This window comes from Planctopirus sp. SH287, assembly GCF_056500625.1.
This window is the reverse complement of the sequence record NZ_CM151403.1, coordinates 1033015-1148357: the sequence shown is the minus strand read 5'-3', so window position 1 is coordinate 1148357 and position 115343 is coordinate 1033015. Positions and strand designations below refer to the sequence as shown.

General features: G+C 52.3%; 79 protein-coding genes, 2 tRNA genes and 1 pseudogene (1 of these 82 running past the window's edge). 40 read left to right on the top strand and 42 right to left on the bottom strand.

Annotated features, from left to right (window positions below; all coding sequences use genetic code 11):
* Nucleotides 1-722 precede the first annotated feature (722 nt).
* The 9 genes from SH287x_RS04135 to SH287x_RS04095 all read left to right on the top strand — a co-directional run bounded on the left by SH287x_RS04135 (nt 723) and on the right by SH287x_RS04095 (nt 15289).
* Nucleotides 723-1283, top strand: coding sequence for a sigma-70 family RNA polymerase sigma factor (locus tag SH287x_RS04135; RefSeq protein WP_479517168.1), 561 nt, complete (start codon nt 723-725; stop codon nt 1281-1283).
* Between the two features lie 6 nt (nt 1284-1289).
* Nucleotides 1290-3524, top strand: a complete 2235-nt coding sequence (locus SH287x_RS04130; RefSeq protein ID WP_479517167.1) for a carbohydrate-binding protein — start codon at nt 1290-1292, stop codon at nt 3522-3524.
* A 110-nt stretch (nt 3525-3634) separates the two neighbouring features.
* A complete protein-coding gene (locus SH287x_RS04125) occupies nt 3635-4684 on the top strand; it encodes a DUF1559 family PulG-like putative transporter (protein WP_479517166.1) in 1050 nt (349 codons plus the stop codon).
* Nucleotides 4685-5463: 779 nt separating this feature from the next.
* A complete protein-coding gene (locus SH287x_RS04120) occupies nt 5464-6258 on the top strand; it encodes a prolyl oligopeptidase family serine peptidase (protein ID WP_479517165.1) in 795 nt (264 codons plus the stop codon).
* A gap of 45 nt (nt 6259-6303) precedes the next feature.
* Nucleotides 6304-7371, top strand: a complete 1068-nt coding sequence (locus tag SH287x_RS04115; protein ID WP_479517164.1) for a metallophosphoesterase — start codon at nt 6304-6306, stop codon at nt 7369-7371.
* Nucleotides 7372-7655: 284 nt separating this feature from the next.
* Nucleotides 7656-10943, top strand: coding sequence for a PVC-type heme-binding CxxCH protein (locus tag SH287x_RS04110; protein WP_479517163.1), 3288 nt, complete (start codon nt 7656-7658; stop codon nt 10941-10943).
* A gap of 145 nt (nt 10944-11088) precedes the next feature.
* Nucleotides 11089-13401: an alpha/beta hydrolase family protein gene (locus tag SH287x_RS04105; RefSeq protein WP_479517162.1), complete on the top strand. Its 2313-nt coding sequence runs from the start codon at nt 11089-11091 to the stop codon at nt 13399-13401.
* A gap of 60 nt (nt 13402-13461) precedes the next feature.
* Nucleotides 13462-14547, top strand: coding sequence for a metallophosphoesterase family protein (locus SH287x_RS04100; RefSeq protein ID WP_479517161.1), 1086 nt, complete (start codon nt 13462-13464; stop codon nt 14545-14547).
* Nucleotides 14548-15100: 553 nt separating this feature from the next.
* The gene (locus SH287x_RS04095) at nt 15101-15289 is read left to right on the top strand and encodes a DUF6800 family protein (RefSeq protein WP_479517160.1); all 189 of its coding nucleotides are present in this window, start codon (nt 15101-15103) and stop codon (nt 15287-15289) included.
* A gap of 1038 nt (nt 15290-16327) precedes the next feature.
* On the opposite strand, the gene SH287x_RS04090 is transcribed toward SH287x_RS04095, so the two are convergent.
* Both SH287x_RS04090 and tilS read right to left on the bottom strand, forming a co-directional pair.
* Nucleotides 16328-17917 (bottom strand): MFS transporter, encoded by a 1590-nt coding sequence (locus SH287x_RS04090; protein WP_479517159.1) that lies wholly within the window; start codon nt 17915-17917, stop codon nt 16328-16330.
* A 422-nt stretch (nt 17918-18339) separates the two neighbouring features.
* Nucleotides 18340-19425: a tRNA lysidine(34) synthetase TilS gene (gene tilS / locus SH287x_RS04085; RefSeq protein ID WP_479517158.1), complete on the bottom strand. Its 1086-nt coding sequence runs from the start codon at nt 19423-19425 to the stop codon at nt 18340-18342.
* Between the two features lie 729 nt (nt 19426-20154).
* On the opposite strand from tilS, the gene rny reads away from it, so the two are divergent.
* The 4 genes from rny (at nt 20155) to SH287x_RS04065 (ending at nt 24754) form a co-directional block, all read left to right on the top strand.
* Complete coding sequence (gene rny / locus SH287x_RS04080) at nt 20155-21690, top strand: ribonuclease Y (RefSeq protein ID WP_479518660.1); 1536 nt, start codon at nt 20155-20157, stop codon at nt 21688-21690.
* 12 nt (nt 21691-21702) lie between these two features.
* Nucleotides 21703-22203, top strand: a complete 501-nt coding sequence (locus tag SH287x_RS04075) for a hypothetical protein (protein WP_479517157.1) — start codon at nt 21703-21705, stop codon at nt 22201-22203.
* Nucleotides 22204-22635: 432 nt separating this feature from the next.
* On the top strand, nt 22636-23229 hold the full coding sequence (locus SH287x_RS04070; RefSeq protein WP_479517156.1) for a GrpB family protein: 594 nt from the start codon (nt 22636-22638) through the stop codon (nt 23227-23229).
* Nucleotides 23230-23326: 97 nt separating this feature from the next.
* The gene (locus tag SH287x_RS04065) at nt 23327-24754 is read left to right on the top strand and encodes an IS1380 family transposase (protein ID WP_479514981.1); all 1428 of its coding nucleotides are present in this window, start codon (nt 23327-23329) and stop codon (nt 24752-24754) included.
* Nucleotides 24755-25399: 645 nt separating this feature from the next.
* Here SH287x_RS04065 and SH287x_RS04060 read toward each other — a convergent pair.
* From SH287x_RS04060 to SH287x_RS04050, 3 genes are all read right to left on the bottom strand, one after another.
* Nucleotides 25400-25558 carry a hypothetical protein gene (locus tag SH287x_RS04060; protein WP_479517155.1) on the bottom strand — a complete coding sequence of 53 codons (159 nt, stop codon included), beginning with the start codon at nt 25556-25558 and terminating at the stop codon, nt 25400-25402.
* Nucleotides 25559-25737: 179 nt separating this feature from the next.
* Nucleotides 25738-26883, bottom strand: coding sequence for a S1C family serine protease (locus SH287x_RS04055; protein ID WP_479517154.1), 1146 nt, complete (start codon nt 26881-26883; stop codon nt 25738-25740).
* A gap of 283 nt (nt 26884-27166) precedes the next feature.
* Nucleotides 27167-27949, bottom strand: a complete 783-nt coding sequence (locus SH287x_RS04050) for a hypothetical protein (RefSeq protein ID WP_479517153.1) — start codon at nt 27947-27949, stop codon at nt 27167-27169.
* 435 nt (nt 27950-28384) lie between these two features.
* Here SH287x_RS04050 and SH287x_RS04045 point away from each other — a divergent pair.
* From SH287x_RS04045 to SH287x_RS04030, 4 genes and pseudogenes are all read left to right on the top strand, one after another.
* Nucleotides 28385-28456, top strand: a tRNA-Cys gene (locus SH287x_RS04045).
* A gap of 225 nt (nt 28457-28681) precedes the next feature.
* The gene (locus tag SH287x_RS04040) at nt 28682-28819 is read left to right on the top strand and encodes a hypothetical protein (RefSeq protein ID WP_479517152.1); all 138 of its coding nucleotides are present in this window, start codon (nt 28682-28684) and stop codon (nt 28817-28819) included.
* A 289-nt stretch (nt 28820-29108) separates the two neighbouring features.
* Entirely contained in the window at nt 29109-33689 is a 4581-nt protein-coding gene (locus tag SH287x_RS04035) for an NACHT domain-containing protein (RefSeq protein ID WP_479517151.1), read from the top strand.
* An 8-nt stretch (nt 33690-33697) separates the two neighbouring features.
* A pseudogene (locus SH287x_RS04030) lies at nt 33698-33841 on the top strand (type I restriction enzyme endonuclease domain-containing protein); the annotation flags it as partial.
* 527 nt (nt 33842-34368) lie between these two features.
* Here SH287x_RS04030 and SH287x_RS04025 read toward each other — a convergent pair.
* From SH287x_RS04025 to tdh, 4 genes are all read right to left on the bottom strand, one after another.
* Nucleotides 34369-35022, bottom strand: a complete 654-nt coding sequence (locus SH287x_RS04025) for a trimeric intracellular cation channel family protein (protein WP_479517150.1) — start codon at nt 35020-35022, stop codon at nt 34369-34371.
* Nucleotides 35023-35165: 143 nt separating this feature from the next.
* Nucleotides 35166-37499 carry a M60 family metallopeptidase gene (locus tag SH287x_RS04020; protein ID WP_479517149.1) on the bottom strand — a complete coding sequence of 778 codons (2334 nt, stop codon included), beginning with the start codon at nt 37497-37499 and terminating at the stop codon, nt 35166-35168.
* A gap of 83 nt (nt 37500-37582) precedes the next feature.
* Entirely contained in the window at nt 37583-38767 is a 1185-nt protein-coding gene (locus tag SH287x_RS04015) for a glycine C-acetyltransferase (protein WP_479517148.1), read from the bottom strand.
* 56 nt (nt 38768-38823) lie between these two features.
* Nucleotides 38824-39852 carry an L-threonine 3-dehydrogenase gene (gene tdh, locus SH287x_RS04010; RefSeq protein WP_479517147.1) on the bottom strand — a complete coding sequence of 343 codons (1029 nt, stop codon included), beginning with the start codon at nt 39850-39852 and terminating at the stop codon, nt 38824-38826.
* A 219-nt stretch (nt 39853-40071) separates the two neighbouring features.
* On the opposite strand from tdh, the gene SH287x_RS04005 reads away from it, so the two are divergent.
* Nucleotides 40072-40662, top strand: a complete 591-nt coding sequence (locus SH287x_RS04005; RefSeq protein WP_479517146.1) for a helix-turn-helix domain-containing protein — start codon at nt 40072-40074, stop codon at nt 40660-40662.
* Nucleotides 40663-41114: 452 nt separating this feature from the next.
* Nucleotides 41115-43268: a terpene cyclase/mutase family protein gene (locus SH287x_RS04000; RefSeq protein WP_479517145.1), complete on the top strand. Its 2154-nt coding sequence runs from the start codon at nt 41115-41117 to the stop codon at nt 43266-43268.
* A 90-nt stretch (nt 43269-43358) separates the two neighbouring features.
* Here SH287x_RS04000 and SH287x_RS03995 read toward each other — a convergent pair whose 3' ends face one another.
* On the bottom strand, nt 43359-44396 hold the full coding sequence (locus SH287x_RS03995; RefSeq protein ID WP_479517144.1) for a zinc-binding dehydrogenase: 1038 nt from the start codon (nt 44394-44396) through the stop codon (nt 43359-43361).
* 151 nt (nt 44397-44547) lie between these two features.
* A complete protein-coding gene (locus SH287x_RS03990) occupies nt 44548-45798 on the bottom strand; it encodes a DUF5690 family protein (protein ID WP_479517143.1) in 1251 nt (416 codons plus the stop codon).
* 401 nt (nt 45799-46199) lie between these two features.
* Here SH287x_RS03990 and SH287x_RS03985 point away from each other — a divergent pair, with 401 nt between their 5' ends.
* Nucleotides 46200-46637, top strand: a complete 438-nt coding sequence (locus SH287x_RS03985; RefSeq protein WP_479517142.1) for an organic hydroperoxide resistance protein — start codon at nt 46200-46202, stop codon at nt 46635-46637.
* A gap of 45 nt (nt 46638-46682) precedes the next feature.
* Entirely contained in the window at nt 46683-47090 is a 408-nt protein-coding gene (locus SH287x_RS03980) for a rhodanese-like domain-containing protein (RefSeq protein WP_479517141.1), read from the top strand.
* Between the two features lie 330 nt (nt 47091-47420).
* Here the strand turns inward: SH287x_RS03980 and SH287x_RS03975 are convergent, their stop codons facing one another.
* From SH287x_RS03975 to SH287x_RS03935, 9 genes are all read right to left on the bottom strand, one after another.
* Nucleotides 47421-47990, bottom strand: a complete 570-nt coding sequence (locus SH287x_RS03975) for an elongation factor P (protein ID WP_479517140.1) — start codon at nt 47988-47990, stop codon at nt 47421-47423.
* 59 nt (nt 47991-48049) lie between these two features.
* A complete protein-coding gene (gene earP, locus SH287x_RS03970; RefSeq protein ID WP_479517139.1) occupies nt 48050-49273 on the bottom strand; it encodes an elongation factor P maturation arginine rhamnosyltransferase EarP in 1224 nt (407 codons plus the stop codon).
* A gap of 292 nt (nt 49274-49565) precedes the next feature.
* The gene (locus SH287x_RS03965; protein WP_479517138.1) at nt 49566-50033 is read right to left on the bottom strand and encodes a hypothetical protein; all 468 of its coding nucleotides are present in this window, start codon (nt 50031-50033) and stop codon (nt 49566-49568) included.
* A 233-nt stretch (nt 50034-50266) separates the two neighbouring features.
* Nucleotides 50267-51574, bottom strand: coding sequence for a DUF1501 domain-containing protein (locus SH287x_RS03960; protein ID WP_479518659.1), 1308 nt, complete (start codon nt 51572-51574; stop codon nt 50267-50269).
* 203 nt (nt 51575-51777) lie between these two features.
* Nucleotides 51778-54342 carry a PSD1 and planctomycete cytochrome C domain-containing protein gene (locus SH287x_RS03955; protein WP_479517137.1) on the bottom strand — a complete coding sequence of 855 codons (2565 nt, stop codon included), beginning with the start codon at nt 54340-54342 and terminating at the stop codon, nt 51778-51780.
* 325 nt (nt 54343-54667) lie between these two features.
* Nucleotides 54668-55138 (bottom strand): hypothetical protein, encoded by a 471-nt coding sequence (locus tag SH287x_RS03950; protein ID WP_479517136.1) that lies wholly within the window; start codon nt 55136-55138, stop codon nt 54668-54670.
* Between the two features lie 47 nt (nt 55139-55185).
* The gene (locus SH287x_RS03945) at nt 55186-56163 is read right to left on the bottom strand and encodes a DUF1559 domain-containing protein (protein ID WP_479517135.1); all 978 of its coding nucleotides are present in this window, start codon (nt 56161-56163) and stop codon (nt 55186-55188) included.
* Between the two features lie 57 nt (nt 56164-56220).
* Entirely contained in the window at nt 56221-56529 is a 309-nt protein-coding gene (locus SH287x_RS03940; protein WP_479517134.1) for a BON domain-containing protein, read from the bottom strand.
* Nucleotides 56530-57270: 741 nt separating this feature from the next.
* Nucleotides 57271-58359 (bottom strand): prenyltransferase/squalene oxidase repeat-containing protein, encoded by a 1089-nt coding sequence (locus tag SH287x_RS03935; RefSeq protein ID WP_479517133.1) that lies wholly within the window; start codon nt 58357-58359, stop codon nt 57271-57273.
* 281 nt (nt 58360-58640) lie between these two features.
* Between SH287x_RS03935 and SH287x_RS03930 the strand changes: the two genes are divergently transcribed.
* On the top strand, nt 58641-59948 hold the full coding sequence (locus SH287x_RS03930; RefSeq protein WP_479517132.1) for a prenyltransferase/squalene oxidase repeat-containing protein: 1308 nt from the start codon (nt 58641-58643) through the stop codon (nt 59946-59948).
* A 214-nt stretch (nt 59949-60162) separates the two neighbouring features.
* Complete coding sequence (gene glpK / locus SH287x_RS03925; RefSeq protein ID WP_479517131.1) at nt 60163-61764, top strand: glycerol kinase GlpK; 1602 nt, start codon at nt 60163-60165, stop codon at nt 61762-61764.
* 30 nt (nt 61765-61794) lie between these two features.
* On the opposite strand, the gene SH287x_RS03920 is transcribed toward glpK, so the two are convergent.
* The 4 genes from SH287x_RS03920 to SH287x_RS03905 all read right to left on the bottom strand — a co-directional run bounded on the left by SH287x_RS03920 (nt 61795) and on the right by SH287x_RS03905 (nt 68892).
* Nucleotides 61795-64881 carry a VWA domain-containing protein gene (locus SH287x_RS03920; RefSeq protein ID WP_479517130.1) on the bottom strand — a complete coding sequence of 1029 codons (3087 nt, stop codon included), beginning with the start codon at nt 64879-64881 and terminating at the stop codon, nt 61795-61797.
* Between the two features lie 110 nt (nt 64882-64991).
* Nucleotides 64992-66302, bottom strand: coding sequence for a hypothetical protein (locus SH287x_RS03915; protein ID WP_479517129.1), 1311 nt, complete (start codon nt 66300-66302; stop codon nt 64992-64994).
* Nucleotides 66299-67504 carry a TFIIB-type zinc ribbon-containing protein gene (locus SH287x_RS03910; RefSeq protein ID WP_479517128.1) on the bottom strand — a complete coding sequence of 402 codons (1206 nt, stop codon included), beginning with the start codon at nt 67502-67504 and terminating at the stop codon, nt 66299-66301. Before SH287x_RS03910 ends, SH287x_RS03915 begins: the two co-directional genes overlap by 4 nt.
* A gap of 266 nt (nt 67505-67770) precedes the next feature.
* The gene (locus SH287x_RS03905; protein ID WP_479518658.1) at nt 67771-68892 is read right to left on the bottom strand and encodes an SPFH domain-containing protein; all 1122 of its coding nucleotides are present in this window, start codon (nt 68890-68892) and stop codon (nt 67771-67773) included.
* A 225-nt stretch (nt 68893-69117) separates the two neighbouring features.
* On the opposite strand from SH287x_RS03905, the gene SH287x_RS03900 reads away from it, so the two are divergent.
* Complete coding sequence (locus tag SH287x_RS03900; protein ID WP_479517127.1) at nt 69118-70041, top strand: carbohydrate kinase family protein; 924 nt, start codon at nt 69118-69120, stop codon at nt 70039-70041.
* Between the two features lie 1099 nt (nt 70042-71140).
* Here the strand turns inward: SH287x_RS03900 and SH287x_RS03895 are convergent.
* Nucleotides 71141-71872 carry an NAD(P)H-dependent oxidoreductase gene (locus SH287x_RS03895; RefSeq protein WP_479517126.1) on the bottom strand — a complete coding sequence of 244 codons (732 nt, stop codon included), beginning with the start codon at nt 71870-71872 and terminating at the stop codon, nt 71141-71143.
* Between the two features lie 76 nt (nt 71873-71948).
* A complete protein-coding gene (locus SH287x_RS03890) occupies nt 71949-72842 on the bottom strand; it encodes a bestrophin family protein (protein ID WP_479517125.1) in 894 nt (297 codons plus the stop codon).
* Between the two features lie 205 nt (nt 72843-73047).
* On the opposite strand from SH287x_RS03890, the gene SH287x_RS03885 reads away from it, so the two are divergent.
* The 4 genes from SH287x_RS03885 (at nt 73048) to SH287x_RS03870 (ending at nt 77774) form a co-directional block, all read left to right on the top strand.
* The gene (locus SH287x_RS03885) at nt 73048-74040 is read left to right on the top strand and encodes a metal ABC transporter solute-binding protein, Zn/Mn family (protein ID WP_479517124.1); all 993 of its coding nucleotides are present in this window, start codon (nt 73048-73050) and stop codon (nt 74038-74040) included.
* Nucleotides 74041-74044: 4 nt separating this feature from the next.
* Complete coding sequence (locus SH287x_RS03880; protein ID WP_479518657.1) at nt 74045-74833, top strand: metal ABC transporter ATP-binding protein; 789 nt, start codon at nt 74045-74047, stop codon at nt 74831-74833.
* Nucleotides 74834-74924: 91 nt separating this feature from the next.
* Nucleotides 74925-76307 (top strand): metal ABC transporter permease, encoded by a 1383-nt coding sequence (locus SH287x_RS03875; RefSeq protein ID WP_479517123.1) that lies wholly within the window; start codon nt 74925-74927, stop codon nt 76305-76307.
* Nucleotides 76308-76397: 90 nt separating this feature from the next.
* Nucleotides 76398-77774 carry a metal ABC transporter permease gene (locus SH287x_RS03870; RefSeq protein ID WP_479517122.1) on the top strand — a complete coding sequence of 459 codons (1377 nt, stop codon included), beginning with the start codon at nt 76398-76400 and terminating at the stop codon, nt 77772-77774.
* A gap of 522 nt (nt 77775-78296) precedes the next feature.
* On the opposite strand, the gene SH287x_RS03865 is transcribed toward SH287x_RS03870, so the two are convergent.
* The 6 genes from SH287x_RS03865 to SH287x_RS03840 form a co-directional block, all read right to left on the bottom strand.
* Nucleotides 78297-79463: an MlaD family protein gene (locus SH287x_RS03865; protein WP_479517121.1), complete on the bottom strand. Its 1167-nt coding sequence runs from the start codon at nt 79461-79463 to the stop codon at nt 78297-78299.
* Nucleotides 79464-79573: 110 nt separating this feature from the next.
* Nucleotides 79574-80398, bottom strand: a complete 825-nt coding sequence (locus SH287x_RS03860; RefSeq protein WP_479517120.1) for an ABC transporter ATP-binding protein — start codon at nt 80396-80398, stop codon at nt 79574-79576.
* Nucleotides 80399-80439: 41 nt separating this feature from the next.
* Nucleotides 80440-81288 carry an MlaE family ABC transporter permease gene (locus SH287x_RS03855; protein WP_479517119.1) on the bottom strand — a complete coding sequence of 283 codons (849 nt, stop codon included), beginning with the start codon at nt 81286-81288 and terminating at the stop codon, nt 80440-80442.
* A gap of 135 nt (nt 81289-81423) precedes the next feature.
* On the bottom strand, nt 81424-84057 hold the full coding sequence (locus SH287x_RS03850) for a DNA translocase FtsK (RefSeq protein WP_479517118.1): 2634 nt from the start codon (nt 84055-84057) through the stop codon (nt 81424-81426).
* A 311-nt stretch (nt 84058-84368) separates the two neighbouring features.
* The gene (locus tag SH287x_RS03845) at nt 84369-84998 is read right to left on the bottom strand and encodes a phosphopantothenoylcysteine decarboxylase domain-containing protein (RefSeq protein ID WP_479517117.1); all 630 of its coding nucleotides are present in this window, start codon (nt 84996-84998) and stop codon (nt 84369-84371) included.
* Between the two features lie 289 nt (nt 84999-85287).
* Nucleotides 85288-86937, bottom strand: a complete 1650-nt coding sequence (locus SH287x_RS03840; RefSeq protein WP_479517116.1) for a pyridoxal phosphate-dependent decarboxylase family protein — start codon at nt 86935-86937, stop codon at nt 85288-85290.
* 266 nt (nt 86938-87203) lie between these two features.
* On the opposite strand from SH287x_RS03840, the gene SH287x_RS03835 reads away from it, so the two are divergent.
* The gene (locus SH287x_RS03835) at nt 87204-87998 is read left to right on the top strand and encodes a dienelactone hydrolase family protein (protein ID WP_479517115.1); all 795 of its coding nucleotides are present in this window, start codon (nt 87204-87206) and stop codon (nt 87996-87998) included.
* A gap of 119 nt (nt 87999-88117) precedes the next feature.
* On the opposite strand, the gene SH287x_RS03830 is transcribed toward SH287x_RS03835, so the two are convergent.
* The 3 genes from SH287x_RS03830 to SH287x_RS03820 form a co-directional block, all read right to left on the bottom strand.
* Nucleotides 88118-88522 carry a bifunctional nuclease family protein gene (locus SH287x_RS03830; protein ID WP_479517114.1) on the bottom strand — a complete coding sequence of 135 codons (405 nt, stop codon included), beginning with the start codon at nt 88520-88522 and terminating at the stop codon, nt 88118-88120.
* Nucleotides 88523-89033: 511 nt separating this feature from the next.
* On the bottom strand, nt 89034-89477 hold the full coding sequence (locus SH287x_RS03825) for a hypothetical protein (protein ID WP_479517113.1): 444 nt from the start codon (nt 89475-89477) through the stop codon (nt 89034-89036).
* A 1500-nt stretch (nt 89478-90977) separates the two neighbouring features.
* Nucleotides 90978-92252, bottom strand: a complete 1275-nt coding sequence (locus SH287x_RS03820) for a 3-oxoacyl-ACP synthase III family protein (RefSeq protein WP_479517112.1) — start codon at nt 92250-92252, stop codon at nt 90978-90980.
* 230 nt (nt 92253-92482) lie between these two features.
* Here SH287x_RS03820 and SH287x_RS03815 point away from each other — a divergent pair, with 230 nt between their 5' ends.
* Entirely contained in the window at nt 92483-92977 is a 495-nt protein-coding gene (locus SH287x_RS03815) for a hypothetical protein (protein WP_479517111.1), read from the top strand.
* A gap of 25 nt (nt 92978-93002) precedes the next feature.
* Here SH287x_RS03815 and SH287x_RS03810 read toward each other — a convergent pair whose 3' ends face one another.
* Both SH287x_RS03810 and metK read right to left on the bottom strand, forming a co-directional pair.
* Nucleotides 93003-93923, bottom strand: a complete 921-nt coding sequence (locus tag SH287x_RS03810) for a hypothetical protein (RefSeq protein WP_479517110.1) — start codon at nt 93921-93923, stop codon at nt 93003-93005.
* Nucleotides 93924-94070: 147 nt separating this feature from the next.
* Nucleotides 94071-95249 carry a methionine adenosyltransferase gene (gene metK / locus SH287x_RS03805; RefSeq protein WP_479517109.1) on the bottom strand — a complete coding sequence of 393 codons (1179 nt, stop codon included), beginning with the start codon at nt 95247-95249 and terminating at the stop codon, nt 94071-94073.
* On the opposite strand from metK, the gene SH287x_RS03800 reads away from it, so the two are divergent.
* Both SH287x_RS03800 and SH287x_RS03795 read left to right on the top strand, forming a co-directional pair.
* Nucleotides 95248-95529, top strand: coding sequence for a hypothetical protein (locus SH287x_RS03800; RefSeq protein ID WP_479517108.1), 282 nt, complete (start codon nt 95248-95250; stop codon nt 95527-95529). The genes metK and SH287x_RS03800 overlap by 2 nt on opposite strands.
* A gap of 354 nt (nt 95530-95883) precedes the next feature.
* Nucleotides 95884-96750, top strand: coding sequence for a hypothetical protein (locus SH287x_RS03795; RefSeq protein ID WP_479517107.1), 867 nt, complete (start codon nt 95884-95886; stop codon nt 96748-96750).
* Between the two features lie 127 nt (nt 96751-96877).
* Here the strand turns inward: SH287x_RS03795 and SH287x_RS03790 are convergent, their stop codons facing one another.
* A complete protein-coding gene (locus SH287x_RS03790; protein WP_479518656.1) occupies nt 96878-98737 on the bottom strand; it encodes an ABC transporter ATP-binding protein in 1860 nt (619 codons plus the stop codon).
* A gap of 426 nt (nt 98738-99163) precedes the next feature.
* Here SH287x_RS03790 and SH287x_RS03785 point away from each other — a divergent pair.
* Both SH287x_RS03785 and truB read left to right on the top strand, forming a co-directional pair.
* A tRNA-His gene (locus tag SH287x_RS03785) sits at nt 99164-99237 on the top strand.
* Nucleotides 99238-99412: 175 nt separating this feature from the next.
* Nucleotides 99413-100345, top strand: coding sequence for a tRNA pseudouridine(55) synthase TruB (gene truB, locus SH287x_RS03780; RefSeq protein WP_479517106.1), 933 nt, complete (start codon nt 99413-99415; stop codon nt 100343-100345).
* Between the two features lie 75 nt (nt 100346-100420).
* Here truB and SH287x_RS03775 read toward each other — a convergent pair whose 3' ends face one another.
* Nucleotides 100421-101365 carry a LysM peptidoglycan-binding domain-containing protein gene (locus SH287x_RS03775; RefSeq protein ID WP_479517105.1) on the bottom strand — a complete coding sequence of 315 codons (945 nt, stop codon included), beginning with the start codon at nt 101363-101365 and terminating at the stop codon, nt 100421-100423.
* Between the two features lie 275 nt (nt 101366-101640).
* Nucleotides 101641-103566 carry a 1,4-alpha-glucan branching protein GlgB gene (gene glgB, locus SH287x_RS03770; RefSeq protein ID WP_479517104.1) on the bottom strand — a complete coding sequence of 642 codons (1926 nt, stop codon included), beginning with the start codon at nt 103564-103566 and terminating at the stop codon, nt 101641-101643.
* Here glgB and SH287x_RS03765 point away from each other — a divergent pair.
* Together SH287x_RS03765 and SH287x_RS03760 are read left to right on the top strand one after the other, a co-directional pair.
* Nucleotides 103543-103821 carry a hypothetical protein gene (locus SH287x_RS03765; protein ID WP_479517103.1) on the top strand — a complete coding sequence of 93 codons (279 nt, stop codon included), beginning with the start codon at nt 103543-103545 and terminating at the stop codon, nt 103819-103821. The two genes, glgB and SH287x_RS03765, sit on opposite strands and share 24 nt — an antisense overlap.
* Nucleotides 103822-104427: 606 nt before the next feature.
* Nucleotides 104428-105642, top strand: coding sequence for a hypothetical protein (locus SH287x_RS03760; RefSeq protein ID WP_479517102.1), 1215 nt, complete (start codon nt 104428-104430; stop codon nt 105640-105642).
* A gap of 12 nt (nt 105643-105654) precedes the next feature.
* Here the strand turns inward: SH287x_RS03760 and SH287x_RS03755 are convergent, their stop codons facing one another.
* Entirely contained in the window at nt 105655-108537 is a 2883-nt protein-coding gene (locus SH287x_RS03755; RefSeq protein WP_479517101.1) for an ExeA family protein, read from the bottom strand.
* 489 nt (nt 108538-109026) lie between these two features.
* Between SH287x_RS03755 and SH287x_RS03750 the strand changes: the two genes are divergently transcribed.
* From SH287x_RS03750 to SH287x_RS03735, 4 genes are all read left to right on the top strand, one after another.
* Nucleotides 109027-110097 carry a PhoH family protein gene (locus SH287x_RS03750; protein ID WP_479517100.1) on the top strand — a complete coding sequence of 357 codons (1071 nt, stop codon included), beginning with the start codon at nt 109027-109029 and terminating at the stop codon, nt 110095-110097.
* A gap of 187 nt (nt 110098-110284) precedes the next feature.
* Nucleotides 110285-112591: an HD family phosphohydrolase gene (locus SH287x_RS03745; RefSeq protein WP_479517099.1), complete on the top strand. Its 2307-nt coding sequence runs from the start codon at nt 110285-110287 to the stop codon at nt 112589-112591.
* Between the two features lie 245 nt (nt 112592-112836).
* On the top strand, nt 112837-113295 hold the full coding sequence (gene ybeY / locus SH287x_RS03740; RefSeq protein ID WP_479517098.1) for an rRNA maturation RNase YbeY: 459 nt from the start codon (nt 112837-112839) through the stop codon (nt 113293-113295).
* Between the two features lie 75 nt (nt 113296-113370).
* Nucleotides 113371-114684 carry a hemolysin family protein gene (locus SH287x_RS03735; RefSeq protein ID WP_479517097.1) on the top strand — a complete coding sequence of 438 codons (1314 nt, stop codon included), beginning with the start codon at nt 113371-113373 and terminating at the stop codon, nt 114682-114684.
* Between the two features lie 112 nt (nt 114685-114796).
* Here SH287x_RS03735 and SH287x_RS03730 read toward each other — a convergent pair whose 3' ends face one another.
* Nucleotides 114797-115343, bottom strand: the final stretch of a protein-coding gene (locus SH287x_RS03730) for a permease (protein WP_479517096.1). It continues 1067 nt past the right edge of the window; 547 of the gene's 1614 nt are visible here — the last part of the coding sequence; the start codon falls outside the window, past its right edge; its stop codon occupies nt 114797-114799.

Below are 115343 nucleotides of genomic sequence, written 5' to 3'. Positions count from 1 at the left end.
GTATATAGTCTCTAGCAGGCTGGGTTAAGCCTCCGCGCAACCCACCAAACGCACCGACAGTATTCACAAACACCTGCTCTCGTAGGGTGCATGCAGCGAAGCGCAATGCACCATCTCCTCCTGCCGCCTACGGGAAAATTCAATATGGCTCAGTGACCTTAATACGAAAGCCTTACCTCCTGCGCCGTCCATTCACAACAAACTCCCGCGGCGAGCGATCCCCAATGACTCGTGCATTGTCAAAGTATAAAATTCGGGTCTCTTCTGTTGTTAAGTCCGACAACGGAGGACGTTGCGGCGACATCAACCCGAAGACAAAGCCGTGACTCGGCACTGGCAACAAACTAATCAACAACCAGTGATGCATTCGCGAATTATATTGTGTTCATCAATTCGACCATTAATAAGGGGGCCAGACGCTACCAGAATTGTGAAAATTCATAGATATTTTCGCGAATCGATATTCACCTTGCGAGCTTATACTCGTGAAGCTCAGGACACAATCACTCAATGCAAGGTTGACGCACATCAGAAAGTAGCCATCGCCCCAATGATTTGTGAATAAACGGTGAAATTAAAAACACCCACCTTTAACAATGGCCCTGATCTCTCGCAGACTCAAAAGTTTTTCCAAATCGCCCGCCAAAATCGCGTCAGAAAATCGCGAACGCCGTCTATCTCATCACAGGCATCGTTTCACCAGGACGCACTGGGAATTCAATATGGCCGAACGCATCCGTCGCCCCGACACCGACCAACAGCCCATGAACCATAACCATCAAGATGAGTTCATGCGTCAATTGGTTCGACACGAACGCCTCTTGCACTCATTCATTTTCTCTTTAGTGCTGGATTGGAGACTGGCAGAAGAACTTCTTCAGGAGACATACCTCCGATTGCTGGAGAGAATTTCCGAATGGGATCCCAGCAAAGACCTCTATCCGTGGGCCAGGCAATTTGCGCACTACCAGGTACTCAACCACAGGTCGCGATGCCGCCGCGATAAATTAAAGTTTAGTGATTCGTTTATAGAAAGCGTTTCAGCGGTTCATGAATCGCGATCTGATCACTTAAAGCTACGTCTGGAGGCGCTGGAGTACTGCGTCGAACGCCTCCCTTCTCATCACCAGCGATTGCTGGACATCGCCTACCGTGGCGATGGCTCAATAGAAGAAGCAGCCCAGATGCTCGGCCGAACCGTTGTGGCCACCTATCAATCACTGACAAGAATCCGCCGTTCATTAAAACAGTGCGTGGAAAAAGCCATCCGCACGCTGGAGTAGTTGTCTATGAATACCTCAGACGCTCATCGAACATCGCATTTAGACGAAATCGGCCCACTCGTCGACGCCATCGTGACGGAAATGGCCACACCCGAACAATATCAACGACTTCAGGAACTCGTTCTCGATTCCGAAGAAGCAAGAGGTATTTATGTACAATATGTACACGACACAATCACCATTCATCGTCGAAGTCATGAAAAAGAGTTTCTAGCCGGCTTCCAGGATTTGGCCCGTGTCGACTCTAGACAAGAGGACACCGCGTCCGATAGTGACAAGTTTGATCGATCAGAAGGCCTTTCCACTGAATTCCCTGAAACTGAATTTTCTGAAACTGGCGATACCGATACACAACTCCACAAACCTGCCAGGCAAAGCATCTCCCGCTGGCAACAGTTGGTGGGTACCTATGTATGGCAGCACCCGAAAGTCTTGATCGTCAGCGCGGCGGCCCTCTTGATATGCGCCATCGCGGCACAGAAAGCGTCTGTTTCGCCAGCGCGGACTGCTCGCCTTGAAAACGTGGCAAGGATCACTGAAGACGCTCACTGCCAATGGGAACGGGATGGTCACGCCATCAGCTTGAAAAAAGGCGATCGGTTAACAAGCGGTCGCTATCGACTTCGTTCCGGGTTAGCCAAACTCCTCTTCCCCTGGGGCACTGAGGCCACGTTTGAAGCCCCGACGGAATTTGAATTCTCTAACGATGGATCACGTCGATTGCTGAGAGGTCAGATGGTAGCCAAAGTTTCACCGGAAGATACCGGATTCACCATCGATACACCCTCAATGAGATTGATCGACCTGGGCACGGAATTTGGCGTTTCGACCGATGCTGACGGCGAAAGCGAAGTGCACGTGTTCAAAGGGGCCGTCGAGGTTCGCCCACGCTACAACGAAAAAGATAGCAATGATCACCCCATCACTCTGATAACTGGCGAGGCGAAAGGTTTCACGACGGGAGATATTCCTGTTCGTCAAATTGCCTTTAACCCCAAACGGTTTTCCAAAGCCTGGCGTGTCAACGGCCGCGTCTCGGAAGCCTCCGGAGCCATGAAATTTGTGCACCCTGCCCCCTCCAGTGTGGTGGAAGGTGCCGTCGAATCAAATGAAAACATGCTGCTCTTTCTGGAGCGTGAAAAAGTTTCGACCTCCCCCATCGCCGTCACTGTGGTCGATCCGGGCTTATATACCACATTTAACAATCGCTCGGCTTGGCTTTCTCCAGATCTGACTGTTGACAGCTATATGGTTCACTTTGATCCAAGCGGCTCCACCAACACCCAGGCTCCCGTGACAGTCGAAGGCTCAGTCACTTTCGACCGCCCGATCCTCGCAGTCATTGCTCGCGGCGATCAACTCGCTGCCAGTGATGGCCACTTCGCTTCCCCTGAAACAATCTACAATCCCAATCCTGTGCTTCGTCAAAAAAGAACCGACCCCTTCAAGGCGAACATCAGCCCCAGTTACTCCACACGAGGGTTAACTGGCCTCTGGAACCTTTACTACTCAAACGACTCACCGGCTCCTAATGACTGGATGCGACTGAGTGCTGATCGCCGCACGTTAACAGTTCACTGTGCCGCTGGGGGCGAAACGGATCAGTTGCGAATTCTGGTCGCAACAACAGATGAGATTCCGGCTCTCATTGCCTCTTCCACGAACACCCGGCTACCCACCACATTCCATGGGAGACCGTTCGCAATTTCACAACGAATCGAAGCCGAAGACTTCGACCTGGGAGGGCAAGATGTCGCTTATTACGACACAACTCCTGATTGCCTGTCGAATGTCTACCGTAGCAATGAGAGCGTTGAACTTAAGCAATATCTGTTCAACGATGTCACACACACGAACGTGACGCTGGCTCGGGCCGGTGAATGGCTGACCTATACAATTGAAGTCGAAACAACAGGCGAATACGTCCTACAAGCACGTGCTGGTTCACAGATAGGCGGTGGTCAGTTCCGCTTTGAAGTGGCCTCACCAGATGGCAGCACGGCAGTGACACCGTCGATCAAGATGCCGACCACCAGCCTGGAATCAGGCGATTACGAGCACTGGTTTCATACGGTGACGTCTCATCCAGTGCATCTGAGCCGTGGAGTTCATCACCTGAGAGTCGTGATGGAGTCTAACCATCAGAAAGGTCGCTTAGGAAACTTTGATTGGTTCAGTGTTGAACCAGCCCCCAAAAATTCTGTTCATACAACACAAATTAGTGCGAGACAATACAATTGATCAACACACACATTAACACATAGCAATGCGTACCTTACGACATCAAGGCCGAGTCCACCTTTGATGACTTTAGTTTTCGACTCGATATTCTTTAATAGAAAGTTATTTCCATGTTAAATGTTTACACAAGACTGTCTGTTGCCGACGACCAGGTCACAAATCGTCGGAAGGCAAGAACAAGCGGCTTTACCCTCATTGAACTGCTGGTTGTCATTGCAATTATTGCCGTTCTGATTGCCCTACTACTCCCTGCTGTCCAGCAAGCACGAGAAGCGGCACGTCGAACTCAGTGTCGTAATCATCTCAAACAACTTGGCTTGGCGATGCACAACTACCTTGATGTAACAACAACATTCCCTATTGGTGTAATGGGGGCCAACACTAAACCTAACTGGCGAGTGTTCATCTTGCCTTACCTTGATCAGGCTCCTGCTTATAACAAACTTGATTTCTCGAACGGGTCATTCTCCTCTTCAAACTCTTCAGGATCGATCGGCGGCTATGGCACTGGTGCCAATAGCGTCTTCAAGACACTGGTTGTCCCCGTTCTCAATTGCCCATCTAGTACATTAGGAAATCGGGCAAACAATACAACACCAAATACTAATAACTATGATGGCGGTCAGACTGCGGATTACGTCGGTATCGCTGGAGCTACACCTGATCCTGCCGGCCGCGCCAACGTGTGTTCCGCCCAGACTGGATATGGCGGCATCTTCTGCAACAACGGCATGCTGGCTCCTGTCCAGGCTTTTACCGCAGCAAAGGTCTCTGACGGCATGAGTAATGTTCTCCTGATCGCCGAGCAGTCTGGCCCCGTCGGAACTCTCGATCTCCGGTCTAACTACTGGGGAGCTTGGTCAGGCTACACCTCTGGGAATCTTGGTACAACATGGACCCTAGTGCCCAATCTTTCTGCGAGCACTAATGCGTATCAGACCGGCACCACAGCAATTCGCTATGCTATCAATTCACCAACGACCTCTGCTGGTTCAGATAACATCTACGATGCCAACACAGTACTCACAAGTTCACACACTGGCGGCATACATGCTGTGTTTTGCGATGGCAGTGTACGATTTATTTCGCAAAACATAGATTTCCCAACTCTCCTGCGTCTGGGCGCTCGTGATGACGGTGAAGTTATCAACGAGTTTTAATTTAATAGATATCAATATCTTACTGAATACGAGGATCCCCATCGATCTCTATTTCTGAGATCGATGGGAACGATATGCAATTGGCTTAATGCTATCTTTTGTAAATGTTTATAACATCACAGTGAAATTCCTCGAATTTCCCGTTTCGCATACGTTATTTTTAGTGAGATCTTTTTCGATGTGGCCAAGATATATTATAACATTGTGTGCTTTAGCACTAAACTTATCGGCAGGATGCACCAACAGCGTGCAAGATATTGAAATTTCAAAAAAGCATGGCGAAGTGATTCTAGATGACAAACCATTACAAGATGGACTGGTAGTCTTGGAATCGTCGACAACAGGCTATTCCGCCTGCGCTCCTCTCGATGAGAATGGACGCTTTGCTATTGATCGAGTCCCGGTCGGCATGTATGTAGTTACAGTACAGCCTCCACCCCCTCCCCCGCCTGGCGAGCCATCTGCGCCGCGTCCATCACATTATGGCCCGCTAAGACTTCCGCCAAAGAAATATCACTCCATGTCTACAAGTGGATTAACCGTGACAATAGCAGGCGGGAGTTCCGCAGATCTTCAGATCGTTCTCAATAGATAATCGCTCTTTCGCAACCTGAAATGACGTTTTCTGTTTTCGCTTTCAACCATCTAGGTTGACTTGTTTGCTATATTTTCTCGCCAGCTTACCAGGGGGGTGAAGTGTGTTGTTGATCAGTAGAATCGGATTGATCTGTCTCATTGTGGGCCTTGGAGCAACAAGAACGTTCGCCACTGAACCATCATTGTTTCCGCCCGAGATCACCACACAACGCGATGTTATCTATGGACGAGTTTTAGGAGCTGGCTTGCTAGGAGATATTTCCTATCCAACATTGGGAAAAAAACTGCCTGTGATCCTCTCCCTTCATGGCGGACGCTGGATGAGAGGCACCAAGAATGACAACGGCGCCATTCTAGTTGATCAATGGGCAAAGATGGGTTTCTTCGCCATGACGATCGATTATCGTCTTCGTGGTGCATCCATGCCACCAGCCTGCTATCAGGATGTCCAATGCGCCATTCGCTTCCTCCATGCCAATGCCGAGAAGTATAACATCGACGAAGACCGGATCTTCCTTATCGGACAATCCGCTGGCGGGCATATGGTTTCTTTAGCCGCGACGTTAGGCAATGGAAAATATCCAAAAACCGGTGGCTGGGAAGACGCACGTGATGACTTCTGCGCTTCGATCTGCGTCTCAGGCCCGCATGACCTTTTGACATGCCCCTGGGGTAACCTTTGGACTCCGACAGGCATGGATCAACAGGCCGAGCGTGAATACGCCTCGCCAATTAAACACGTCAGCAAGAACATGCGGCCTCTTTTAATTTTCCATGCCGACAACGACAAGTCCGTCCCCATCGCGAATGCACTCTCAATGGTCGAAGTGTTGAAGACTGCCGACGCGCCCCATGTCTTCCATCACTACGAAACCGCAGGACATATGAGTATTACCCCCGAAGTGATTAGCAAATCACTTGAATTTATACAAAACGTCTCCTCCCCAAACTCGCCACCAGTACAAAATGGGAAATAGAGACCCATCTTCAGATTCACATGACGCTATCAATGGAACACATGAATGAAACATATTAGCCGACGAGAGATACTAAAGGCCGGCCTCGCAACGGGATTGCTTGCCTGCACCGAATTCTCGGCCCGCGCCGCAGATAAGCCAGATCCTTATGGTGATGCCGTTCTGGTTGACGGAACATTATCACCGATTCAGCCTGGCTCGTTCACGGTAGTCGTCCTTCCAGACATTCAAAACTATACTGACACCCGTCCAGAAATAGCCCTCGCACAGACCCAATGGATTATCGAGCAGGCGAAAGCTCGAAATATTGTTTTTGTCTGTCAGTTGGGTGATCTCACGAATCACAACCGCCCTCTGGAGTACAAGAACGCCGCCGCAGCCTTGAATAACCTCAACGGTACGGTTCCTTATAGTTTTGTTCTCGGCAATCATGATTATGGCCAAGAGGGAAAATGTCAGGACCGCACAACATTAATGCCTGACTTCTTTCCGGTCACTAACTATCGCGAACTCCCCTCATTCGGAGGGACTTACGATAAAGAACCTGAAGTGATGTCGAATAGTTATCACACATTCCAGGCAAATAGCCGCAAGTTTCTGGTGCTGGCTCTAGAGTTCGGGCCACGAAACGACGTTATCCGCTGGGCTAATGAAGTCGTAACTAAACTCCCTGATCACGAAGTGATTCTAACGACGCATTCCTACCTTGAAGCCGACAATCGTCGCGATCACTGGGAGAAGTATGGCGACGAGCAAAAGTGGAATCCTCATCGCTATAAGGTTGCTAAACTCGAGAACCATCAAATTTGCGATGGCGAAGCGATGTGGAACAATCTGGTTACCAGGCACAAGAACTTCGTCCTGACGCTAAATGGCCATGTATTGGAAGATGGCTTGGGGCAACTCGTGAGTCAGACGCCCTCAGGCCGCAATGTTCACCAGCATGTCGTGAACTTCCAGATGCGTCCAAATGGTGGCGATGGCTGGCTAAGGACACTGGAATTTCTCGCCGACGGCAAGACAGTACGCGTCGCGGATTTCTCGCCGACTCGCAAACAGAAAAACGAATCGACCCAGAATCGCTTTGAATTTGTGACCTCACCAATCGGCTAAATCATTCGACGAAATAGTCCCTTGATCTGGGATGACTCAGGTGCGCCACGGTACTTCATCTCGTGATTCGTGGCACATGGAAGGTCGCCAGGATGATTCGAGATAACTTTTGACAGCATCAGGCTTTGATTCTTGCCTTGACAATCCTCTTCAGGCGACACTCACGTTCACTGATAAATCAGCGGTTTATCAAGACATTGCGAACATGGTGGAACATCTCAAATGCTCCGCCAATTTCAAATGCCTTAAATATGAAGAATCCTGTAATACTGATGAAAAAAAACGTGAAGAGACTTTCCGCACTCCAATCTTACTATATGACCACGTCGAATCACTGGCTGAAAATTGCCATTTGCTGTTTAGCCCTGGGGATCAATTCCGTTGCTGATGCTCAAATTTCGGCGACGGTGAAACCGGTTTCTGCCAAGAGCAAACCTGTCGCGACTTCCCCTGTGACTAATCAGGAGACGAATGACCAAATTCAATTATTCCAACCGATTGGCGACATCGGTGATGATTCCCAGCCATTGACTCCGCACCAGGCCCTGCTGGCGATCACCCTGCAAAATGGCCTCGCGATTGAGACCATCGCTCAAGAACCTGAAGTCATGCAACCCGTATCGATACATTTCGACGCGAAAGGACGCATGTGGGTTGTACAATATCTCCAGTACCCACTCCCTGCAGGACTGAAGGTCGAACGCTACGATCAGTTCCTGCGAGCAGTCTTTGATAAGGTTCCACAACCACCACCCGGGCACGTGCGTGGTAAGGATAAGGTCACTGTCTTTGAAGGCCATAATAGTGACGGCACGCTACGATCACCAAAAACCGCGATCGACGGGCTGAATATTGCAACATCGGTCTTGACGGGACATGGCGGTATCTGGGTGATGAACCCTCCCTATCTACTTTTCTATCCTGATTCAAATGGCGATGACATCCCTGATGGCGACCCCGAAGTTTGCCTGAAAGGCTTTGGGCTTGAAGACACGCACGCCGTCGCCAACAGCCTGACCTGGGGGCCAGACGGCTGGATCTATGGTGTGACCGGCTCGACGACAACGGCCTGTATCTCGTCTGACAAGAATCGGGACGTACGTTTTGAAGGCCAGAGCGTCTGGCGTTATCACCCTGACTGGAAGACGTTTGAAGTCTTTGCAGAAGGTGGTGGGAATACTTTTTCACTGGAATTTGATGCTGTGGGAAGGGCATTCTCGGGGTCAAATGTGGGCGATTCCCGAGGCATGTATTACCCCCAGGGATCCTACGGCGAGAAAAATTTCGGCAAGCATGGCGCTCTGTCCAATGACTCAGCCTTTGGCTACTTCAAGCATATGAAACATCAAGGGGATCCCCTGCGATTCCCTCAGACATTTATTATCTATGAAGGTGGTGCCCTGCCCGAGCGTTTCCATGGTCGTGTGATCTCGGCCAACGCACTGCACAATCGCATCTGGTCAAGCCGACTCGAATCCGATGGATCAACTTTCAAGACTGTTGATGAACCACTTCTCGGACAATCCAGCGATCGTTGGTTTCGTCCGGTAGATCTGAAAGTCGGGCCAGACGGCGCTCTCTATCTGGCTGATTGGTACGACACGCGAATGACCCACATTGATCCTCGTGACAACTGGCATAAGACCAGCGGCCGGATTTATCGGATCAGGGACACTCAATCGAAGGTCGACTGGCCCCAGGATCTGACCACATTCACCGAACTCGAACTGGTTGGTTTTCTGGATCATCCCAACAAGTGGCACCGGCAGACAGCCGTACGTCTGCTGGGAGAAAAGCTCAAACTGTCCACGGCCTCCAAAAATCAGCAGCTTGCGGTCACTGAGTTGCAGCGTTTGATGAATTCCGACTCCAGCAAGTCACTGGGATCACTTTGGTCGCTTTATCAGGCCAACCTGATTCATGAAGCAGAACTGCGAAGCCTTCTGAAGCACCCACAAGCGACAGTTCGCACCTGGGCCGTTCGCCTTCTGGGCGACACCCGCAATGTCACGAAAGAAACCTCACTGGCCCTGGAAACGATGGCTCGCACGGAGCCGGATCTTCAGGTTCGCTGCCAACTCGCCTGCTCAGCAAAACGCCTCCCTGCCTCAGCGGCGCTTCCCATTCTTCGCCAACTTATCCTTCAGGAAGCAAACGCCAGCGATCCTCACTTGCCACTCCTGCTGTGGTGGGGGTTGGAAGAACACTGCCACAAGAGTTCTCACGAGCGAAAGAATCCTCAGTTAGGTATTCCACTGTCGGAACAGACAGGCCCACCGCCACGTGACCAGGTTCTGGCACTCTTCACTGAGGCTGATCTCTGGTCGAAACCGGTCGTTGAGCAGACCATCGCGCCACGGTTAATGCGCTGTTTTGCACAGCAGGCAGTCCTGCTCAATCAACCAGACAGCCCTGACAGCATTGCCCTGTATGCGGCTTGCGAAAAGCTGTTCGCCATCGCACCGGCTCCAGTTCAGACCTTATTAATTGCCGGCTTTCTGGAAGCCCATCAAGGACATTCGCTCGAGCGACTCCCCACGGCGACCAGAGAACGGATGGCCAACATCCAGAAAACCATCGGACAAACAGACGTCGTTCTCGGTTTACAAATCCACAACAAGCAAGCCATTGCAACAGCACTCAAGCTGATGCGTGACAATCAGGCCGATTTGACACTGCGATTGAAGTTGATCGAATCATGCGGAACACATCGGATCCGACAGTCGATTCCCGTCCTTCAAGAACTCCTGAAATCGCCCTCAACAGGGATTAAGGTCGCATCGCTGCATGCCTTGGCTAATTTCCCTGATCCTCTGATCGGAAAGCACCTTTGTCAGGGGTTGCAGTCCGCATTGTCGAGCGAGGGACAGGTTCGTGAGAACGCATTACGAATTCTGGCCAGCCGATCTCAGTGGAGCGATTTATTGATTGCCGAAGTCGCCAATCATCGGTTGGCGCCGGAAAGCATTCCTGAATCTGTTGTTCAGCAAATGCGATTGCATTCCACGCCAGAATCCCAGCGACAGATTAATAAGTTCTGGGGCCTCGCTACGGAAAGCCAGCGGGATATTCAGTTGGAAATCCAAAGAGTCAGCCAGTTGCTGGCGACTCAGTCGAAGACCCCGCCAACAAAAAATACACTCGTGAATGGCGACCGACTCTTTCAGGCGAAATGTGCGTCATGCCATTCTCTGTTCGGAAAAGGGGGCGCCGTCGGCCCCAATCTCACGGGCTATGAACGCACGAATCTCGGCTTCCTGCTACCGGCCATCATCGACCCCTCTTCGGGGATTCGTGAGGAATATACGCAGTTCCAATTGGTTACGACGGATGGACGTCTTCTGTCAGGGATAATTACCGACCGCGATGCCACATCCGTGACCTTGCGGGACATTAACAACCATCTGACAACCGTATTGCGAACAGACATAGAGGAGATGCAAGCCGTACCAACATCTTCAATGCCCAACGGCTTGCTGGATCGACTCTCTGACCAGGATGTGATTGACCTCCTGACATACGTCATGCAGCCATCGGCTCCACAGAACGACACCACGAAACAATCCCGGTAAACATATTTTTAGGCAAAGAATGAGATCTTTCATCTCTTGCTCTCTGGCAGCGTTGGCCCTTCTCACCGCCTGCTGCGGTGCGCTGAGCGGCCGTGAACAGACTTTATCCGATGACGAAGTTTTGTCCGGTACAAAGCCGCTTACGATGCAGGAACCACTCGATGTGGTCATGCTCAAGGGGATCAGCCAGCATGCGGAAGATGAACTGGTTCGTGCCCGAAACGAACGCATGGCTCCCTGGCTGACACATCCGGCGAACTCTGATCCCGGCATCAAAGCCCGCGCGAAAGCCCGCGAGAACTTGCGGCACATCATCGGGCTGCCAATGGATCTCGCCAGCGATCCCATTCTCACAACCTCCGAGATCAAACGCGGGCCAGACGGACCATGGGGGGAAGCCAAATCATTCACCGTAAGAGCTTGCGAGTGGACGGCATTCGATGAGGTTGCTGGACAGGGTTTGATCGCCATTCCCAATGACGACATGCTTTCAGACAAAACTCCGATTATCGTCGTTCTTCCCGATGCCAGCCAGACGCCGGAACAGCTCTTTGGTCTTGACTCCACTCTTCCTGAAACACAGCAGGTGGCTCGTCAATGTGCCGCCAGTGGCTGTATCGTGCTGTGCCCGGTACTGATTGACCGCGATATCACGTGGTCAGGCCATCCGAACGTCCGCGCGACCAATTTGCCTCATCGCGAATATCTGCTGCGACTCTCTTTTGCCATGGGACTACATCCCGTCGGGTATGACGTCGCCAAGACTATCACCGGAATCCAGGCAACTCAGCGCTTGACCGGATCCAGCAAGCGGCCAGTGGCACTCATTGGCACCGGCGAAGGCGGATTACTAGCGCTAATGACCGGTGCTCTCGACGAAGAAGCCATTCAGACTGTGGCCGTCCGAGGCTATTTCAACCAGCGGGAACAGGTCTGGAAGGAGCCGGCTTACCGTGATCTCGTTGGCCAATTGACCGAATTTGGCGATGCCGAACTGGCGAGCCTGATTGCCCCAAGGCCGCTTGTAATTGATCAGTCAACAGCCCCAGAAGTCAGCGGGCCGCCAATGCTGCCCGGGATGAGAGATATCTGTTCGCCCGGAACAATTCGCACGCCCAACGCAAATCAAATCCGTCTCGAATTTGAACGGGCGTTATCGTACTTCCAAAAGGCGAATGCGGCTCAGATGATCTCCTTGCTGAAACAGGATGAGACGAATTCTACGGTGCCCGTAGTGACTTCAATTCTGCGCCAACTCCAGCGGGAACCCCACTTTGAAGAAGGCTACCAGAACTGTTCCAGCGGTTCGGACGCGTTTCGTCAGTCACGGATGAAGTCCCAGGTGCGCACTCTCGTCGAATACTCACAGACCAAGGCTCGCTTGAGTGAATTTGTGCGACGCGACAAATGGGCGGCCCTCTACCGCAGTAACCTCGCTTCCCACGAAGCGGTTGCCGACAAGTATCGCAACGATGTCCATGAATCATTCATAGGCAAACTTCCCGCCATGAAAGCAGCGCCAAACCCTCGCTCCCGAAAAGTCATCGATGAGCCAACCCATCTGGGATATGAGATTGTTCTCGACTGCTACCCAGCCGCTCAGGCGCCTGTGAATGAGGGGGACAACTGGGGCGTGATCGCCGGCGGGATTCTGTTGCTCCCGAAAAATCTCAAGCCAGGTGAAAAGCGACCCGTCGTTGTCTTCCAGCACGGTCTCGATGGCACACCCACATTCACGATAGATACCAACACGGCACAGTCCTACTTCAAGACCTATCGCGGCGCCAGCACGGAACTGGTCAAGCGAGGTTACATTGTCTATGCCCCGCAGAATCCGTACCGGGGCGAAAACAACTTCCGGGAAGTGCAGCGGAAACTTCATCCCCTGGGGCGATCACTCTTCAGCTATATCGCCGAGCAACACCGCCAGACTTTAACCTGGCTGGCAAGCCTTCCGCAGGTCGACTCCTCGCGAATCGCGTTCTATGGAATTTCGTACGGCGGAACAACCGCCATGCGGATCCCGTCACTGTTCCCGCCGCGTAAAGATCAGCCAGGTTACTGCCTCTCGATTTGTTCCGCCGGCTATAATGACTGGGTACGCAAAACCTCTTCAAACCAGGATCGCTACTCGTACGTCTACACCGATGAATACGAAATCTTTGAGTGGAATTTAGCACACGTCGCTAATTATGCAGAATTGACGGCTCTGATCTTTCCACGCCCATTCATGATCGAAAGAGGCTTGGATGACCCCGTGGCTCCTGATGATTGGGTGGCAGCAGAATATACAAAAGCTCGCCGACAATATATCAAACAAGGTCTCGAAGAAAATTGTGAAATAGAATTCTTCAACGGCCCACATTCCATCAACGGAGTTGGCACGTTTCAGTTTCTACAACGACATCTGAAGTTTCCCCTCCCAACAGAAGCAGCTTCAGTAACAGCCGAGAAATAGAACTGAGACGCCTACATAGATTCGTCTCGACATCATTTATCGCGATAGAGTGCAGACCTTATGAATACCATCTCTCGCCGTATCTTTTTGAAGTCGGGGGCCAGCGCTGCGCTCGCGATGGGTCGATACCGTTCGGCTCAAGCTCAAACACGAGTCTTCGACCACTACGATGACGCGATACTGAAAGACGGGCCTCCCCCACCGGTCGCACCCAATTCATTTACGATTGCCGTCTTGCCCGACACACAGAATTACACCGACGTTCGTCCAGAATTCGTCGCAAAACAGGCCGAATGGCTGGTTAAGAATGCAAAAGAACGACACATCGTCTGGGCCTGCCAACTCGGAGACCTCACCAATCACAATCTCCCCGAAGAATACCGGAATGCGGCTTCGGGGCTTGCACTGATGAATGGAGTGATTCCCTACAGTGTGATCACCGGCAACGGTGACTACAGTGAGCAAGGGAAATGCGTAAATCGCTCTACGCGGATGCCCCTGTTCTTTCCCTTGCGCATGTTTCAGTCCCGGCCTTCATTCGGTGGTGTCTATGACAAGGAACCGGACGTCATCACCAATTCGTTCCATCGTTTTTCGTTTGGTGGACGAAAGATCATGATCCTGGCATTGGAGTTCGGCCCGCGCCACGACGTTGTTCGCTGGGCCAATCAGGTGGTTTCCCAGAACTCTGATCACGACATCATCCTGACGACGCATTCCTATCTGTCTCCGGATAGCGAACGCGATCACTGGGCAAAAAAGGGGATGACGCAAATCTGGAATCCCCATCGCTTCGGTTTTGCAAAGTCGACCAATGATGACGTTATGGATGGCGAGGAACTCTGGCAAAACCTCGTCTCCAGGCACAAGAACTTCCTGCTGACAATCAACGGGCACGTTCCCAAAGATGGCCTGGGGCGGTTATCGAGTGAAACCCCATCCGGTCGGATCGTTCATCAAATGGCCGTCAATTTCCAGATGCGGCCCAATGGGGGTGACGGTTGGTTACGACTGCTCGAGTTTCAACCTGATCAAATTACCATTAAGGTGATCGACTACTCTCCCGTTCGGAATCAACAGAACGTGTCCGAGCAAAATTCTTTTGAGTTAAAGTGTCCGCCCCCGCATGCCACAGGAAAGTCATAAGTCACCAACCCCGGATCTTTTTTGAAGATCTTCAGAGCTGAGCCTGCCAGAGCGAATTGAGCCGGAAGGAGGAAGTCTTCCAGCCAAACCAGCCAAATGAAGAGCAAGAAGGTTTCGCTGCTGAGGGAGAGGCGACTTCAGTCTTTTTCCAGCATCTCAAACTCTCTTTGGGGGATCTTTCTGAGAAAATGGGTAATTCTCTCAGAAAGATCGGAGGTTCCCTTCAATTCTGGCACCCCATTGACTTGTTCCTCTGTTGCACAGCTGTTATTTTTTCGGAATCTTTCAGGACAATTGACGCGACGCATTTGCGGTGGAGAAGAAACATGGTCTACAGACCACGGACAAAGCTTGTGAAGTTACGTAAAGCCATCCGTTGCCCCAAGTGTGGCAAGCTGGTGGGCTTCGCCGTCCGTTGCAAAACTTGTCATAAAAAGCTGCGTGCGTAGTTTCTCACGATGTTTGTCATCGTTTGAATCAGCTTGTAATCAACGTCGTCAAAAGACGATGACCGAATCAGCTTCTTTCTTTTTGATACTGTACTGGATTTCAGATGCCTCGTACCGAACGCGATCGTGAACTTGCCAAGCGCCGCCAGCGTAAAGCCAAGATCAAGAAGCTCGAAAAGAAGTATCAAGCCGCTACGTCTGCTGCTGATAAAGAAGTCATCGTTGCCAAAGTTCGCCGCATGAGTCCACTGCTGAACTTTGTGGCTCGCATGGAAGGCGCTGAAGCTCAGTAGTCGACTCGTCTCAGCAGTTTCCCTAATAGTTCAGACTGATCGCGTTCAATGAGCGCTTTGGTTTGAGCCTTTGAGTTTCTACGACAGATCAAACAAAACCAGCCTGAGTTGTAAAAACTCGGGCTGGTTTTGTTTTTTATGAGTTGTCGATTGCGATCTGTAATACGCATTTCCATTTGAAATAGCGCTCTGTGTGCCATGCTTGCGGCTTTGAGGCTGTCGTTTATACACAACTTTTTCGCCACCTGAACCGCACCATGAAATTGGCATGGGTGGCCCATAGCACCTTGCGGCCGTTACCTCAATATCTGGCATACAGCCGAGGGAATCCAAGGGATTGATGCTGTTCAAAAGTCATAGAGCAGGCTCCCGCCCCATACCGTTCGACTCCCCTCGTGCATTGTCAAAGTATAAAATTCGGGTCACTTCTGTTGTTAAGTCCGACAACGGAGGACGTTGCGGCGACATCAACCCAAAAACAAAGCCGTGACACGGCACTCGATCTCTTCCGAATTCCTTCGCGCTCTTCTTTTCTTCGCGGTAAAAATTCTTTGACTCACCGCAAAGGCGCGAAGAACGCAAAGGAGTCATTCCGATGAGCAGGTTTATCCCAGGCCGGAACTCCCATGGGTTGATCTGGTCATCACCCCTTGATGGTGTCAATGCCGTGCCGCTTGCTCAAGGGAATAAGAAATTTAAGTATAAAAGACAGCGGCTTTGAGGTGAGCATGCCGGATCTGCGTTTGACGCCGATCTTCCATCAACCCAAAGAGCATGCTTGCTCAAAGCCGCCGCAAGCATGGCACGAAGGCACGATTTGAGAGGTTTTGACTCGTCGAGCCAAGTCGTGCGGCTCAATAAAAGTTGTGTGTAACAGACAGCAGCTTTGGGCAAGCATATTTTTGAGACCATCAACGCGCTATTTCAAGTTGCGATTCGTAATTCCATCCGGATGATTTCACCCAAAGAAAAAGCGGACGCCCCAATCAACAGGGCGCCCGCTTCAGAATTCACCGACATATTTGAGAACCGCGAGACTTAACTCTCAGCAGTACCCAAGTCAGTTCCGGTGTGAACCTGATGATCCACCGTCTTGGGCTTGTAGCCACCAATCATGCGGAAGTAGATAATCAGTAGCAGGTAACAGACCGCCATCGTCGCTGGAACATAGGCCGTCAACTTTAAGGCCATCTGACCACCATAGATGCCGGCTTTAGTGACAAGCGGCTTGTCAGTCTCAGCAAACGGTTTGGCATTTGCCCACCAGGCTTCAAGCTCTGCCTGATTCTTACGAGCAGCCTGATTAGCGGGTGTTTCTGGTTCTTTAGCGAGAACTTCACCGGCGCGTGCCAGCTCCTTGCCGCCGTCTTCCAGCACGCCCACTTTGGCACCATCCAGGCCAATTGTCCGGAAGCCAAAAAAGCTGCTTTCACCGGCTGCACGGTAACGGTCAAAAGTGGCTTCAGATTTGGCCTTGAGTTCCGCAGAGGCATTGAAGTCCTGCTTGAAACCAATCGCCGGGCCACCCAGAAGACCAGCGGACAGCATGCCAACACCACCCAGCATCCCGATGGCAACCGCACCACCACGTGGAAACTGCTCCGAGGCAACGGCCAGCATAGTGGGCCAGAGGAACGTTTTTCCGCAGGCATACACCGTGGCAGCGATGGTACACATCACCCAACCATCGGCACTTCCTAAAAGTGTCAATCCGGTTGCTCCGAGAACGGCACTGGCAAACAGCAGACCCAATGGAGAAATCGTATGCACAATCGGCCCGGCCACAAACCGCAGAACGAACATCAGTGATGATGTGTAAGCAAAGAGGGCCAGTCCATAAGCAGGCTTCTCCATGATGGCGCCGGTGATCTTGCTGATCCAGGAATCCGTACCAAGCTCCACGTATCCAACCATCGCATGGATGATAAGCAGCACAAAGAACAGCGGGGCAATAACACTGGTGATCATCTGCAACAGAGTCACGCCAGCGCTTTCAGCTTCCGATTTCGGGAATTTCTGCCCCAGAAGCATACCGCCATAAACAATCACAGGAATCAGGAACAAGGACATCTGAATCGTCCAGTGAACTGGCTCAGTGCTCCCGTTACCAGCCATGAAGAACGAAGCAAGACTTCCCATGACCAGACCTGCGGGCCAGCCAGCATGCAGGAGGTTGAGATAATGTGTTTTATTCTTGGGGAACAAAGTCGCTGTCATCGGGTTTACGACAGCTTCACAAAGCCCGTTACCAATCGCGAAAATAAACATGCCGATAAACAGGCAATAGAACGTCGCATCCTTACCACTTGTCGCAAACACAAATGGGGCAGCCAGCGTCAAGCCAGCCGAAAGCAGGTGCAAAAGAAAAGCCGCAATCATCAGCTTGCCATAGCCAAGCTTATCAGCAACAAGTGAACTAAGAATGATCACGATGCCAAAGCCAGTCAGGCCCCCCCCCGTGATGGTTCCCAGTTCCGTCATCGTAAAGCTGAATTGGTTGGCCCATTGGCCAAGAATCCCGCCACGAACCGCATATCCCACGCCAGCGGCGAGAATCGCAGTGAAACCAGCCCAGAGGAGCCGGTGGGCATTCGGGACTGCGGCGTCTGTCATCGTGCCGGATGTCATTAAAGAAGTTCCTCTTGAGGTCTGACATGAACAGGGAGCATCACCGTAAACTTCTACCAGGGAGTATGATCGACAAACCCCGGCAGACTCTTGCTAAACGAGCGGCATCGTATCGACGAACGTGCATGTTTTCCACGTCATGGTTCCCAATGTTCATAAATTCCTGTGAGGTTCCTCACGGTGTGATGCCGGATCATCAGGAAGAGTCTCACTGATCGGCATTCTGAGACTCCTTAGTGAGACTCCTTCCGGGAAAGCTCCCTGCCCGTTCGCGGGAGAGGCCCGGGGTGAGGGCCGATGAACCAGCCGTGCCTCCAAAGCCAGAACCAATCCCCGCATCCAGCCTGCGGCAACCTGATCCCTCAGGGAGAAGAACTGATAGAGATCACTCAGTCAGAAGGATTTGAGCGATTTCGGATAGTCTACGACTCACGGCGTACCGTCAGATCAATCCATTCGCGAAGTCGGGTGACTCGAACATTTCCCGGAAAATCCCCCACCAGCGGATGGCGATAGATCCCAAGAAATGAGATCAGTCGAATCAGATGCTGCTCGCCCAGCGATTGCCTCGGCCATTGGTTTTTGATCCAGATTTGCCGAAAAGCCTCTCGTTGAACAACAGGGGGCTGGCTTTGCCAGAATGACACACAAAATCGATTCTCGCCTTCACTCCCGTCGATCTGGCTCTCTTGAAGAAGCTTTTGGGCCATGGTCTCCACCAGTTCCTGGGCATCACGCGCATGTCGGGAAAGCTGACCCAGGCTATCAATCGGGTCGCGTTGCAGCCCCATTTGAGAAACGGCCTCAGCCAGTTGCGGAATGACCTGATTTCTCAGGAGATTGCGTGTGAACTCAGAATTCTGGTTCGTCAGATCTTCGCGCCAGTCCTGGCCCAATTCCCGCAAAAAAGCTACCAAAGAAGACTTGCGGACTGCAAGCAGAGGCCGCTCAAGGCGAAGACCATTGGTCAATTCCTGAGAGATCCGCATTCCTGCCAATCCACTCAGACTGGTGCCTCTCAATAAATGATGCAAAACCGTCTCGGCCTGATCATCAGCATGATGGGCCAGGAGAAGATGTTGAGCTTGGAAACCAGCCGCTGTGGATCTCAAAAATTCCAGCCGATGTTCTCGCAGGACGGCTTCTGACATCCCCGCACGCTGGTATACCCCATGAGAAGGCGAACCTGACATCTTCTCTGAAGTAAGCTGCCCAGAGGCAAAGTTCAGTTGATGCTTTTCAGCCAATTGGCAGACCCAACGCGCGTCCTCATCGGCTGCAAGACCACGAATCTGGTGATTGAAATGGGCAACAACCCAATGGTCTGGCCGAGGAAAGCTCACCGCATGCTGCCATTCCCCCTGCTCTCCCAAAAGCAGTAAACCGCGAAGCAGCGCGACACTATCGGCCCCTCCAGAAACAGCGATGGCCAGGCGTTTAGGGCGAAATTCCAATTCCTCCCACCACCTGCGTAGCGCTTTGATGATTTCTGAGGAATCATGATTCACTGGTTATTTGACCTTTTTTCACAAAACTCATCGATCATCCTGAACAGATGATTTTAACAAAACCCGCTCAAGCCGTCTGGCGAACTCGCTGGTGGCGGTTTGAATCGTTTCTTCGACTTGATACTATACCTCAGGGGCTGCTGTCCTGACATCAGGGACTTAAGCTGCAAAGTATTACCTGGAAGCTGCTTGTGATCTGTTTTAACAAGCAGCATTAAACAAACATGACGATTGTGGGTGGGTTGTTGAGCTGAGAGAGGTTTGAGGTCAGGGCAAATGATCAAGCTCTGAACTTCTGGATGATGAATGGGTGTTTCTGGTGTTCTTTTTGTTCTGCATGGTGAGCTTCACCGCCGCATTTTTCACTGTGATATACTGCCTGAATGGCTGTGCTGCAGTGAATGTCCGGACTGTTGGCACCATGGCAGAAGACTGTAATCCCCTGCTGCGAATTTGCATTCGGGGCGACAGTCAGAGGATTCGCATTGAGATGTTGCCAGTTGGTCGTTCGCTTCTGAACACGCTTCCTGGTAAGTGGATCACAACACAGGATCGACAAACCGGATTCTCATGGCCTGAGGATGGCATCATGCCGTTCTGTTCAAGCCTCGGTTGCAGGACGTCCTATGCCTTTCTTTTTGCATCACTTTAGTAAACTCGTTTGTCATCACTTTTTCACTCACATATTCGCCTGACAGCCGACGCATTATTAAGGGCTGCCAAGTGGAAATGTTCATCGGGGGAATCATCGGTCTCCTTCTGGGAGGCGTTGGGGGTTATTTCGTCGAACGTCTGGTTCGTGGAGCCGCCTTCAAGAATCGTGACGAAATTGTCGCTCAGGCACAGCGCGACGCCGACAATCTTCGCAAGTCAGCCGAACTGACCGCCAAAGAGGAACTGCTCCAGCGCCGAGAGGCCCAGGATCGAGAACTTTCCTCGCAGAAAGACGAACTGCGCCAGCTGGAGCGAGCCGTCGACAAGCGCGAAGCCACGGTTCGTGACCGCCAGGAAGAGTTTTCCAAACGCGAGCGGATGCTGGAAACCACTCAAACCAAGTTGGCCGAGCGTGGAAAAGTTCTGGAAGCCCGCGAGCGGGAAGTGGAAAAAGTCATCAAGCAGGAGCAGGAACAACTCTATAAGATCAGCGGTCTTGATCGTGATTCCGCCGTCAAAATGCTTCTCGATCAACTCGAACGCGAGCTAAAGAATGAAACCGGCGCTCTCGTCATGAAGCACGAGGCCGAAGTCAAAGCCCAAAGCGAAAAGGTCGCTCGGGAAATCATTGGCATGGCTGTCCAGCGATATGCCTCGGCTCATACTTCAGAATCAACAGTTTCCACGATTGATATCCCTAATGATGAAATGAAGGGACGTATCATTGGCCGTGAAGGACGGAACATCCGTGCCTTCGAAAAAGCCACTGGCGTGGATGTGATTGTGGATGACACTCCCGGCGTCGTGGTGGTCTCAGCATTTGATAGCGTTCGCCGCGAAACGGCCAAGCTCGCTTTGATCAAGTTGATTCAGGACGGCCGGATGCATCCGACACGCATTGATGAAATCGTGTTGGAAACCCAAAGAGAAATGGACGAATACATTCTGCGACAGGGGGCCGAGGCGTCACAAGAAGCCACCGTTCCCAATCTCCACGAAAAACTGCTGGCATTAATGGGACGACTCCACTTCCGCACCAGCTATAGCCAGAACGTTTTACGACACTCCATCGAAGTTTCCGCACTCACCGGCATGATGGCTGAACAGTTAGGTCTCGATGGAAATCTCGCCCGCCGCTGTGGCTTCCTGCACGACATCGGTAAGGCCGCCGATCATGAAATGGAAGGTGGTCACCCTGCTGTGGGAGCCGAATTGCTGAAGCGATACGGTGAACGTCCTGAGGTGGTGCATGCGGCCCGTGGCCACCACGATGATATCCGTCCAGAATATATCTATACCGTTCTGGTCGCTGCTGCCGATGCCTGCTCGGCTTCACGTCCCGGAGCACGTCGTGAGTCGCTCGAACGCTATGTAAAGCGGCTTGAAGAACTGGAATCAATTGCCTGCGGATTCCCCGGTGTCGAACAGGCATATGCTGTCCAGGCCGGCCGCGAGATCCGCGTGATTGTCAATCCCCACGATGTGAACGACCGCGAAGCGGCTCGCCTCTGTCGTGATCTGGCGACTGCCATTGAACAGTCATTGACTTACCCCGGGGAAGTCAAAGTCACGGTTCTTCGGGAAACACGAGTGATTGAATACGCTCGATAATCGGAATGCGTCATGACGCTCTCTGATGACAATGACCGGGAAATCACGGCCTATCATGAGGCTGGGAACATTTATGTGGCTCTGTCTCATGGTGGCCGTTTGAAACACGCCAGTTTAGAACCCGAAGATGACGACGGCTTACGGCGCTTTGGCGACACCACAATCACCTGGAAAAAGTCGATTCGGGAAAGCTCAAACTTCGCCAGAATTCTCTGCGAGGTCGCGCTCGCCGGCCCCGCTGCAGAGGCCATCTTGACAGAAGTGGAAGCTCATCCAGCCACGGTCAGCGAATGGCGAGTCGATTGGGCAGCAGCGATGCAGGCAGCCAGTTGCCTCTTCAAAGACACCAGAAAACAGGTCGAGTTTCTGGAGTCTGTTTCAATTCAGGTTTATCACCGCCTCAAAGACGATCATCGCTGGACAGCTGTGGCTGATATCGCCGATCTCCTGACCTGTAACGACATCCTTGAACACGATGATGTCATTGATATCGTTCACCACTGGGGAACATAAACAATACGAACCCCAGAATTTAACGTCGCGTTATGTGCCATCCTACCGGCTGTGTGCCATGCTCACGGCTTTGAGTAAGCAGCCCTTACGCATCTCTCAGCGCACCGTTGATGCCTGGAATGCGTATATCATTAGCTCGCGGGGTGGCACAGGTTGCCCGTCTTCGGGCTACCTGTGTGCTGGAACACAAGAGGCCTAATGTCGATAAAACAAAGCATACCGTTGGTTCTATTGAATGCTTTTTTTCAATCTTTGAGCCAACGCTGAGAAAGCCTTCAACTAGTCCATTTCAGTCTTTTTGACCTCTTGTGGCTTTGCCTCCCAGGTAGACTGTGTACAGTCAACCTGGGCCACCCTGCGGTGGTGCGTTTTTTACACTTTACCACATCACTCGCCGCAGCCCGGTGATTTTGACGTCAGGCCTCACACAACATGCCATTACGCAGCGTCACGATCGTCGAATACCGAACCGCCTGGAGCGTCGAGTTCGAGGCCATTGCAGCGGAGTTGCGAGAGACACTTGGTGTGGCCGCACTCCAGATCGATCACATTGGTTCAACAGCCGTTCCTGCACTTGCGGCGAAAGACATCATTGACGTTCAAGTAACCGTCCGCAGCCTAGATGACGGTATCTCTGAAAGGCTACTCGCTGCAGGTTTCTCAACCCATACCCACCTCGCTAGGCAAGATCACATGCCTCCGGGCTTTACGGCGCACGAACGAGACTGGAGCAAGCTCTTCTTCATGCAGAAGCCGGGCGCCCGTCGGAGCAACATTCACATCAGGCAAATGGGCAAGCCCAACCAGCGCTACCCGCTGCTCGTCCGCGACTTCTTGCGAGCAGAACCGCGCATCGCAGCGGCATATGGTGAACTGAAGAAGAGGCTCGCTTCGGCTTTGACGGATCCGGACACCTACCCTGAAGTCAAGGATCCCGTCGCGGACATCATCTACTTTGCAGCAGAGCGCTGGGCCTCGGCTACCAATTGGCAGTCTCAGAACCCAGCCGTAGCCAGTGAGGCCTAACCCGGATTTCTCACAGCGCAGCATAAACGAGACGCCTGGATTTGCGTAAAGTGTTGTTACCACACAACTCACCACGCCAGCACAAGGACGTCTCGTCATGACAGAGTGTAACACGCAGCAGCTGCTCTTTCAGCACCACGATCGCCGGGAAGTGGTCGCTGATTTTGACGGCGGGAAGATCACTTCCGATGCCGGGGGGCTCTTACTCCGCGAAGTCGAAGAGCGGTTCGGCATCGTCCGCCAGTTGGCCGGGTGTTTCACCGATCATCGCGATGAAGAACTCATTGAATTCACCGTGGAAGAACTCCTGCTCCAGCGGGTGATGGGGCTGGCTTTGGGGTATGAAGACCTCAACGATCACGAACAACTTCGCCATGATCCTCTCCTGGCGCTGCTCTGTGGACGAAAGGATATCACTGGCCACAATCGCCTCCATCCACAAGATCACGGCAAGCCGCTGGCGGGCAAGAGCACGCTCAACCGGCTGGAACTCACACCGCCCGGAGCCAGTGCGAAAAGTCGCTACAAGAAGATTGTCGCCAGCATCGACCAGTTGCAGGAAACGCTGGTCGATATCTTCATTCGGATGAAGGCCAAACTGTGCGTACCGCCAGAACTGATTCTCGACTTCGACGCCACAGACAACCCCATTCACGGCGATCAGCTTGGCAAGTTCTTTCACGGGTACTACCAGAATTATTGCTACCTGCCGCTGTACTGTTTTTGTGATGGCTGGCCGCTCCTGGCCTTACTCAAACCCTCGAATATCGACGCCTGTGCGGGCACCGTGGAGGTCTTGGCGAAGATCGTTCCCAAGCTGCGTGCTGCCTGGCCTCAGGTGCGGATCATTGTGCGTGGCGACAGCGGCTTCTGTCGCGAAGCGATCCTGCACTGGTGTGAACAAAACCGCGTGGATTATGTCTTCGGCCTGGCCAAGAACAAGAGATTGCTGAACATCATCGGGAAAGAATTGCACGAGGCGCAAGCTCTGTTCGAGCAGACTCAGGCCTCTTCCCGGGTGTTCAAAGACTTTGAGTATCGCACCCGGAAAAGCTGGTCGCAGGCCCGCCGGGTGGTGGGCAAGGCTGAGCACTTATCGAAAGGGAGCAACCCCCGGTTCGTGGTGACGAGTCTGCCGGAAAGACGCATGGCTGCCCGGCCGCTATACGAGGATCTGTATTGTGCTCGCGGCGAGATGGAGAACCGGATTAAAGAACAGCAGTTGTTCCTGTTCGCCGACCGCACGAGTACCCACGCCATGCGCAGTAATCAGTTGCGGGTGCTGTTCTCGACCATGGCGTATGTGCTGCATAAAGCGCTCAAGGAGTTCGGCCTGAAAGGCACGTCGCTGGCGACAGCTCAGGTCAACACGATTCGGGCCAGGCTGCTCAAGATCGGTGGACGAATCAGTGTGAGTGTGCGACGGGTGGTGCTGTCGTTGTCGCAGGCGTATCCGTATCAGGCGCTGTTCCGAGAGATCCTTGGCAACCTCCGGCGTCAGGAACGGACACCTCTGCGAGTGTAACCAGCCTATGGCTTAGAAATCAGGAGTTTGCCAAGGCCTCTTCGGTCGAAGACCTGTTTCGACAGCGAAGAGCGGGGAGAAGTTCTGCGCTGAGCAGAGTAAAAAACCATGAACCCGCCGGAAATCCGTTGCAATTCCGCTCCGCGATCACGAAATCCCCAACGATCGGCCCCCACCAGCCCTCCAACCGATTACCAACCAGCAAAAAAACACCACCCCCACGCCCTGGTGAGATATCCGGGCTAACCCCTCGCAGGGTGGCACAGGTTGCTCGTCTTCGGGCTACCTGTGTGCTGGAAGCACAAGAGGACGAATATCGATAAAACATGGCATGTCATTGCTTCTATTAAGTGCCATAACCCGACCGGTGAGCCACGGGCGAGTCAGCCCATTTCAATCTCTTTGACCTCTTGTGGCTATGCGACCCCGCGTTCCTCAATCGTCATTCCAATTCACTCTCTGATCAAAAGTCTTCCGGAGACATGAGACCCTGTCCCGGGCCACGTAGGTGAGTGATCGAAACCACGTCCTCTTCAATCACAGAGATTGCCCGATATTTTTTGCCGCGCCGAGTTTTGAACAGGACGTTCCAGATCTCTTCCGGGTGGTCTTCATTCTCCGGGGCCAGCGAATACTGCTGGGATTCTATGCCAGATCACGAAGCACCTGCCGCCAGCTTGCCAGCCAGATAGCTGCTCCTTCCGGTGAGCGGGAATGGAGCCAAGTGGCGATTTTATTGAGATCCATCTGAGCACGTCGTGACAGGACAACGCGGTACGTCATTTCGAGAGACCGAGCCGGCATTCAAGTTCATCGGTGACCTCTTCTGCAGATCGAACTCGTCCGGCAGTGATATCATCCAGTCCCTCAAGAATGGCTGCGTTGATTTCGTCACGATGATTTCTGGATTCCCATTCTGCTGTCAGATCTTCCAGCTAGAAGAGTGCATGCCAATGCACCAGCGGTTCTTCAAAAGACATCAATCAGTTGAGTGGCAAGGCTGCTAATTTTAATTTGATGTCGCGAGTGGCGGTTCCCGTAATCACCGTCAGTTTGACCTCCTGATTGACGCGATATCCCTCCATGGCTTTAAAGACATCCATCGCCTTGGCAATAGGTTGATTATCGATACTGATAATCACGTCACCCAGGATGAGATCGTCTTCTTCATCACGAGTCGTGGCGTTAATTCCCGCCTCGGCAGCCGGACTCCCTTTAAGAACGGTGCCCACCAAAGCGCCACGAGCCACCCCCAAGCGGCGTGCAACAGCATCATCAACCAGACCAACACCAAGGCCGGGGCGTTCCAGGCGACCTTCACGGATTAACTGAGGAACATAAGTGTTCACAACGTCAACAGGAACCGCAAAACCGACGCCACTGAAGTTACCGGTCTCACTGTAAATCGCGGTGTTAACTCCGATCAACCGCCCTGCACTGTCCAACAGCGGCCCACCCGAATTCCCCGGATTAATAGCTGCATCTGTTTGAATCAGGCCACGAATAGTCCGCCCGCTATTCCCCGGAAGTTCGCGCCCCAATCCACTGATCACCCCTGTTGTCAGGGTATGGTCAAAGCCAAAAGGGTTTCCAATCGCAAACACCTTTTGTCCCACCTGAAGATCCTGCGAGGTGCCAATCGGGATAGGCCGCAATCGACCAGCCGGAGCTTTGATTCGCAGAACAGCCAGATCTCGATCAGGCTCGTATCCCACCAGTTGAGCATCCCAGGGAGTGTTGTCAGCAAGAATCACAGTGGCAGCTTGTGCATGCCGAATGACGTGGTAATTGGTGACCACATGCCCCTGATCATCCCAGATAAACCCGCTCCCTGTTCCCTCTTCAATACGATCCGGATTGAGACTGAATTCCGACTTTTGAACAGCCAGACTCTTAATATAGACCACGCTCGGCAACGACTCACGAAAGATCTCAATCGTGGTCTTTTCATCTTCCGCAAGAGATCCCCGCGGCGTGATTGGTCGAGGATCCGCCTTGACCCAGTTTCGGCCAAAGGGCCATAGCCCCGCCGAGTTTAATGTCCACAACCCGACAGCAAGCAATAACAGACCAACCAGCCAATTATTGACTCCCCCCGGCCCGCGAGATGATGAATAGTTTGGCAGCAAAGAACATCCTCGAAACAAGGCGTTGATCTAACGACAACTTCACTCACGACCTGTCGCGAAACCCGTGCAACAAACCATGGCTCTCAATGCAACATGATTCACTGGTCTCATCGAGACAATGCTCCAACAAACCGTCTACGATAAAGACCCTCCGCCTCTGGCCTGCCGGCAACGAGGTGAGTCCATAGACTGGAAAACAGGATCATTGATGCATGAGTGTCATTTATCGATCATGCCAGCGATGTGATGCCAAAACCAGCCATGAATTCAATTTGCCCTCAGATCACCCAACAATTGAGGAAAGCCGATCCATCATCGCTTCAATCGCCTTTTGCAGGCGTCGTTGAGATTTGCCATCCAGATACTGGAATTCGCTGACGACTTCATCCGTCAGCAAGCCAGTGAATTTTTCACAAGAAGATGTCAGACGTTTAAAAATCTGGTCGGCTGTCGGTGGAACCCGTTCTTCTCCCCCAGCCCCCGGCTTGGAAGGAACCATCGTCGCCTCAGGACTGAAAGGGCTATACTCACCCGCCTCGCGTGCAAAACTGGCAGCCGTAGGATCAGAAGAGCCGCTGGATCGTCCGCCGGGAACATCGCCATCGAAGGGAGCCTCTTCGCCTTCGACCGGAAATCGAACCGGCACCGATTCGTTCGTCAGCAAGGTGAATGGTTCATCGTCGGCTGGCAGCGTCAGGTCTTCTCCCCGTTGCGCTCTCCGCCAGGCCTTCATTTCCGTCACAGTGGACTGAATTTCGTCTGCCCATTGGAGGCACTCCGCAGCATCGTCCCAGGTGATGGCCGAATAAAAGTGAGACCACTTCAAATGGGAGTATTGCTGGCGCACATCACCAAATGTTTCCCAGACGCGACGCCGCTGGTAAACCTGATCGGGACTGAGGTGAACCAGGTTGGCAAAATCCGCGTCAGTACGACCACGAGCAAATTTGACCGTCCATTGAGCCGCACATTCGCCGACCACCCAGTTGCACTGGCTGACAGCTTGCTGTGCGATCGTAATCAGTTCCAGTTCGGTGGAATCTGTTGTCGTTGTGAGGGTCGACATAAGGGCGGCTTTCGACAGCGAGAGAACAATGTGCTTTCAGGAACGGAGAGGATGTTCCTGAAAAACGTTCAGAATCAAAGAGAATTCAGAACGTACGAACGTATCTCATGAACTCTAAAAGCTCCAGCCTCTGGGGGGACAATTGGTGGGAACATCAACGATCGAAGTGAACGGCCCAATTTGGTGTTTTTCATCGCTTCGGTAGACTTTGCCGAAGAGAGCATCCCGCCAATGCTTGACCGCATTGACTGCAACACCTAAAGTTCCCTCTGTGGGGTTTTGACCGGGATCGGCAAATGCTGCGGGTGCCGCAGAGTTTGAGGATTCCCTTCAATTTCCAACCCGAGAGTGCCGATAAAAGGCTCTACTCGCCAGACGAAAAGACAAAGCGATACGAAACAGAAAGTTTTGTTTTTTGGAGTCTGAGAAACAAATGGCGCCGTAGCCAAGTGGCTAAGGCAGTGGATTGCAAATCCACCATCCCCGGTTCGAATCCGGGCGGCGCCTTTTGCGGCCAACCTTGGCCATACGCGGACAATCAGCGCCTAACTCTTCATTCTGTGAGGAGTTAGGCGTTTCGCTTTTCAGGGGTGATGCCAGCACTCCACTGCCACCAGCGGACACCTCGGGACAGGCTGAGACAGGCGCTTGTACAAGATTTGGTACAAGCGGGGGTACAAGAAATAGCCCCCCTTCCCCATCTCGAGCCTGCCCGGAACCAGGGGCCGGAAGATGCGTCACGGCTTCGGAAAATGCCGCAGTACGCTCTCACTCCCCGCTGCCGCGAACCGGGACAGGAGATGGGGGGAAGAGCACAAAACACCTCAACCCATGCTGGCACAACTGGGTTGTACCCGACGCTTGGCCTAAGGGTGACCACACGGGCGATTGGCCGGAAGATTCGCTCAAGAGGAATTCCTTCTCACGTTCCAAGTTCGTTTCCAAAAGGGTTAGAGCTACCTGAATACCGATGCTTTCAGAAAAATGACGGCGAGGCATGAGAAGGAAGTGCATCTGGAGACGAGATGCATTAGCTGTCGTCACCATTAGTGACCAGTTGTTGCGAAAGATGCCAACGATCCCAAGTTCGTGGAACCGTTGTCAATGCTAGACTGAACAACAAATTCCCTTCGAATCGCCTTATAGTGTAGGTTTTCCAATGCCTCGACCCGCCGGTGAATCTGCCAAGCTAGGTGACCAGTATGAAGCCGTATGGACAGTGGACGCTGTTCTCGATGTGTGTGAGGGCCGATTTAAGTCGATCACCCTGGAGGCATTTGGTGACGAATCGGTCGGAGTTGAATTCCACCTCGAAACAAATGATGGAGTGCTCCAGTTCCATTCCGTGAAACGCCAAAAACAAGGAGGGGATTGGTCCGTTGCCAATCTATGTAAAGAAGACAGGAACACAGGCAGAAGCATTCTTGGAGATCTACTTGGCAAGCGGACTCTGTGGCCAAACGCCGAAACACGATTCATATCCGCAACTGGTGCGAACAATCTTCGCGAACTTGCGGAGCGCGCGTCAACGTCAACGAATTTCAATGAATTTTGGAACCCTTTGGCGGAAAAACTCCGATCAGAGTTTAAGACGCGAATCATCCCACTCTGTGACGGAGATCCTAACTCCGCATTGGCGGCGCTGAAAACGCTTGAAGTCATTCTACGAAGCCATGGGGACTTGAAACGCTCAGTGGAGCGCCGAATCGACGGACTCTTCAATCGCACGGACGGTTCACAGCTATGTGCCGACGATATCCGTCGAATGATTGCAGAGTTTATTATTGAGAACCTTGGCCCAAAAATCGATAGGGAACGGCTTCGCTCCTTCTTTCACGAAAAAGGAATTGGAGTCCAAGATTGGAAACTGGACGTCACGATCAATGATACAGTCGCAGCGGCCAATCGCCGCTATCTCTCGGTAGCGGTAGCCGAACTCATCAATTCCGCAGAAATAAGTCGTGATGTTGTGACGCAAATAATCGACACGATCACAGGGTCAGAATCGCGTGGAGCATTACTGGTCGCACCAGGCGGATTTGGAAAGAGTTGTGTTTTAGCTCAATGTGTTGCACAACTTTCGACGAGGGGCATCCCGCACCTTTGTTTGAGAATGGACTCGTTCACACCGTGCCATACTGCGAGGCAACTCGGCGAGCAGATGGATCTGCGGGCATCCCCGGCTGTCGTGCTGGCGGGAATCGCGAATAACGCATCAAGTGTTTTACTCATTGATCAGTTGGATGCGATGAGTCTTGTCTCTGGACGTAATCCACAAATGTGGGAGGTGTTTCGTGATCTGTGCGAAGACGTAAAAAACTATCCACAGATGAAAATGATCTTGGCTTGTCGTGAGTTTGATCTTGAACACGACCATCGTTTGCGAAGTTTGGATGATTCTAAATCTGAATTCTCCAAATTCCCACTTTCAAGGCTCACTGAAACTGAGGTCAATGACTCACTGGGTTTGGCAGAACATGGAGAGCTTAAGCTCAATCCACAACAGCTTGAAATTCTCGGTACTCCGTTTCATCTTCTGCTGTTTTTGCAGGGTGATCCAGCACGTGGCTTCAATACCGTCAATGAATTGTACGATCAGTATTGGAATCGCAAACGACACAATTTGAGGGAAAAACTTGGTCGCGAACCGCGCTGGAACGAGGTGATTGACGCTTTGACGACAAAAATGAGCGAGCAGCAACTTCTGTTTGCGCCGAAATCAGTTACGGACGAATGGCAGCGCGACGCCCAAGCCATGGCTTCCGAACATGTCCTGATTGAGGTTCCGAACCAACGTCAATATCGGTTCTTCCATGAGTCATTCTTTGATTACGCTTTTGCGAGGCGATTTTGCAACTCGGGGCGGAATGTCATTCAGCTTCTCGAATCATCCGAGCAGCATCTATTTCGCCGCGCTCAGGTGCGTCAGATTCTGGAGTTTCGCCGAGAAGAGGATTTCAGCAAGTACATCGGCGACATCCGTAGCATCTTTGAGTCACCAACAATTCGTTTTCATATCAAGCGAATGGTCGCGTCTGGTTTCAAGCGAATTGACCAGCCGAAACGAGAGGAATGGCAACTCCTCGAACCATACGTTTTGGATGGCGAGCTTTCCCGCTACGTCTCTTCCGCATTATGTAATCACTTAGGGTGGTTCGATTTGCTGTACTCACTTCATGTCTTTGAAAAGTGGCTTGCATCCGATGATTCCCGCTTGAATAACACTGCCATCTGGTATCTCGAGGCTGGCAGCGTCCATGATTGCCGATCGGCAGAAATTGCCCGGCTGATTTACCCTTACGCAAATCGCGACGGTGATTGGAGGCAGCGAATCCAAAGGATCATGTCGTGGGGTCAAGCTCATAAAAGCGTCGAAATGGCAAAGATCTATCTCGAATTGATCGCAAAAGGTGCCTATGACGACGACGAAAGCAGAGTCAGCGGAGAGGACTTTTGGAGCCAGCACTACAATGCCGAGAAAGAGTCGCCTCAATTCGTGATTGATGTGTTAGCAACATGGTTCGATCGGGCAGTTCAACAATTTGACGATGGCGTGACGTGGAATTTTCTCGACAAATGCCGGCTCAATCATTCACACACAGGTGCTATAATGATTGGTAAAGCAGCTGCCGATGAACCTGACTACTTTGTCGAGCAGATGCTTCCGCGTGTTCGGGCGATTGTTTTGAAAACCGAAGTATTCAAAGCCGGCGGCGTGTTTAATCGTGCTTGGCCTTGGCTTTCCAACAACGGTGATCCATTCGACATCAACGACGCCATCCTAATTTCGCTGCGAAAGTCGCTCCAGTACCTTGCAACGCACGAGGTGGAAGTATTTCGGAGGCACGCAGCCACGATTGCGACACATCCACATCAGACATTCGGTTATTTACTGCTTCGATCCTGGGCGGACAATCCAGAAGAATTTGCAAACGACTGTGCCGAATACCTTGTTGCCGACAAGTGCCAACTCGATGTCGGTTATGTAAGCTGGTCTGGAGGTGGAAAAGGGACGGGCGATAGTGCAATCTGCCGAATGGCATTGAAAGCAATTTCGCCAAAATGCTCTTCCGAATTGCTTCAACAATTGGAGTCGCAAATCATCGGCTTTTGCGACGAATGCGAAAAACATACGCCGAAATGGCGAGGTTATTCCGAGTTGCTACTGCTTCGTGCGTTGGATTGCTCAAGGATTTCTCGTCGGGCAGCACTCAGGATCGAGGAACTCGAAAGGAAATTTCCGACGTTATCTGATGCTATCGTCGAGGAAGATGAGACGAGTATCGGTTGTTTTGTGGAGTCGCCAATTGAGCCAGCGAGTGCAGAGAGGATGACGGACGGTCAATGGATCTCCGCAATGAAGCAATACGACGGTAGTACTGATGAGTTTCGTGGAGGTCCAGAGGAACTTTCCCGCTTATTGAGAGAATTTGCTCGAACAGATCGAAATCGGTTTGCCGCATTGGTTACGAAGATGTCAGACGATGTCCATCCAATTTATTTCTCGGCCATTCTGGATGGTCTAGGCAGCCGATATGCGAATCTTAGTGGGGAAGAGAAGGAGATTGACAAGGAGCAAATCTCTGTATTCCCAACAGAAACTTTTTTGATCGTCATTGATCGCCTTCATGAACTGCCGAATCGACCTTGTGGCTCGGCGATTTCAGAATGTATCCGTAGGTTGTCAGATCGACCGCTTTCGCCACGAGTTTTGGACATTGTCTCCTACTACGCCACTAACGATCCCGACCCGAGCACGGATATCTGGCAGGACACAGGAGACGGGAAAAATTACCACGGAGGTGATCCCCATTCACATGGCATCAACTGCGTGCGCGGGCAGGCGGCCGAATCCCTGTCATCGCTTCTATACAAAGACCACACCCGATTCAATGCACTTCGTCCCGCACTGGTTACCTTGTCGGAGGATCCAATCATTTCTGTTCGGACGTGTGCGATAGATGCGTTTATGCCGCTGCTTAACTTCGACCGTGACGTAGCCGTCAAGTTGTTCCTGAGAGCTTGCGGCCGATGTGAAGCAATCTGTGGGACGTATCCCTTCGATAACTTTATTTACTACGCGATTTACACCCATTACACTCAGCTCCGTGAACTACTTCAGTTTGCGTTGAAATCCAGAAACGAAAAAGCTGTTGAATATGCAGCACGCCGGATCATATTGGCCGAACTTCAGGATGTTGCAATAGGAACCGATGCGACTGACATTCGCTCCGGCAGCGATACCATGCGAAAGGCTGCTGCTGATGTATACGCAAGGAACCTCTCAGACGAAGTTGTTGGGAACAAATGTGCTGAGCGATTGGAAGAGTTCTTCGCCGACGAGTCCGAGGCAGTTCGACAAGAAGTATCTAGTGCATTCTTTAACTTGTCGGGCGAAAGGATTTTACAGTTAGGCGATTTCATCGCCCGGTATATCGAGAGCCGCTGTTTTGAAAACGAGGCATACCGTTTGCTCCACGCTCTCAAGGAATCGAACGTCGAACTTCCACGAATTATCTGTCGCGCAGCGGAAAGAGTCCTCGAATTCCTCGGCGAAGATGGAACGCACGTCGCCAATCACGGATCGATGACGGCGCGTGAGATTTCAACACTTATCGTGCGTCAGTACGAACAAACCACTGACGACGTAATTAAGACGTGGTGTTTGAATTTGATTGATCAAATGGAGCGAGTCGGCTATTTAGGTATTGAAGAGGAGTTGGCAAGAGTCGATCGCTGATTCGGTTTCGACGTAGCATGGACGGAGACATGCGGCGCAAAGTGCGAAAGTTGCTCGCGATGTACGGGTATCCGCCAGACTTGTCGGAAAATGCCACGCAACTCGTGCTCAAGCAGGCGGAACTGTCGACGGATGCGGGCACGGCGGAATAGCGTTTGATCGACTCTTGTTCCGTCTGCCTATAGGTTGAGACAGTTTGTTCTCCTCCTGTTCATTTAGTGCAGAGCGCACGATGAGCAGCACAGATTGCTTCGCGTAGTCGGGCAACGTCGGCCATGCGAGGACAATCTGGGCCAAGTCAAATTGCTTTTGAGGACAAACTGCGGTACAGGCGATTGAATCTGTTTTTCGTAAGTCAATCCTTGGCAATGTGTTATGTATAATCACGGATCTAATGCAAATCCACCATCCCCGGTTTGAATCCTGGCGGCGCCTTTAGTTTTTGCAGTGAAATGCGCCAAAGATGATTCTTGGCCATTCGCGGACAATCAGCGCCTAACTCTTCATTCTGTGAGGAGTTAGGCGTTTCGCTTTCCAGGGGTGACACCAGCACTCCACTGCCACCAGCGGACACCTCGGGATCGGCTGCGGGTCTCTCAGGACAGGCTTGCGGGATCTTCTCCCCGAGGCAGCAGGATGAGTGGTTCTCAAACAGGTTCCTGACGGCCGTCAGCAATCTTCAGCGCATCATGGAGTCGTCGCCGGTGATCTCTGGCATTTCTTCATGGACGCGAAATTCTGGCAGTTTCCAGCGGTATTTCAAAGCAGCCAGTCGCAAGACAAGAATCAGTGCTGAAGAGACGAGCAGATTCACGGGTTGTCTTCCCCAGAGAGCGTTCATGATCAAGTAGCAACTGGCGCCGCAGAAGGCCGCTGTGGCGTACCAGTAGACTTCCGTGCGAAAGATCGTGGGGAATTCACGGCAGAGAACATCTCGCAGAATTCCGCCGGCGACCCCCGTGGTGACTCCCAGAACGACACTGATCACATTCGCATGGCCCAGTGCGTCGGTTTTTGCCGTCCCAATGATCGCCACAAACGCAAGACCGACGGCGTCAGCAAACAGTAATGTCCGCAACGGGGCCTTACGGTATCTCGCCATAAAGAACATGAAACTGGAAGCCACAATCGCTGTGATGGCGAAGTTGGCATCCTGTACCCAGAACACGGGGACATCAAGAATCAGGTCACGAAGTGTACCGCCTCCGGTCGCTGTGACCATTCCCAGCACCAGAATGCCAAACAGGTCGACACGTTTGCCGCGTCCTGCCAGCACACCTGCCACAGCACCAAAGGCGACCGACAAATGTTCCAGCAGGTAGCGCAATGTCATTATTGATACGAAATAGAGTTAATGCCGCCCGCCCCACTACTGGAGCTTCAATTCTGATTTGACAGGTTTAGCAAAGAGTGATGAGCAGGCCAACAAGCCTGCGGACAAGCTCAATAACCTGTCAGGAGAGAGTGGTCGTACCACTACGTCCGCGGGCTGGTACGCCCGGCAGGCATCCATACTGGGTAATCCTTAATCGATTGGCGTGCCCCTTCAGATGTAGGCACTCCCCAGTATTGAAAGAACGGCCCCAGGTTACGCTTCACGCGATGCGAAAAACGAACCATCCATTGATCATGCTTTTCAGGATCGGTCTTGGGGCGCTCGTTGGCTGGCAGCTTGCCGTACTCCGCAAAGACACTCTTAAACGGATCCCAGCCGAACTCTTCTTTGAGTTGAATATACATCGTCAGTGCGAGAAATGGGTCGTCTTTCCATTTATCAAACGGCGCACCACTGCCAGCATATTTCTTTTCTCTTTTATCCCTGTCAGGTTGTTGAATCGCATCGTGAGAGAAAGCTTTAGGGGTCAGTGTGTCAATCACATAGAGCGGTGTGAGATTGTTTGTCACTTCGCCTGTGCCAGAAAAAGTCCACTCTCCCTTCTGATGGTTATGCCCTAACTCATGATAGAAGCCCCACCCCCCCTTATTGAGAAGATAGTTGAGATCGACTACTTCTGGAGCAGAGGGATTAATAAAGCACATGATCGGATATCCGCTGTGCATGAATCCTGCGCTGATCTGGTTATCGAAGACAAACCGCTCAGCGTAAGGACGCTTGCGGGGAATCGCGTAAAGATCGGCACAGGCATCGAGCACCGCGGCCCAGTGATCCATTAACTTATCCGGGAAATCGAGCTTACGAATCAGTTCGCTTGGAACAGTGATCACCAGATTTCGTGTTTCCAACTCTGCCCAGGGAGCCGGGAAGTTGCGGATGGCGAATCGCCAGTCGCTGATATCGGTTTTTCCATGAACAAAATAGGGAGCGTCAACAACGTTAGAAAACTCAATTTCAAACTCACCTGCTTTGGTATTTCCGGGAACCAGCACATAGACCAGTCCTCCGTAAGCATGAGCAACTTCAAACTCGACTTGATCAACCGGGAAGCGGCGTAGCATGGCCGGCGGGCGTCGCCACTCCTCTTTTGACCAGAGAGAATCGGAGTGTGAACCGATTTGAATTTCAAACTTCCCGCCCAGCAATTCTCGGGGAGCTTTCACTTTGATTTTTGCACCAGGAGGGGCATAGACTCCAGTGCTTTTCCAACGAGTGGTTTCGGTGTTAATGGCCACCTTACGAGTCACTCGTTTGGCAGAAGTGGGAACAGTTCCGGGAAATGTGGATGCGGTGGGACAAGCCTTCATGTCCTCAAGCGGAAGGTTCAAAAAATAACCTGTCTGAAGTCCGACCAGAAGCTTTGCTTCCGGCTGTGTGGATTTCACCGGCTGTTTCGGAGTGGGAACAGGCATCTGCTTTTCATAGGTGTCGATAAAGCTGACCAGCTTTTTGACAACGCCATGATCTTCTTTCCAGGGGATTCCAACCAAAGCTGGCCCCAATGTTGAGCCAATCTGTTTCATGTCATCGGGCGGCGGAGGCGTCTTGTCATCCATCGCTTCCTGAAGTCGCTGTGCGGCAAATCCGGCATTGGCCAAGGGAGGAACTGGTGTCGTGACAGTAAAGATCCCATCCTTGCCTTCCTGAGTTCCCTCCAACCAGACGAGGCCAGCCTTGGCAAATAGTTTGTTTGCCCCGTTTTCGGTTGCAGCGTGGCCCCCCTTACCATACTGCTGCCAAGCCCAGATCAATGTGACAGAAATCAGCCCACCACCCCGGTTGACAAAGTTGTCCAACCCTCGTAATTCGTCATCCGACAAACCATCAATTTCCGCGATGATCACGTCGGCCCCCGTGGTCTGAACTAACCAACTCTTTCCGCCCACTTCAATTGCCGGGATTTTGGCTCCCTGCAACTGCTGGAGGAGGCTCTTTTTATTCAGTACGGCCACTTTAACATCGCCTGGGGCTTTCTCTTTACCACCTGCCCAGACAATACAGTTACTGATGAACCGCCCTGTCATGGCATGGTTGACTGGCCCCGACCCAAGCAGATCATTGTGACACAGTGCAACGACTCGGCCTTTGCCATATTCAGCAGCCGCAGCGGCAACACTCGTTTGCCCCTGATTTGTCGAGACGACTACCGGGAAGGCTTTGGCCCCATAAGGAAGAATGGTTCCTGGAAGGCCACCAATTTTGATTTCCGTCACGCCATCCAGCAGAAAATCCTGATGAACTTTCCAGCTTTCAGGATCAATGGCCACAGCCGTTGCCCGGATGCTGGCTCCCTTTTTGGTTGCCGGTTTAGTCGTCGCTGGCTTGGTCACTCGCGTTTTGCCTGTCTGCGCTGAGGCGTTTGCCGAAAGAACAAGGCCACACAGCAACAATACCAGCAGGCTACGAAATGGCATGAGAACACTCCGGCGATTTCAACGCAAAAAACGTCTGTGATCCAATGAGTTCTGGCGAGTCTGAAAAAGATTCGACACCTGAGCTAAACAGCAAGTTCTTTCCAGATTTTGCTGAATGCCGCTGCAGCAGTTTCAAGATCCTGCTGAGTATGAGCAGCTGAAATCTGTGTGCGAATGCGGGCTTGCCCCTGAGGCACCACCGGATACGAGAACCCGATGACATAGACCCCTTCTTCCAGCATGCGATCTGCAAATTTAGCCGCAAGGGCTGCATCGCCCAACATGACCGGGCAGATCGGATGCGTGCCGGAAAGCACCTTAAGGCCGGCTTCTTGTAATGCGTTCCGGAACCAGACGGTGTTCTTTTCCAACTGATCCCGCAAATGAGTCGACTCGCTCAGCAGTTCCAGCGCTTTGAGTGACGCTGCGGCAATAGGTGGAGCAAGTGTATTAGAAAAGAGGTACGGCCGAGAGCGCTGGCGTAAGAGATCGACGATTGGCTGCCGTCCGCTGGTATAGCCGCCACTGGCGCCACCCAACGCTTTGCCGAGCGTGCCCGTCATGATATCAATGCGATCCATCACGTGATGATATTCGTGCGTCCCGCGTCCATTTGGCCCGGTAAAACCGACCGCATGAGAATCGTCGACCATGATCATCGCGTCATATTTATCGGCCAGCTCACAGATTGCTGGCAGATTAGCAATGTAGCCATCCATAGAAAACACACCATCCGTGGCGATGAGCCGGAAACGAGCACCAGAAGCGTCTTTCAGTTTCGCTTCCAAGTCCTGCATTTCATTATTGGCATAGCGAAATCGCTGAGCCTTACAGAGACGGACGCCATCAATGATGCTCGCATGGTTGAGCGAATCAGAAATAATCGCATCTTCCGGCCCGAGCAACGTTTCAAAGAGTCCCCCATTGGCATCAAAGCACGATGAATAGAGGATCGTATCTTCCATCCCCAGAAACTGACTCAGTGCTCCTTCAAGCTGTTTATGAAGACCTTGTGTGCCGCAGATAAACCTCACTGAAGCTAACCCATAACCCCATTCGTCCAGCGCCTTGGCGGCAGCTGCTCGCACTTCGGGATGTTGAGCCAAACCTAGATAGTTATTAGCACAGAAATTCAGAACGGGCTTGCCACCCGCGACCTGAATGCTCGAATTCTGAGGCGTTGAGATCACTCGCTCAGACTTATAAGTTCCCGCTTTGCGGATTTGATCGAGTTGTCCACTGATATGTTCCAGAAACCGCGTCGACATAAGTCACTCTCCCAGGAAACAAGACTATTGGAAATCGATAGATATCCGGACGAAGCTTAGTTTTCCCAGTCGAGCACAACTTTGCCGCACTGACCGCTAAGCATCACATCAAAACCCTTCTGAAATTCGGTGTAGTGATAACGATGCGTAATGACCGGCGCGATGTTAAGCCCGCTTTGTAGCATGACGGTCATCTTGTACCAGGTTTCGTACATTTCACGACCGTAGATCCCCTTGATTGTCAGCATGTTGAAAACCACGGTGTTCCAGTCAATGGCCATCGACTTTTCAGGAATCCCCAGCATGGCGATCTTGCCGCCATGGGCCATGCTGGCGATCAGGCTGCTAAAAGCGTGAGGATTGCCAGACATCTCCAACCCGACGTCAAAGCCTTCTTTCATGCCAAGCTTTGCCTGAACGGCGGCAAGATCTGTTTCTCGCGGATCAAAGGCCACCGTCGCGCCCATCTTACGGGCGAGTTCAAGGCGATAAGGATTGAGGTCTGTCACAACAACGTGGCGGGCACCGGCATGGCGGACGATGGCAGTCGCCATGATTCCAATCGGCCCGGCTCCCGTGATTAACACGTCCTCACCTAACAGATCGAATGAAAGTGCGGTATGAACAGCGTTACCAAATGGGTCAAAGATCGAAGCCACATCCAGGTCAATTCCCGGCGAGTGGTGCCAGACGTTCGACATCGGAAGCGAAAGGTAATTCGCAAAGGCCCCTGACCGATTCACACCCACGCCTTGAGTGTGAGCACACAAATGTCGCCGACCGGCGAGACAGTTGCGACAGCGGCCACAAACCACGTGACCTTCACCACTCACGATATCGCCAGGATGAAAATCCACCACATTGGAACCGACAGCCACGATCTCGCCCACAAATTCATGCCCGACAACCATGGGGACAGGAATCGTTTTTTTAGCCCAATCGTCCCATTTGTAGATGTGAACGTCAGTGCCGCAAATTCCGGTCTTTTTGACACGAATCAGCACATCGTTGATGCCATATTCCGGCTCGGGCACATCTTCCAGCCAAAGCCCCACAGCAGCGTTGCGTTTCACGAGTCCGTGCATGTGCTTCCTTCCCGCCAATTATGATTCAAGATCGTCGCATATTATCATCTCGATTGACACAATAACGACGGACTGGCGAAAAAACAACGTCCGTGATATTGGATTCGACATCCGCTATGCTAGAATCGAAGTCTCTGCTCCGGCAAGAGGAAAGCCTACAGAAATTCCAGATTTTCTGACAGTTTCTGCGACGAACTCTGCTTCAAGGTTGAAAATCGCATGAACCAGCCTCAGCCAGTCCCGCCAGACGTAGCCGACGCAATCAGTCAATTGCTTTGTCACCGTGTTCGTGACTTGCGTCAACAGAACGGCTGGTCGCTCGACCAGTTGAGCACGGCCTGCGGGGTCAGCCGCTCGATGTTAAGCCAGATAGAACGAAACGAGGCCAACCCGACACTGGCGGTTACAGCCAGAATTGCCCGCGCCTTCGGCCTGTCTATTGGACAGCTCGTCGAGTCACCACCAGTCGCGGCAGGAATTCATGTCATTCGTGGTGATGACCTGACGCACCTTTACCGTTCTGACGAAGACTGTGAAATCCGCACTCTTTCACCGTTGCCGCTAGAGAAGGATGTGGAGTTTTATCAGCTCAAATTGAAGCCGGGACGATCATTGAAGAGCGATGCTCATTTTCAAAAAACCCGCGAATTCATCACCGTTGAGCAGGGAAAAGTCCGCATCACTTCGGCCGGCGAAGTCCGGGATCTTGTGAAAGGCGACTCGGCAAGTTATCGCGCCGATGTCCCTCACTCGATTGAGAATCGTGGTAAGGGCGAGGCACTGACATTTCTAGTCGTGATTTATGAATAATGTGGGATAGACGACTGTCCAACAAACGCCTCCGGGAGATTCATTCCCTCATTCCGGGCCTGACTCCTGCTTGTGCAGATAAGGGATTTTTTTCCCTTTCCGACTCGAAGGGCACAATATCGATCAGTTGAATCGCGCGACTCTTCTTGCGGTAATCAATGATGAGCCGTAGGATCAAAATCGCTCGTTAAAAGAGCAGGATCGTTTTGTCCATCATGATCTTCGAGGGCCGGAGACCATCGACAGCCATGGGTGCCTGCTTCACAGTACCGCCTGACCGTGAGCCTCTCCTGATCGTGCGACCATGAGTTTCGGAATGACGGTCGAGATTGATAAAACTTTCAAGCCTGAAATTGAGTGAACTTTTTCTGACCGATCATTGCTGTTAAGGCAGATGAATCCTGCTTTGAGTGGCCAACGATCGGCGCGACCAGGGATGGAGATTGCCTGAAATGACTTCGGGAGCACACGGTGGGACTCGTCACTCACGGGGGCTGATAGATCTGGAAACCAGCGATTCCACGTCCTCTGCACCGACCGGAAGCACAAGTCCGCTGGAGTGTGCTCTCCATCGTTCACGAACACAGCTTTTGGGGCTTCAAAACGAAGCGGGCTACTTTGTCGGTGAACTCGAAGGAGACACGATCCTCGAGTCGGAATATATCTTACTGCTGGCCTATCTCGGTGAAGCAGACACAGAACCCGCTCACGCTGCGGCCAGGTATTTACGGGAAAAGCAGTGCGCCGATGGAAGCTGGAATAACTTTCCCGGCGGGCCGATTGATGTCAGCTGTGCTGTGAAGGCCTATCTGGCGTTGCGGATCACAGGTTGCTCTCCCGATGAGGAACAGATGGTTCGGGCCAGAAATGCCATCCTGGCGGCAGGCGGCATCGAACGTGTGAACAGCTACACCCGGTTTTATCTCGCGATGCTCGGCCTGATACCCTACGAGCTTTGCCCGGCTGTCCCGCCAGAAATCATCCTGCTTCCACAAATCTGCCCGATCAATCTTTATCAGATGTCGGCGTGGTCACGCACAATTGTCGTCCCACTCAGCCTGCTTTGGGCCTTTCAACCTGTTTCCACAGTCGCTGCTCAACTGGGACAAACGGGATCGCCTCATCTGGAAGAACTTTACACGTCGCCGGAAAAAACGCTTTCCCGGTTCATTCGTGGCGTGAACCATGAATCGTCGTCATCGGGCTGGATTAACTGGTCGCGTTTCTTTTTCCGTGTTGATCAGGGTTTCAAGTTGCTGGAACGATATGGTCTGAAGCCATTCCGCCGTCGTGCGACACAGCAATGTGTTCAATGGATTTTAGATCGTCAGGAGAAGAGTGATGGCCTGGGAGCGATTTTCCCTCCCATCATCTGGACACTGATTGGATTGAAAGCCGCTGGCTTTGCCGCTGATCATCCGGTGATTCAACGGCAGCGCGATGAACTTGACAAACTGATGCTCCGCACGAGAGATACGTTGCGATTACAGCCCTGCCTGTCGCCAGTCTGGGACACCGCAATTTCGGTCATTGCCTTGAGAGAAGCGGGGGTTTCGCCAGAATCGACTGCGATTCGTAAGGCGCGGGACTGGCTCGTATCCAAAGAAGTTCGCCATCGGGGGGATTGGTCAAAAGCCCATCCTCACGTGGAACCTTCCGGGTGGTATTTCGAGTTTCAAAATGAGTTTTATCCGGATGTCGATGACACCGCGATGGTCTTGATCGCCTTGGCCAGCACGCTTCCTGAAAGCATGAAACCTTACATTTCCCAGGAAAAATCAGATCACACTGAACAGCGGCATCAAGCGGGACTCACCCGCTCTTCGGGAGCTACGGGATGGTCAGGCCTGGCCAAAGATTCTGATCAGGCCGTTCGGCAGCTGGAAAGCTACCGGCCTGTCCTTCAAGCCATGAAACGAGGGACTCTCTGGCTTAAAGCGCTGCAATCTTCTGATGGTGGCTGGGGGGCTTTTGACTCAGACATCAATCGGGATTTGCTGACGAAAGTTCCCTTCGCCGATCATAATGCGATGCTTGATGAAACCAATGCTGATATCTCCGCGAGAATTCTTGAAGCCTACGCTGCGGTAGGTCTTTCCATCCGTGATCAATCGGTGCAGCGTGCCCTGGAATTTATCTGGAAGGATCAAGAACCCGACCATGCGTGGTACGGCCGTTGGGGAGTGAATTATCTTTATGGAACCTGGCAAGTCCTGGTCGGTTTAACCGCGATCGGCATTCCTGCCAGCGATCCTCGTCTGAAGAACGCGGCCCAGTGGTTAAAGGGAACACAGCAGGCCTGTGGCGGATGGGGAGAAACGCCAGCAACTTACGATCACCCGGAACTCCGTGGGCAGGGAACACCAACCGCTTCTCAGTCAGCCTGGGCAATTCTCGGCCTGATTGCTGCTGGCGAGCAAAACTCTCTGGAATGCCAGAAAGGGATTGAATTCCTGATTCGCACACAGAATACCAACGGCACCTGGAACGAAGAAGAATTCACCGGAACCGGTTTCCCTCGAGTCTTTTACCTCCGATACCACCTCTATCCCCTCTACTTCCCGTTGATGGCTCTGGCTCGTTACACCAAAGCCATTCGGGGTTAAACCCGTTTTGATAAAAAAGACGGGAGAAGCTTGAAATGAAGGCTTCTCCCGTCTTTTTGTTTATGGCGTGGGAATCTCGTGCTGACCTTGCTATTCCGGCATTTTAATTCCGATACGGATAGCCGATGGCGATTTACCAGCGGTCATAGCTGTCAGAATTTCTTCCAGCGGATACCACGCGGCCACCAGACTGGCAAAGGGGTAGTTAGCATGCTCGGTTGCCAGAAAATCCACGGCTTGTTTCAGGTGACGAGGGCCATAATTATGGACTCCACGGAGCGTGATTTGACGACGAACAATCTGCTCCAGTGCAATGCCCACGGGGGGTGATGGAAAGACGGAACCTGCAAGGACAATAGTTCCACCAATGCGGACGTGTGGCCAAACCGATTCAAAAGCCGCATTATTACCGGAGAGTTCAGCAACCGCGTCGACTCCATAGACGAGGCCGGCTGACTGAAGCGTTTCTGCCAGGTTCGTTGACTCAGTCACATGAGTGGCACCAAAATTTGCTGCTAACTCTCGGCGAACGGGATGAGGGTCAACGCAAATAACATGGCGAGCACCAAGCGCGCGGGACATGGCACATGCCGTTAATCCCAACATCCCTGCTCCCAGGATGCAGATCGCTCGATTCTCCAGAGATCCCGCGGCTTCCAGCACGGCTGCGACGGTGGAGGTCGCGCAACTGGCAGGACAAGCCACGGCTAAGGGCACCTGCTCAGGAAGGCGGATAATGCTCGTTCCCGGGACGAGAAGGCAGTATTCAGCAAGTCCTCCGAGAAGTTCCTTGCCAGGACGAAAAGCTTCGTGCCCATACTTGACGGAATGAACACATTTTTGGGGGAGGTCGTGCAGGCAGTAAAAGCACTCGCCGCAATTTGCAACAACAGCCCAGGTCACCATCTGACCAGTTTCCAGTGGTTGCCCGGCAATATCATGGCGAGGAGCATCATGGCCAAAAGCCGCAATGCGTCCCACAATTTCATGCCCAAGTATCGTCGGGACAGGAACCTTCCGTCGCCCTTCGACGCTGTGTAAATCGCTGCCGCAAAGAGTACAGCCCGCCACCTGAATCAGGATTTCCCCGGCCTGAGGTTTTGGGACGAGGAGCGTTTCCAGAGTCATGACATGCTGCTCACCCGAAAAGACGGCAGCTTGACAGGTCGCTGGGTTGGAGGAGACCACTGAAGAAACTCTCCGGTGGCTTCCACTTTCACGTGAAGAGGATTTCGTTGAGAGAGGCATAAAGACCTGTTGGAAGAAATAGATCGTTAAATTATGTGACGGGCTGGTCGCCACGTCTCACAGAAGCAAAGTAAAACCAGCTGATGACCAACGCGGTGGTAGCAACAGCGACACTGATCCAGCTTGACCAGATCAGTAGCTCGAGCACATTCATTCGTTGAGAGATCACATTTTTCAGAAGCATGATCGCGACGAATCCGAGATAGCCGACCGCGTCGACGACGTACATCAAAAAACCGACGGTCCCTTTATCACGAGTCATCGCAATGAGACGTTCAAAGACCGTTGTATGAAAAGCGACATAAGGGAGATAAAGTCCTAACCCCAGTAGCACGAGAAACGTGAATCCATCGATCCATTTGCCTTGATGCCCAATGAGTGACACCGCCAATAGTCCCAGCCCCAAACCACAAGTTGATAGTGCTGTAAAAAAAGCGAGGCGATTGTCGCGAATTAATGCGGCAGTTCCATTAACAACCAACACCCCCAAAGTCACCAATAGTTCTGACTGAGTAAATAATGCAGCGGAAGCGGTAATCCCCAGGTTCGCCCAGATCTCAGGTTGAAAGTCGTCTCTTAAGCTGCGGAGAATCGTCACCAGTAAATAGAAAACAATGATGGGGATCAGCCCGATGGCATATCGATTCAGGAATCCCCAACGATCAGCACGGTTCATTGGAAGTCGTTCGCTGCGAGCCAGAATATCTTCCCGAGAAGGAGGTGGGACAAGGCTGAGCATGATCAGGCAGATTCCCAAAGGCAGGATAAAAATCCCGCCAGCAACGGCCGGCATCCAGTCCTCCGAGATCCGGACTTCTTGGAGAAGCCAGGTTCCTACGGATTTCATGACACCACCAGCCAGGATGAAGCTGGCGCATAACCCCGCAGTGAGTGCTTCTGTCGATCGACGCCCTTCCAGGCAACCCAAGACCAGCCCGAAGACCATTCCCAGTGGCAGGCCATTCATAAACATGAGAATCAAGTTCCACGGACGTGGAACAAGACCAAAACCAACCAAACTCAATTGTGCAATGGCAATGAGAATCAGAATGCCTATCACGCGCCGGTGAGGTGGCGTTTCTGCAATCACCTTAATGCCGATGAACTTCGAGACCATGTATCCCAGCACCTGCGAGATCAGCAGGACGCTTTTGAAATCCATTCCTCCCCATGTTGTGTCACTGAAACTGGCTGCTGTGAATGGCTTGCGAAAGCCATACATGGCGAAATAACAGCCAAAAGCGGCAGTGACAGTCCAAATCCCCCAGAACCAATTCTTCAACCATGATTCTGGCGCGTCTGATGTTGATGAAAATGTTTGTGACAAGTTGGCACAACTCGTTAGAGGGCGAAATTGGGGTGGAATCGTATTTCGTCGACTCTACCCAACAATTCCCCGTAACGACCATGGCTTGCCGCAATTCTCATTGTTTCTTAACGATCTATTTTCTAGCGTTTTGGGAAACAGTTGAAAAGATAAATTCCCTGAAAAATTTCGCCAACACGATTATCGAGAGACAAACGCAGCAGAGTGATGAACATTGAATTCCCCACCCTTTTATGGCAGCCTCACTTGAGAATCGCCCATCCCCCACGGTATTCCAACGTGGGGAAAGAGGGATTCCCAGGCAAATAACTGCCCGCAGGTGTTGAAGCCGTTTGATATTCAGTAAGGAATGAACAATGGACTCCATTAAGTCTCTGGTCACAGTCAGTGCAACAGCCAGTGGTGGGCGAAATGGCCATACCGCATCTGAAGATGGTCTGGTTGCGGTTGACCTGTCGGTTCCCAAGGCCATGGGCGGGCCAGGGACAGCCGGGACTGCAACGCCGGAACATCTCTTTGCTGCCGGTTATGCGGCATGCTTTGGTGGTGCTCTCGACTTCGTAGCCAAGCAGCACAAAAAGAACGCCGCAGCAGCAAAAGTCACCTGTGCGGTTTCTATCGGCCCGCGCGATGGAGGCGGTTTTGGTCTGGCGGTGGCAATGACGGTGGAAGACGCATCTCTTCCCCAGGCTGATTTGCAGGCCCTGGTCGAAGAAGCCCATGCCACCATCTGCCCCTATTCACACGCAACCCGAAATAATGTCCCCGTGGAATTCACTGTCATTGGCGGCTAAAAAACATCTTTTATGACCGTATCGCCTCATTTGAAGGAACGTCTCATGACTCGGCTTCACCAGTTGACCGCTCTTGTGTCTCTCTCGATGTTCGTCAGCCTGAGTTCACTGGTTGTTGCCGCTGATCATACGAAGGACTCACTGGAGACCGTCAAAAAGCATATTTCTGAGAAGAAGGCGATTCTGGTCGATGTCCGCGACAAAGACGAGTGGAACCGGGGACATCTCGAAGGGGCTGTTCTGCTCCCCTTTCGTGGTTTGCAAAAAGGAACCACTGAGGCTGATGTTCGCAAGATCGTCCCGAAAGACCGGATTGTCTACACCTATTGTGCAGTAGGTGCACGCTCTTTGGGAGCGGCCAGCGTACTCAAGGACTATGGCTACGACGTTCGTCCTTTACAGCCAGGCTACAAAGAACTGATTCAAGCGGGCTTTGAAAAAGCCAAAGATTGAAAGCTAGCGCCGTGTCACGGCTTCGTCTTCGTCTTCGTCTTCGGGTTGATGTCGCCGCAACGTCCTCCGTTGTCGGACTTAACAACAGAAGAGACCCGAATTTTATACTTTGACAATGCACTAGCCAAAGACAGAAAGCTTTAGAAAAGCCACAATCAAGCGGCCCCACTCACCGTCATGCGTGAGTGGGGTCGCGTTGTCAATGGGCCGAGCACGCCACAATTGGTCGGCTTCCCTCTTTTCTGGCAGCAGCGTTCTGGCGGCGTAAAAACCCAAACGTTTCAGGTCAAATGACGCTCATACGCCGCCACACTTAACCCGGAAACGGGTTTAGCAGCGGCGGCGGAACTCACCCGATTCGGTATCAATTTCAATCTTGTCACCAATTTCGACAAAAGCCGAAACCTGAAGCTCGTGCTTGGAGTGCTTCAGGATCGCCGACTTGGTGATCTTGCCCGAGGTGTCACCACGTGTGACAGGTTCGGTGTACTCAATCTCGCGAGTGATCACTTTAGGGAACAAGACCGAGATCGGCTTGCTTTCATAGAAGGTCACTTCAACGACGTCTGGCATTTCCGGCATCAGGTACTTTTCGACATCGGCCATCGTTTCGCCTTCGATCTCGTACTGGTTGTAGTCCGAATCAACGAAGACATGAACTGGTGGAGACGAATAGGAGTAGGTACATTCTTTCCGTTCAAGAATGATCTGCTCCATCTTTTCGTCGGCCTTGACCACCGTTTCAGTCACGCGGCCAGTCAGCAGGTTCTTCATCCGCAGTTTCACAACGGCAGCATTCCGGCCGGACTTGTTGTACTGGGCCTTCAACACGACGAGTGGAAGACTCTCGACGATGACGACATTGCCCGATTGCAGGTCGCCGGCAAGCTTGACGCTCATGAAACAGATTCCTGGAAAATGTGATCTTTGGCGAAATTCATGGCAACTGCATTTTCCCTTCAGGGCAAATGACCTGCCTGACACTTCATTACGAATTCTGCCAGATTGTTTGCGAGATTGCCCGTACGGTCAAGCAGGTCGGCCCACTCTCTGCCATGTTGACTTATCTTATCCCGTTGGGAAAGAAAATTCCGCCACGCCATTCCCACAGATTCGACATCTTGGGCAGAAGCGGCATTCCACAAATTCCAGAACGAAAAAATCGCAGCGGCCTCCGGGAAATTCTCCAGATACCGACTTAAAAACGCCTCCAGTTTTCGGAGGTGCGTGCCTTCAGTTTGGGGATAAATCTGCCAGATAAAAGGGCGAGCTGCCCATTGAGCTCGTACGAAAGAATCTTCTCCACGCACAAAATTGAGGTCGCAGGCCCAGAGCAACTGATCGTATTCTGCGGGTGATAAAAAAGGCATCCCCTGGATGGTGAGTGATCCTCGCCGAACGCATTTCCCCTTAGAAAATGGTGTTTTAAGCCATGCCGCGACTTGTTTTGAAGAGAAACCCGGCGCCACAAACAAGCGAATGGCCGTCTGTTGCGCGGCCCAGCAATTCAGCAGTGCAAACAGATTCGGGTTTTCGTAACAGAACAGCGAGATGCGAATTTCATCTGTCCGGTGAGAAATGACCTGAGGGGAGCTGATGTTGCTCAATATGAATTCGGAATCCTCACATACCGTGAGTTGCCACTTCTTCCAGAAGTCTGCGATTCCACTTTTTTGAAACTCATCCCGTCTCGAAAACAGCCCAGCTTCACGTAACAGGCCACCTGTTTTCCTGGTGAATCCGGGAAAGAAAAAAAACTTCCTCAACGAAGTTTCTTGCCCCGGTGACGGCAGCCCGTGGAAATCATCCACCCACTCTTCTGCACTTAGATATTCCAGGTTAATCCATACGGGGCATTTCGCAGGATGAGAAGTCGCCTGCTGAAACATGGCAGCCCGGTAAGTTTCAGGAATCTCACAGGCAAACGCTTCGATGATAACGTCTGCAGGTTCTACCAAAGGAAAGTTTTCTTCCCACAAACAGACTAAAACGTCATCGACCACTTGTTGTGCCATCTCGGTCTGAATGGCGGGGCACATGACCTGGAAGGCTGTTAATTCGTCAACCCAGAGTCTGACAGAAGCCCCCTGCTCTTTGACTAATTGCCGAGCCAATCGCCAGCAAACGCCGATGTCGCCGTAATTATCCACCACCCGGCAAAAGAGATCCCAACGCATCGTCATGGCCATCTTGTTCAGCGATCGAATTCCCTGTGCCGACGCCGCCAATTATGCCTTGGGACATCGTTTGTCAGTTGGCATGATAGAAGCCATGAGTTGATTCCGCTTAAAAAAATCAGCCCCGCTGCTTGTTTCCAAGGAACAGGGCCAAGTGTAGGGGATTTCTAAAACTGACTTGTCTTTTTTTGACTTAGTGCATTGTCAAAATATAAAACTCGAGTCTCTTCTGTCGTTAAGTCCGACAACGGAGGACGTTGCGGCAATATCAACCCTCAGATAAAGCCGTAACACGGCATTAGATTTTTGTGGAGATTTTGGATTTGGCTTTTTGGGCCTTGGCGGATTCCTGAATTTCCTTGAGCTTTGTTTTCTGGCTTGCCGTCAAGACTCCGCTGAGTTCGGCGTCTCGTTTTTCCTTCAGTTCTTTCAGTTGCTTTTCCAGACTGCTGATCTGGGCATCGTACTTCTTTTGAACAGAATAGACTTGGTCTTTCTGCTCGCCAGAAAGTTCCAGTTTGCCATAGTTGTTCGGCAATCGGGGGGAATCTTCTTTGGACGATGCTTTTTCAGCGTCGCCTTTGGGAGCCATGGCTTTCTTGGCCCCGTCGGCTTGCGCCACCAGAATCATTTCATTGGCAGATCTGATCGGTGAAGTCGCAGTGGGTGAGGGAACCTGTTGGTTACTGGGTGTCTGGGCGCTACTCAACCCAACGAAAACGGATGTTCCCAAACCCAAAGCAAGCAACATTTCAGGGAGTCGCATTGTTGATCCTCTGCCAGGTAAGAAAAAGCGGCCCATGGCCAGGTACCAGCCAGCCAAAATTCTGCAATACAGAATGGCTCAACCAGAAACCTGAACGTAATCATCGTAGAGTGCCTGTTGATTAGTGTCAGAAGCAAATGAAATTTTGACCATCAATTAAAAATTTCCGAAGTTCCTACAGCGAAGCTGGGTGAACTGGACAGTCGCATCAACATGAGAATCCACGCCAGCGGTTACGAAAAGATATCGTGCGCGACCTTACCGGCGACATCAGTCAGGCGGAATTCACGGCCGCCATATTCATAGGTGAGGGCTTCATGATCCAAGCCCATGAGTGCGAGAAGTGTGGCATGAAGGTCATTCGTATGCATCTTGCCTTCAACCGCAAACTGGCCCACTTCGTCGGTAGCCCCATAGGTAAAGCCGGATTTCACTCCCGCGCCTGCCAACCACATCGGATATCCCGTGATATTGTGGTCACGTCCATCAGGGCCTTGAGCCGATGGCAATCGTCCGAATTCGCTTCCAAAGAGAACCAGCGTATCTTCGAGTAAACCACGGCTTTCCAAATCAGCCAATAAAGCAGCAGCAGGTTGATCGACAGCAGCGCAGTTGTTTGTCAGACCACGATGCAGGTTGTTGTGCTGATCCCAGCCCGGATGACAGATTTCAACAAACCGCACACCCGCTTCACTTAACCGGCGAGCCATGAGGCACTGGCGGGCGAAGCTTCCGGCAGGGCCATCCTTGATGCCATACGCTTTCTGAACATGCTCTGGCTCTTTGGAGATATCCAGCAATTCAGGAACCTGGCTCTGCATACGGAAGGCGAGTTCGTATGAGGAGATGACACCGTCGAGTGCAGCGGGAGCCGCAGGCGAGGTTCCAAGTTCACGGTTCATCGCTTGAATCAGATCGAGTTGCCGACGCTGAAGAGCGGGAGGAGTTTGAGCTGCCAGATTGGGGAGATAGCCTGCATCGTTAATCCGTGTTCCCTGGAAGTGAGCTGGAAGAAAGGCGGTACCATAGTTAACGGCCCCACCAAAGTTCGGGGGTGGGTTGATAGTAATGTAACCGGGAAGATCTTGATTCTCCGTCCCCAGTCCATAGAGTAACCATGCTCCCATCGAGGGACGGGTGAGCGAGGCGATAGCCGCTCCCGTATGAAGTTGAACGACTGCCTGAGGATGAGCCGGCGTATCGGTGTGCAGTCCTCTCAGCCAGCAAAACTTATCGACGTGTTTTGCCAGATGCGGATGAAGTTCGGACACCCAGGTTCCTGTTTCACCATGCTGGTCAAATTTGTAACGTGACGCCATCAGCTTGCCACCACCCGGGCCGGCTTTTCCATCACGCTTTTGCAGTTCCGGTTTGTACTCCCACGTATCCATCTGTGAGAGCGAACCTTGCATGAACAGGAAAATGATGCGTTTGGCTTTGGCCGGAAAATGTGGCTGTTTTGGAGCCAGTACACCCGTAGGCTGGGCTGATTCTGCACGGGCAACAGTGGCTTGTTGACCAAACAGCGCTGCCAGAGCCATATAGCCAAACCCCGCGCTGGCGGTCTTGAGTAAATGACGGCGTGAGGGAACCGCGAAGGGATCAATCGCCTGGTTTCCAGGAGTGCTCAACTTGTGAGTGTTTTGCGATGACATCGGATCGTTCTTTCTGATTGAGATATCCTGTGGTCAAACTTTTTCTGTGCGATATTTTTTAGTAGGACTTGCCAATGGTGGCTGGATTTCTACTTGAGATAGCGGAACTCAGCAGAAGCGAAGAGCGCCTGCACGAAAGATCCCCAGGCAGCGGTGCGGGCATCACGAATCTCAATTTTCACCTCGTTGACAGGGGCATCGCTCTGTTCCATTTCATCGGCGTTGGCTAAGGTCAAAGCCCCCCCTGCACCGCCATTCCCTTTGCTTTGGGTGGCATCGGTAGAAGATGGGCCTGCTTCGGGATCAACGGTATCAACACTTGCTGTTATTGTTTTGCCACCATCAAGATCGGTGGATGACTTTGCAATCTGCCTGGTCGCGATGTAGTCGCCCGCTTCCCGTTCAAAGTCCGTCAGGTATTGTCCGACACCCTGGATTTCGGTCAGAGAAGGTTCTCGTCCCAGAATCTGTCGAAAAGCCAGGACGATCCGAGCCTCATCAGTCACTGATGAATGCTTCAAAAGATCTTCAGCAACTTTGATGCTTTGACCGCGAACAAGTGGGTCATTCAAAAGGAAGAGTGCCTGCGGAGCAACCGTGGTGTGATCTCTGGATCCAGTCACCATCCCTTGCTCTGCAAAATCGAAGACTTCCAGAGCACGCGGCAAGATGCCACGGACGAGTGGCAAGTAAACACTGCGCACCCTAGCCTTCTCAGCATGAGCTTGTAATTCACGCGCTTCAAGGCCGTTATTACGGATTTCAATGACCTTAAGACTGGCTGCGGCTGCTTTTTCTGGACGATCTGATTGAAGAGTGCCAGCGGCAGCCAGAATCCCATCGCGAATTTCTTCAGCGGCTAACCGTCGCGGAGAATGTCGCCAGAACCAACGATTGGAAGGATCAATCGATTCATTGGCAGGGATAGTCTCAGCGCTTAATTGATAGGTTCGTGTGAGAACAAGCTTGCGGATAAGCCGCTTCAGCGAATAACCATCAGCGATGAACTCGTTCGCCAGATGATCCAGAAGCTCAGGGTGCGATGGGGTGTCACCCGTCACTCCAAAGTTATCGACGGTTGAAACGATGCCACGACCAAAAAGGTGATGCCAAACTCGGTTGACGATAACCCGTTGTGCCAGCGCGTTCTGTGAGTCGGTCATCCACTGGGCGAGTTCCAACCGGCCACTTTGGCTGCGGTTAATTTCAGGCTGCCCTTGCCAGGAAGCAAGAGCCAAAAAACCACGAGGAATTTCTGGCCCGAGTTGTTCGGCTTCACCTCGTAGACGCAGTGCTGTATCGGCGATCATTTTAGAGTCACGTGCACCCAGAGCCACTTCTCCAAGGTGAGCAGGGTCGGTCAGCAGGTTTAACTCTGCCTGCAAACGATTCCATTTCTGCCGGGCCTGCTGTTGACGAGGCCGCCCATTGGGGCCTTTTGCCAATCCTTCAGGCGTACCCCTGAGCCGTTCAAATTCTTCACGAGCCTCCACAACGGCTTTCTGTGCCTTCTCCACTTTTGCATGTTGCTCAGGATCAGGTTCTTTCGCTGTTTGCGAAATGATTTGCAATGCCGAAGTGTCGTAATAATCCAGGCCACCGCCACCCATTTTGTTGCGCAGTCCGGCCAGCAGATCAGTGCTGGTGAATATCCCAGCAATCGAGTAATACTCCCGTTGTGAGACGGGGTCGAACTTATGGTCATGACAACGGGCGCAGCTAACGGTCAAACCGAGAACCGAACGAGTGACGGTATCAATCTGCTCGTCAACGTTATCCATGACATAGCGGACTTTAAACCGCTGGTTAACATCCTTAACACCCAACGCCAGAAATCCCGTGGCAATTAGGTGCTTTTCCCGTTTCTCAGGAGTTGCCGATGAAAGCAAATCACCAGCGATCTGTTCCTGAATAAACTCATTAAAAGGTTTATCTTCATTGAAAGCATCAATCACATAGTTGCGGTATTTATAAGCTTGAGGATATGGAAGATTACGGGCCGAACCGGTAGACTCGCCATAGCGGGCGACATCCAGCCAATGGCGGCCCCATTTCTCTCCATATGCAGGAGATGCAATCAGTTCGTCGACCAAATGAGCAAACGATTCCTGTGAAGGTGATGCAAGATAGCGATCTTGCTGTAAAGCACTGGGAGGAAGTCCCGTCAAGTCAAAAGCCACACGTCGCACGAGGGAAATAGGGTCGGCATCGTGGCCATGCTGCAGATCTTCAGCTTCTAACTTTGCCAGAATCAATCGGTCAATATCACCTCGTGCCCACGCCGGGTTTTTAACAGTGGGGATTGTGACTTCTTTCAAAGGTTGCCAAGCCCAGTGCGTCTGGCGAAGCTCAGAATAATCCGCTTGACCATGCCCAATGTCTTCCGGGATCTTCGGTAATGGCCAGGCAGCACCTGCGGCAATCCAAGTTTCCAGATCGCGGATCTGATCGTCGCTCAGTTTTCCTTCAGGCGGCATCTTTAATTTGCCGTTGTAGCGAACGGCCTGGATCAACAGACTGTCATCTGGCTTTCCAGGAATCACCCCTGCCCCACGATTGCCCCCAGCCTTGAGGCCATGAAAATCATCCACGCGCAGGCCACCAGCCGCTTTATTATCAGCCGAGTGGCAAGTGTAGCAATTGGCCACCAGCACGGGACGGATCTTCTTTTCAAAAAAGGCTAACTGCTCCTCCGTTGGCTCAGTTCTAGCATCAACTCTGTTTGCCGGTGCAAGAGCTGAGACTTCCCCTGCACAAAGAACTGTCATGCCCAAAGCGGATGCAGCAAGTGTCGCGGTGCCGCAACTGGCAAAGATCAATATCGATCTCGCCTGAAAAGCAACATTGTGTAACAAAGAGAAACACTGACGTTTCATAGTGGCCTCTATTATAGACGACAAACTATTTCATCTAAAATCGTCGTGGCAATGTATATAGTGCATAAAATGATTCACCGAATTAGGTTTGATTCAGAATGAATCAGCGTTCGGCAAATTGTCGATCACGCTTGCTCGCATTTCGCTTGAATGGCTCAAGTTTAATATTGAAATCGTGCTCGCTATCTAACCCTGGGACGTTAACCCTGAGATCCGTTTTTTTGTTGTAGCGATCAGGAATTTTGTATTCTGGAGGTGATTTGTCCCCATCGGATTCAAATTCGATTGCGAGACGCACCTGGTGTTCACCTCGTAATGCGCCGTAGCGATCACGAGAGAATCGCAGACGAAAATTGCCATTTTTGTCGGTGAACCCTAACGAGGGAGAGCCTTGCCCCATCAGCGGCTGATACTCCACACTGACACCTTGCACAGGTTTTCCGTCAGAGAGGACTTTCCCCTGCAATTCCACGAGATCCGGGCCACTTGAGAAGCAACCAGCCATGAAAAATACTGATGTTGCGGCTGGTAGCCCCATCCAACGAGAATCAGTGATCGTCGAAATTGAAATCATAAGATTAGCTTCCTCTCCCAGATGAATTCACCCAAAGCTGAACTGGTTTAGTATTCACCCAAGACACCGCCATCATTACGAATAGCTAAGCGTTGATAGGTGCCACGTCTGGTCTGGGGGTTGCCAGGTACATCAGGAGTATCGTCATAATGGATGGAATCGCTGATAAATTGGACTCGTCCATCAGCGAATAAAAAGTGGACACCACCGGTGTGGGCACTATGAAAGCCTCGTCCCGCTGTTGTCTGGCCAGCAGCGTTAGGAAGATTGAGCTTCCAGTTCGCAAGACCTTGCGTCTGGCGGAGGCCAACGTCACCGTTTCCGACATAGTTACGGACACCGATCCACACGGCGGACAGATTATCCCAGCTTCTTTCACCAACAATAATGGTATTGCTAGTGCCGTCAGTGTAGTCATTAATCCGTACTTTGCTTCCGGGCCAGAAGGTACCGAAAGGATCTAATCGTTTAGCAACCCATTCCTCGGCATTGACCCAGCGCACACCATGCACTCCCACATAGCTGGCAGAAGCGACTGAAATGTCACCATAGGCAGCATTCGTAAATCCTCGCTGATCGTTTAATTCTGGCGCCGTGTCTGAAGGGCAACGATAGCCTGGAATGACGGCTTGAGATTGTGCCCGCGATGAAGCATCAAGCATCAAGTCAACCAATTCCCGACCATTGATATTTAGCTGATTGAAGAGTGGCGCCTGATCAATCTGCGGGAGGATGAAAGCGGCCCATGAATAACCAGTGGCGCGATTCGCAGTGGTCAGATTAATTGGATACCCGGCATCTTTTTGCCGTGACGAGAAGACATTGCCTGGTGGAAATGTGCTATGAAGATCGTGATAGTTATGAAGCGCCAAACCAATTTGCTTCAGATTGTTGCGGCATTGCGTGCGTCGTGCTGCTTCGCGAGCCTGCTGTACCGCAGGCAGTAGCAAGGCAATGAGGATCGCAATGATCGCGATCACAACCAGCAGCTCTATTAACGTGAATCCTGATATGCGACGGTTCATTTTATTCGGTTCTTTCTGCATGTATAAATACAATTCTATTCTTTAAAATGCCTTGGTTTATTCTCGTGTGCTCAGCGGTAGACGATTCAGACTGTCAACCGATCCCTGGAGAGCGGGGTTGACATGTAATTCGTCAGCAATGTCAAGATCAAAAACGCTTCGGCGTGCAATCTGAATGGCCAGGGATTTGTCGATGTAGCTATCAACAACGCCTGAAAGAACCAGCACGCCATTGCGAATCGCGATATCGATCCGCCGGAAAGTCACAGGTGACTGAGACTGCATCCGCTTGAGCACATAGGACTCGGCCAAAGTCGGTTCAGGAGTGTTTTCTGAGTTTGAACGGTGGAGTGAAAATGCGACCATGATATTCCTCAATTGCTCAGCAAGAGCTTGAATTGTTGATGAAGAAGTTCACCTCCGTGGTTAGCTACACGAGGTGAGGCACTGATAGCTTGGCAGCGGCTTAGACGCCGTAATCTCGCTTTTTTCTGAGCGGACTACGTGCCACTGATGGTTGTTGAGCGGCAACGACTGAGGAAAGCCCTCATCGATCAGTCAATAACCAGAAAGATTGCCGCTTGCTGTCACTGAAACGCCAAGGCGTGCCAAGTAGCAACTCGCCTCGCACTGAATGTTTAGCGACAACAACAACACAAGCCATGCGACATTTGGTGTGAATCGCTATCAGAATTTCCCGAATGATGATCGCCATTTAAGACCACGATCAGATTTGCGGGCACCAACCCACCATCGAACGACAAGAGGTTCGCTCGAAGGAAATCATCAACATTCATGTTCACAGGGAAGGACATCTGAGACTCCAGAGTCTCTGCTGCGCCTCCAGGAGCCTGGTGAGCACACGCCAACGTATTCAGTGAGGTTATCAACCGGCTTAATGTTTACCGTCTTGATGGGAGATAGTATCGACTCTCCAGTCCAATTGGTCAACTCATTTTTCAAAAAAAACTGAATAACCGTTGCAAATTGCTCAAAAAGCGACGTTCACACGCGGTAAACAGTCCGATTTGAGATCGGCAACGCACTTCCCTGACGATGTTCGCATGCGAGAAAAATGCGCCGGCGACTCTGGTTCTGATGCCACCCTTAAAGATCGGAAATCGGCAGTGATCGTTTGGGAGCCTGAAGAGTCATCAGGGCGGCAGCCGTGCAAAAAGTACGTGCCGTGATGCAATGATGGCCTGACCAACTGCCATCCCGATTCTGATGCTTGATCAGTTTGTCCCGAACTGCGGGGTACCAGGTGTGCCAGTCTTCCCGGTCATCTTGCAGCAAGCATTCAGTCACCAGGTAAAAAGCGAGATATTCTTCTCCGCCAGCATGCAAAAAAGGGCGGTCATCCATCCGAGCCATCAAAATCATCTGGCGCACACAATCGAGATAGGCTTCATCATGTCGATGGCCCATGGAATGCAGAACGCGAATCACCGATGACTTCTTGTAAAAGTCGTGCATCCAGTTGCTTTGCTGAGGGTTCTTCGCCTTGAGCTTCTTAAGAAGTGCTTTTCCGGCAGATTCGGCGGAGGCGTTGATCTTGAGGCCGCAGGAACTGGCAGCTCTCAGGCTTTCCCATCCCATCACTGTTCCCAGAATGGGTGCCCAACTCTCATCTCCCCATGTTCCATCTTCACCCTGGCTGCTGGCGATGATATCGACAAGCTTTTCCAGCTTCTGACGAACTTCTTTTTCATACCCTCCTGAGTCGCCGTAAACCTGGCTCAGGAAGAGGGCGGCAAAAAAGAGATCGGCATTACGGCCAATCTTTCGCTGCACCAAAGTAGGTGGCGTTGATCGGCTCCCTGAAAGCGGAAGTTCATCGATTTTCAGTAACACGATATCAAGGATCTGCATGAGTTCAGTGGCATGTGGGCCGCCGTAGGGCGTGTTTCCTTGCGAGAGAAGTGCCAGCCCTGTGATTGCTGTACAACTCAAATCAAACGGCTGGTTAATGTCCATGCCCACACCGCGTCTGGTCAGTGCTGACATCAGCCACTTGGTGCCGTCATCGATTGATTGCTGGCATTCTCTTGTCAGCCGATTGGTGGATGACCGCTTGGGATTGCCGGATTGAGTGATCTCGCGAATTGGCACGTTTTCTTTCGGCGACAACGAGAAAAGTGCATCTGTGAAAGTGATGCCACACATGCCGACCGCGATGCAGATCCAAACCCGCATTGTGAAAACTCCTTGATCGCCATCCCTGCTCATTCACCAGCCTTAAGGGCTGAAAGATGATTGGCCTGCACTGAGAAATCAGCCTGCCATTATTCGGAACAGGAATGATCTCCAGCACCGGTGGGCAGGAATTCCAGATGAGGTCTCGCAAAATCACGCTCTCATCAGCATACAATGATTCCGGGGGACGTCGATGTGTCTTACATACGATTCTTCGAGTGGTGATCACCACGCAGGCTCTTCTCGCAATTTATCATATGCAGACTCTGAGGATCGCAGACATGAAACAGGCTTTGTTCGCCATGGGCCTGTTGGCAGGTTTGATGTGGAACGTCACTTTGCACCGTTCCCTGTTGATGGCACAGGATGATGTGCTGTCTGCATCTGGTGGTTTTGAAGAGACTCTGGTGCTTTTCCAGACGTCTGGTGATCAGGAACTTCCCGGCAGGCCGGTTTCCATCGTATGGCAGCAGTCCCTTAACCCGATTGAGGTGAAGAAAACCTATCAACGCGGAGAAAACTGGTTACTGAAACAGCAGTCAGCGGATGGAGGTTGGCACTCGGTGACTTATGGTGTCATGGAAGGAGGAGTGGGAATTACGGCACTCATTCTGAAGTCCCTTTCGCGATCACCCAAAAGCGATGCTCCCGAACTCGACGCGAAATTTGAACGGGGAGTGCAATTTCTCACCGCAGGTTACGACAAAGACGGCTTGATTCGTGGTCGTCAAAACGCGGCGGATTATCCTGTCCACGCCACGGCCCTGCTCCTTGCCGCCATCTCCTGCCGTGATGCGGGTAAATCACAAGAAATCACCATGAAGCTTGCCAGCGGGTTAAAACATTCTCAGCGCAATGTGGCCAGCGGGTGGAGTCTGGAACAGACAGATTTTGGTGGTTGGGGTGCGCTCAATGATCGTGTGCCGGGGAGTATTGAAGATTCAGAGCGGCTCGCTTCGGCGGGAAGTCCTTCCAATATTTCTGTTACCCGTTATGTTCTGGAGGCATTACGTACTCATCGGTCGTTGACGCCAGAGATCTGTCGTGATGCCCAGGTCTTTCTGGATCGTTGCCGTGCTTCAAAACCAGCAGAGAAGGTGAACTTTGAGTTCTTTTTCACGCCAGATCCTGAGGATCTCCTGAATAAAGAAGGAGCTCAGAATCACCCGTCCGGCAGATTACAGGCACGGCCATATGCGACCGCCACATGGGATGGATTATTAGCGCTGGAGTGCAGTGACCCCTCTTTGGAAAATCAGGAGCAACGACGGCGCTGGTGGCAAACGATCGACAAAAAGTTGCCATTCAGCCCTGTTTCAAAGCAGCAAAGTAGGCCCAATTGGGACGCCGGGCTTGATTTTTATGAAGCGGCTCAATGGGCGGAACTGAGAAGTGCTTTCAATGAGCAGAAGCCAACGGCCGACTGGGACGTGGTGGTTCATCGCTTGATGGCCAACCAGCTTGCTGATGGATCATGGGCGAGCGATCATCACGAAATGCGCGAGGATGACCCGCTCATTGCCACCTCGTTTGCACTCATGGTTCTGGGACGCTGGCTTGTTGAACAACAGACGCCTCAAGCCCCATGAACCGATGCCAATCAGAGAGGCCAATCGGAGAAGCCACAAGAAAGCAGAGTCGGCAAACACCTTCTGAAGTTCCGGGCCGGTTTGTTTCATCGATGGAGTTTTTTACTATGGGGCTGTCTCAATACTGACAAGACTCCATGGGGGTTTGCCAAAGCCAGCAAATGGGACAAAGCTGTGACACAGCACAAGCCGTTGACTTCTCTGAGGCACACTCATGGTAATGACTAACGAAGGCGGGGCAATTTCTGGTGACGTGACAAATCCAGGCAGAGCCGGAAACTATGCGGAAGCACTCCTGAAGCAATTTCATCAGGCAGAAACCCGGCGTGCTGAGAAAGCATCGTTCATTTTGGCACTTGATCAGGGAACGACATCCAGTCGGGCGATTCTGTTTGATCGAGACGGTCAAATTGCGGGGCGTGGACAAGAAGAAGTGACGCCCCTGTTTCCTTCTCCAGGACATGTCGAGCAGGATCCCAACCAACTTTGGCTCACCACCTTGAGCAGTGCCCGGAAGGCCATTGATGCCACTGGGGCGTCTGTCTCTGAAATCGCTGCGGTTGGTCTAACCAACCAGCGAGAAACAACCATTCTCTGGGATCGTGCAACCGGTCTTCCTGTTGCCAACGCCGTGGTATGGCAAAGCCGAATCACGGCTCCTGAATGCGCCAGACTCAAAGGATTGGGGCATGAGCCGATGGTTCGAGAGAAAACCGGGCTAATGCTTGATCCCTATTTTTCCGCCACCAAAATCTCCTGGATTCTCGACAAGTCCCCTGCTCTTCGTCAACGCGCCGAACGGGGAGAACTCTGCTTTGGAACCGTTGATTCCTTTCTCTTGTGGCGGCTGACTTCCGGTCGCGTGCACGCCACGGATCTCACCAACGCCAGCCGGACGCTTCTCTGGAATCTTCGTTCGGGCGATTGGGATGAAGAACTGCTGAAACTCTTTCGAGTTCCTCGCGCTCTGTTACCGGAAGTCAAACCGTCCAGTGGCCTGTTTGGCATGACTGACCGAAAATGGTTTGGTGAAGAGTTGCCAATTACCGGAATAGCGGGCGATCAACAGGCAGCGACATTCGGCCAGCAATGTTTTACGCCAGGACTGGTTAAAAACACTTATGGAACAGGTTGCTTTGCGGTCATGAATACGGGTGACACGATCGTGAATTCCCAATATGGATTGCTGGGAACCGCGGCCTGGAAAATCCACGAGCAAACGACCTTTGCTCTGGAAGGAGCCATCTTTGTCGCGGGGGCGGTCGTGCAGTGGCTGCGAGACGGACTGGGGATTATCTCGCAGGCATCAGAGAGTGAAACGCTGGCAAATCGCGTGAAGAATAACGGCGGTGTTTATCTCGTTCCGGCTTTCGTCGGATTGGGAGCTCCCTATTGGGATCCCGATGCCCGTGGTGCGATCTATGGCCTGACGCGCGGAGCAACGCGAGAACATCTTTGCCGGGCGGCCCTGGAATCCATCGTGCTACAAACGCGGGATGTCGTTGATGCCATGTCCTGTGATTCAGGTTTAGCAATCCCGGCACTCCGGGTCGATGGAGGAGCGACCGCGAACGACTTGCTCATGCAGATGCAGGCCGACGTGCTGGGGATTCCAGTGCACCGGCCACAAATTCTGGAAACCACCGCTCTGGGAGCGGCCTACCTGGCGGGACTGGCGACAGGGTTCTGGCCGGACATTTCCTCGCTGGCTGATCATTGGCACCTTGACCGAATTTTCGAGCCACAGATCTCAATCGATCAGCGTGACGAATGGTACGCCCAATGGAAAAAAGCTGTGGAAAGAACAAGGTCATAACAAATAGAGTGTCGAGAGTTTTTTTGAGGCTTACTTGTCTTTCCAGTCGCTTTTGCGGGCTTTGAGCAGCTTCGCAAAGGTTCCTTCAGAAGGTGGCGGCTCCTGACTAGTCTTTTCGCCAGATGAAGCAGAAGGCTGGCTTTGAGGAGTAACGGCGGGTGGGCTGGTTCTTGTTTCCGGGTTCTGATCCCGTTGTGAAAGAGATGGCCGAGTGACTGCTGATCCCGTTGATGTTGGTGGTGATGGTCGTTTTGCCGAGACCGAAGGCGGCTGAGTCACTTTTTGCTGTGCCTGCTTGTGTTGCAGCAGGGTACTCATCGTGGCTTCGGGACGAACGGCTGCTGGCGAGCGTGAGAAGGTGCGAGTGATCCAGCGCCAGGGAGCCGTGAAATCGATCTGAATCCTGCGGAGAGCCACATCCAATGGAATCAGACAGGAAATCACCAGCAGCAGAATGTCAAAGATCGAGCGAGAACTGAATCGAGCGATTCGCTCGGGATGATAGATCTCGGCGGTCGTTTCCTGGCCAGTCAGAATCCGCCCGCCTGTGGATTGAGCAATTTTCTCCAGTGTCGCGGGATTCGCATTGAATCGCAGGTATTCCTGTGAAAAGGGGATCACAAACCCGTCACTGGCGAGATCTTCTGTATTCGAGGTGGCTACGACCGAGTACCGGCCCTCCCCCGACAGTTCAAATTGACCGCGATATCGCCGGGGAGCAATCTGCTGCAGCTTGATGGTCTGTGTCGATTTGTTCGGGCCAGCCACCAGGGCGCTGATGGTCAAAAAATCTCCCTCTGGCGAAAAATCTTCCACATCCACAAAGCCCTGTGTACCGGCAGCATAAGCTTCGATCTGTAAATGGCTCTGCTTCTTGGTTCGGGCAATATCAGTGACCAGTTGCTGCACAAATGGCTGAAACTGCTCCCAGCGAACCCAATCGTTTCCCCAGCGTGATGAAAGATCAGAAGTGAAAGCGGCTGTGCGTCCCACGCCATAACGATGGACGGCCAGAACGGGATCAATCTCATCGGATTCAGCGTCAGAGGGGGTTCCCAGAATGACTTCAGCACGTGGCTTGGCCACAGTTAAGACCAACCCCTGAAGGCTGGGAGGGGATTCAATCCCTTTAAGAATCACTGACGGAGAAGCGACTTGTGGAATAAATGGTGACTCGCGAATGGCGGTACGCCGGAGTGTCACAGCCTCGTGCATCAGAATGCGGGGGAGTTGCCGGGCGTTGGAGACCAGATAAGGGCGACCGTTCGTTCGACCAGCAATCACAGCCAGTAGAGGAAAGTTAACATCATTAGGGTCACCGATGCCGATTGTGGAAATGCTGACCTGGGCTTCCTGACATTTTTTGGTGATCTCATCCGGATCACCCATGCTCTGACCATCTGTCAGCAGAACGATATGTTTGACGGCGGCATCTTTGGGGCCTAATTTTTGGATAGCTGCTAACGCTTCATCAAGAGCGGGATACATATTGGTTCCGCCCCCCAGACCGATCTGGCGAATTTTGGCCGCTGCTCCTGCGGGATCAGTATTCTGAGCAAAAGGAACAACCCAGGTAGGTTCGGTATCAAAAGAAACCACGCCTAGCCAGTCTTTGGACATCAACGTCTCTGCGGCACCAATTGCTGCCCGATTGGCCACCTGAAGCTTGGTGGACGACGTGCCGGGCACCAGTGCTCCCATTGATCCCGAATGATCCAGCACCATGACCAGCGCGCCGTTGAGCAGGACTTTACGCCGGGAGATGTCCATATCGACGGGAAGAGATTTCTCGACCAGCGTTCCTTGCCAGCCGCCGGGGCCAAAGCTATGGGGGCCGCCGATCATCAGAAAGCCCACTCCCTGATGAAAAACGGAGTGGTGCAAGGCTTGCAGTTGCAGATCATCAAAGGCTTCGCGAGCTGCATCGGCAAAGACGACGCAATCGTAAGGCTGTAAGGCCCCACTATCATTGGGGAAGTCGTAGGCCGAAATCGTCTGCACAGCGAATTCGGCTTGTTGCAGTGCCTTCGCCAGCGGTTCCCATTCTCGCGGGTCACCATTGGGATCAGTGACGATCAGTACGCCCCCCTGCCCTTCCAGCAGAACCGTGTTGATGGCGATATTGTTCTGGCTGACAGCATCGGGCGTCGTAGGCTCGATGATCGCGGTGTATTCGTAATACCCCGGGTTTCGGAGCCTGATAGGGACTGTGAAGCGATTTTTCCCGGCACTGAAGGAAACATCCTGCTCCACAAGTTTTTGCCCATTCTCGTTGAGAATCAACTTCCCCTGCCCCGCCTTGAGCGAGGAGAGAATGACAGCGGCTTCATACGTTTGCCCTTTAACCACGCGGTTGGGGAGATCCAATCGGTCGAGCCAGACTTCCTCTTCATAGGAATAGGCAATCGGCAGGACATCGACAGAGATTTTCTGATTCCGCAAGTTCGAGAGCACATCCGTCAGATCGCCGGCTGTCTGTACTCCATCACTGACCAGCACGATTCTTCCGTTCTGGCCATCGGGAATCTGCATGGCAGCCAGACGCAATGCTTGCGCAATATCCGATCCATCGCGCCGCACACGAACATTGATCGTTTCGATTTCACTGACCGCAGGGCGCGTCTTGGCGGCCACCTGAACATCGGCTTCACGCCCAAAGAAAACCAGTGCCGTCCGATCCTTTTCCGGTTTGTCTCCACGACTCAGTTTAGCCACCAGATTTCGTGCCTGATCACCGGCGGCAGGAGCAATGGATCCAGAAATATCCACGGCATACACCACGGTCAGTTCATCGCTTTTGCGAACCGAGCGAGGTTCAGCCAGCGTGAGAATCATCAGACCAAAGACAGCCAGTCGGCAGAGAAAAGCGATACCGGATCGCCAGCGAGGTAATCCATTCTGACCAGCCAGCCAGACCAGCCAGATCCACGGGGTCAGCAGAAGCAGACTGAATGGCCACAAAGAGGTGAAGACCCAGACACGGGCCAGTTCGACCCAGAGACAGGCCACGGCAAAGATCATCAAGAACGCAATTAACGGCACCACCGACCAGAGCGTGGGCTGACGCCGGGGCCAGGGAAAGAGTCGTTGCCGGAGTTGAAAAATCAAACCGCGCATAGAAGCGTTGTTCCAGCAGAATGGCTTACAGGTTGGCCCGCTCCTTCCGGCGAGAGCCTCTTTATCATCCTCTTTGAGCGACGCTGTGAATAGTCATGATCGCAGTCGATTTATTGATTTTCGGGTGAACTTCGTTTTTCCAATGATCCCAGACATTGCCACTGACGATTCCCCGTGGAGCGATCTGGAAGAGAACCGATCATGATGAGCGGCGATGCCAGCTGATATCGCTCACTCAATTGCTGATTCACCTGTTTTTGATATCCCCCCTGTGGCGGCATGGGAGCCTTCATGATGGCCAGCGACCATTTGTCTGTTCGTAGACGGTAAAGGTGATCTAAATCAGCACACGGGCCTTCCGGGAACCCCGGCTCGACCCACTGCCGAACGGACGAAGGAAGTTTTTGTAAGTCTTCTTCAGTGAGATAAAGTGACACTTTCTCACTCCGCATCGAATAGACGGCCCAGCCTGTCCATGGGGCGCCGCGATCAAACAGTACGAGCAGAGCCGGAAACCACAGGATCAATGCGAACGCCAGTTGAAAACTGATGTCCCGGAAGTGCGTATTCCATGAATGCGGGGCAGGATTCAGTTCATGGAATGATCTTGCCAGCCCAGATTGTTTCTGGAGATCTTGTTTCTGGAAATGCTGAGCCTGAAGGCCCATCGCAATCCCTGCACAACTGATGTTCCACAGTATCACCCCAGCGCTATGATTCAGCCCCCAAGGCCCTAGGGCAGAGATCAACAACAGGTGCATGCCCATTGCCAAAAACAAGCCGATCGTACGCGTACGGGGAACTGCGACGAGCAAGCCCACCAGCAACTCTCCCACAGGCAAAGCCAAGGCAAGAGTGTGCCAAGTGCCAGGTGACCAATATCTGGTGAACGAACTTAGCCCCAGAGATTGGAGCAGGCCACCCAAAAGGGTCGGCCCCAGTTCATGGGAAAAAGCAAGATCGAGTTTAGAAATCCCAGAGCAAAGATAAATAGTGACCAGAATGATCAACCACCAACGAACGGCTTGACGCGGAGAAAAGATCTGCCAGCTCAAAACAATGAGCCAACCATGCCAGACCCAGGGCTGCAGTCGCTGCTCACTCCCCAGCACCATCCAGAACGTGCTAATGAGAACAAAAAAGCACCACCACGTTTTTCGATAGGGAAACAGGAGGCCACCCATCAGCCCCAACAGCAAAAAAAAGGTCGCAATGGGATCAAGCCGGGATGTGACATTCTGAACGAGAGCGATTGCAGAAATCGTGGGTAATTCCGACGTGCCCCACCAGAGCGGCCAGGTAGCACCGATCATCACCAGCCAGAGCAGAGCAACCCAACGAATGATCAGGCCAGGCCAGTCGATTTCTTTTTGAACAGAATCGCAACTCACTGGTGTTACCAGGACGGTTTGATCTGTCATCGCTGGGTCAGTGCGAAGATGGCAATAGCCACCGCCGCCCCCGCGAGAATCGCAAATGTGATCTTGATCCAGCTATAAGGTCTATCACCGCTCACTTCCCCCGTGACGGCATTGACCATGACGGGATAAGTCTTGTCTTGATAACGATAGGCCAGCAGCCAGACAGGGAGCAGCAGGTGCTTGCAGGTCAATGCGGTAAATTGGGTTTTAAGATCATGGACTCGCTGCTCGTCACCGCCAATCAGCTGACGAGTTTCTGCCATCAAAGCGTCTTTCATCCGCAGTTGAGCTAATTCAAACGTCTGGTCAAGCTGAATGTCATATGTCCGGGCAAAGATTCCTGCCATCGCATCAGGGGTGAATGGGACGCATTTTTCCAATGGCCATGGCTCCAGATTTTGCGCCAGATCATGCCGCTGAGAGCGGATGGCCAGAATCAACACATCATCAAAGAATCGCTGGAACTGACCGGAAGCATACGACCAGCGGGTGCGGCGTTCCGACTTACGATCTTTCCCCGAACCCGTGGTGACAGTGTAGTGGTCACCTCGTTGGCCTTCGTATCGATTGAAGGTCATCGCATCAAAGGTGAAGTAAGGAAGATAGACCCCTTCAAACTTTCCTTTGGCCCCCAGCTTTTTGAAATCGTTGGGAGCAAACCAGCGTGATTGAACCCACGCCTCAATATAACTGGCGGCTTTCTCTCGAACGACAAAGAAAGGCAATACGCCATCCACCGGAATGCGATCCTCAGATCGATGAACATCATTCCGCTGAATCGGGCCGCCACAGTAAGGGCAACGCGTGCTGGTTAATGTCCCTGTGAAAAGGACATTGGCACCGCAGCCATCGCAATGCACTTCCTGATCACCCACATTCGCGCTGGTGATCTCCCCTTCCGCTGATTTTCCTTCTTCTGTCGTCGATGTGCGTTCCTGTTGCTGGCGCAACCGTTCCAGCATTTCGGGCAAGCTCTGCTCAGTGATCGGTTGATCGGTGGGGATTTCCAACTGCTGGAGATGCCCACAATAGGGGCATTGAAGTTCGCCGTGGCCAATCCGAAATTCCAGATCGGCCCCACATTCGCTGCAAGGAAAAACACGTGCCAGCCCGTCATTCACCACACGCGAGGCACCCCGCACACTGGTGGGGGGCAGCGGTGGCTCAGGTTCAGAAGTGGGAGGCGGCTTCGAATCAGACATGCTGTTTGATGAGCCTCAAGAAATAGATCACAACAATGAAAGAACGCAACAATGAAAGAATTGCTGTGCCCGGGATCAGATCTTGTCCCCAGAGTCTGACCTGCTCACAACCCAGAAGCAGCCGATCAAGAAACGTACTGTCACTCACCAGCTGATATTGTCACCCCTCGCGTGAGCAGCTCCTTGCAATTTCATGGCATTTTCAAGCAAGGTCGCTGCTCACGATGAATGGCTACGAGGAACGACGGCCGCTCGCAATCAGTTCGTTAAGGAGTTGGCGGCAGCGGTGGAGGAGTCACAGAGAACAGGCTGGCCAGCGATGATTGGCCTGCCGGCTGCCATTGATCCATTCCCGTACTCCAGACAAGTGCCTCCCGGGTCAACTGACCTGTTTGAATGGCCTGTTGAACCTGTGCCGGAGTGTACGGCCCCATGGTCTGACCATTCAGAGCCACATGCCATTGCACCGCTCCCGGGAGTGGAGGCGGCCCGCCTGCTGTGGGGGTTCCTCCCGCAGAGGGAGTGGCAACAAAGCCCGGCTGATTCATAAACCGGCTGGCCATGGCAAAGCCCATCCCCATGCCCAGGCCATCCCCTGCTCCGCCATTGGGATTATTGGCGGCATCCCCCATCGCTTCACCAAACTTGTACTGCTGAAACTTGTTCATGTCGCCAATGACACCCATGCTGCTGCGGGTATCCAGAGCCTTCTCGACAGCTTCAGGGAACGAAATGTTGACGATCTGCAAATTCGGGATCGAGAGACCGTATTCGTCATCAATCTGTTCTTGAACGGCTTTGCGCAGTTCCTCCGACATCCCCCGATAGTTGGCAGCCAGATCAAGAGCCGCAATCTGCTTTTCGCCCAGCAGAGTTGACATGCTGTTAACGATAATCGAGCGGAGAAGTTCACCGATTTCATCGGCTTCTACTTCGCCATCAGTTCCCACCAATTCCTTGAGGAGCGCCTTCGCATCAACAGCTTTAAGAGCATAGGTTCCGAACGCGCGCAGGCGAATCGGGCCAAACTCCGGATCACGGAGCATCACCGGATTTTGCGTTCCCCACTTCAAATCAGTGATCTGTCGAGTGCTGACAAAATATACCTCAGAGCGAAACGGGCTGTTAAACCCATACTTCCAACCCAGCAGAGTGCCAAGAATAGGAAGGTTTTCACTCTTGAGCTGATAGTTCCCCGGCTCAAACACATCGGCAATCTGGCCGCGATAAACAAAAACAGCCATCTGCCCAGGGCGGACAATTAACTGAGCACCGTTCTTGATTTCATTCTGGTACCGAGGAAAACGCCAGACGAGCGTTGATCGGTTGTCATCCAGCCACTCGATGATGTCGATGAGTTCGGCGCGAAGCTTATCGAAGAGGCCCATCATGCAATCCTGAATCGAAAGGAAGACTGAAAGACAGAACACAGACGACGTGACCCAGGATCTGAATGGCCCTGGGAGAGAATTTCCCGTTGGCAGAAAGTTTATCGTACTCAGAACCTGTACATCAAGGACGACTTTCGCAACCTTGAACGGGAAGCTTTCCTGAAAAGATCAAACAACCTGCGACAAAATCTGAGCAGATTCTCTCGACGAAACGAGGACTCCATGACCTACGATCTGGTTGGTATCGGCGAATTACTCTGGGATTGTCTGCCAACAGGTCGGGTCATGGGCGGTGCTCCTGGAAATGTCGTTTTTCATGCTCGGCAGTTGGGGTTAAACGCCATTCTGGCTTCCCGTGTCGGGAACGACGACGAAGGAAGCGACATTCTTGATCAATTGCAGCTGGCCAAACTGGAAAGTGAGTTGATTCAACGTGATCCTGAGCGACCTACCAGTCAGGTACAGGTTCAACTCGATCACAGCGGCTCGGCCAGCTACACATTTACTGAAAACTGTGCCTGGGATGGACTCGAGGCCACTTCAAAATGGAAAGAGGCTTGCCTGACAGCCCGGGCCATCTGCTTCGGGTCGCTGGCTCAACGAAGTCCAGAATCTCATCTGGCCATCAGCGAATGCCTGCAAGTCTCCCGGCAAGCTCAGCCACAAGCTCATCGACTGTTTGATATCAACCTCAGAGCCCCCTTCATTGTGCCCGAAGCGATTGTCAACTCGTTGGATTTCACCACAATTCTCAAATTGAACGAGCATGAGTGGCCACAGATTGCCACGATGCTCAACGCAAATGCGGCGATGACGGATCTGGAAGCATTTCGAGTCGAGCATGCGGCTTTTTTGTTTGACCACTACCCCAACATTCAACTGATCTGTATTTCCCGAGGAAAAGAGGGGCTGATACTCACATCACGTGATGAAGTGATCCAAGTCCCGGGCCAACCGATTCAGGTTGCTGACACCGTAGGAGCCGGAGACGCGACCTCAGCAGGACTGATCTATGGCCTGCTTTCAGCCTGGCCTATCGAAAAAACAGGACGGTTCGCCAATCAGTTGGGTGGCCTCGTGGCCAGCCACCACGGCCCCACACCCGTTTTACCATTGAAGCAACTGGCGAAAGATTTCTCCGCTTAAAACCGCCGACAAGAGCAACCCAAAACCTATGCCCTCGCGAGGCCCTTACGGGCTTCGTGGCGGCGTATGAGGGATCGGTTGTTCGTTCACGAATGGGTCTTACGCCGCCAGGGCGCTGGAATTAATGCGGTTTCGCGCAACAAGGGGTGATGGGGTAGAGAGGCTTCGTTTTGGGTGCACCTCGCAGGTTGAGGTCTTTTTCGCCTGTGATTCCGGACAGAAGACTCTCTCTCGGCTCGGTCAGGGCCACCCTTTGCCAATGGGGAGTCATTCCCATTGGCGGAAGCGCCGATTGTGGACGCTTCCCTCGAATTCGAGACTGACAAACAGTTCATCAAAGGTGAGTTGCTCACGCAAAACACTTCTGATCAAAACTGAATGTTTTTTATTGGCACTTATTCATTCGCCACTTCTTGTGACGAGGGAATGCCAACACAATCACGTTTGATTCAGCCCAACACTGAATCAGACAGGCCGACGGCATGTTTTTCAGCGAGGGTGACTTCGTGGAAGGATGTTTCGTGGATTGGCCCTGATCACTGCTGGAATTTTCACGGCCCCCGATTGCTTGAAAAAGTGGTCGGGGGCCACTTTCGTCCCCTTGCGGGGTTTGGGGCGGCGTATGGGGGCCAGTTGTTGATCCACGAATGGGTCTTACGCCGCCAGAAGGATGGTGTTTAGTGATTGTTGAGGTGGGTTGCAGGATATATGTCGAGTTGGTGCTACTGTTTAATAACGGTCTCTGGCTACTTGAACCTTGGGAGTTGGTGCATTGCGCTGCGCTTCATGCACCCTACGTAGTAAATGCTTGGCGATAGTAGCCGTTTTTATGTAGTTAATATCTATTAAAAACAGCCCTCACCCCGGCCCTCTCCCATCGGAATGGGCGAGGGAGCAAATTCCTTGTTTCACGCTATCGTGGGAGTGCGGTTGTGTTGAAAATCAACCCTCTCTCTGGCGGCGTAAGACCCATTCGTAAATGAACGACTGACTCACATACGCTGCCACAAACCCGGCAAGTGGCAATAGAGCAGCGGCCACAACGGGGCCGCGGTTCTTCGCCCAGATCCCGGCCGATAGGCCCAAACCCCGCAAGGGGTTATTCGTTGATGTAGCGAATCAGGTTGTCGGCTGAGTAACGAACTTTAGGGACGGACGCGTATTTATCGTCTTCGGCTCGGTAACCCAGCGGGCAGACAATAACCGTCTCATACCCTTCATCACGACATTTGATCAGTTCGTCATACTTGGACGCAATGATCCCTTCCATGGGGCATGTGTCGATTCCCAGCATTGCGGCTGAGGTCATCAGATTTCCCAATGCGATATAGACCTGGCGAATATTCCATTCGCGAATCGCCATGCTGTCAGGCTGATGAGTTAAAAAATTGAGGATGACGTTCTTCAATCCTGCCAGTGATTCGACGGGAATCTGGCGGGTAGCAGCAGTGGAGTTGATATAACGATCAACATCATCAGGAATTGTTTCGCATTTGGCTGCCAAGACCACCACGTGAGAAGCATCACGTCCCTGGGTCTGTCCCCATGAGATCGCCGGCAACTGACTTTTCACCGTCATGTCGGTGATGACATAGAACCGCCAGGGCTGCAAACCAAAGGAAGAGGGAGTCAGGATGAGGGCCTCTTCCAGCACGTTCCAGACATCGGCAGGAATTTTTCGATGAGGATCAAACCGCTTGGTTGCATACCGCCAATGCAGGGCATGACGGAGTTGCTCTGGAGTCACGGTCGCTTTCAAAGTTGAAATTCTCGCTTCCAAGGAGGCCATGGCCAAAAGAGCGATCGCAAAAGACAGAGCGATCGTGCGCAATACACACGCTCATTTTAGAGAGTCTGTTACGAAAGTCTGCGCTGGATGTTCTGCCACTGCCACTACCACAAGTCGCTTATCGGGTCACTGATTCATCGGCTGGCACAATTTCTGTGACATTCTGTTCAATCATTGCACAGAAATCTTCTAGTGGTAAGTCGTTGGGGTCAGTTCCAAACGGGTCTTCGATTTCGACGCCAATCTCTTCGATTCCGAACATGGTGTAAGCAATCACCAGTGTCGCCACCACGGTCTGCCAGCCAAAATCTTCCACGAGCGCCAATGGCAATGTGAAGCAATAGACAATCAGCACCCGCCTGATATGGACAGTGTAGGCATAAGGCGCCGGGGTATTGCGAATGCGCTCGCAAGCCCCTAAATAATCCACCAGCAAACCAATGTTCTCATCAAAGATTTTTTGTTGAATACTATCAATTTTCTCTTCACTGCGGGCCTGGCAGATGAGTTCAGTCATTTGAGTGGCAACGAACATCGGGGTATGTCCTGCGCTCATCGCTCGATGAACATCCTGAGAAGAAAACCGCTGGGCAATGTTCCCCAGGCTGCGTTCGCCTCGTAACCGGTGCATGGTGGCCCAGGAAAATGCCATGACCCACAGCCGGAACTTCTGCTGAATCTCGGGAGAGCCTTTGAGATACGAGTGCGTCAACCGCGCCAGGTTGCGAGATTCATTGATGATAGAACCCCAGAGCTTGCGCCCTTCCCAGAAACGGTCATAGGATGAATTGGTGCGGTAGACAAGCAGAAGCCCTAACACGACCCCCAGAAGCGTGTGCCCCGTTGCGGGATACGCAAAGGGACTGAACCATTTCGGCGCAATCTGGTGCAGAATGGTAATGACTGTCGACCAGATCACACACAGTGCCACCCGGCCCAGGATTTCGTGAAGCATCGAGCCACGAAAATCAAAGAGATGACTTGTCCACCGATGAGGGTTGTAAGGAATCATAGGGTCTGCTGGTGGTTGGTTTTAAGGTCGAGATGACAAGATCGTAAGGTGTTTCCCTTCTGCAATATAGTCAGGAATCCGCATGAGACGACTCGGAATTCTGACTGATGGCCTTGACGGTGACTTAACGAGTGTGGATAAACTAAAAATATAATTTCGATTAATCAAAAACCGGAGCAGCAGTCATATGAATGGAGATTGCCGGTTGTCCAGACGAGAAATGCTGGCGTCGCTGATCACCATTTCCGGTTGTTCCCCTTTCGTGGCGGGATCGATTGAAGCCGCAGATCAATCCCGTGTGGTTGCCACCACGGGGATGGTGGGCGATCTTGTTCAGTCTCTGTTACCAGTGGAATTGGGGCGTGTGACGGTTCTCATCCGCCCGGGTGTCGATCCTCATTTGTATCGTGCCACGCGGTCTGATCTGCTCAAAGTCTTTAATGCCCGGATCATCTTCTATTCCGGGCTTCATCTGGAAGGACGGATGGATGCCCTGTTTGAACGAGCCGATCGGACAGACCGCCCTTCTCTACCGGTCACTTCAAAGATCACAAAAGAAGAACTGATTTTCCCTGACCCGGGTTATGACCGTCCTGATCCCCACGTCTGGATGGATGTGCGACTCTGGCAGCAGACAGTTCCCGTGATGGTCGAGGGATTGCGAACGGTATTTCCCGCATTTCAGAACACGATTGAACAACGGGCTGGCCTGCTGGATCGTTGTCTGTCCCGACTGAACGAAGGGGTGAAAACCACCATTGGCTCTATCCCCCAAAAGCAGCGACTCTTAATCACTTCCCATGATGCTTTTGCCTATTTTTCTCGGCGATATGAGATTCCTGTCGAATCGATTCAGGGAGTGACCACCGATTCAGAGCCGGGGGTGGCGGATATCAATCGGATCGTTTCGCTGGTGTGCGAACGAAAGCTGCCAGCGATTTTCACGGAATCCAGTGTGAATGACCGCGGTTTGCGCGCAGTGATAGAAGGTGTGCAGGCGCGTGGACATCGGGTCGAACTGGTTGGGCCGCTGTATACTGATGCACTGGGTGAACCGGGATCACCAGCGGGAACATACTTCGGAATGATGGTGGAAAATGCCCGTCTCATTGCCAGAACCCTGGGTGGTTCAACCCACGCGATCGATCAGATGATGAACGAGATTTCACAGGCATTGATAATTGAAACAGCGACCTGACACCATGAGTGATGCGAATTCTGCCAGTGGATCACCGATGGTGATTCATGATATGACTGTTGCCTATGGTCGAAAGCCCGTCCTCTGGAATATCGACTATACCGCCCCCGAGCGCAAGCTCATTGCGATTGTGGGGCCGAATGGGGCAGGCAAAAGCACATTGCTCAAAGCGGCTCTGGGATTGATCCCCCGGCAAAGTGGATCAGCCGCCTTCTATGGCCAACCTTATCAGAACGTCCGGCAGCGAGTGGCCTATGTGCCACAACGCTCCAGTGTTGATTGGGATTTCCCCGCCACAGCCCTCACTGTGGCAGCCATGGGATGGTACAGCAGGCTGGGTTGGTTCCGTCCGGTGAATCGCGCAGCACGCACGGCTGCGCTGGCAGCCTTGGAACTGGTCGGCTTGGGTGACGTGGCTGACCGTCAAATCGGACAGCTTTCCGGTGGTCAGCAGCAGCGAGTCTTCCTGGCTCGCGCTTTGGCCCAGGATGCCGACCTCTATTTGATGGATGAACCCTTCGCAGCGGTTGATGCCGCGACGGAACAATCGATTGTCTCCATGCTGCAACTACTGCGTGATCGCGGCAAAACGACGATTGTCGTGCATCACGATTTACAGACCGTCGCTGAGTATTTTGACGAAGTGCTGCTCTTGAATTTGCGACTGGTCGCCGCGGGTGCAGTGAGTGACGTGATGACACCACAGAATCTGAAGGCGACGTATGGTGGTCAACTTTCGATTCTCGATGCCGTGGGACAGAGAATGACGATTGGCCAACAGTTCTCTCGATAAGGCGTTCTCTGTCTGAAATGTTTCACTTTCAAGAAAGCCTTTACGCGATCTGAGACCCTCCATCAGATGCTTAATCGAAGAAGCCACAGGTATGTTTGGGCTGAGTTATAATTTGCTGCTGGTTCTTGCAGGGACATCCCTGCTGGGGGCGTCGTGCGGTTTAGTGGGACTGTTCCTGACACTTCGGCGTCAGGCTCTGCTGAGTGATGTCATCAGCCATGCCGCCCTGCCCGGTGTGGCTGTCGCATTTATCATTGGCGAAATACTGGTTCCCAATGGCCCGCATTCCATGCTCTGGTTGGCAACTGGAGCACTTCTGGCGGCTTTGCTGGCAGTCATGATCTGTGCGGTCTTAGAGAAGTTTCGCTTTTTGCGAGGAGACGCTGCCTTTGGAATCCCTCTGGGAGGATTTCTTGCCATCGGGGTGGTGCTCTTCTCGATTGTGCAGCAGATGCCATCGGGAAATGCCGCAGGATTAGAAACATTTCTCTTCGGACGAGCCGCCGCACTCGCTTCGCAAGATGTGCTGATTTTAGGAGGACTCTCAGCCATCATTCTGTTGATCTGTCTGTTATGCCAGAAGGAACTCCTGCTGGTGGCATTTGATCCCGAATATGCGACGGCTCAAGGTTGGCCTGTCAGCCGTCTGGATACATTGTTAATCGCGATGGTTGCCTGCCTGTGTGTGCTGGCGTTGCCGATGGTCGGCTTTTTGCTGGTCGTGGCGTTAATGGTCACGCCACCGGCTGCCGCCCGTTTCTGGACACACCAGCCAGTAAAAATGATGGCCATTTCATCGGGACTGGGAACTCTTGCGGCAGTTTCAGGCACTCTGGTCAGCAGTTCGATGGAACAAATCCCCACGGGGCCAGCGATCGTCCTGTTTGCCACTCTCTTGTTTGCCATCAGTGGCATTTTGGGGTTTGAGCAAGGGTTAATCTATCGCTGGTGGAAAGATCGACATCAACGTTGGGAACGTTGGCTGGATGACCTGTTGCGTAATAGTTACGAGTCATATGAAGCCACACGCGAAGAGCCTCGTCAGGAGCATCATCCAGCGGCAAGAAGTTCAAGTGCCGAAGTCACCCACGAGACATCCCTTCTCTCTTGGGAATCCCCCGCAGATGAGCTACCAGTGGTTTTCCCGGCGGGAATGAAACTCTCCCATGTCCAGCAATTAAAGCGGATCGGGCAGACGCACGGCGTCATCCGTCTCGACAGCCGGGGAATCTGGCTCTTGACCACACCAGGGTTTCAAAGAGCCAAAGCAGCAGTGATTAAACATCGTCTGATCGAGCTTTATCTCATTGAACATGCCGAGTTTCCTCCAGAACAGGGTGATCGAACAGCCGATCTGGCAGAACACGCTCTGGCCCCTCATACCGTTGACGAACTGAGAGAACTTCTCAACGTGAAACCCGGACGGGCAATTGTTCCCAGCCCACATCCCCTGGACAGCAAAAGAGAGCGTTGATCGTGATCAGAACAGACATGATCTCAAAACATTTATTACTAACTATCCGATGAAACCCCTTGATTTGCGCGAAATCGCCAAGAGCCGGGAATGATTTTCGTCTCACACATCATCGAGCAACTTTCGACGTGGTGTCTGATCGACACCTGGATGGTCGTCATGGCCGCATTGGTGGCGATGGGCTGTGCCATTCCGGGTTGCTTCTTACTGCTGAAGCGACAATCGCTGCTTGCCGATGGTGTCAGCCATGCCGCTTTACCGGGAATTGTCGGAGCGTTCTTGCTGAGTAGCTGGCTCTCTGTTCCCGGACAATGGGGGCTATTACTTCTACTGGCAGGAGCAGCCCTGACGGGAATAGTCGCGTCATTGTTGATTGAACTGTTGCAGCAATTCAAAACCGTTCATGCAGATACGGCTCTGGGTGTCGTCTTCACCACGTTGTTTGCCACGGGCTTGTTGCTTCTGCGTTTATTTGCCGACAAGATTCACCTCGATCCCAGTTGCATTGTCTTTGGCAATCTGGAGATCGCCGTGGTGGAGACCTGGGGCAATTCGGGCATTCCTTTGGGAGTCGTCGCGGGGCTTGTCACCCTGGGACTGAATCTCGCTTGCCTGGGGTTGTTTTACAAAGAGCTGATGGTGGCGACATTTGATCCCGTGTTTGCCGCATCACAAGGAATTCCAGCCAACCGTGTCCAATTGATGCTGGCGGTCTTGGCCTCAATCACCATTGTGGGGGCTTTCCAAACGGTCGGAAGCCTGCTTGTTTTAGGAATGCTGGTCATTCCGCCGGCCACTGCCCGATTGCTCACATCCAGCCTGCCCCGGATGATTTTACTGTCGATGATCATCGGTGGTGCCTCAGCGATTCTGGGACATGCCCTGGCGATCTCTACCATCGGGCCACTTCTGAGCCTCTTGGGACTTCAAGGTGTTGATGCCGTCAGTACCAGCGGCATGATGACTCTTGTCGCGTGTCTGGGGTTAGCTCTGGCCATGCTGTTTGCTCCGGATCATGGCTTATTCAGCCGGATCATTCAGGATTTCCGCATTCAGCAGCGGATTGCAGAGGAAGATTTATTAGCAGTGCTCTATCGACTCGAAGAATCCGGAGGGAACATCAGTTCGAGTGAGCTGGTTTCCCTGGTGGCTGATTCTTCAGGACAACGGGCCTGGCAGGTCTGGGCAGCCAGCCGGCAACTCATCAGTCGGGGGCAAATTGTCCCCCTTAACGGTGCCTTCACGTTAAGTGATTCCGGACGGACAGGCGGGAAGCAGATTGTTCGTTCCCATCGTCTCTGGGAGACTTTTCTCGCTCAAAAACTGGGGCTTCGCCCCGAGCAGTGGCATGAGGGAGCCAGTCGTGTGGAACACTTCATCACGCCGGCTCTCAGGGCCGAACTGGATCAAGAGTTAGAAGTCCCGGATCAAGACCCCCAGGGCCGCATCATTCCGCCAGAACACTAATACGGATCCCAGGATTTAACGACGCGTTGCGTGCCTTCGTGCCATGCTTGCGGCTCTGAGCTGTCTTTTATACATAAATTTCTTATTCCCTTGAGCAAGCGGCACGGCATTGACACCATCAAGGGGTGATGACCAGATCAACCCACGGGAGTTCCGGCCTGGGGGAAAAACCTGCTCATCGGAATGACTCCTTTGCGTTCTTCGCGCCTTTGCGGTGAGTCAAAGAATTTTTACCGCGAAGAAAAGAAGAGCGCGAAGGAATTCGGAAGAGATCGAAGGGAGACGAACGGTATGGGGCGGGAGCCTGCTCTGTGACTTTTGGACAGTATCAACCCCATGAATTCCCTCGGCTGTATGCCAGATATTGAGGTAACGGCCGCAAGGTGCTATGGGCCACCCATGCCAATTTCCTGGTGCGGTTCAGGTGGCGAAAAAGTTGTGTATAAACGACAGCGGCTCTGTGCAAGCAGATCTTCGTGAATTTCAACACGCCATGACAAGTTGCGCTTCGTTTTAGCGCTCTTACCTTCCTGGCAGGAAACTCGGACGAACCGATTTCTGCTGCGTTTTGGGGGCAGTCCCTCCGCTTTGCTCGATCAGTTCTGTATCGCGGAGTCCGTTGCTGGGCTGAATCGCTCCACCAACGCCGAGAATCTCAGGACGACGCGCGACTTTATCGCTGAACTCCCGCATGTCTTGAACAATAGGTTCCACACCACGCAGGAGCACCGTCATGAGTTGGGCAGAACGGTTCAGATTATCATACAGTTGTGGATCACCGGCCAGCTTCTGCAACGTGCCATCTTGAGTATTCAGCACGCGGACAAAGCGGCTTGCATCTGCCAGAAGACGATCCAGGCTGGCAAGGCTGGTATCGACGCGGGCAATCATCTCCGTCCCCTTCTTCGCCAGAGGATCAGTAACAGCTTCCAAGCTTTGCAGATTACGCTGCATACTCTCAAGTGTTGTTCTGGCAACGATAATGGTTTCCCTCGTGTCATTGACCAGACGGGGGAGCGATTGAGCCGTTTGCGTTAACGCCGCTTGCGTCTTGGGATCACCGACGATCCGATTGGCTTGCTGAATCAGTTCTGTCGCCGATTTCATCGCAAGAGAAAGCTGATCCAATGAATCGGCCGCACGTTCAATGACCTGATCGATGTTCCCCCGCTTGGTTTCCAGCAGGTTATTGACATTATGCGCCAGTGCGCCCCATTCCTTGCTGGTGGCCGCAAAGGAGTCCATCGTGGCGGTGGTCTTTGCTTCTAAGCGGGCGACCATTGCCATCGGATCACCCGCGGCCTGTCCCTTCAGAACATCGCCATTCTTCATCAATTCAGTAGATAGCCCGGGCACAATCTCCAGGTGCCCTTCTCCCAGCAAACTGACAGCCACTTGTGCCGTCGAATCGGCGGGCAATTTATGCTTGGAATCAAGTTCCACAATGACAATGACACCCCGGCGTTTGGGGTCAAGCCGCACATCGCGAACATTGCCTACGGTCAGGCCATAGAGCAGCACAGGTGCCGAAGGATAGATCCCTCCCGCAGAGTCAAATTGAATCGCCACACTGAAGTTTTCACTCCAGTAGCGATCCAGTTTGCCCGCGCGAACAAGCAGACCGGCACCGATCGTCAAGGCGACCAGAACCATCATGCCAACACGGAATTGAAGCTGTCGCTCAGACACAAATCGCCTCCTGAGAATCCAGAGGCCCAAGATTTAACGGAAGTCGCCATTTTCGCCGAGAGCAGTTCTTGTGACAGGGCAAAAGGCCGTTTCCCGGTTCCCAAAAAACATCAGGCGGCAAAGAGTTCCTGGAGCCGTTTCCCTGAAATCCCATGAACAAAATCATGAACACGTTCGTCGAGATGCTCAAAGGCTTGTTCAGCAGTCCCCTCAAAAATGACCTGTGATTCCTGAGGAGCCAGACGGGCGAGCGGGAAAAGCATGACCACACGGGTCGCCACCCGTTTGACGGTCGTCATATCGTGCGTGACAACAATGCTCGTGACCGAACGGGAACTGCGTGTCTGAAGTATCAACTCGTTAATGACATCACTCATGATCGGATCAAGACCGGTCGTTGGCTCGTCATAAACAATAATGTCAGGAGACATGGCCAATGCTCTCGCAAGAGCAGCCCGTTTCCGCATCCCCCCAGAAAGTTCCGAAGGATATTTACTGGCAGCCGTCGCTGGCAAACCGACTTCACGAAGACGGGTCATGGCGACCTCTCGCATGTCGGCTTCGGACATCGCATGATTTTCACGCAAGCCAAAGACCACATTTTCATACACGGTGAGGCTGTCAAACATCGCCCCACCCTGAAACAAATATCCCAGCTTGAGGCGATCTTGCCGTAATTGACGATCACTCAAAGTGTTCAACGGACGGCCACTCCAGAGGACTTCCCCCGAACTGGGTTCCAGTAAATTAGCCAGCAGCTTTGTGGTGACACTTTTCCCACAACCGCTCTCGCCAATCAGAACAAGAGTTTCCCCGGCATAGACATTCAGATTGATATCACGAAGAACCTGTGTCGCACCAAAGCCGCGAGAACAATTTCGCAACTCAATAATGGGCGATTCCAGAGAAACATTTTCGTGAGACGAAATGGTCACCAATCAAAACCTTGCCTGAATTCGTAGGAAACGGCCGCAAGTTAGAGAACGGGCGATCTCAGAAATGGCAGCAGATGCTGAATCTGGATGAAGAAAACCCCCAGCAGAAAATCCATCCCGAGAACAATGATGAACGAATAGACAAACGCTTCTGTCGCAGCCCGGCCCACCCCTTCGGCTCCACTGGAACAGTGAAAACCTCGATGGCACGCCACCAGCGCAATCGCTCCACCAAAAAAAATGCTCTTAATCACTCCGGAAACAATATCCAGCGATGTGATGTATGAGTCTGAATAAAACCAGTAAAGATGACTGCTGATCCCTAAAACCTGAACTGAAAGATACCAGCCGCTCAGCATGCCGATGCCATCGGCCAGCAGCGTGAGCGCGGGAATGAGTAGCACGCAAGCCAGAAAACGAGGACTGACCAGAAAGATAATCGGATTCGCGCCGAGCGCTTTGAGAGCATCGATCTGCTCGGTCACTTTCATCGTGCCAATTTCGGCAGCCATCGCACTACCAACCCGACCGGCAAGCATCGTGGCAGCGAGCACCGGGCCAAGTTCTTTGACCAGAGAAACATTGACCACCGACCCTAATCGGGATTGCAGCCCAATCGCAGCAAGTTGATCAAATGACTGAACGGCAAGCACCATCCCGATAAAGCCGCCAGTGACGAGAATCACAGGCATGCTCCGGCAGCCAATTTCATAGAAAATCGGCCAAAGAATGGCACTCCGAGGACGCTTGAGCAGTAAGCCAAGCGTGACCGTCGACGTGAAAAGGACGGAATCTCCCACGGTGCGCACAACCGTCAGCAGCAACCAGCCCAGCCAATGAATGGGGGTGCTGCCACGGGATCGATTATCGGCGGTAAATGTGGTCGACACTGTCTGTCATCCATGACTGACGGCAGGGAGAAGCAGTCGATGCGACTACCTCCAGCGTGGATTCTCCCCGAAGCGACCCATTTCGGCAATATGGGTTCGCTTCAGGTCAACTTCCGGGCGAAAAACATCATTCTGCTATCGCGAATTCCGACGTTCTTCCCACTCATCCATGGACATCATCACTTCACGGGCCTGACTTCCGTTGTATCCGCCGACGATCCCGTCTTCTGCCATATAATCAATCAGACGGGCACCACGACCATATCCAACGCCCAAGGCTCGTTGAAGAAGAGACACACTCCCACGGCCTTCGCGAATGATGACTTCCACGGCCTGGTCATAGAGGTCATCCCGCTCACCGGCACTGGGGCCGCCCGCTGATTTTCCCTCTTTGGCAGGGACTTTGAGTTTCTGAAGCTCAGGATCGTATTGCGTCGGCATCTCTTCAAAGAACTCAATCACGCCATTGACTTCTTCATCGCTGACATAAGTTCCTTGCCCCCGTGCCAGAATACTTGTCCCGGGAGCCATATAGAGCATATCCCCGTTGCCCAGCAGTTTATCGGCCCCATTTTCATCCAACACCACGCGGCTATCCATGCGGCTGGCCACCTGGAACGAGATACGTGCCGGCAAGTTCGATTTAATCAGTCCGGTAATCACGTCAACCGTCGGCTTCTGAGTTGCCAGAACAAGGTGAATCCCCACAGCGCGTGACTTCTGCGCCAACCGAATGATATGCCCTTCAACATCCTTGCCAGACGTCATCATCATATCCGCCATTTCATCAGCGATGATCACGATGTATGGCATCGACTCAGGAATCGATTCGGCATCTTCAGATTCAGGATCAATATCCAGGCGTTGCAGTACTGCGGCTTTGCCCAGTTTATTGTAATTATCGAGATGCCTGACACCGACCCGTGCCAGCAGGTCATAGCGTTCTTCCATTTTCTCGACAGCCCAGCCAAGAACCGCTTCCGCCTTCTTCATGTCCGTAATCACCGGATGCATCAGGTGCGGAATTCGGTTATACGGGCTGAGTTCCACCATCTTGGGATCGATCATCAGCATCTTGACCTGATCCGGGCGACGGGTCATCAGCATGGACAAAATCAGCGTGTTCAAGCACACGCTTTTCCCCGTGCCAGTGCGGCCAGCAATCAGAAGATGCGGCATCTTACACATATCAACCACCAGCGGCTTACCGCTGACATCTTTGCCCAGATAAAGCGGAATCCGCTTGTCTTCAAAGTCCTTTGGCGAAGATTGAATCAGTTCTTTCAAGCGAACCATCACCCGCAGATCGTTAGGAACTTCCACCCCCACCGTGTTCTTGCCGGGAATTGGCGCGACAACACGGACGGACGGAACTCGCAGCGCAATGGCCAGATCATCAGCAAGAGCCGTCACTTTCGACAAACGCAGCCCCGCCTCCAGTTCGAGTTCAAACTGAGTAATCACAGGCCCCGTATCGATTTCAACCACTTTGACATTGAGGCCGAATTCTTTGAAAGTCTTCTCCAGTGTGGCCGCCGAGATCTGAGCCTTCTGAGCCAGCTGCTCATAAGGAAAGTCTTCGCTCTCCTCCAGCATGCCATAGCCGGGAAGCTGATATTCCACAGACGCTGCATCACTGCCAACACTTGCCATGGGCTTATTGACAGTGAACGGCGTGGACATTCCCGCAACAGCACTCTCCACCCCGACACCCTCTTGCGAAGCAACCGGCGTGAGCGTCACTGGCGGATTGACCTTGATAATACGTGGAACATCATCATCGGCGGTCATTGAAGGACTTGAGGCCTGGTCCCCTTCAAACAGGGCCAACCCGATCGGGTTATCAACATCAGATACGACCTTGAACATGTCGGTCATCGACGCAGGACTCGACTTGAATGAGTCGTCAGTCACATCACGACTGGAATCCCCGCGCGTCGCTGTTGGGAATGGAATTGTTGCAGCCGCTGACATGGCAGCCCCGCGCAACGGTGCCAGTGTGTCGCTCACAGGTTCTGAGGCCGCTGCTTCCACATTGGGAATGGACGCCGTCAAATTCGCATCAGCAGCAACCGCGGTCACCTTATCACTAGTCACCTTATCACGGTCAGAATCACGGCCAGTTTTGAGTGAAGACGTTGTGGCTGTGACGTGAGCAAGTGAAGTCGTTTTCACTGGAAGTGGTACGGTAGCAACACGTCGCTTCCAACCCCTCAGAGGAAGAACCAGCAGCGAAGCAACCGCAAGCACAATCGACCCCAGCACACTGATCAAACGGAGTTCGTCAGTCAGAAGCAAGCTGGCGACCAGCATGGAAAGCAGCAGTGAAAGCGTCCCGAGAAAGGTAAAATGTTCTGCCAGAACGCTAGCGACAATCGTGCCCAGGTATCCACCGGCTCCACTGGCCAGACTGGGGCCTGCCCAGGGAATTGCCAGTTGAATAATGGTGCAAATGGCACTAAGTCCAAGGAGATAACCGGGAATTTGCGTGGGAGCATCCACGGACTCACTGCGAGTAAACAGACGCAGATCCAGCACCACAATCATCAACAAGAGAATCCAGGCACCATAGCCCAGTGTGCTCAATAACTGAAAGGCAACTGTGGCTCCCATCTCACCGCAAAGATTCTGGGTGAAGTGCCGGGCAGGAAAGACCAACCGTGAAGCAGAATCGGCAGGATCATAGCTGACCAGACTCAAGCCGAGAAATACGGCGAGCGCAAGTAACCCGAGTGCAATCGTGTCGTTTCGCAGCCGAGCGAAATCCACGGCAATCCCCGTTCACAATGAAAGACTGTAAGTAGCGGTCGAGGACTGAATCCGGTGGACGCGGTTATTCATCAAAAAACAAATAAACGCCCATGCTCCAGCTGAAGCGGGATTCATCCACATGAAACCTACCACCTCTTTTCAGCCGTGCTGCCGAAGTGCCACAAGGATGTGGTTTTTTGGAAACATCATCTTCCGGTGATGACGAACACACCGGTTCACACGAATTGCGCAAATATGGCGGCAAAACCCCAGGCGACGACTTCGCCCAGCCTGCCACCATCTCAATGAGTCAGACATTGCGCCGGAAATCAGCCGCGAGCCAACGAGCTTTCGATCCATTCAATCAGATGGTTGGCAACGTCTGTCTTGCTGCCAGAGAATCGGGTGGCCGTCTCACCAGAAGGAGAGATCAGTTCGACATCGTTATTCGTGGCACCAATAGCGCTGGGGCCATTGAGCACGATAATGTCACAGTTCTTTTCCCGCAATTTTCTCAGGGCATTCTGATGGGCATATTCGGCAGATTCCAGGGCAAACCCCATGATCCACCGATCCCCTTTTGTCTGCCCTAATTCCGCCAGGACATCAGCAGTTTCGACCAACTCCAGTTCCAGCGAAACGCCGGTCTTGGCCAATTTCCCTTGAAATCGCTCACGTGGCCGATAGTCACAAACCGCAGCGGTCGCGATCACTCCATCGCATTCCGGGAAATGCTCCTGGCAGGCAATGAGAAGTTCTTCTGTTGTTTCAACCTGATGAAACTGGCAACCACGTGGCGGCATCAAGCCCACCGGGCCACTCACAACAATCACCTGATGGCCACGAGCAACAGCCGCCTCCGCCAACGCATATCCCATCCGTCCACTACTCGCGTTAGACAGATAACGAACATCATCAAGATATTCGCGGGTCGGGCCAGCCGTGATGAGAATGCGCATATCAAAATCCGAGAGACACAAGTTGTCAGCAACCAGAAAATGTTCGATCGAGACACTACCCGATTAACAGTGAGACGATCTGCCTCGCAGGAACCAATCACCTCATGAACGAATCATGCAAAGTGCCATGCTTGCGGCTTTGAGCAAGCATGTTTTATGACCCTCTTCGCGCCATTTCAAATGGCGTTTCGTTTTAAGCAGGAATTGATACCAGACAGGATCAGTTCATTTCAAACCGGGAGCGCAGCCAGTTCAATGATCCGTCTAAAATCAGCGCCATCGCCACAATTCAAGACCGGTTCCGCAAAATGTCACGGGCACGCAGCAACGACTCCAGAACAGCGTCAACATATTTGAAGTCAGCAAACGGCGAAAGAATATACGACTTCAACGCAACCACAGGCTCCCCCGTAACAGATGTCTGATAACAGTCCGTCAACGAAAGCACCACCCCTTCCCCTTTAATCGCATCGGCATGCACCAACTCAAAAATCTGACGATTGTAATCGTTGTGCTTCCTGAGAATTTCTAAAGCTCCAGGGTCTCGAATCTCCTGTTCAAGAATCGAAAACGTATCGACATGATCGGGATAAACCCGAAAAAGTGTGACCGGCCCGAAGTTATCCCGATTGGCAACGGTTGTGGCCGCATGCGCTTCTAACCGGGCACGCAATGCCTCGGCCATCGTCACCGCATGGCCCAGCAACGTGCGCAATCCGTTCATTCCAAACAACTTGAGATTGGCCAATGCGGCCATCGGGCCTTGCCCACCGCGCGTCGTTTCCAACGTATATCGCCCCGGATGATAATGTCCATCATGGAACAGATAAGGAGTCGTTTCCTGAGACCTTTGAATTCTCTGAAAATCCCGGCCGTCCTTCACCAGAATGAGACTTGAGGTATAAGGCGTAAATCCCGTCTTGTGAAAATCAATCCCTATTGAATCCGCCAATGGGAGGTGCTCAATTCTCCGCCGGGTACCGGCCAGCGCTCGAACCGTTCGTGGCGGAAAGTTCAGCGGATTCCGATCCATGTCGTACTGATTGAACACGCTCCAGGCCCACCCAATCACCGCATCAGCATGGACATGAGGCACATAGCTCAACCCATACTTTTTCACGAAGGCATCACGGATCCCCACGATCTTTTGAAGATCATCCAATCCAAAATGATCCGTCGTCCCCATCGTGGCAATAATCGCTGCCACAGGACGCTGAGACTGACCAATGTCATCCAATACCCGGACTAATTCTTGAAGATCCATTTCGTGATTCGGATGGCAGCGCACCTGAATCACATTCTCTTCACCCAGACTCAACCAGTTCGCCACGGCCAGGCAGGCATAATGAGCCTTTTCCGAACAGATCAGCAATGGTGAACGCCCTTGCAAGCCCTGCTCTCGCACGCCGGGACAGGCTTTTTCGATCCCTAATTTGGCCGCATAAAGAAGGGTGCCTGTCCCTCCGAATGTAAACAATCCCGCAGCCACTTCAGCATCGTACCCCACCAGCGAAGCCGCCATACTGGAAGCTTCGACCTCTGACAGTGCAATCCCCTTGGATGACTCTTCGCTGACCAGATTGGCATTATAAAGCGAGGGAAGCAACGCCCCGACAATGCTGGCAATCGTGGGGGGAGGAACCACGTTAATCTGCGACTTGGGATGTCCGTAAATGAATAATCCCGAAAGATATTTTACAAGCGATTCATGAACGCACTCTAAAGCCTGCGGTTCTTCACCAATCACACGCTGGCGAGCTGCGGTAAAATCTAGCTCGGCAGGTTCGCCCAGAAGTGGCGACACCGACTTCATTCGGTCAACGCTATCCAACGCGCGCAAGATGGAAAATGCAAAATAAGCATCATGCATTTGATCCGAAACGGGCTGAGGAAATGCCTGGCGCAGTCGCTGAAGTACATTGACATAGCTCTCAGCCATGAACATCCGTCCCAAAAAAACTTTTACTTGTTGAGAATCACGATTTTTCGCGTCCGAATCGGTGGTTAAAGTGGATTCCATTTCCAACCATAAAATTTCCACGTTTGGACAGAAGACTCCACATAACTATGCTTTTCCTGCAGAGATGTGAAGTCAGCTGAATCTTGCAGATGCTGTCTTTTAGAAAACAGGCTCTCTTTCAGGCAAACATCCCCCCGCCTCTATGGCACACCAATGAAACTCACTCACTGAAAGGTTGATTGGAAATGATCTTCAAAAAATGGCTCATCGCGTCACTACTCCTAATGCCTTCCTTTTTAATAGTGACAACCGCCCAAGCGGAAATTCGGTTAGAAAATGTCGAATATCAAGCTGGCACAGTCAAAGCGAAAGGTGTCGTTTACTGGGACGATCAGCTCAAGGGCCAGCGGCCAGGCGTCCTTGTTGTTCACGAATGGTGGGGCCTGGATGATTACGCGAAAAGCCGCGCACGCAAACTGGCTGAAGCTGGCTATGTCGCGCTGGCCTGCGATATGTACGGCGAAGGAAAAACGACCAATCACCCCAAAGATGCCGGAGCCATGGCAGCCAGCGTTCGTAGTAATCAACAGGAATGGCTGGCACGCGGAAAAGCAGCCCTCAACCTGCTGAAATCCCGCCCCGAAGTCGATCCTTCCAGGTTGGCAGCCATCGGCTACTGCTTCGGGGGAACAACCGCCTTACAGCTTGCCCTCGATGGGGAAGATCTCGATGCCGTGGTTTCTTTTCATGGCGCTCTCCCGGCAGTAAAACCCGAAGCAGCAGCCAGAATCAAAGGCAAAGTCCTGGTTTGCCACGGTGCTGATGATTCGTTTATTCCCAAAGAAGCCGTGACAGATTTCCAGAAGGCTCTCAACGAAGCTCAGGTTTCTCTGGAATTCATTTCTTATCCGGGAGCACGCCACAGCTTCACGGTTCCCGATGCAAGCAAACACGGGATTGAAGGGATGAAATACGACGAAGCCGCCGATCAGGCCTCATGGGACTCCACACTCAAGCTCTTTAAGAAAGTTTGGGAATAAATCCCTCTGAATAAGCCGTCAATGGCGGCAATCTCTGTTGATAAACATCAAGGCCCGTCAGCAGGAAATACCCGCTGCGGGCCATGACATTGAAAGCATCAATAAACATTGACAATCAGCTATTGCCCAGTCACATCATCCAAGACAGAATCCGTCACATAGATCGGCAAGAACGGTTGATAGTGAACAGCCAGCGCAATCGCATCACTGGGACGGCTATCAACTTCAATCAATCCCCCTTGATGGCGGATCCGAATCGAAGCGTAATAAGTGTGATCCTCCAGATGATTGATCACCACATCCTGAACCTCATCGCCTAACTGTTCCACGATATTTTTCAAGAGATCGTGTGTCAGCGGCCGGGGGGGAGTATCTCCTTTAACACGACGGTCAATACTCGTGGCCTCAAAAAGACCGATCAGAATGGGGAACGCCCGTGAGCCGTCAACTTCCTTAAGATAAATGACTTGTTGGTCATTGATCTCACTGATGATGATTCGCACAAGCTCCATTTGAACCAACACAGCGTATTCTCCCCTGCCCGACAAACAGATCCTGGAAGGAACTCAATCTCTTCCTGACCATATCATGCTCTGGAAAAACAATCTCGCCCAGTCCATCGAGAGATTTCTCAATGCCTGGGCAAGAAGTTTTCACACAGATGCCAATCCATGAGGCAAAACACATCACTGAGCCGGTTCTTGAGAACTGACTGCTGAGAGTGACAAGATGCCTGAAACGCCCAACAAAACCCGCTGCACCGACCAGAAAACGCCAAATAGTCGTCAATTCCAGTGGCATCAACAGACTTTGTGAATGCGATTAAATGGAACTTCAAACCTGATGAGACTGATCCCAGGTTTTAACGGCGCGTTGTGTGCCCTGCTTGGCGGCTATGAGCAAGCATGCTTTACTCATCTCCAACTCGCCGTTAATTTCTGGAAAGCGTATAAGACAAGCAAAGTTATCAACTCAGAGCTGGCCACCACGACCCGACAAGTTATTTGAACCTGTCAAGACAGAGTGACCACACAATTAGTTGCCAGCCAGCATATCGGCCATCTGCTTTGCCAGTTCAGGCCCAACAGCATCAACGATTTCCCGAGCCTTCGCCAAAGCACTATCGGCGTCAGCGTGAGTGGTGAGGAAACACAAAGCAGCAGCAATCGCCACAGCAGAGGACTGGCTACCAGAAATCACAGCGACAGCGGCCTTGCTACCAGGCTTACGACCTGGCTTCTTCTTAGCCACTTTTTTGACTCGCTTGGGAACAGGCTGGCCAGCAGCCTGCAACATCGACTTACGAACCTGACCAATCGCAGCAGCTGGATTCGTCCCCCACTCCCAACCTTCGTATCGTGAGTCAACAAGCTGCTTCACCTGCCCATTGCTCGCAGTTTCAGCTCCGCCCAACTCAATGATGGCGTCGCGATAAATAGACGACTTATTGAGTGACTTATCAAACTTTGCCTTAGCCATGAATACATCTCCCCTGAAATTTTCCGGCACCTCAACCTGCGAGATGCCACTTTTAAAGATCAATCGATTCGACAGAAGTCCCTACAGGTGACTTCAATCACCACATAGGCACTTGAGCAGGAAATCTTTCATTCACAACTCCCTGTCGATCTATTCAACAGATAGTGTAGTCGATTCTCTCTAAATGCAAGTCTATATCACAGAAGATCGTTAAACAGACACCAGGGTAGCCACCCCAGCCTGACATCCTCCTCCAATTATCGTTGAATCATTTTAGGTATTTTTCTTCCTGAAAATGGCACTCGAAACCACATTCAAATCACGAAAGACGAGACTTCTACAGTGTTCCGGAAATAGAGAATCGCAGTGAATTCTGCTGAAAAACGCGACAAAGAAAGACATCATCGGACAGCCCCCCTCCCCAAAAAAACTAAGCCGCGACAAGGCGCTAGCACGATGTTTAGTTGGCTGCGCTAAACGCAAGCACTGACTAAAATCACTCGAAAAAAACAGCCAAAAGCTTATCTCACAACGTCAAACTCTGGAACTGCAGGCAGCAATAGCCCACAGATACGATCGAGAGATCAAGACAGGCGAGATTGCACAAGGCTCAACCAGTGCACCAAACGATGATGACAGGATAAAATCGTAGTCAGCTTTCAACCTTCCAGAGAATTCTACAAGCCTCAAGAAGGTATCACAGAATAGAAACACGGCACCGAAGTGTGATCACCAGTGCATTATCAAAGCTTAAAAGCGAGGTGGTACAGGTTGTAAAGTCCGACACCGGAGGACGTGACTACTGCATTGTCAAAGTATAATATTCGGGTCTCTTCTGTTGTTAAGTCCGACAACGGAGGACGTTGCGGCGACATCAACCCGAAGACAAAGCCGTGACACGGCACTACTCATGAAACCCCAAGATAAAGCCGTGACACGGCATGAAACCACCACTTCACCAACAAATCACTTCAACCTGAAATCCGTGAGATACTAAACATACAGCCACACCCTACTGGTAAGACAAATCCCTCATTTGCACCCTTCCACCCAATAAAGTGATGAGCGAAAAGAACACTCTGTGCCTATGTAGGACGCGTTCCAATCTGAAATATCGCTCAGTGGGCCATGCTTGCATCTTTTTTAGGGGGTGGGCAAGCAGGCCTTTATGATTGTCAACACGCCATTTCATGTCACGATTCGTAGAAGAGGCAAAAGTAAAAATCTCCCCTGCCCCTGGCGAAAAGCTTTGAATCACTCCGTCATCAAGCGTGGCGACAGAGGGCATGGAAGCATATCGAATCCACGATAAAGTGGTCACGCACCTCTCGTCATTTACGCCGGTGCACTGATGCCGGGACACTTACGGCAGAGGCATTGGAGAGGCAAGTTGCGTAGAGACTCTCCGACATGTCAGAGAGCAAGCGTGACCAACCGCTCAGACGCTCATGCAAAGCCAGGATCCAGCAAAGCCGGGATTCAACAGAGAGAAGCCGGTCTTTACCAGCGAAGCAGACAAGTGCCCCAGGTCAGGCCGGCGCCAAAACCACAAATCAGCAAAAGCTGGCCTCGCTGAAGACGCCCACTGGCAAGCACTTCCGCCAAAGCGATCGGAATAGAGCCAGCCGAAGTATTTCCATAGCGATCAAGATTATTATAAATCTTATCAGCTGCGATCCCCAGGTCTTCGGCAACATGATTGATAATTCGGATGTTGGCCTGATGCATCACGAACAGCGAGACCTGTTCGATTGAGACCTGAGCCTGCTCCAAAGTGACGAGAATGCTGTTACGAACCGCCTTAACAGCCCATTTAAACACGTTCCGCCCATCCATCCTTAAATAACTGGCTCCGTTAGCCACATCTTCCTCAGTCATGGGGTGAAGCGAACCACCGGCATGACGATCGAGCATCGATGACAACGATCCATCTGACCCCAACTGATAAGAGACCAACCCCTGCTGATCATCACCACGGCCTAAAATAACTGCCCCGGCCCCATCTCCAAAAAGGGGTGCGACTTTCTGATCCTTGGGATCGACAATACGACTATTGCAATCACCGCCAATCACCAACGCCCGATGGCTATTTCCCGTCACAACAAATTGTGCCGCTGTTGCCAGAGCATAGGCAAACCCGGAACATGCAGCCGCCACGTCCATGGCAGGAGCTTCGATCCCCAATTGGGCTTGAACGAGGTTGGCCGTCGAAGGACAAAGCTGATCCGGTGTAAACGTCCCGACAACGACGAGATCAATTTCACTCGCATGAACTTTGGCATCGTCGAGAGCACGCTTTGCCGCTTCAACACAAAGATGGCTGGTCGCCATCCCCTCGGGAGCATGCCGGCGAGCGAGGATCCCCGTCCGCTGTTCAATCCATTCAGGATCAAACCCAAAGTCACGCTGCAAATCAGCATTCGTCACGATCTGGTCAGGAACGTATGCCCCAACTCCCAGCACCTGAAACCCCAGCAAACGTGATGTTCTGCGCGGCCATTGCGCCTCCGCCACGCGCGCTGGAGTGCTTAATTCAACACCGGGTGTTTTGGTTTGGTCGCTAATTGTCACAATCCCCTGAGGAGAGGCGAGATTTTTCGACATCACTTCAGACACCATCAACGCAGATTCCACATCGTTTGCTGGAGCTGATTGATAGGGCATCACAGGGACGACTTTTCGTTCTCTCGAACTCTGAGCAGCATGTAGCAAGTCTAATGGCACCCCATCAGCAGCAGTCTCTTGACTGGTCAGGGCAGCAGTTGCGTCATGCATATCGAAGATTCCAGACAGTCAATTTCTACCGGGGATCAACCAGGCACAGAACCTGATACTCTACCACAAAAGCCTGACAGACAAGTCCTGACCCAAACCCTGATCGACACTCTTAACTCCATGGGATGCTACCGGTTACGCTTTTCGAATGCTACCCAAACATTTGCACCTCGCCAATATCTGCCAATACGTTCAGAGAGTGCATCGCATCATTTTTCTCAGGAAATGCCATGCCAGTCCATCGAATCGCTTTGAAAGGCCCTTGGGAATTTTTCTGGCAGAGCATTAGCCACGACAAATCCCTTTCTGGGAAGGTCTCCATGCCGGCCGATTACAAGACACTTCATGGCCATCACGCAGGAATTGTCCGCTATTCCCGCCAGTTTCATCTACCAACAGCCAAAGACTCAGGAAGCAACCCGGCACCACTGAAGCTCGCCATTGAACTGACTGGAGTACGAGGCGACGGAACAATCCACATCAACAGCACACCACTCGGCATGATCACGGCAGAAGCAGTTAGCAACATCTACCCCATTCCTGCCAACCAGCCACGATTTTCCAAGCTGGTTCTCGAACTGGAAATCACCGCAAAGACCCTGGATTCCGGCCTCCCCTGCGGATTATTTGATGCCGTCTACATCGCGATTGACTCTGAGTTAGCAAGTGAGGCGAAGGCCAACAAGACTGCGAACGGGGTTCAGCAAATTCGCAAATCAGAATGATCCACCGGGGATTGCCTGAAAAAAATTAGGCAGCATTGGCCACGACGACCGCTTGATAGCCGATTTCAATAGCGGCTGCAGGAGCCTCAGCCTCACTCCGACGCACTTTGAAGCGGGCACCAAAACGGTAGATCGCCAGAACTTCCAGCTCAACACACCCCTCAGAAAGATCTTCGATTTCCATCTCGGGGATCGATTTGAAAGGGGGCATAAAGACCAGATGTATCAACTGCTCTTTGCTACCTGCGGGAAACTCCATGCGCAATCGCCCCTCCTGACAATCACACCCATCCCTGGTGTAGCGAACAATTTTGACAACAGAATCATCAGCCAATAGCTCCTCATCAGCCAATTCAGTAGCTGGCTCATCGAGACTATTGTTTGAGAGTCCTACGGCAACCGGGGCGACACACTCATTAGCTGCCGCACGAAAGGCCAGACAATGATGGAGCATATCTCGCTCAACATCTGAATCCGCCGCATAAGACGGCATCGTTTCAGTTCTGCCACTGGAAGCTGTGGAAAACTCCGATGTAACGAACCCAGAAGCGACTTGAGCCAGAGCGTCGCTGACTCTGAAAGCAGAAGACTTCAAAAGCTCTTGATAAACCAGTTTTAGTAGCAGGGCGACTGTCACCAGGCCTACAACAACTCCAAGAGCCAGCGGAGGGAGACTCCAGAGAATCCAGCCAACACCAAGCAGCCCGCTGAAAGCGTTCAAAACATGGGTGCCAATTTCGATCAAGCCCATAGCCAGCAGGCGTGAACTCAAGATTAGCGATGTCCCCCAAAGGAGACCTCCAACCAGCAGCACCAGCAATGCCGTTGATGGCGGGACATTGCCCCCCCATGCCACCCAAGCGATGAGCACAGCCATCGCCAGGACAGCAAAACTTGCGGCAATAAATCGCCGCAATAGATCTGACAGCAGGGAGAGACCATCCATGGCTCTATTCCTGAATGCTGCAATGAACGGTCTTTAACGACCATCGAACAAAGTTTGCGAACCAATTGACCGAAGGTTCCAGTCTCGAACATCCAGACTGGAACCTTCAATTCAATTCGCGTTGATGATCACTGATCACGGTCAACACTAAGCAATATGACCAACCGAGGGGAGAGCACTTCCCAGACCGGCTTGCTCACGCAATGCCAGAGCCTTATCGGTGACTTCCCAGGTGAAACCTGGCTCGGTACGACCGAAATGGCCGCCAGCAGCTGTCTTTTGATAAACTGGACGACGAAGCTGAAGCGACTCAATGATCCCCAACGGAGTCATCTTGAAGTTCTCGCGGACAAGATCGGAAATTTTTTCTTCCGAAATCAACGCCGTCCCGTTGGTATTGATCCGCACGCTCACAGGATCAGCCACGCCAATCGCATAGGCCAATTGCAATTCACACTCTTTCGCCAACCCGGCTGCTACAATGTTCTTGGCAATGTAGCGGGCGAGGTAAGCCGCAGAGCGGTCAACCTTTGTGGGATCCTTACCACTAAAGGCCCCACCGCCATGGCGACCCCAGCCACCATAAGTATCAACGATGATCTTTCGGCCGGTCAGCCCTGAATCACCGTGCGGGCCACCGATGACGAAGCGGCCCGTCGGATTAATATGATACTTGGTGGACGACCGGAGCAAAGAGGCAGGAACAGACTTACCGATCACTGCCGAACGAATAAATTCGTTGATTTCGTCCTGAGAGACTTCCTCTGAATGCTGAGTCGAAACGACGATGGCCGAAATCCCGACGGCTTGATTATTGGCATCGTACTCAACAGTGACCTGACTCTTGCTGTCTGGACGAAGCCAGTTGACTTCGCCTTTCTGACGAGCTTCAGTCAAGCGGTTAATAATTCGGTGCGACAACGCAATCGGGAGCGGCATCAGTTCAGGGGTCTGGTCACAGGCATAACCAAACATCAACCCCTGATCGCCAGCCCCATCACGATCCACACCCATCGCAATATCAGCGCTTTGGCTATGGAGCTTGACCAGAACTTCACAGGTCGCTGAGTTAAAACCAATATCGTCGCTCGTATAACCAATCTGGCGGATCGCCTCGCGAGCGACTTTTTCATAGTCAACCGTCGCGTTAGCAGTGATTTCACCGGCAAGGCAAACAAAATCCGTCGTACAGAGCGTCTCGCATGCCACGCGAGCACGTGGATCCTGCGCCAGCAATGCATCAAGAACGGCATCCGAGACCTGGTCAGAGACCTTGTCGGGATGCCCCATACTCACGGACTCACTCGTGAACAAAAACGTCGACATGCAAACGACTCCAAAATTTCGTCGCGTTGTATTGCTGTTGCCAGTGGAGCTTCAAACTGATTCGACAGGTGATGCAAAAGATTGCGAGCAGGCCAACATGCCTGAGAACGATGAGCAACCTGTCAAGACAGAGGATCGAACCACGAGAAACAAAAAGCTTGCTCAATTCAAACAGCGCGGAATTGTAAACCTTCGTTTCAATGGCCACAACCTTGCCTGTGATGACAAGTTCGATAAAGCCATTGTCGTGGCTTACAAAGAGATTAACGCCAGCCTGTGATCCCCTCCGACAATCCCCAATCCCGTAAGCTTCAAACCTGATTTGATCGGTTAAAATACGAGGAGAAAGCAGACTAACGAGCATGCAAACGAGTTCGGAATCCCGCCAGAACAGATTCACCAGAGATCCTCGGGAAAACACGAACGATAAGCCAAACTTGGAATTGACACTTTAAGCAAGCTGATTTAGAAGCCTTAACTCACTCTGATCGACTTTTCCTACTTCCGCCTTCCTTCCTCCCTCCCCTCCTTCTCTTCCCTGCTTCCCTGCTTCCACGCTGTGTTTCTCGACAAGGCTGACTTTCCCAGTCCCTTGGCTTGGAGGAACGTTCTCATTAAATCTGGAATTGCACCTGTGAACTGGCCGTCTTCCTATCGGCGTATCGGCTTGATGCTGCTGGGCATTATGTGCCTGCTCATGCCGATTCTTGCTGGTTGTGTTCTCGTGCCGGGATTAACAGGCGAAGCGCAACGACTGTTGAGCCAATCTCAAACGACAGCCAATAAGCTTCCCCCCATTCCCCCTCCAGATAACTCGATCCAACTGGAAATCCTCTTTGTCGAACGATCTGCCTCGGATCCTCTCGTCGGTGAAACTCTCTGGCGTGATATTGATGAGGTAGGAGCCGCCGCCCCTCAACTCCGCAACCAAATGCTGCAAAACGGCTTACGCGTGGGAACCGTCGGAGCCAGCCCGCCGCCATCAATGCAAACGCTGCTAGGGATGTCCCTGGAGATTCAAGACGAAAACTCGCTAAGCCAATGCGTCCGACGCAAAATCCTGGTGCAAAACGGTGCAGAAACTGAAGTCGCAGTCAAATCAGTTGATGTTCCGACCGAACTTCAACTGTCAGACCAGGGAACCATCACGGCTCGTTCGTTTGAACAGCTTCACTGTGTCTTCAAAGTTCGTCCCCATCGCCTTCAGGAGGGATGGGTGCGCATTGATTTTATTCCCGAACTGCATCATGGCGAAGAGCGCATGAGACACACACCGACCGACAACGGATGGGAACTCCGCGGCGGCCGCAAGGTCGAAACATGCTACGCACAGAAGTTCTCAGTCACGCTTAATACCGGAGAAATGGCCATCTCGACCTGTGCGGACACCAAAGGCCAGAACCTGGGGAATATCTTCTTCAGCGATCCCTCAGCCCTCCAACCCCGACAAAAAATCCTCGTCGTGAGGTTCGTAGGCATGCCAAAATCCGAATCCCTCTAACACCTTATAACGGCAAACTTTCCGGGTACAACTTGTAAGATGTATGAAGGGATAGCGCAATGTACTATCCCTTCGATGACGCCAACTCAGCAACGAGTCACCATCAAACATCGTATCACGGCACCACTCAATCACTAGCTGCACGATCACTGGCTGCACGATTCATCCGCGCTTCCAGCTTCTCATGCGAAATCTGAGGAATCGCTTCAATTAGACGCTGGGTATATTCGCTCTGAGGATTCGCATAAATCAGTTCCGAAGGGCCATATTCGACCAGTTTCCCCTGATTCATGACAGCCATCATATCAGACATGAACTTGACGACACTCAAGTCATGGCTGATGAAAATATAAGTCAGCCCCCGCTTCTCCTGAAGGTCTTTTAAGAGATTAAGCACCTGAGCCTGCACCGAGACATCCAGCGCAGAAACAGATTCATCACAAATCACGAATTCCGGCTCCACAGCCAGTGCGCGGGCAATGCAGATCCGTTGCCTTTGTCCCCCTGAGAACTCGTGCGGATATCGGGTAAGATGACTCTCCAGCAGGCCGACTTCCAGAAGCAGATTAGCCGCCAGATCCCTTCGGTCAGCCTTGGATTGCCCCAGCCGATGAATCGACATCGCCTCAGTTAATGCGTCTTCGACAGTCATGCGTGGATTGAGCGATGCAAATGGATCTTGAAACACAATCTGCATTTTCCGTCGGTGACGCCGAAGCTCTCTCTCAGAGTATTCACTCCATTTCAAACCGGAAAACTCGAAAGTTCCCCCGGTGAAAGGAATCAGCCGCATAATCGCCCGGCCTGTCGTTGTCTTCCCGCAACCGGATTCCCCCACCAGTCCCAGAGTTTGGCCACGATAGACATTAAAGCTGACATCATCCACTGCCTTGATCTGCCCGGTCACCCGCCGCAAAAGGCCACTTCTCACCGGATAGTAAACCTGCAAATTTTTAACTTGCAGGAGAGGTGCTGTCCCTTCAGGAACAAACCGGGACGCGGGAATTTCCGAGATGTCATACCCCAACGATTTTACTTCTGAGGCAGGGGAAAACAGACGATCACGAGCCGTCTTCTCAGCCGCTTCCAGTCGTTCGTTAGTAACAGCGCGTTCCACAATCCGGAATTCACGCGTCGCTGGATCCTCTACGACTTCCATGAAATCGGCGACTGTCGGCAGACGTTTGCGAGTTGTTTCCAAATCCGGGCGACAAGCCAGAAGCCCTCGTGTGTAGGGATGAGCCGGCTTGGTAAAAATCTGCTCAACCGGCCCCTGCTCGACCAGCTGGCCACGATACATGACCGCCACATCATCAGCGACTTCAGCAATCACCCCCAGGTCGTGAGTAATAAACAGCACCGACATCTGCCGGGTATCCTGCAACTTCCGAATCAGACGCAGAATCTGGGCTTGAATCGTGACATCCAGAGCCGTCGTTGGCTCGTCGGCAATCAGCAATTGAGGATTACACGCCAGAGCCATCGCGATCATCACACGCTGTTTTTGCCCTCCCGACATCTCATGGGGATAGCTGCGGATTCGCTCTGCCGGATTGGGAATCCCCACTTCCTGAAACAGATCAATCACACGTTCAGTCACATTGGCACGTGTGGCATGGCCATGGAGTAAAAGCGCTTCCGCAACCTGACTCCCCACTTGATATACAGGATTAAGCGATGTTCCCGGCTCCTGAAAAATCATGCTGATTTCATTACCGCGAATTTTTCGCAACTCACGGCCCGGCAACTTCACCAGATCGCGGCCAAGGAAGGCAATCGTCCCCTCTGCAATCCGGGAATTGCTTTCTGGCAGCAACCGCATGATCGAAAGGGACGTGACCGATTTCCCTGACCCGGATTCCCCCACCAGTCCCAGTGTTTTCCCCTGAGGAATCGAGATGGACAGCCCATTAACGGCCGTCACATAACCATGCTCAGTGCGAAATTGCGTCTTCAGACCGTCAATCTTCAAAACCGGGGATGAAATCGTGACCAATTCGCGTAACTCCCAACCGCATTAAAAAAATGGCTTGAATCGAGCGCTGCAATAAATTCTCAAACGGATATTGAGCTGATCGTTAGCCTGACAATGACATGCCAACCCATGGCGACAAAACACCCCAGTACACCCAAAACCAGGCATCAGTTACCGTTTGCTGGCAAGGGAGAGCGGGCTTGAACTGCTGCTCAACCCGCAAACTTTTCCACCTTACTGAACTTTCCGCCGGCCATTGTGTCAAGCTTCCTGGGAACTTGATACGCTCAAAACACCTGATCACAACAGTGGTTGCGACATCGGTTTGCCCGGATTTTCGGATTTTGTCCCAACCTTCCCAATCATTTTGACTTGCTGCCCCGCACTGGCGCAGATAAATTTCACCAAGTCAAAGTGAGACGGCAACGTCTTACTGTGGTGGTTTTAGCTCAGTTGGTTAGAGCGCCAGATTGTGGTTCTGGAGGTCGCCGGTTCGAACCCGGTAAGCCACCCTCATGAAGCCCTTGTTGCGAATTTCCTCGCAGCCAGGGCTTTTCTTTTTGCGACAGAAACCTTTGTCCCTGAAATCTCCCCCCACACCCCTTCACTCCCGAAAACCCGCCAGTGCTTGTCACTCACGAAACCAGCGGCCAGGTTTTCCCTCCAATAGGTCAAGGATTTTCCCAAATGAACTGGGGCTTTCTCAATGTTAACAAGCCCCTGAGAGCGACTTCCCGAGATCTCGTGAACCGCATCCAACGCATGGTGAAACCATTAAAAGTTGGCCATGCGGGAACGCTCGACCCCCTGGCAACAGGTGTCCTGGTCATCGGCATCGGCCCCGCCACCCGCTTGACAGACTATGCCCAGTCGACGCGCAAGGGATATCTGGCCAATTTTCGTCTTGGCCAGACTTCAACCACCGACGACGGCGAAGGAGAACTGTCGCCCCCCCTTTCTACCGATCATCTCACCACGGCAGACATTCAGACAGCTCTGACTCAATTTAAGGGAGTGATCCAACAAACACCGCCCAGGTTCAGTGCCGTACATGTCAGCGGGCAAAGGGCCTACGATCTGGCGCGCTCAGGTGAAGACTTTGAACTCGCCCCCCGGAATGTCCAGATCGACGCCATTGAATTGCTCTCCGTCAATGGCTCGGACATTCAAGTCCAGATTGAATGCGGCAGTGGCACATACATTCGATCGATTGCTCGCGACCTGGGCATTCAACTCGGCTGCGGCGCCTACATGACCCAGTTAACCCGAACATTTGTTGGCCCATTCACACTGAATGCAAGCCTGAAAGTCGAACAGCTTCCAGAACAGGCCAAACTCACTGACATCTCGCCATTTCTGATTCCCCCCACGACCATCTTCCGCCAGGAGCAACTGATAACGGTCTCGGCAGAAGAGGTCATCCACTTGCGTCAAGGGCGGTTAATCGACCGGAGAGGATCATTGCCCTCTCCGGAAAATCAACCCGGGACACTGGCATCGAATCGGCAAGCTTACTGCATGGTGGATGAAGCAGGAAAGATGATCGCCATTGCAGAGTATCGCCAGGAAACCGGCCTGATGCACCCAAAAATCGTCATCCCCACTGAGTTCAGTTACTGAGTTCACACGGGATTGATGATTGCCGAAGTTGATGATCGCTCATAATGTTAAGCGACCACAGAGGCCAATCGCTTCTTAGCGGATGACGCTGTCATCGGGAGGCATTTGGCTCAATCGTTTGAGTGGCATTTCGGGCTTCTCGGTGGATGGCCCCCAACCTTGCACATTGGCAGGACGCGGACGATACGGCACAAACATCCGTTTTTCGGGCGTCGGCGTTGATGTCCCACCCACACGGTCCCCGTTGGAAACCCGGGGCGAAGCAGCAATGTTACGAGGTGACCTGGAAACAGGAATTTGAAGCGTCATCCCGGCCCGTAAATCATTGGCGTCCCGTAATTGATCACGATTTGCTTCATAGATTTCCAGAAATCGGCTTTCACGACCTAAATACCGGGAGGAAATCGACGACAGAGTTTCCCCACGTTGAACCACGTGACTGATCACCTTCGGAGCAGAATTGTCACTTGCCCGAGCCTCTGACTCTTCAAATGTTCGCTGAGCAGGGGCACTCCCTTCACGTCGTGCGGAGATTGGCTCTTCGCGGGAATCGGCATTCCCATTGATGACAGGAGCAGAACGGCCCCTGATCCCTGCCTGATCATTGCCGGAACCGCTGAGACCTCCATTCGCACTGATGTTCTGACGATCAAATTCAAGGACATCCGACGGCCAGGGAATCGCAGGGATTTCTTCGATCGAGTCAGCGAGGGGAACACGGTGGGAAGAGGCTCGAGGAGCCGCCTCGCCAGCGTGACTCTCATTGCCCCAGGGATCGTCCAGCGGGGGAATAATCAGCGTATCCGTCACAGGTCGAGCAGCCATTTGCCGGACAGAGGCGCTGGATTCTCCCAGATAAGGACGAAACGCCTTTTCGGCAATCACAGCATCAAGTTCAACGGCATTGCTGACCAATGGAGCCTGCGCAACTCCTGGCTTCTCATTACGAAAGAAGAAAGCGGCAACAGCACCAATCAGCAAAACGCCAAGTGCAAGTCCAATCTTCTGGTCACGATGCACGGTATGCTCCGATATCACTTGAGGGAATATCGGAAATCTGCCTTGTAATGCGCGATGCGGTGGGCGGAACCGCGGTGAATTCGGCAAGATTCACCACATGCCCCAAAGCTGGAGCGGTTGTAACGCCCGTTCGGAGCATGACTTTCAGTGAAACTTTACGGACTGGGAAATCTGTTCCACTCGTCGGTTCTCTGAATGAAAGCGGGGCAGAACAGCTCAGCCATTCTGCCCCGTCACCATTTTCATTCGTTCCCCAGCCTTAAGGAAGCCAGGGTCTAATTCAGTCGCATCGCTGATGACGCCAAAGTGGCAGTGGTTGCTGTTGCCGTTCCCGTTGTGACAGCAGGAATCGGTGCCGGGCGGGTGATCGGCTTCAGAATCACCAGACCCAATGGGGGAAGAGTCACTTGAATGAACTGGCCAAACCCATGGACTGGCCCAATCTCACTGTAAACGCCTCCCGCATTTCCCACGTTTGATCCGCCGTAAACACTGGAATCGGTGTTGAGGACTTCTTTATAGAACCCCGCCAACGGCACCCCAACCCGATAGTGATACCGCGGAATCGGCGTGAGGTTCATCATGACGATCAGCAGATCGTCGGCATGGCTTCCATAACGCACCCATGAGTAAACGCTATTCTGATAATCATCGGCACTGATCCAGGCAAAACCATCGGTATTGCAATCGCCATAGTGCATCGCGGATTCTTCGGTATAAATCCGGTTCAGATCGCCAATCAGCTTTTGCACGCCCTGATGGAACGCAAATTTGGTTAAGTCCCAATCAATCTGGCTGTCATGATTCCACTCTGTCCACTGAGCGATTTCACCGCCCATGAAGAGCAATTTCTTGCCCGGTGTGGTGAACTGATAACCAAACAGAACCCGCAGGTTGGCAAACTGCTGCCAATTGTCGCCAGGCATCTGGCTGATTAACGAGCGCTTGCCATGCACCACTTCATCGTGAGACAGCGGCAGCATAAAGTTTTCAGTGAAGGCATACACCATGCGGAACGACAACTCGTTTTGATGATGCCGACGATGGATCGGGTCTCGCCGGAAATACCGGAGAGTATCGTTCATCCAACCCATATCCCATTTGAAGCCAAATCCCAGGCCTCCCGTGTAAACGGGCCGGGAAACCCCACCCCATGACGTCGACTCTTCCGCAATCATCAGGACACCAGGAAAATCCTGATGGAGGACAGTGTTCAGATCCTTTAAGAACTGAATCGCTTCCAGATTCTCTCGCCCCCCAAACATATTGGGCATCCACTCGCCCGCTTTGCGGGAATAATCGAGATAGAGCATCGAGGCCACTGCATCGACGCGCAAACCATCAATGTGGAAGACTTCCATCCAGAAATGGGCACTGGAAAGCAGAAAATCTGACACTTCCGTACGACCATAATTGAAAATCAGCGTCCCCCAGTCAGGGTGAAACCCTTTCCTGGGATCTGCATGTTCGTACAACGCCGTCCCGTCAAAATTCCCCAATGAGTGCTGGTCGGTCGGAAAGTGGGCTGGCACCCAGTCGACCATCACGCCAATGCCATGCTCGTGGCAGTAATCCACAAAGTACATGAAATCGTGTGGTGTCCCAAACCGGCTGGTCGGGGCAAAATATCCCGTCGTCTGATATCCCCAGGAGCCATCGAACGGATGCTCGGTGATGGGAAGTAACTGCAGATGAGTAAACCCCAGGGGCTTCACATAATCGACCAGTTGAACGGCCAGTTCCCGATAATTGAAGTACCGGCGACCATCCGTCGGCCGGCGCCAGGATCCCAGATGGACTTCATACATCGAGATCGGCTGCTCATAAACGTTCTTCATCTCTCGCTGACGAATCCACTTCTCATCGTTCCAGCGGAAGCCTGTGAGATCAGCCACAATTGAAGCCGTTCGCGGCGGTAATTCTGCCTGGAACGCATAAGGATCTGATTTCTCCAACCGCTGACCAGAGAACGTCTTCAAACTGTATTTATAAGCGTCTCCCGCTTTGATTCCCGGAATAAAACCATGCCAGACGCCGTTATCACTGGACTGAAGCCAGTGTTGGCCATGGCTCCAGTAGTTCAAATCAGCGATCACGCAAACTTCAGACGCATTAGGTGCCCAGACTGCAAAATGAGTCCCGTCGACGCCGCCGCGAGATTCAGGATGGGCGCCCAAATGTTGATAATTCTGTGCGTACATAGCGATCCGTGGGGTTTGCAGGAAGCGTCAGACTTTATTGGTAAGCTCGATTATCGATGGGGAATTCTGGATGACATCCACTCCCCCCTCTGGGCAGGAATCAAGGTCTCAGCACACCGAGTCTCGACAGTGAGACTCAGCACACCGAATGCCAGACACACGAAATGTCTGGAGATCGTCCAGAAGTTTTATGGCCAGAATTCAATTTTCCAACAGAATCAAATTGCTGCATACAACTCGCCAGCCATGAGTTAAAGAGCCAGTAGACAGGCACCCTCTCATGGCTGACCCACTCATGCATGACCCAGTGTGAGATAACCCGCAGCCTAGGGCAATGTGGACTTCACGAAAAGGATGAACAACTGAAAATCCCGTGATCGCCGTTCTCACGGGTTGCTTATAACGCGCCAGATCCCGACGACAACAACCCGCTCGGCAAGCTTAAACTGCAGGAAAACGAAGATTCGAGACAGAACGCCGCAAAAGTCGCCCAGACAGTCTCTCATGATAGCAGATAGGTAAAATTTGCTGCCTGAGAAATCTTTGACGGCCAGTGAAAATAGACTCTGATGATTCCTTCAGAATGCAGGAATTCCTCTTAAGTCCAGGAAAAGTTGATTCTTTCGCTTAATCACACGGCATAGTTGCCCTACCAAGCTCTCACAAGCGTCTTCAAGTCGGTCGATGTCGCTCACAGCGGTTTAACCGGCAAGGACTCGGGTAAGACTTTGGTCACTACTCTTCGTTTCTTCCGTTTCGCTTTTTCAAACATGATGAAACTCAGAAGTCGCGAGGATCGAGTGAGTTTTGAAGCAGCGATTGGTGACCGATGATTCATTCAACCAAGGAAGTTCTGGAAAAATGGCGGTCGCCGGAGAACATCGCCGTACTCAGAATTGGCTGCTCGTTCTCGGCCCGTTTGTAATCATTGGCCTCTGCTACCTGGTCACAGCAGCTTCACGATCAAAGGATGCCCAATCCACTTCTGTTGCGACGGTTTCCTCCACGTTGATGGATCGAACCTGGAGCCAGATCACGTCGATCGCCAGCTCGGTTCGCCTATACGATGAAGCAGGTCTTCCCGTTCCATCGCTCGAAGAATCGACAGCCGGCTTCACTCAGCAGTTGCAAACCATTGCCACCACGTTAAGAGCTGAGCTTGGCCCGCAGTTCCAGGTCATCACGCGATCTCCCTTTGTGATCGCCGGGGATGATACGGCGGAAGAATTGCAATGGATCTATGAAAATGTGATTCAGCCAACGCAGCATGCGTTGGAAGTCAGTTACTTCGACAGGCCACTCCCTCATCCCGTCAAAATAATTCTGCTCCGCAGCCCTGAACGCTGGCAGCAGCTCCGCACGCGCTGGCCAGGTTTCACACCGGCTGAGTACGCAGGTTTTTACACTCAGGAAGACCGATGTCTGGCTGTGAACCTCTCAACAGGTGTCGGCTCGATTGCCCATGAGTTGACCCACGCGCTGATCCATGGAGATTTTGAGCACTGCCCCGAATGGTTTGATGAAGGGTTAGCATCCCTCCACGAAGAATGTGAATTCAATGCGTCGGGAACATCTTTGCTGGGGCTACCCAACTGGCGGAATCATCATTGGCACGAAGCTGTCGAAAAACAGCAGGCGTCAACGTTACATCAACTGTTCCATCAACCCTTTGGCCACTCTCGCCCCGCTATCGAATATGCTCACGCCAGGCTTTTCTGCATTTTCTTGCAGGAACGCGGCGTGCTGGAAGCATTCTACCGGCGTACGCGTGCTCTCAAAGATCCTGCACGTGATGCTTCAGGGATCGAAGCCATTGCCTGTCAACTCACACAGACAACCGACCTGGCCGACCTCGACCATCACTTTCAGCAATGGGCGAGAAACCTGACCACATCAAGTCCAGCCACATCAAATAGAGCCACACCTGAGACCAATCAGCCTTCTCGGGAGACCGAGCAGCCAGACTTATCCGGTTCAACGACTGACAAGATGACTCCCAATCCTCAGGAAATGCCCCACAGGCAAGCCAAACCTGAGGGAGCACTACTGGAATTTGGGCCTCTGGAATCACCTTGAAATTCCATCGATTTAACGCCTGGATGTCGCACGGCGGCGCAAGATACTGAACAGGTTGCGATACCGCGACGACAATGGAGGCTCACCAGCGTCTCCAGCCCCCTCGGACTCAGCAACTTTTTGCTTGCCAAAACCGGTCTCAGAAGCGTTTGATAACGGCTGTTCGCGGAACGATCTCAACCCCTCAAGATGGCGTTCGATGTCGTCGGGAAAATCATCGTCAGTGCTTTCCAAAGCATCGGCCATGTCCTGAAAATGATGATCGGCTTTGTTGATGGCGCTGCCTGCATCCCATTCCGAGAAATCTTCATGCTGGTCTAAGGCCTGCTGAGATTTTTTCAGAACATCGTCCATGCTTTCATAAACTTCGCCCCGCCAGACAGAATCATCTTCTGATCCCAACCCCGTCTCCTGGTCTGACATCTCAGGAGAATCGGTAAACGGGTGATGATCGCCTTCAAGCTCATCGTCATGGGAAAGAGCCTCTCGAGTTTCCTGATCACGTAAAGCCTCGGCCCATGCCGCTCTTGATTGAATCGCGGAACGAGTGGCATCAGCCAGATCGATGGCATCCGCAGCCAGAGCACGCTCGCGAATTTCATCCAGGTCACCAGCAATGAATCGCGCCAGACGTGCGGCTTGACGATCCGAGGCACTCATCCCGGGAATCGGATCGTTTGTTCGAGAATCAACCGGGAATGAGGAAACATCACCTGCGTCAACACTCTCAAGCGTGTCGGGTGACTCCTCCTTACGATGATCACCAGTGGATTCAGTCAGTGCTGCCCCACCATGAATGGCCTGATCCAATAGCGGCAGAATCTGTTCCAACTGTTCTTCCGCAGAAGGACGTGAGTGTGCCTGGCTGACGGTATCGGCCAAAGAAGGGACAACTTCCTCGATTGGCCCTGGCAACGATTCTGGCAACGACCCTGGCTCTGGCAACGGTGCTGGGACGACAGCCGAAACCGGTTCATCCAAAGACTGAACCATGATTCCTTCAGGATCAATCACCAGATTGGAATGCCTCTTCTCTTCTTTGATGGACTCCAGAAATGGAGTGGGATCACCAAACGGTGTGAAATCCATCGACGCCAGCAACGCAGGCCGTTCCGAGCGAATGAGGGAACCAGAAGGAACAACAATCTCTACATAGACCGATTCCGAAGGAGCCAGAGTCTCTTCCATTGTTTGTGAAGCAACTTCGTTGTGCGTCGGGATGGATGGCGTGGTGATCACCTCAGTGCTGTCCTGTGGATCACGATTGACCGTCATCATTTCAAACGCGACACCTTCGCTCTGAGACTCATCATCCGGGGTCATTCTCTCATCAATGAATGACGACTCCCCATCGGGTGACATCACGCCGGCAGGCTCGTTGTGAGAGAATTGCGCCGATTCAAACGACAGGGATTGCTCACCAAAATTCGTGCCATGCGGGCCTGAAATCCCCTCTTGCTCTGTCGCTAGTCGCCAGCGAGTCAGCATGCGATCCAGACGATTCTCCAACGCATGTTGTTCTGAATCGACGGAAGCTGATCCTTCATCAGCAACAGCATGTTCTCCCCTCCAGTCTTCGGCACCTTCCTCCTGCATTCCCGTCAGAGGAAATGAAACAGGGGCATCATTAAGGGCTGGAGTGAAGTGCTGTCCTTTCAACTCCATTTCTGATCCCATTGCCGACCAATCTTCAAAACGTCCGGGCAGACCATGAGTCTGTTGTTTTTCAGCAAACTCCCCTTCCTTAGACTCAGTCATGCTGAGCCCCCCAGACCCAACATCGGACCCAACATCGGCCCCGGCATCTGATAAGGGAGCAGTCTCGTCTGTGGAGTGGATTTCGCTGTCCAGTCCCGCGCCGATTTCAATACTTGATAAACCTTCCGTGCCCCAGTCATCTGCTGAAGACAAATCCGGCAAGTTCATCGCAGCCACGTCGACCGACACATCGTGAATTGCGCTCTGGTCTTCCAGGGTTGAAAAAGCCTCAGCCCCTCTCTTTTCGATGAGCAACGATTCGTCTTCCATCTCAACCAGGCTTTGGCCAGAAAGTTCGTCCAACCCGGATTCATCGATCGATCGTGAGACCCGCAGATGCCAGGGAAGCGAAAGATGCTTCAAGTCGTTTAATGCCGTTTCGACGGTCGCCAGCGTCACGGGCTTTTCGCCCATCGCGAATCCCAGCAACAATGCGTGATCCGCCAGCAAGCACAAACATCGAGGAAACCCTGCGGAAACTTCCACAATGTAGGACATCGCGTCAGGAGTCAAAGACTCCGCTGTTCGTCCACCCGCCCATGTCAACCGGTAATCAAGGAACTCATACGATTCCGCCCGATTCAAGGAATCCAGGGCAGCGTGTGTCGTGACTCGTTGAGCCAGCGGTTGGAACTCCGGTGTTGCCAGCCGTTCCTCTAATTCCAATTCCCCTGCGAGCATCAGACGGACAACTGGCTGACCTTCAAAATGAAAGTCGCTCAGTCCTCTCAATTCGTCCAGAATTTTGCTGTCCAGCAGATGAGCTTCGTCACAAACCAAAAACAGCAGATGCTGTTGCTCCGCCATTTGTTTCAAAAAAAGGGACAGTTCACTGCGCAGTTCCTGCTCAGACAGACGGCTGAAAGGAAGTTCTAATTCTCCCAAGATTGTCTGAAGCAGTGACCGCCGGGTTGCAAACCGGGGGTGTCTTAAGAAGACCACGGGATGATCGGTTCCCAGTTGAACGACTAATCGTTCACAGAGCAGAGTCTTACCAACTCCGGCAGCACCACTGAGCACCGCCACGCCCGCGCGCTCTTTCATCCCCAGCAATAATGCCTCGCTGGCAGATTGCCCAAGTTCCGTAGGGAACCAGCAGCCAGGATCAGGAGTGCCCACAAAAGGGCGGCGCGCCATTGAAAAGAACGCTTCATACATGTTTCAAACATCCCTGTCGCTGTTTTGTCCGGCCATCCTGATCGAACAATTGGCAACCATGCCACGCGGCGGCACCAGTCCACGTATCCGTAGAATCGAGTTATTCGGGTTATGCACTTGATGACAATTGCGTCAAGAATGCTAACCAAGGCAACTTGCTGCTTTTTCCCTCAGTCGCCGATCACTGTAAACACGGCTAATCCATCATTTTTATTCAATCACCAAAGTTTCCTGAACCTTCACCAACGCTCCGTGTCATTTTTCGGCAGATTTCACCGAATGGCGAACCTTTTTGGGTAGGCGTCAACTCTGCGAACGCTAACAATTAGGAAGTGATGGGATCGACAAAACGCATCAGTTTGGCAAAGTGGCGACTGGTGAGAAGATGGGAGCAGCGCCCCTCGCGTCATGATCATGATGATCTTTGGTCTTTGTGATCTGATGATGAATGGACGCAACGGAGAGACAATGACAGATAAGCGAATTCCGTTTAAAAATCACGAACAGGTGCGTGTGCTGTTCGGCCCGAATGACCGTAACCTCCGCAAATTGCGGGAAAAACTGCAAGTCGATGTCGTCCTGCGCGGCGATGAAATCCGCCTGTCAGGGCCAGTTGAACAAGTCGATGCCGGCAGCCATGTCATCGGCGAAATGAGAGGGATCATCGAACGCCGCGGAATGCTGCCCGACGACGAGTTTGACCGAATTCTCAATCATCGCAGCGCCGAAGTTTTCAACGGCCCAGAGTCATCGATCGACGTCTTTCATAAAGCAAAACGTGTCTTTCCGATGGGGCCGGGACAGGCCGCCTATGTCGATTCCATCCGGCAACATGACCTGGTTTTCTGCACCGGGCCTGCCGGTTCGGGAAAAACCTACCTGGCTGTGGCCATGGCGGTCAATGCGTTGCGTAACGAGCAGGTTCGCAAGATTGTTCTCGTTCGTCCAGCGGTCGAAGCGGGGGAAAAGCTTGGTTTCCTTCCCGGAGACATGCTTGAAAAAGTGAATCCCTACTTGCGTCCCCTGCTCGATGCTCTCGGAGACATTCTGGATTTTGATACCGTGCAGCGCTACCTCGACCGGGACGTGATCGAGATTGCTCCCCTGGCTTTTATGCGAGGACGAACGCTCAACAACACGTTCATCATTCTCGATGAAGCTCAGAACACCACTGCGGTGCAAATGAAGATGTTTTTGACCCGCATGGGCCAGCGATCAAAAATTGTTGTCACCGGCGATGCCACACAAATCGATCTTCCCGACAATGTCACCAGCGGCCTTGCCGATGCGGTTGGCCGCCTGCGTGGCGTAGAGGGGATCTCCGTCGTAGAACTGAGCGGCGGAGACATTGTCCGGCACCCACTGGTGCGACGTATTGTTGCAGCTTACGATGATGGAAAGGTGGGAGATCCCCGCTCGCGAGGAAACCACACCAACCACCGCCCTGATTCATCTATTGCCGGTAACGCACCTCTTAAAGCAGAGACACCGAATCGCGATTCGGCTGCCAAAGGAGACGAAACCGCTGTTGAGGAGTGAAAACCCAACGAAGCCGGAATGTGGCCGAATGACAATTTTTCCAATTTCATTCTGGAAGTCGGCCCGGTTTCGTGATTGCCTATGATCTGAAAGATTTGTTCCAACTGATCGCCGGGAACCTCCCTGCCAATCGGTTTCGGAGCCAAAACAAGTCTTGATGTCAGAAGCAATTGGGTCAACAACGTCTATGGCATTGTTTTCGTCCCGCAAGACGCGGACTGGACGTCTCTCGAATCTGCCGACTTCCGGGTCGCTGCTTGTCAAACTGGGTTCTAAGCTCGGTCAAGCCGAGGTATTACTTCGTTTCCTGCTTGTGGCTGCTGCCCTGATTCTGATGGTGGTTTGCGTCGAAGGCTGGGTCGCCCCTTTTCCCTACCGACTGGGTCAATACAGCCGGGACGGGATTGTGGCTCGCATCGATTTTGGTCGACTGAATGTCTATAAGACCGATCTTGCCAGAATTGAAGAAGAGTCGCGCACCCCCCCGGTTTACCTGGCGAGAACCGCCCCGTGGCGGACGCTGGTTGACGAATTGAGAGAATCTCTGTTCGCCATTCTTCATGCCAATCGCCCAGCCGATGTCCCAGCCAACGTGCTGGTGGCTTTCGGCTTCTCGGTCGATATGAACGGCAACCTCGGTGATTCGGAAAAAGAATGGGAACAACTCCGCGCAGCCCTGGGGCCGGAAGACACGGGTGAACAGCGTGTCGAGCTTATCTCTGGGGAATTCACAAAATTCCTGGATCCCTTGCGGCAAACAGGAACATTGGACGTCACAGAACTCACCCGTCGCGACTTACGCGAGGATGAAGTGATTCATGTGATCCCCGACGAAAACCCGGCAGATGAACAGGACATCGCCGTCTCTCAGGTGCTTCTGCGGGAGGCTCTAAAAAACACTGGGCGGCTGGGACGCAGCTGGAAGTCTTTTGATTCATTGCAACCCATCCAGCCACTTCTCGAACGCTGGCTGCGCAACCGCGCCCCCAGCACATTGGAATATGACGAAGAACGTTCCATGACGGCTCTTCGTCAGGCCCGTGCCCGCACGGAAAGTATTGTCGACACCTTTAAGCGAGGGGCATTGCTCGTCGCTCCGGGGACCTCGATCAGCGAAGACGCACTGGCGATCCTCAAGGCGCAATACGATGCCATTGCTGCCACTGTCCCCTGGTATGAAAGCCTGTTAAGAGCCACGACCGTCCTGATATTGCTGGTGATACTCGCAACGATCAACGGTTATTACCTGATTCGCTCAGAGCCACGACTGGTCACCAGCACCGCGAGATTGTCGGTCTATCTGGCCAGTTTGCTGCTGGCCATTGCCTGTGCCCGCTGGCTCTCTTTTGATCCCTGGCGGGCGGAAATCATTCCCCTGCTCTGCGTGGTCATGATTCTGACGATTGCTTATCAGCAGGTTCTTGCGGCTTTGACCGGCTTCAGCCTGACACTGATTCTGGTGCTCTCCAACGGTTACGACACCAGCGAATTTGTGGCCATTCTCGGTGCCATCTGCTTGTCGATTGTCAGTCTGGGTCAAGTCTCGTCGCGCTCCAAGCTCATCAAAGTGGGCGTGGCGACAGCAGCCACCTATTTCCTGCTGACCATGGCCATGGGTGTGATTGTTGGTCAGAGGCTTGACCGACTCTGGCTCGACAGTGAACTTCTCTGGCATGCCCTGCGCGGGGCCGGCTGGTGTGTCGCTGCCGGCTACCTGGTCGCGGGAAGCCTCCCTTTTATTGAATCCACCTTCGGAGTCGTGACGGATATCAGCTTGCTGGAATTAAGCGATGTTTCCCACCCCCTCCTGCAAGAACTGGTACGCCGCGCGCCGGGAACCTATAACCACTCGATTGGTGTGGCCACGCTGACCGAAACCGCGGCAGACGCCATTGGCGCGAATGGGCTTTTATGCCGGGTGGGAGCCTACTTCCACGACATCGGCAAAATGCTCAAGCCGCAGTATTTTGTCGAAAACATGGCAGCGGGTGAGACCAACCGGCACGAAAATCTGGCACCAGCGATGAGCACCCTGATCATTATCGGGCATGTCAAGGATGGTGCCGATCTGGCACGCCAGCACCATCTGCCCGAATCGTTGATCGACTTTATCGAACAACACCATGGAACGACTCTGGTCGAATATTTTTACCACAAAGCATCGCGGCACGCGGGGCAGCAATCAGCTGATGTCCGTGTCGATGTGGAAGAATCATCATTCCGCTATCCCGGCCCCAAGCCTCAGTCAAAAGAGACGGGCATCATGATGCTGGCCGATGCCGTGGAAAGTGCCAGTCGGACATTAAGCGAGCCGACTCCAAAACGAATTGAAACTCTCGTTCATGACATTCTTCTGAAACGTCTCCTGGATGGACAGTTTGATGAAAGCGGGCTGACACTCACTGAATTGGCCATAGTGGAAGATTCACTGGTCAAATCTCTGATCTCCATTTATCACGGGCGCATTAAATATCCCGATCAGAAATCAGCCTGATCAGTTTAAGAGACAGGCTGTTTTTTCGACTCGTGCATTGTCAAAGTAGAAAATCCGGGTCTCTTCTGTTGTTAAGTCCGACAACGGAGGACGCTGCGGCGACACCAACCCTAAGACAATGCCGTGACACGGCACTCGGTTAAAATACAGATTCAGACTGTGGCACATGTCATTGAGACAGTAGAGACTTACCAGATTTTCACGTTATAAATCCTTGAAAATGCTGCTCGCCTGACGGATATGGCATGATTCAGATTGAAATTACCGACGAACAATTGATCGCCAGAATTCCCCCTGAGAGGATTCTCAATCTTCTCCAGAGTGTTTTCTGTGAAGAAGGGTTTCTGGAAGGCGAAGTGAGTGTCGCGCTGGTTGACGACCCCAAAATCCACGAGATAAACCGTGATTTTTTGCAACATGATTACCCGACAGACGTAATCAGTTTTCGGCTGGACGACGCCTTAACAGATTCTCAACAAGGCTCCCCCATTCTGGAAGGCGAGATCGTCGTCAGCGTGGAAACCGCTTCCCGAATGGCTCCTGAGAACAACTGGTGCATTGAATCTGAAGTCCTGCTATACTCCCTGCACGGTGCTCTCCACCTCTGTGGATTCGACGACCTGACGATAGACGAAGCCCAAAGAATGCGAACTCGTGAAAAACACTATCTCGTACCTCTTGGACTCAATCCCATTGTTTCATAGCATGATTTTCGGGCCACGACTCACTCGCGCTATGGTGAATTGCCCGTCCAATGATTGGAGACCGGCGACCTCGTCATGGTAATTTTCCTGTTCGTGGTTGGCGGGTTTCTATTAACGGCGTGCTGGAGCGCCTTGGGATGCTACGCCTTAAGAGATTTCTCCTATAGTCGGCTCGAAGAACTTTGCGCCCAGCGGGGAAAACCCGAGCGATTTAGCGAAGTGCTCAAACAACAGGAGACAGCTCTCCTGGGTCTGGAATTAATGCTTTCCCTTTCCACCATGGGAATTGCAGCAGCCGTCGGGATCGGTGTGGGCTGGCCTAAAGCCCAGGAAGCCGCACTGACTCAGCAGTTCCCTTGGGATTTTCTCGCTGAATATCTCCTGTTGACGTTTGCCGTTCTGGTCATAGCAGACCTCCTTCCCTGGAGCATCGCCCGCGTCACCAGTGAACAATTTCTTTACCGCTGGTGGCCATGTATCAGCGGTGTCCAGGTTCTCCTCTGGCCTCTACTTTCGATTGCTAAATGGCTCGATCGCATGGCTCACCGCCTCGTAGGGCGAGGGGAACCCGAAGAAGATGACGCCTCGGTTCTCAATGATGAAATTCGCACAGTCGTCGATGAAGGTCAGCGGGAAGGCTACCTGGAACAGGGTGCCCGTGTGATGATTCACCGCGTCATGGAACTTCAGGATGAAGATGTCGGGGCCATCATGACTCCCCGGACAGATATGTTTGTTCTCAATGTTGACGCCACCCTTGAAGAAGCCCGTCAAAAACTGATCGAGTCAGGGCATTCGCGAGTCCCCGTCGTCGCTCAAAGCCCGGATGACATCGTCGGGCTTCTCTACTCGAAGGATTTGCTGAAAGCGATTGACCCCGCCCTGCCCCGTGAAAAATTCCCCAAGCTGGCAGAGATCCTACGGGAACCCAAATACATCCCTGAAACCACCGGGATTTCCTCGCTGCTGGAGATGATGCAGCGCGAGCACTTCCAGATGGCGATGGTGCTCGACGAATATGGCGGCGTCGCAGGCCTCGTCACCATGGAGGATATTCTCGAAGAAATCGTCGGTGAAATTGATGACGAATACGACACGATGGAAGGTGAATCACCTGTCAAACAGGTTTCTCCCAACGTGACGGAACTCGACGCCCGCATTCACATCGACGACCTCAATGAACAGTTTCATTTCGGTTTTCCGGAAGATGGAGAATTCGACACCATTGGCGGGTTTGTCTTCTCGCAACTGGGCCGAATCCCCAAGGTCGGAGATTCCCTCGAGTGGAATCTTCTGCGAATTACCGTCATTGACGCCGACAAACGGAAGATCAATCGTTTACGAATTGAGCAGCCGAGTAATGTCCCCAGCGAAATACCAGAAGCTTGATCCCCACCAAGGCATCAATCATTCCTGGCAGGCTACTCGCTGTATCTCGTACCAATGACAATCTCTGGCCAATTCGTATTAACGCCGCACGATCAAGCCTACAACCAGAGGATCATTTCCCTTGTGAAACGGCGTTAACGCCGGAATGTAAAAAAGCATTCCGGCAATCGCTATTCAGCGAAAAGAGATCTTGCGAGAGCTTCTTCACATCTTCCGAAGACTTCTGACTGATCGCCGTTCCGACTTCCTGAAGCCGGGCGCTCAGAAGATCTTTCGATGCCTTCGCGGCTGCAGACACAGACTGGCCACGAAGAATGGCGCTGGGGATCAACTTCCCCAACTGCTGATTCCAGGCTGCTAACCGAGGGGCTGCAATTTCAAATTGCTCCTGCTTGATCGCAGTTAACGCTTCCGCACGGATGCCACTGATATCGTCGAAGATCTCTTCAACCGGCGGGTAATAGATATAAATTAAAATCGCAGTACAGATTGCCGCCCCCGCAACGACCAACCGCTGAATCCATCGTGGCGACAAAGGCTGGTTCCAGAATGACTTCTTCGATGCAGAAGTTGTTCCAACGGACAAATGCTTCCAGGCAGGGAAAAGGTCTCGAACTGTCGTTATCCCTCGCAATCGCAAGACAGTCCCCATGCCAATA

What these genes read in the sequence shown, in the direction of transcription:
- SH287x_RS03920 (WP_479517130.1), bottom strand. Translation starts at nt 64,881, where the DNA reads ATGCGCGGTTTGATTTTTCAACTCCGGCAACGACTCTTTCCCTGGCCC.
- SH287x_RS03760 (WP_479517102.1), top strand. Translation starts at nt 104,428, where the DNA reads ATGGCGGTCGCCGGAGAACATCGCCGTACTCAGAATTGGCTGCTCGTT.
- SH287x_RS03825 (WP_479517113.1), bottom strand. Translation starts at nt 89,477, where the DNA reads ATGGCTAAGGCAAAGTTTGATAAGTCACTCAATAAGTCGTCTATTTAT.
- SH287x_RS03835 (WP_479517115.1), top strand. Translation starts at nt 87,204, where the DNA reads ATGATCTTCAAAAAATGGCTCATCGCGTCACTACTCCTAATGCCTTCC.
- SH287x_RS03875 (WP_479517123.1), top strand. Translation starts at nt 74,925, where the DNA reads ATGTTTGGGCTGAGTTATAATTTGCTGCTGGTTCTTGCAGGGACATCC.
- SH287x_RS04115 (WP_479517164.1), top strand. Translation starts at nt 6,304, where the DNA reads ATGAAACATATTAGCCGACGAGAGATACTAAAGGCCGGCCTCGCAACG.
- SH287x_RS03910 (WP_479517128.1), bottom strand. Translation starts at nt 67,504, where the DNA reads ATGTCTGATTCGAAGCCGCCTCCCACTTCTGAACCTGAGCCACCGCTG.
- metK (WP_479517109.1), bottom strand. Translation starts at nt 95,249, where the DNA reads ATGTCGACGTTTTTGTTCACGAGTGAGTCCGTGAGTATGGGGCATCCC.
- SH287x_RS04035 (WP_479517151.1), top strand. Translation starts at nt 29,109, where the DNA reads ATGCCTCGACCCGCCGGTGAATCTGCCAAGCTAGGTGACCAGTATGAA.
- SH287x_RS04130 (WP_479517167.1), top strand. Translation starts at nt 1,290, where the DNA reads ATGAATACCTCAGACGCTCATCGAACATCGCATTTAGACGAAATCGGC.
- SH287x_RS04100 (WP_479517161.1), top strand. Translation starts at nt 13,462, where the DNA reads ATGAATACCATCTCTCGCCGTATCTTTTTGAAGTCGGGGGCCAGCGCT.
- SH287x_RS03890 (WP_479517125.1), bottom strand. Translation starts at nt 72,842, where the DNA reads ATGATTCCTTACAACCCTCATCGGTGGACAAGTCATCTCTTTGATTTT.
- SH287x_RS04015 (WP_479517148.1), bottom strand. Translation starts at nt 38,767, where the DNA reads ATGTCGACGCGGTTTCTGGAACATATCAGTGGACAACTCGATCAAATC.
- SH287x_RS04105 (WP_479517162.1), top strand. Translation starts at nt 11,089, where the DNA reads ATGCAGGAACCACTCGATGTGGTCATGCTCAAGGGGATCAGCCAGCAT.
- SH287x_RS03940 (WP_479517134.1), bottom strand. Translation starts at nt 56,529, where the DNA reads ATGGTCGCATTTTCACTCCACCGTTCAAACTCAGAAAACACTCCTGAA.
- SH287x_RS04075 (WP_479517157.1), top strand. Translation starts at nt 21,703, where the DNA reads ATGACGCTCTCTGATGACAATGACCGGGAAATCACGGCCTATCATGAG.
- SH287x_RS04020 (WP_479517149.1), bottom strand. Translation starts at nt 37,499, where the DNA reads ATGCCATTTCGTAGCCTGCTGGTATTGTTGCTGTGTGGCCTTGTTCTT.
- SH287x_RS03810 (WP_479517110.1), bottom strand. Translation starts at nt 93,923, where the DNA reads ATGGATGGTCTCTCCCTGCTGTCAGATCTATTGCGGCGATTTATTGCC.
- SH287x_RS04005 (WP_479517146.1), top strand. Translation starts at nt 40,072, where the DNA reads ATGAACCAGCCTCAGCCAGTCCCGCCAGACGTAGCCGACGCAATCAGT.
- earP (WP_479517139.1), bottom strand. Translation starts at nt 49,273, where the DNA reads ATGACGATGCGTTGGGATCTCTTTTGCCGGGTGGTGGATAATTACGGC.
- SH287x_RS03820 (WP_479517112.1), bottom strand. Translation starts at nt 92,252, where the DNA reads ATGCATGACGCAACTGCTGCCCTGACCAGTCAAGAGACTGCTGCTGAT.
- SH287x_RS04090 (WP_479517159.1), bottom strand. Translation starts at nt 17,917, where the DNA reads ATGACATCCGGCACGATGACAGACGCCGCAGTCCCGAATGCCCACCGG.
- glgB (WP_479517104.1), bottom strand. Translation starts at nt 103,566, where the DNA reads ATGTACGCACAGAATTATCAACATTTGGGCGCCCATCCTGAATCTCGC.
- SH287x_RS03870 (WP_479517122.1), top strand. Translation starts at nt 76,398, where the DNA reads ATGATTTTCGTCTCACACATCATCGAGCAACTTTCGACGTGGTGTCTG.
- truB (WP_479517106.1), top strand. Translation starts at nt 99,413, where the DNA reads ATGAACTGGGGCTTTCTCAATGTTAACAAGCCCCTGAGAGCGACTTCC.
- SH287x_RS03935 (WP_479517133.1), bottom strand. Translation starts at nt 58,359, where the DNA reads ATGCGGGTTTGGATCTGCATCGCGGTCGGCATGTGTGGCATCACTTTC.
- glpK (WP_479517131.1), top strand. Translation starts at nt 60,163, where the DNA reads ATGGTAATGACTAACGAAGGCGGGGCAATTTCTGGTGACGTGACAAAT.
- SH287x_RS03765 (WP_479517103.1), top strand. Translation starts at nt 103,543, where the DNA reads ATGTTGATAATTCTGTGCGTACATAGCGATCCGTGGGGTTTGCAGGAA.
- ybeY (WP_479517098.1), top strand. Translation starts at nt 112,837, where the DNA reads ATGATTCAGATTGAAATTACCGACGAACAATTGATCGCCAGAATTCCC.
- tdh (WP_479517147.1), bottom strand. Translation starts at nt 39,852, where the DNA reads ATGCACGGACTCGTGAAACGCAACGCTGCTGTGGGGCTTTGGCTGGAA.
- SH287x_RS03930 (WP_479517132.1), top strand. Translation starts at nt 58,641, where the DNA reads ATGAAACAGGCTTTGTTCGCCATGGGCCTGTTGGCAGGTTTGATGTGG.
- SH287x_RS03945 (WP_479517135.1), bottom strand. Translation starts at nt 56,163, where the DNA reads ATGAACCGTCGCATATCAGGATTCACGTTAATAGAGCTGCTGGTTGTG.
- SH287x_RS03985 (WP_479517142.1), top strand. Translation starts at nt 46,200, where the DNA reads ATGGACTCCATTAAGTCTCTGGTCACAGTCAGTGCAACAGCCAGTGGT.
- SH287x_RS03975 (WP_479517140.1), bottom strand. Translation starts at nt 47,990, where the DNA reads ATGAGCGTCAAGCTTGCCGGCGACCTGCAATCGGGCAATGTCGTCATC.
- SH287x_RS03800 (WP_479517108.1), top strand. Translation starts at nt 95,248, where the DNA reads ATGCAAACGACTCCAAAATTTCGTCGCGTTGTATTGCTGTTGCCAGTG.
- rny (WP_479518660.1), top strand. Translation starts at nt 20,155, where the DNA reads ATGTTCATCGGGGGAATCATCGGTCTCCTTCTGGGAGGCGTTGGGGGT.
- SH287x_RS03995 (WP_479517144.1), bottom strand. Translation starts at nt 44,396, where the DNA reads ATGACTCTGGAAACGCTCCTCGTCCCAAAACCTCAGGCCGGGGAAATC.
- SH287x_RS03905 (WP_479518658.1), bottom strand. Translation starts at nt 68,892, where the DNA reads ATGGGCCTCTTCGATAAGCTTCGCGCCGAACTCATCGACATCATCGAG.
- SH287x_RS03960 (WP_479518659.1), bottom strand. Translation starts at nt 51,574, where the DNA reads ATGGCTCTGGCAGCGCTGTTTGGTCAACAAGCCACTGTTGCCCGTGCA.
- SH287x_RS04125 (WP_479517166.1), top strand. Translation starts at nt 3,635, where the DNA reads ATGTTAAATGTTTACACAAGACTGTCTGTTGCCGACGACCAGGTCACA.
- SH287x_RS04000 (WP_479517145.1), top strand. Translation starts at nt 41,115, where the DNA reads ATGACTTCGGGAGCACACGGTGGGACTCGTCACTCACGGGGGCTGATA.
- SH287x_RS04025 (WP_479517150.1), bottom strand. Translation starts at nt 35,022, where the DNA reads ATGACATTGCGCTACCTGCTGGAACATTTGTCGGTCGCCTTTGGTGCT.
- SH287x_RS03900 (WP_479517127.1), top strand. Translation starts at nt 69,118, where the DNA reads ATGACCTACGATCTGGTTGGTATCGGCGAATTACTCTGGGATTGTCTG.
- SH287x_RS04070 (WP_479517156.1), top strand. Translation starts at nt 22,636, where the DNA reads ATGCCATTACGCAGCGTCACGATCGTCGAATACCGAACCGCCTGGAGC.
- SH287x_RS04060 (WP_479517155.1), bottom strand. Translation starts at nt 25,558, where the DNA reads ATGCCGGCTCGGTCTCTCGAAATGACGTACCGCGTTGTCCTGTCACGA.
- SH287x_RS03755 (WP_479517101.1), bottom strand. Translation starts at nt 108,537, where the DNA reads ATGGCGCGCCGCCCTTTTGTGGGCACTCCTGATCCTGGCTGCTGGTTC.
- SH287x_RS03815 (WP_479517111.1), top strand. Translation starts at nt 92,483, where the DNA reads ATGCCAGTCCATCGAATCGCTTTGAAAGGCCCTTGGGAATTTTTCTGG.
- SH287x_RS03840 (WP_479517116.1), bottom strand. Translation starts at nt 86,937, where the DNA reads ATGGCTGAGAGCTATGTCAATGTACTTCAGCGACTGCGCCAGGCATTT.
- SH287x_RS03745 (WP_479517099.1), top strand. Translation starts at nt 110,285, where the DNA reads ATGGCATTGTTTTCGTCCCGCAAGACGCGGACTGGACGTCTCTCGAAT.
- SH287x_RS04135 (WP_479517168.1), top strand. Translation starts at nt 723, where the DNA reads ATGGCCGAACGCATCCGTCGCCCCGACACCGACCAACAGCCCATGAAC.
- SH287x_RS03845 (WP_479517117.1), bottom strand. Translation starts at nt 84,998, where the DNA reads ATGCGCATTCTCATCACGGCTGGCCCGACCCGCGAATATCTTGATGAT.
- SH287x_RS03735 (WP_479517097.1), top strand. Translation starts at nt 113,371, where the DNA reads ATGGTAATTTTCCTGTTCGTGGTTGGCGGGTTTCTATTAACGGCGTGC.
- SH287x_RS03750 (WP_479517100.1), top strand. Translation starts at nt 109,027, where the DNA reads ATGACAGATAAGCGAATTCCGTTTAAAAATCACGAACAGGTGCGTGTG.
- SH287x_RS03950 (WP_479517136.1), bottom strand. Translation starts at nt 55,138, where the DNA reads ATGATTTCAATTTCGACGATCACTGATTCTCGTTGGATGGGGCTACCA.
- SH287x_RS03880 (WP_479518657.1), top strand. Translation starts at nt 74,045, where the DNA reads ATGAGTGATGCGAATTCTGCCAGTGGATCACCGATGGTGATTCATGAT.
- SH287x_RS03965 (WP_479517138.1), bottom strand. Translation starts at nt 50,033, where the DNA reads ATGCGACTCCCTGAAATGTTGCTTGCTTTGGGTTTGGGAACATCCGTT.
- SH287x_RS04040 (WP_479517152.1), top strand. Translation starts at nt 28,682, where the DNA reads ATGCGTCACGGCTTCGGAAAATGCCGCAGTACGCTCTCACTCCCCGCT.
- SH287x_RS04095 (WP_479517160.1), top strand. Translation starts at nt 15,101, where the DNA reads ATGCCTCGTACCGAACGCGATCGTGAACTTGCCAAGCGCCGCCAGCGT.
- SH287x_RS04050 (WP_479517153.1), bottom strand. Translation starts at nt 27,949, where the DNA reads ATGTCGACCCTCACAACGACAACAGATTCCACCGAACTGGAACTGATT.
- SH287x_RS04065 (WP_479514981.1), top strand. Translation starts at nt 23,327, where the DNA reads ATGACAGAGTGTAACACGCAGCAGCTGCTCTTTCAGCACCACGATCGC.
- SH287x_RS03980 (WP_479517141.1), top strand. Translation starts at nt 46,683, where the DNA reads ATGACTCGGCTTCACCAGTTGACCGCTCTTGTGTCTCTCTCGATGTTC.
- SH287x_RS03915 (WP_479517129.1), bottom strand. Translation starts at nt 66,302, where the DNA reads ATGACAGATCAAACCGTCCTGGTAACACCAGTGAGTTGCGATTCTGTT.